This window comes from Pelagerythrobacter marinus, assembly GCF_009827515.1.
Lineage (GTDB): Bacteria > Pseudomonadota > Alphaproteobacteria > Sphingomonadales > Sphingomonadaceae > Pelagerythrobacter > Pelagerythrobacter marinus.
In genome coordinates this window covers 222,516-337,858 of record NZ_WTYO01000001.1, presented here as the reverse complement: position 1 = coordinate 337,858, position 115,343 = coordinate 222,516, and the positions used below count along the sequence as shown (strand labels likewise).

Sequence of the window (115,343 nt, the reverse complement as noted above, 5' to 3'; positions counted from 1 at the left end):
TGCTCGACGCCACCGGCTGGACGCTCGACCTGGGCGCGATCGTGCCCTTCGCCCGCTGGTTCCCGCGCAACGAGCGTCTGCCGCGCATCTTCGACACGCGCTTCTACCTCGCGGACCTCGGCACCGGCGAAGTCGACGTGGCGGTCGATGAAACCGAGAACACGCGCCTGTTCTGGACCACGGCCGCCGATGCCCTCGCCGCCGCCGACCGGGGGGATCTGACGGTGATCTTCCCCACGCGCCGCAACCTCGAGCGGCTGGCCGGGTTCGCCGATTTCGACGCCGCGCTGCGCGATTGCGCCGCCTTCCCCCAGCAGACGATCACGCCCTTCGTGGAAGAGCGCGACGGGGCGCGCTGGATCTGCATCCCCGAGAATCTCGGCTACCCGGTGACGGCGGAGCCGCTCGACGGGGTCCGGCGCAGCTAGGCCGGCGTTTCGGCGCGGCCGGGGTTTTCGCGCGCGTCGTCGAGGCCCGCCCCGCGCAGGAAGAACTCGGTCCGCTCGGCGATCCGCTCCGCACCGGGCCGGGCCATGACGCCGTGGCTGATCGCGTCGTTCTGGAGGTCGCTGATGATCAGGCCGAGGAATATCTCCGACAGGACCTCGGGCGGGCCGGACATCGCGACGCCGGCGTCCGCCCACTCCACGAACACGTCCTCCAGCGCCTTGCGCGTGTGCATGGCGGTCGTTTCGAAGAAGCGCCGGGCGAAATCGACGTCGTCGATGCTGCGCGCGATGACCATCCGCACGAGCGCGACATCGTCGGGTTCGAGAAACCGCTCGTAGAGCGCGCCCGCCAGCTCGCGCAGCATCGCCGGGGGCGACCGGTGGCGCGCGGCGACCTCGCGGATCACGCTTTCGCCGGAGGCGGCCTTTTCGAAGACGACCGCGTCCAGCAGTCCTTCCTTGTTGCCGAACAGCTTGTAGACGGTGGCGAGCGACCCGCCGGCGCGATCGACGATCTGGCCCAGCGTCGTACGCTCGTAACCCTGTTCGATGAAGAGCGCGCGCGCCGCGTCGACGATCGCGCGCCGCCGACGATCGAGGCGATCGCATTCGAATTCGTAATTCATTCCGCAAGGCTCCACGATTCCGGGTTGCATGACAATCGTGTAATGCCTATTACACCTTCGCACCTGCACAAAAGCTGACCGAAAGCCCCTCCATGAAGCGCCTTGTTACCGGCCTCTTCGCTTGCGCCCTCCTTTCCGCCTGCTCGGGCATGGAGGAACCGCCCGCCCCGCCCGCCGTCCCGGTCAAGACGGTGACGGTCGAATCGCGCCCGGTCCCCAATGTCATCGAGCTGCCGGGCCGGGTCGAACCGGTCCGCGTGGCCGAGGTCCGTGCGCGTGTAACCGGTATCGTGCAGAAACGCCTCTACGAGGAAGGCACCGATGTCGTCGCCGGGCAGCCGCTGTTCCGGATCGACCCGCGCGAGTTGCGCGCCGCCTATGCCCAGACCGAGGCGAGCCTCGCCCGGGCGCGGGCGACGGCCGCCAATGCCCGCGCGGTGGTGGAGCGCTATCGCCCGCTGGTGGAGGAAAACGCCATCAGTCGGCAGGAATACGACGCCGCCCTGGCCGCCGCGCGCGAGGCGGAGGCCAACGTCGCGCAGATCCGCGCCCAGCTCCAGGCCTCTTCGCTGCAACTGGGATATACCACCGTGCGCGCGCCGATTTCCGGCCGCGCGGGCCGCGCCCAGGTGACCGAAGGCGCGCTGGTGACGCAGGGCGAAGGCACGCTGATGACGCGGATCGAGCAGATCTCGCCCGTCTACGTCAGCTTCGCGCAGGCGGCGAGCGAGGTCATCGCGCTGCGGCGCGCCGTCGCCGCAGGCGAGGTGGACCTGGGCGAGGACGACCGGATCGAGGTGCGCCTGTCCTTCAGCGACGGCACCGAGTACGCGATCCCCGGCCACATCGATTTCCTGGCCTTCTCGGTCGACGAGGAGACCGGCACGGTCGAACTGCGGGCCGAGTTCGCCAACCCGTCGGGGCTGCTCCTGCCGGGCGAGTTCGTCCGCGCTCGGATCTTCGCCGGCCAGGTGAACGAAGGCATCGCCGTCCCGCAACGCGCGGTGACGCTGGGCGAGAACGGCGGCTCCGTCTTTGTCGTCGATCGCGAGGGCAACGCCGCGCTGCGACCCGTACAGCTCGGCGCGATGGTGGACGGGCTGTGGATCGTCGAGAGCGGGCTGCAGCCAGGCGACAAGGTGATCGTCAGCAACCTGCAGAAACTGCGCCCCGGCGCGCCGGTGACCGTCGCCAACGCGCCTTCCGCGAAGCCTGTCGCCCCCGCCGCGGCCGAGACCCCCGCTGCCGGTGCACGCTGAGCCATGGCCCAGTTCTTCATCAATCGCCCGATCTTCGCCTGGGTCGTCGCCCTGGGGATCCTGCTGGCCGGCCTGATCGCGCTGCGCGCCCTGCCGGTCGAGCAATATCCTGACGTCGCCCCGCCCTCGCTGGCGATCAACGTCGTCTATCCCGGCGCCGACGCGGAGACGCTGGAAGACAACGTCACCCAGGTGATCGAACAGCAGCTCAACGGCGTCGAGGGCTTCCTCTACATGTCGTCGTCGAGCCAGTCGAACGGCACCGCGACGATCACCGTCACGTTCGAGGCCGGGACCGATATCGACATCGCCCAGACCGAGGTCCAGAACCGCCTGTCCACGGTCGAGGCGCGGCTGCCCGAGGAAGTCCGCCGCCAGGGCATCACCGTGCGTCAGGCCGACGATACCTTCCTGATGATCGTCGCGCTCACATCGCCCAGCGGCGCGCTCGACAGCACCGATCTGGGCAATATCGCCACCAACCAGGTGATCGACGAGCTGCGCCGCGTGCCCGGGGTCGGCGACGTCATGCTGTTCGGATCGGGCTATGCAATGCGCATCTGGCTCGATCCCGATGCGCTCGCGTCCTACAACCTCTCCCCCGGGGCGGTGCTGGCGGCGATCCGCGAACAGAACAGCCAGACCGCGGGCGGCGCGATCGGCGCGCAGCCGATCGTCGACGGGCAGCAGATCAATGCCACGATCTCGACCGAGGGCCGCTTCTCCACGCCCGAGGAGTTCGAGAACATCATCCTGCGGGCCAGTAGCGGCGCGGCCGTCGTCCGCCTGGGCGAAGTCGCCCGGGTCGAACTGGGCGCACAGACATATGCCAGCTCGACGGAACTCAACGGCAAGCCGATGGCCGGCATGGCGGTGCAGCTCGCCACCGGCGCCAATGCGCTGGAAGCTGCCAGGGGCGTGAAGGAACGCCTGGCTGAGCTCGACGCCACGCTGCCCGGCGATGCCACCTGGTCGATCCCCTACGACACCACCCCGTTCGTCGAGGCATCGATCGAGGAAGTGGCCAAGACGCTGATAGAGGCGATGATCCTCGTCTTCCTCGTCATGTTCCTGTTCCTGCAGAACTGGCGCGCGACGTTGATCCCGACGCTCGTCGTGCCGATCGCCCTCGCCGGGGCCTGCCTCGGCCTGTGGCTGTTCGGCTTCTCGATCAACGTCCTTTCGCTGTTCGGCATGGTCCTGGCGATCGGCATCCTGGTCGACGACGCGATCGTCGTGATCGAGAACGTCGAGCGGATCATGCGCGAGGAAGGCCTGCCGCCGCTGGAGGCGACGCGCAAGGCGATGGGGCAGATTACCGGCGCGATCATCGGGATCACGCTGGTGCTCGTGGCGGTCTTCGTGCCGATGGCCTTCTTCCCCGGCTCGACCGGCGGGATCTACCGCCAGTTCTCGGTCACGCTGGCGATCGCGATCTTCTTCTCGGCCGTGCTGGCCCTGTCGCTGACCCCGGCGCTCTGCGCGACGTTCCTGAAGCCGATGGCGCACGGGCACGACGCGGAGCCGGACGAGGCCCCGGGCGAGCTGCCGCCCGGCTGGCGCGGGCATGCCGAACGCGGCCGCCGCGCGCTGGCGCGGTTCTTCGCCCGGTTCAATCGCTGGTTCGCCGAGATGACCGAGAAGTACGGGCGGGCCAACGATCGCATCCTGTCGCGTCCGATGCGTGCCTTCGCCGTCTTCCTCGCCCTCGGGGCGGTCACCGTGCTGCTGTTCATGCGGATGCCGGGCGCCTTCCTGCCGACCGAGGACCAGGGATTCCTGATCACCGCCGTCCAGGCACCGCCGGGCGCGACGCAGGAGCGCACCGACGAGGCGCTGGAGCCGATCACCGATTTCTGGCTCGGCCGGGACGAGGTCGAAAGCCATGTCGTCGTGCGCGGTTTCAGCTTCTTCGGCCAGGGGCAGAACAACGCAATCATGTTCTCCAGCTTCAAGCCCTGGGACGAGCGCACCGCGCCGGGAAGCAGTGCCGAGGCCATGCTGGGCCAGGCCATGGGCACTTTCGCGCAGATCGACGGGGCCATGGCCTTCGTGATCCAGCCCCCTTCCATCCAGTCGCTCGGCAACGCGAGCGGCTTCACCATGAAGCTGCAGGACCGCGGGGGGCTGGGGCGCGAGGCGCTGACCGCCGCGCGCGACCAGTTGCTGGGCATGGCCTCGCAAAACCCGGCGATCGCCAACCTGCGCCCCGAAGACCAGGGGCCCAGCCCCGAGCTGGAAGTGAACATCGACCGGGTGCAGGCGCGCGCGCTGGGTCTTTCGCTGGCAGAAGTGAACGCGGCCCTCTCGATCACGTTCGGTTCCGCCTATGCCAACGATTTCAACCGCGACGGGCGCGTGCTGCAAGTGCTCGTCCAGGCCGATGCGCCCCACCGCATGACGCCGGAAGACGTCCTTGCGCTGCGCATCCCGAACCAGCAGGGCGAGATGGTGCCTTTCAGCGCCTTTGCCGACGTCGAGTGGTCGGCCGGCCCGGCCAGCCTTTCGCGCTACAACGGCTACCCGGCCATGACCCTGTCCGGCATGGCTGCGCCGGGCCGGTCCTCCGGCGCCGCGCTGGAGGAGATGGAGCGCCTCGCCAGCCAGCTTCCCCAGGGCATCGGCTACGAATGGACCGGCATCTCGTTCGAGGAGAAGCAGGCCGGCGGCCAGATCGGGCTCCTGCTCGGCCTGTCGGTGGTGATCGTGTTCCTCGTGCTGGCCGCGCTTTACGAAAGCTGGGCCGTGCCGCTGGCGATCCTGCTGATCGTGCCGATGGGCGTTCTGGGCGCCGTGCTCTTCTCTATGGCGCGGGGGCTGTCGGCCGATATCTATTTCAACGTCGGCCTGATCACGATCATCGGTCTCGCGGCCAAGAACGCGATCCTGATCGCCGAGTTCGCGATCGAGGAGGAAGAACGCGGCATGCGCCGGATCGATGCGGTCAAGGCGGCGGCGCGCCTGCGCCTGCGCCCGATCATCATGACTTCGCTGGCCTTCACGATGGGCATGGTGCCGCTGGCGCTGGCCAGCGGTGCGGGCGCGGCGAGCCGGATCGCCGTGGGCACCGGCGTCATGGGGGGGATGATCGCCGCCACCGTCCTGGGGATCTTCCTGATCCCGATGCTTTACCTGCTGATCCGGCGGAACATCAGCCGCAAGCAGCCGGTGGCCGCGGGCCACCTGGACGACACGCCGCCGCCGGGAACCGCCGAGGAGCCTGCCCGATGAAACGCCTCGCCGCCCTCGTGCTGGTGCCGGCCGCGCTGGCCGGCTGCACCAGCCTCGCCCCCGAGCACACCCGGCCGCAGGCGGCCGTCGCCCCTGCCTACGACGCGGGCCTGCGCCCCGACGGCGCGGTCGTGGCATCGCAGCTGTCCTATCGCGACTGGTTCGTCGATCCGCGGCTGAACGCGCTGATCGCCGCCGCGCTGGAGAACAACCGCGATCTCGTGGCGGCCACCGCGCGGATCGAACAGGCCCGCGCGCGCTACCGAATCGAGGATAGCCGCAAGCTGCCCGCCGTCGTCGCCGATGCCAGCGGCACCCGCGCGCGCCAGGCCGTCGCGACCGGCGACGGCGCACTGACCAGCGTGACCGACAACCGGTTCCAGGTCGGGGTCGGCGTCAGCGCGTTCGAACTCGATTTCTGGGGCCGCGTGGCCAGCCAGAGCGAGGCCGCCCGCGCCGAATACCTGGCCACGGTGGCGGCGCAGCGCGCCTTCTACCTCGCGCTGATTGCCGACACGGCCAGCACTTATTTCGAGATCGTCGAGACCGAGGAACAGGTGGCGCTGGCCGAAGCGACCGCCGAAACCCGCCGCGAATCGCTGCGCATCGCAAGGCTGAGGCTGGATTCGGGGGTCACGTCCGCCCTCCCCTACCGCCAGGCGGAAACGCTGCTGACCCAGGCCGAACAGCAGCTGTCGGCCGAGCGGCTTGCGCTCGCCCGCCTGCGCAACCAGTTGCTGGTCCTGGTCGGCGGACGCGAACCGGCGGACCTGCCGCCGGCGCTACCGCTGGCGGAACAGGACAACGGCTGGCGCCTGGCGGCCGGGCTGCCGTCCGACCTCCTGCTCGCCCGGCCCGACATCGTCGCCGCCGAAGAACGCCTGCGCGCGGCGCGGGCCAATATCGGCGCGGCGCGCGCGGCGTTCTTCCCGACCATCTCGCTCACCGGCAGTGCGGGCCTTGCCTCCACCAGTCTCGACGGGCTGTTCGGCTCCGACGGGTTCGGGTGGAGTTTCGGGCCCTCGATCAGCCTGCCGATCTTCGACTGGGGCGCGCGCGAGGCGAACCTCGACCTGGCGCGCGCGCTGGAGGTGGAAGAAGTCGCGAACTACGATCGCGCGGTCCAGACGGCCTTTCGCGAAGTGGCCGATGCGCTCGCCGGGCGCCGGTACCTGGCCGAACAGGTCGAAACGCTGGAGCGGGCGCTTGCGGCGCAGGAGCGGATCGCGCGCATCGCGCGGCTGCGCTATCGCGAAGGGGTGGCCGACTACCTCGAGGTGCTCGACGCCGAACGCAACCTGTTCACCGCGCGCCAGCAATTGCTCGCCACTCGCCGCGCCGCGCTGCAGAACCGGGCGACCCTGTTCGTCGCGCTGGGCGGCGGGTTCGAGCAGGCGGACCGCTAGGCCGCGATCTCGCCCAGCCGGCGGCGCACGGCGGAAAGATCGCGGTCGAACAGGGCGGCCTGCTCCCGCGCGGCGGCGCCGTCGAGGCGCAGCAGGTACGAAGGGTGCGCGGTGATCCACAGCTCGCTCCCGTCGTCGAGGTCGATCGGTGCGCCGCGCGCCCGCACGATGCTGACCGTGCGGCCCAGGATGGCGCGGGCGGCGCTGGCGCCGAGGGCGAGGACGAGGCGCGGCTTGACCACGTCCCGCTCGGCCTCCAGCCACCAGCGGCAGGTATCGATTTCCTTCGCCCCCGGTGTCTGGTGGATGCGGCGCTTGCCGCGCAGCGTGTGCTTGAAGTGCTTGACCGCGTTGGTGAGATAGGCCCGCTCGCGCGAAAGGCCGGCCGACGCCATGTGCCGATCGAGCAGCTGGCCGGCCGGCCCCACGAAGGGGCGCCCCGCGCGCTCTTCGCAATCGCCCGGCTGCTCGCCCACGATCATCAGCCTGGCCGCGCCGGGGCCTTCGCCGCGAACGGCGCGCCCGTCCTGGCAACCGATCGGACATGCCCGGCAACCCTCGATCGCGGCGCCGATCGCATCCAGGCTCCGCGGCCGCCCTTCGAAAGCCGGCCCGCCCGAAGCGATCATCTGCGCCTCGCGCGCCTGGGCCCCGGCGACCAGGTCGGGGATGATCGACGCTTCGGGCAGGTTCTTCCAGTACTTGCGCGGCATCTCGCTGGTCATGGCCCTGGTCTTCAGCCGGGCCGGATTGAAGATCGACGCGTAATAGGTCCGCCAGAGATCCTCCATCGCATCGCCCGAAGGCGCGTCGCCGCGCTGCGCGGGCGGCCCCTCCACCAGCGTCTCGCCGTCCCAGTGCAGCGATCCCCTGGGCGTGAGGATCGACCAGGCCATCCCGGCGAACCGTCGCTGGAAAAAGCCGGCATTGGCGCGCACGATGTGGTGATCGGGTTCGAACCAGGCGACGTACCTCTCGCGCTCTCCGGCCTCGCGCGGTGCAATTCGCCGGAACCGCACGAAGGCATGCATCTTGTGGCTGTCGCGCCGCACCGCCTTGTCCAGCTCCGCCAGTTGGCGGACGTCACTGTCGGCCTTGTCCTCCAGCAGGCGGTCGTGTTCCTGCATCCGCCAGAGCAGGCGATAGAGCAGTGCGAAGCGCGCGGGGTCCGAATGGAGCGCGGCATTGCCCGCCAGTTGCAGGAAACGGCGACTGGCGCGCACCTCGCGCACGGGCGCGGGTGGCGCCGGCGGCAGGGCCTGGGCAGCAAACAGGTCGCCCGGCGCGCCGGGCTCGATCCAGCTCACGTCCTCGGGCGGAATAGCGCATTGGATCAGCAGGCGCGCCCTGTCCCGCCAGAACGCGAAATCGTCCGGCCGCGGCAGCGCGACGGCATAGCGGGCGCGGGCAGCGGCCGGTGTCGGCATCATGCCGCGAACAGTTCCAGCTGCTCGGCCCGCGGCGCGAGCAGCGATCGCAGGTCCGCCCGGTCGGTCAGCCGCGTGGGCCGCCAGTCGGCGGTGCAGATGAACGGGCGGACTTTGGCCAGCGACACGGTCAGCCGCGCGACATCCTCGAGCCGGAGCGTCCGGTGCCGGCGCGCGGCAACAATCCGGTCGACCGCCGTTACCCCCAGCCCCGGCACGCGATAGAGCAGTTCGCGCGGGGCACGATTGACGTCGAGCGGGAAAGTCTCCCGGAACTTGAGCGCCCAGGCCAGCTTGGGATCGATGTCCAGCGGCAGGTTGCCCTTGTCGTCGGTCGCTTCCGCCACCTCCGCCGCCCGGAAGCCGTAGAAACGGATCAGCCAGTCGGACTGGTAGAGGCGATGTTCGCGCACCAGCGGCGGTCGCTTGAGGGGGAGGACCGCGCTGGCATCGGGGATGGGACTGAACGCGGAGTAATAGACCCGCCGCAACCCGAACTGCGTGTAGAGCCCGCTCGCCCGGTGCACGATATCGGCATCGCTCGCCCGGTCGGCACCCACGATCATCTGCGTGGACTGGCCGGCCGGGGCGAACCGCGGCGCATGGCGGAACCGCCGGCGCGAATCCCTGGCCGCCGCGATGTCGGTGCTGGTGCGGTTCATCGCGCCCTCGATCTGCCGCGCGTCCTTGTCGGGGGCGAGCCGCGCAAGGCCGCGATCGGTCGGCAGTTCGACATTGATCGAGACGCGATCAGCGAACAGGCCCGCCCGGTGCACGAGCTCGGCATCGGCCTCGGGAATGGTCTTGAGGTGGATGTAGCCCCTGAACTCGTGCTCCTCGCGCAGGATGCGCGCGCATTCGACCATCTGCTCCATCGTGTGGTTGGAGCTTTTCACGATGCCGGAAGAAAGGAACAGCCCCTCGATATAGTTGCGGCGATAGAAGCTGATCGTCAGGTCGGCCACTTCCTGCGGGGTGAAGCGCGCCCGGCGCGTGTTGCTGCTCTTGCGATTGACGCAGTAATGACAATCGAAAATGCAGTGATTGGTCAGCAGGATCTTGAGCAGGGAGATACACCGGCCGTCGGGGGCATAGGCGTGGCAGATCCCCATCCCCTCGGTCGAACCGATCCCCTTCCCGCCCAGCGAATTGCGCCGGGCCGTTCCGGACGACGCGCACGAGGCGTCGTACTTGGCCGCATCGGCAAGGATGGCGAGCCGATCCATGATCGAGGAACTGGACATATGTTCTCCATATGTTCACCCCGTGGAAGAGTCCAGTCCAATCGAACCGCTTGAAAACCAATGCTTCCTTGTCGCGCCCCACCCTCGCGGAAGGCTCGGCGATACGCCCGGGAAGTGGGAAATGGCGCGCCCGGCAGGACTCGAACCTGCTGCCTCAAGATTAGAAGTCTCGCGCTCTATCCAGATGAGCTACGGGCGCGCGCGGTGGAGCCATAGCGCGCTTTTCCAGTCGCGCAAATCGCGATAGGCACCCGGCATGGCCAACGTCGTGCAACGCATCGAAACCGGCAGGCAACCGCCGCCGGCCTTCCGTTATTACGACCTGGTCATGGCCGCGTTCGTCGCGATCCTGCTGCTTTCCAACATCATCGGCGCGGCGAAACCGTCGTATGTCACGCTGCCCGGGGGGACCGAGTGGTCGTTCGGCGCCGGGGTGCTCTTCTTCCCCATCAGCTACATCATCGGCGACATCCTGACCGAGGTCTATGGTTATGCCCGCGCGCGGCGGGTGATCTGGACGGGCTTTGCCGCGCTCGCTTTCATGGCCGTCATGGCCTGGGTGGTCGTCGCCCTGCCGCCGGCAGCGGGCTGGAACGGGCAGGAAGCCTACGAACTGGTGTTCGGCAATTCGTGGCGGATCGTTCTCGCCTCGATGGCTGCCTTCTGGGCCGGCGAGTTCGCCAACAGCTTCGTGCTCGCGCGGATGAAGGTGTGGACCCGCGGCAAGGCCCTGTGGGCGCGCACGATCGGCTCCACCGTGGTCGGCCAGGGGCTCGACAGCCTGATCTTCTATCCCCTCGCTTTCTGGGGCCTCGCGGGATGGCCGGTCGAACTGATCTGGCAGGTCGTCCTGTCGCAATGGCTGATCAAGACCGCGTGGGAAGCCTTGCTGACGCCGGTCACCTATCTCGCGATCGGTGCCCTCAAGCGCCGCGAGGGGGTCGACGTCTACGATACCGGGACCGATTTTTCGCCTTTCGCCCGCAGTCGTCGCGATTGCCGGCCCGGCGCAGCCTAGGGGATCGCCGGCCGCGCGGGACCGGGATGAAAAAGGGCCGGACCCGCAGGCCCGGCCCTCCCTCCCCCAAGCGAAAGACCGTGGTCAGAAACGCGCCCCCACCGCGATCCCGTAACGCCGCGGATCGAGCGTGAAGATATTGGTGAAATTGCCCGAAGAGGCATCGGTCACGTAGAGGCCCGTGGTCGAATTGCTGTCGAAGATGTTCTGCACGAACCCGCGCACGAACCATCCCTGGTCCGGCCCGTTGAGCTGGATCTGCGCGTTGGCCTGCACGAACGGTTCGATCCGGTTGACCGCGCCGTTGAAGACATTGCCATATTGCGTCCCCGTCATCGCGACGTCGAACCGGGGGACAAGCGACATTCCGTTGGCGAACTCGGCCGTGTACTGGACGCCGACCGAGGCCTTGAACTCGGGCGCCTGCGGCAGCTTGTTGCCGCGCAGGTTCACTTCCACGCCGGGGCTCAGCACCTCGAAGCCGGCCGGCGCATTGTCCTGCAGGACCGAGCAGATGCTGAACGCGCCGGTCGAGGCTATGCCGCTGTCCGACGGGAACGGCGACGGGCCCTGAAGCCCCAGCCCGGTGTTGACCGCGGTGACGAACGCGGCCGCCGCGCCCGGCGCCGGGCCCGTGACCGCGCACAGCGAGGCGTTGGAAATGTCCTTGATGATGACCGCGTTCGGATCGCCGCCCCCCGGATCGCGCGGGTTGGAGAAGAACTGGTCGCCGGCCACCTTCGTATTGAGGTAGCTGAGGTTCATGTTGATCAGCCACTGCGGCGAGGGGCGCAGGATCGATTCGAACTCCAGCCCCCAGATGTCGGCGTCGATCGTGTCGTTGACCGAAGTGCGCGCGACGATGCGGCTGAGCTGCAGGTCCTTGTACTTGTAATAGAACGCCGTCAGGTTCGCCTGCAGGGTGCCGTTGAGGAAGGTGTTCTTCGACCCGATCTCGAACGCATCGATCTGTTCCGGCTCGAAGCTCTCGCTCACGTCGAACACGGGCGACAGCGGCGGGTTGATCCCGCCCGACTTGTAGCCGCGCGAGTACGAGGCATAGAGCTTGTTGTCGGGTGAGATTTCGTAATCGAGCACCGCGCGCCCGGTGATCTCGTCGAAGGAGACCTCGCGCCTTTGCAACAGCTGGTTCCCGTCGGTGCCCGGATCGGCATCGAAACTGCCGACGTAAGGCGAATCGAACGGGTCCCCGTCGTTTGAGAACGGATTGAGGAAGCTCGCGAACGTGGTGCGCGCGACCACTTCCTTGCTGTCGTCGTTGTAGCGCAGCCCGGCGGTCAGGCTCAGGCGATCGGTTATGTCGTAATAGACCTCCCCGAAAATGCCGAAGCTCTTGAGTTTGAAGTACTGCGTGTTGTTCCGGTACATCGACGTCGCGAGGTAGGACGGCGGCAGCGCCGCCCCCATGGCCGAGAAGGTCCCGAGGATGCCCGTCGCGTAGTCGAGACCGAAGGCGTTGACGTAGTAGCTGTTCTCCGAAACCTCGGATTCGGCATAGATCCCGCCGAGCAGGAAGTTGAACGGCCCGTCGAAATCGCTGCTGAGGATCGCCTAGGCAGACCAGGCCTTCTGGTCCTGGTTCGAACGGTCGTAGGACAGCGGGACATCGCCGCAGATCGCGTTGCCCTGGAACGCGCCCTGGCTGCCCATGTCGTTGTCCGACGTGCACAGCTGGCCGTTCGGGCCGCCCGGGATCAGCGCCTGCGCGATCGGGGCGAAATAGGCCGACGACCCGGGGAAGATGACGTCGTTGGCGGCGAAGAAGGCCAGCTGGTTCAGCGCGGCCGCGTAGCTCGTCCGGTCGAGCACGCCGAGGTTGTAGTCCTGGCGCGAATCGACCGAGGTTTCCTGGTAGAGGCCGGTCAGCGACAGGTTCATCGTGCCGAACCGCTGCTCCAGGTGCGCCTGGAGCTGCAGCTCGTCGGCGAAATACTCGGGGGTCACCGGCGTGTTGACGACCCGCACGTCATCCGGCTCGTCGAAGTTGGCGAAGCCGTCCGGGCCGTAAAGGCTGCCCAGGCCGAAACCGGGCGGGAGCCCCTGGATCGCGTAGAGCTCTTCGGAGGCAAGCACGCCGGCCAGGGTCGAATTGGCGTTGGTGCTGTCGAAATCGCGCCGCGCGTTGAGACAGCCGAGCACGCCGGTCGGGTCGCGCTGGCAGGTCTGCTTCTGGATGCGCAGGCGATTGTCGTTCTCGCGGAAGTAGTATCCCATCAGGTCCAGCGTCGTGTCCGGCCCCGGTTCGAACCTCAGCGAGCCGCGCACCGCGTACATGTCGCGGTCGTCGATCCGCGACCCGTCGTAGAGATTGCGGGTATAGCCGTCGCGATTGAGATAGAACCCGGCGACCCGCAGGCCCAGGACCTGGCCGATCGGCACGTTGACCATGCCCTTGGCCTTGATGCTGTCGTAATTGCCGTATTCCAGCTCGGCCGCGGCGCCGAAGCCCGACAAGTCGGGCTTGGCGGTGACGACGTTGACCACGCCCGATGTCGCGTTGCGCCCGAACAGCGTGCCCTGCGGCCCGCGCAGGACTTCGACCCGTTCGAGGTCGAAATACTCTGTCTCGAACAGGCGGGTGCCGAACAGCGGGGAGCCATTGGTGTGGATCGCGGTCGCGCTGTCGCAGGTCACGCCGACGCACAAGTCGCCGATCCCGCGAATGGTGAAACTGGAGGACGTGAAGTTGCTCTTGGTGAACGAGACGTTGGGCAATGTCAGTTGCAGGTCGCTCGCGTTCTCGATCTGCTGCGCCTCCAGCGCCTCGGAAGTGAACGCGCTCACCGCGATCGGGACTTCCTGCAGGCTCTGGTCCTGTCGTTGCGCGGTCACCACGATTACCGGCCCGCTGGTCGCGACCGGGCTTTCGCCACTATCGGTTTCCTGCGCGGTAACGGGAAATGCGAGCCCGCCGGCACAAATGCCGGCAAGCAGGGTTGCCTTCACCCTCATTCGTCCTCTCCTCGTGTCCAGTCGTCTGATGCGACTTAAACTGGAAGGAAAGTATTTCATTACCCGCGCACTTGGCAATAGGCTTGCCCGTGGGAAGCCTGGGGCAATCGGGATATTTCCGCATACGATTGCATCTTGCCCGGACGCAAAGGCCAGTATTCCCCTACGTCATTGCGCCCCGGCCGGGACTTTCTCCAAGGCGCGATTTATTTGCAACGAGCGGGTGAAAAACGGGCGGAAGGGCGCCCGGCGGGGTCAGACGAGGCTCGCCGTTCGGGCAATCTGCGCAATCCCGCGCTTGCCGTCGGTCCCGCGGCCGAGCTGCACGATCACGTCGATGACCGAGGCGGCATAGGCGATCGTGTCGCTGCGGGTGAGGCCGATGCCAGTCTGCATCACCATCAGGGCAAGCTGTTCCAGCGCGCCGCGCAGGCTGTTGGCGTGGATGGTCGAGAAGCTGCCCGGGTGCCCGGTATTGATCGCACGCAGGAAGCTGACGCTTTCGGCCCCGCGCAATTCGCCCAGCACGACCCGGTCGGGCCGCAGGCGCAGCGCCGCCTGGAGCAGTTCGTTGGCCGTGACTTTGGCTTCGCCCAGCTCGCCCTTGACGGCGACGAGGCCGACCCCGTTCGCGCCCGGCAGCTTCAGCTCGGGCGTGTCCTCGACGAGGACGACGCGTTCCCGGCGCGGGATCTCGCCCAGCATGGCATTGAGGAAAGTGGTCTTGCCCGTGCTCGTGCCGCCGGAAATCAGGATCGTGCGCCGCTGGCGAATGGCCTCCCGCAAGTAGGCGATCGGCTCGACCTGGGGGTCGGGCATCGCCGGCTGCGCGGGCGGTGCCAGGGGGCCGGTGTCGTAGGCGTCGAGCGGCAGGTCGAGCCAGCGGTGGCGGCGGATCGCCATGGCCCAGTGGCGGCGCGTTGCAGGCGGCCCGCAGAATTGCACGCGCGCACCGTCGGGCAATGTCGCGCCCAGCAGCGGGTGTTCACGATTGATGCCCTGGTGGCTGACCCGGGCGACCTGCTCTGCCAGGCGCTGGACCAGCGTATCGTCGATATGCGGGGTCTCGACCCGCTGCATTCCCGGCATCGCGGCATCTTCCACCCAGACTTCGCCCGGGCGGTTGACGAGGATCTCGGTCACCGTGTCCCGGTCGAGCCACTCGCGGAAAGGCGCGAGGTAGGCGTCGAGGTAGACGCTGCGTTCCCCGGCGCCTTCGCCGCGAAGCGGGTGGATGTCGGCCGCCATCGCCCGCCTACCTGACCGCGGGGACCTGGCTGAAATCCAGGTCGCGCGCGGTGAAGACGCGGATCGGCTCGCCCTGGCGCACGCGGATCGTCGGGCCGATCTGGCTGTCCTGCTGGGCCGCCACGCCGGCTGCCGACTGCCCTGCCCCGCCCAGAACGACGGAAGCCCCGCCGGTGCCGATCGCGGACAGCCCGCCCACGACCGAAAGCAGGAGAGCCGATCCGAAACGCTGGAAGAACCGATTGTCCACCTCGCCCTGCAGGCCGGTGGTCCCGTCGAAACCGATCGCTGGCGACGCGAGGTTTACCGAGGCGCCATCGGGCCGGATGAGGCGCGTCCAGATCACGTAGGCGCGCTTCTGCCCGCCCTGCACGCCCGACTGGTACTGGCCGATCAAGCGGCTGCTGCGGGGCACGAGCACGCGCGTGCCGTCGAAACTGCGCACGTCCTGGCTCACCACGGCGCGGACGAAACCGGGCACGTTGGTATCGATCGCGGTTTCCAGGACGGCCGGGATCAGCGTGCCCTGCGTCACCGTGGTGCGCGGGTTCACCATCGCCTTCGCCTGGGCCGGCGCGCCGCCGACCCCGCCGATGCGGCTCGCGAAGTCCGACGCCGAGTTGCCGGTTGCGCCGCCCGCGCCCTCGCCCGCGGTCGGGGCGGCCGGCCCGGCCGCGGCCGCCGGAAGAGCGCTGGAATCGAACACGACCGTCGGGCTGGCATAGGGATTGCCCGCAGGGGCCGGCGAGGCGCCCGGCTGGGCGGCAAGGACCGGCGCCGGGGCGGGATCGGGCTGCGGCGCGGGCACGGCGGGCGCAGGGGCGGCGGCGGCTTCCGCAGGCGGCGGGGCGGCCGGCTGGGCCGGTTCGGCGGCGGGCTGCTGCCCGCCGACACCTTCCGGCTCCGCCATGCGGGTCGAATCCATGCCGATGAACGTCGCCGCCCCCAGCAGGGCGACGATCGCCACCCCGGCGACGAGGCCGAGCGAATCCGACTTGCCCTTGCGCTGGGTGACGGCGGGGAAGGCATTGCGGCTGGCGAGGTCGATGACCTCGGCCGATTCCTGTTCTCGCGGGTCAATGTCGTTCGCGGCACCGCCCTGCTTGCGGGCGGGCAGTCGCATGGCGAGGCGCATCACCTGTTCTCCCTTGCCTGGGCCAGCGCGGCCTGCCCGCGCGCCCGTTCGGGCCGGGGCGGCCCGGCGTTGGTCAGCACCGCGCTGTCATCCCCCGATCGCAGGACGATCTCGCGCGGGACGCCGTCCACGACGATCGTGTCGCCGCGCACGGTGAAGTTGACCGGCCCTTCCGTCCCCTCGTGGTCTTTTACGAGGATCGCCGGCACTGCGCGGCCGGCGGGCCAGGTCAGGAAAGTGGCGTTCCCGTCGTCGTAAGTGCGCTCGGGCAGGAGGGTCGTATCGCCCTGCCCGGTCCAGGCGAAGTTCAGTTCGGCCGGGTCGACCACCGCATAGGGATCGTTCGCCGCCGCCATCTCGACGGCATTCGGCCTTTCGGCCAGCATCGGCGGTTCTTCCTCCGGCTCTTCGGGATAAGTGAACTTCAGCACGTAGAGCGGCCGCGCGCGGGGGCTGGCGACGAGATCGAACAGATAGGTGCGCCTGTTGGTCACCACGGTCATGTTGGTCTTGGCCGTCGGGGCAAGCGGCTTGACGAACAGCAGGTTCGCGCGCTTGTTCGGCGTCACCTGCCAGGCTTCCGAATCCCCGATCGCGACGTTTTCGATCAGCTCGTCCTCGCCGAACTGGATCGTGGCCTGGACTTTCGTGCGCCCTTCGATCGTGACGACCCGCGCGGGGTCGTAGAGCATTTCGACCAGGCGCGCATCGCCCGCCGATGCGGGCGCACAAACCATGGCGAGCGCCAGCGCGGTGAGAGCCACGCGTTTCATTTCGACTTCTCCGAAATACGTTTCTGCGGTGCACGGAAGCGGCTGCCGATGCCGCTCGTGCGCGAAAGCGATGGGCTGAGCGGTTGCGTCTGTCCCCCTGCAGGCGATGCCACGAGCCGCGTCTCGCGCCTCGTCGTGGCCGCCGGCCCGGGATCGTTGGCCGGCACCCCGGCCCCGGCCGGCGCAAGGGCGAGGCGGCGCTGCCCGCCCTGCGACGGTGCCTGCGCTGCAGCGGCCTGCACTGCCGGGGCGGCGGCGGGTTGCGGCGCGGCGGACGCGGCGGACCGCTCGCCCCGCTCCGGCGCGTCGTCCCGGACGAGGCCGAAAACCCGCCAGCCCGAAACCATCGTGCCCGCGACCTTGATGACCATGATCATCAGCGCGACGTGGACCGCGCCGATCAGGAAGAAGGCCACGGCCGCCTGCGGATCGACCTGCCCCGGCGTGGCCGAGAGGGTGGCGAGGATCGGCACCGCAAGCTCCAGCATGACCCCCCCGCCCAGGACCGCGAAAAGCGGCGTGAGCGCGAGCATGACCACGCCCTTCAGCCAACCGGTGAACAGGCCGCGCGTGCCGTTGAAAAGCGCCATGACGACGAAGACGGGCCCAAGGGCGACCAGCACCGCCAGCCCGATGCGCGCGGTGACCAGGACGCCCACGGTCCCCAGCAGGAACAGCATCGCCCCCAGCCACAGGATTCCCGCGGGGGAGAAGGCGCCGATATCTTCCTGCCCCTGGGTCGCCTGCTGCACGGCGATGAACACGACGTCGATCTTCTGCGCGAAGACTTCCGTCGCCGAGCCGTCGGTCCCGGCCAGCACGCTGGCCAGCCAGTCCGGGGCGCCGATGGCGAGGTTCCACACCACGCTCTGGTAAGCGACCCAGCTGGTCGCGAACGTGACCACCAGGCCCAGCGTGACCATGCGCGGCGTCAGCGACCTGACGCCGAGGTTCGTGCGGCCGAGCAGGAGGGCGATCGCGAACAGCGCGACGAACAGCGTCAGAGCGATCGTCAGGACCGGGGTCAGCGCGCCGCCCGGCGCGAAGAGGCGGCCGAAAGCCTGCGCGGTGAATTCCCCCGCCGTGCAGTCGACCGCGCGCAGGGCCGCCGCGACGCCGCTGCCGGCATCCGCGGCGGCGGTCTGGCAGGCCGCGCTCATTCCGCGGCGAGGCGGAAGGGCATGTCGCCCTGCGCCATCTCGTCGTCGTCGCCCCCGTTGCCGCCGGGCCATCCGTGGCCGGTGAGCGCCGGGAACCATTCGGCCGGGTCGTCGCCGACCGCGGCGCGCAGGAGGTCGAGCCGCCGGACCGAACTTTCGCGGCCCGACAGGATCGTCAGCACTTCGGGCGCGCTCGACAGGTCCAGCCGCACGACCACGCTCGCGTCGCTCTGGCGCACGAGGAAGCAGCGGCTATGCGCCGGCAGGCTGCGGATCAGGGCCAGTTCGTGACCGGTCAGGCCGAAGCCGTCGCAGTAATCCTCTGCCCGGGCGCGCGAATTGGGCATGAACACCATGGTCGCGGTCTGCTCCACCAATGCGGTGGAAATGCGGCTTTCCAGCGCATCGCGCGCGCTCTGCGTTGCGAACCCGACCAGGGCGTTGCGCTTCCGTAGCGTTTTCAGCCAGTCGCGAATACGGGCGGCGAAGACCGGATCGTCGAGCGCCTTCCAGCCTTCGTCGATCAGGATCATCGTCGGCTTGCCGTCCAGCCGCTCCTCGATCCGGTGGAACAGGTACATCATGACCGGGGTGCGCAGCCTGGGATTTTCGAGCAGCGCGGTCATGTCGAAGCCGAGCACGCGGCTGGCGAGATCCAGCCGGTCCTCCGCATTGTCGAACAGCCAGCCATGTTCGCCCTCGCCGATCCAGGCCGAAAGCCGGTCGGCCAGGTCGCCCGCCTGGGGCCGGCGCGCTCCCGACAGCAGCTCGCGGAAATGGCGCAGGCGGCGCAGCGAGGGATCGTTGCCATAGGCGGCATCGACCGCCTGGCTGACCGTCGCCAGCTCTTCCGGCCCCTCGGCGTTGAGCAGGACGCCCAGCCAGTCGCGCAGGAAGGCCCGGTTCCCCGCGCTATCGGGCAGCGCGAGCGGGTTGAAACCGGTCGGCTCGCCCGCGGTGATCCGGTCGTAGCGCCCGCCGATCCCGCGAATGAACAGCTCTCCGCCGCGGTCCTTGTCGAACAGGATCGTGCGCGGCTTGAACTTCTGGGCCTGCGCGGCGAGGAAATTCATCACCACGGTCTTGCCCGAGCCCGAGGGGCCGATGACCGAGAAATTGCCCAGGTCGCCGTTGTGGAAGTTGAAGAAGAACGGCGTGGAGCTGGTCGTCTGGAGCAGCGTCACCGCCTCGCCCCAGTGATTGCCCTGGGCCTGGCCGAGCGCCATGCCGTGCAGCGAACCGAAACTCGCCATGTTGGCCGAGGAAATCATCGCCCGGCGCACGATATACTGCTCGTTCCCCGGGAACTGGGCCCAGAACGCCGGTTCCAGGTTGGTATCCTCGCGCACGGCGATCGCGCCGGTATCGGCGAGCGCTGCGGCGCACGATGCCGTCGCCTCGTCCAGCCGGGCGAGATCGCGCTCGCGCACCAGGACGGTCAGGTGATGGTCGCCAAAGCCGACCGCCCCGTTGCCCAGCGCATCGCGCGCGGCAAGCATGTCCGCCCGCTCGGCCGCGGCTTCCTCGTCCGCCGAGCGCAGGCGGCGCAGGGCCAGGTCCATCCGCTCGCGCGCCGTCTGCCGTTCGGCCGGGGCGTAGCTTTCCGACACGATCATCTCGCACGGCAGGCGCAGCAGCGAATCGAGCAGCCCGGGCGACGTCGCGTCGGGATATTCCTTGAGGCTCAGCATCGCCGCGAAGTCGGGCGCGCCCGAACCGCGCAGTTCCATCGCGTCGAGGCCGAAGCTGGCGCGGCGATAGGGCAGCATGTGGCCGATGTCGGCATCGTCGTGCGGCCGGCGCACCGGGCGCATCTCGCCGTTGTAGAGCGCGCTGAGCAGTTCGAGCAGTTCGTTGTTGGTCTTGCCCTGGGCGCTTTCGTAGTCGCCAAGGACGGCGGCGCCATAAGCCTGCAGCGCCGCGACCAGGCCGGTGACCGCCGCCTTCAGCGCGCGCACGTCCTTCGGATCGGCCTCGATCTCCTTGCGCCCCTTGCGGCTCCACATCTTGCCCATGCGCTCTGCCAGGCCGGCCTTGCCCCGCGCGGGGCGCCGGATCAGCGTCACGAACTGGTCGTTCACGAACAGCGCGCCGGAGCCGAGCCGTTCCTTCCACCGGGCATCGATATGGCGGCTGAGCGGGTCGTCGAACTCGGCCTCAAGCTCGATCTCGACCCGCCGGCGCACGACGTGATGGTACATGACGAAGCGCGCATCGAGCGTGGACCGCAGAACGACCTCGCGCGTCGCGGCATGGGCGTTGAGCGCGTCGCTATCCTCGGTCTCGAACAGCAGGCCCGGGACCTGGAGCGCCGTCATCACCGATCCGTCGCGCAGCAGCGCGGTGCTCTCGTCGATCAGGCGGGCATAGGGCAGGCGGTCGCCGGCGCGCGCTTCCTTGACGCTCCAGGCGGCGGCTCCGATCCACTTGCTCATAGTTGCATCGACCCTTTCCAGGCGCTCACGCCGCGTAGCTGTTGCAGCCCCAGCGCTTGAAATTGCGGACCCGCGGACACTTGCTGACTTTCGTGATCCACAGGTCGAACACGCGCGGTTCGCGCAGGCAGGCGAAATAGCCGACCCCGTGAATGACCAGCGCGGCCGGCAGTGCGAGGAAACTGCCCGTGATCAGGAACAGCTCGGTCGTCACCGCCGCGTTGATGATGAAATAGTTGTACGTCACGCCCGCGAACATCTGCGGCCGCGTCAGCGCGCGATGGACGGGGTGGCGGACGAGCTGGTCCACCTCAGCCCCCGGCAGCCTGCTGGATGCCGGCGACGATCGAGGCCGCGCCGAACAGGATGAAGCACCCGATGATGACAGTGGCCCCGAAACGCCAGTTCATCCGGCCGGTCAGCATGAGGAAGCCGACAGCGGCCACCGCCATGACCGCGACCGCGGTCGCGACATTGCCGAGCAGCGTGCCCTGGAGCCAGCCGAGCGCGGCCACGATCGGGCCGGAGCCCTGCGGATCGGCCACCTGCTGGGCCATGGCGGCGCCCGGGGTGGCGAACAGGGTCAGGGCAAGAATACGGGTAAGCGATCGCATCGGCTGTCAGTCCTCGCGGGAATGGTTGGAAAGGCGGCCCATTATGGCCGCCACGTAATTGCGGGTTTCGCGGATGTTCGGGATGCCGCGGGCGCGCTCGACCCGCCCGGGCCCGGCGTTGTAGGCGGCCAGCGCTTTCTCCAGGTCGCCATCGAACCGGTCGAGCTGTGCGCGCAGATAGCGCGCCCCGCCCTCCAGGTTGGCAAACGGGTCTTCGGGATCGACGCCCAGTTCGCGCGCGGTGCCGGGCATGAGCTGGGCCAGGCCGCGCGCGCCGGCGGGCGACACCGCGTCGGGACGCCAGCGGCTTTCCTGCCAGACGAGCGCCTCGATCAACGCCGGGCTCAGGTCGAAGCGGCGCGCCAGTTCGTGGACCTTCTGCGCGTAATGCGGCGGGATCGCCGCCGAATGGCGCGCGGGATCGGCCACCGCCTCGGCCGGCAGGGCATAGTCTGCCGACAGGGCAACCAAGTCGCCCGCTTCAACACCGGGCAAAGCCACTTCGTCGCCGGACGCCGCGCCCACCAGGGCCCCGGCGATCCAGCGTGCGCCCTGCGCATCGATTTCCATGACGTCCGCCCGTGCCGGGCCGGCCGTCCACGCCAGGCAAGCCGCGAGGGCGAGCAGTGGCGACCGCTTGAGAATCATCGAACCCTCCGTCCGCCTCCCTTGCGCACCGTACATGACAGGCTGGTGACAGCAAGTTGGATAGAATCGGACCAATGCGTCACGCGCCGCAGTCGGCTGGGGCGCAATCTATCCGATCTGTGGCGGAGGGGCCACGGGGGATTCTCGCTGCATCCGCCGCCGTCCGGGCGGATGCCGCCGGATCAGCGCATCGTGACCCGGCTTGCCGGGGCGAATTCGCCCTGTTCCAGCATCCGCAGGGCGCGGCGCGCAAGATCGCGCGAATCGACCCAGTCGCCGCCGGCGACCTCGAGGCGCAAGCCGGTCTCGCTCCGCGCGGCGGCGCGGAACATCGCACGCGCATCGTCTTCGCGGCCCGCGCGCGCGTAGGCGATGCCGAGGTTGATCAGCCGGGCCGGATCGTCCGACTCGATCGCGGATTCCTCGAGGACCTCGATCGCCGCCTCGTTCCGGTTGGCGACGAGCTCGTCATAGCCGACTTCCGGCGCAACACCCGCCTGCGTGGACATCAGCAGGCCGGCAATCACTGAACCTATAGCCATTGCAACTCTCCCAATTTCGTCAGTTCACGCAGGGCATAATGCGCCCCGCGGCGGTGGGCTGCAACTAAAATGTCATACTGTCATCGATCTGTAATCTTTCACTTTTCCGCCGCCGACTTTGTCATATTTGTCATGTTATAGTCATATTGGCCGGCACTAACTAAATCCGGCATCCTGCAAAGAAAGTGTCACGCCACGGTCCTAGTTCGCGGCTCGCGATATCGAATTCGCGACCAATCGATTCTCGGTTTTTTGAGGGGACCGCTCGCTGTGAAAACCATCCAACGATCCATCGTTCTCGGCTGCGGCCTGGCCATCCTGGCCGGCTGCGGTGCCGACGAAATCTCGTCGCCGGGCACCGGCGGCAACGTCATCATCAACCCGCCGGCGTCGCCTCCCCCGCCTCCGCCGCCCCCGCCGCCCCCGCCCGCGACCGTTTCGCCGGCGGCGGGCTGCCCGACGATCGCCGACCCGCAGGGGCTTACCGATGGCGGCACGATCAGCGGCCCGACCGGCGAATATCGCATCTGCGAGCTGCCCGCGCGCTTCAATGCTTCCTCGACCCTGCCCTATGTCGAGGGGCTGCTCTACTACATGAACGGCCGGGTCGACGTGGGCACCGATGGCGGCCCGACCGCCTCGGACGCCGATACCGACGTGACGCTGACGATCGAACCGGGCGCGATGTTCTACGCCAGCGGTTCCTCGTTCCTCATGGTCAACCGCGGCAACCAGATCAACGCCGTCGGCACCGAGGAAATGCCGATCATCTTCACCAGCCGCGACAACGTGCTGGGCCTGAACAACAGCAACTCGTCGGGCCAGTGGGGCGGCGTGGTCCTGGCCGGCCGTGCGCCGGTGACCGACTGCGCGGCACCGGGCGCGACCCCGGGCACCATCGGCTGCGAACGCCAGGTCGAGGGCGCGGCCCAGCCGGCGCTGTTCGGCGGCGCGACCGAAGACGACAGCTCGGGCACGATGCGCTACGTCCAGATCCGCTATTCGGGCTTCGTCCTGTCGGGTGACAACGAGCTGCAGTCGCTGACCACCGGCGGCACCGGCACGGGCACCCAGCTGAGCCACATCATGAGCTACAACAGCTCCGACGACGGCGTGGAATTCTTCGGCGGCCACGTGAACCTGAAGAACCTGATCGTGGTCGGTTCGGAAGACGACGCGCTCGATACCGACACCGGCGTCAAGGCCAACATGCAGTACGTGATCGCGATCAGCCGCGCGAATGCCGGCGACACGATCATCGAAGCGGACTCGTCGAACGCCAACATCGAGAACACCCCGCGCCAGAACACGCAGATCTCGAACGCGACGTTCATCTACAACGGTGCCGCGCGCGACCAGGCGATCCGCATTCGCGGCGGCGCGGACTACGCGATCGTGAACTCGGTGCTGGTCGACTCGACCGGTTCGACCCCGTGCATCCGCATCGACGACACCGAAACGACCCGCGCGGCCAACGCCGGTCTCGACGACGTCGGGCCGCCGGTGTTCAATTCGTTCGTGATGGATTGCGCCAATGGCTTCCGCAACGGCAGCAACGGCGTATCGGCCGCCGATTCCCAGGCGATCTTCGACGCCGGATCGAACAACAACGCCAGCTTCACCAGCACGCTCGCGATGACTTTCGTGAACGGCACGAACGAAAGCGGCGTGACGGCGTTCGATCCCACCGCGCTGTCGAGCTTCTTCGACAACGTCAACTACATCGGCGCGGTGCGCGACGATGCCGACACCTGGTACGCCGGCTGGACCTGCAACTCGGCCACCGCGGACTTCGGCACCAACACCGGCGATTGCACCTCGCTGCCGATCTACTGATCGGATGAACGACGGGGGAGGCGCCTCGCTGCACGGCGGGCCGCCTCCCCGCCCATTTTCGGGCCCTTGGCCCGCCGCGAGATTTTCGGACTTCTAGACGAAGGGGGCTCCCATCATGTCCACCGGCAAGCAGTTGGCGGGGCTGCTTTTGCTCACCACCGCACTCACCTTCCCCGGCGCCGCACTGGCGCAGGGCACTGTCTCTTCGTCCGGAACGGGCGCCGAAGGGGCACCGGATGCCGAAGGCGGCAGCGCCCCGGCGAACGAGGCCGAAGGGCCGGAGGAAGCGGAAATCTCCATTCCCGGCGGCGGGGGCGAGATCATCGTCACCGGCCGGCGCACGCGCGACGTGACGCGCAGCTCGACCCAGGTCGTTTCCGTCCTGACCAGCGAGCAGATCGCGCGGACCGGCGAAGGCGACATTGCCGGCGCGCTGGGCCGGGTCACCGGCCTTTCGGTGCAGGGACAGGGCTTCGTCTACGTCCGCGGCCTCGGCGATCGCTATTCGCTCGCGCTGCTGAACGGCCTCCCCCTCCCCAGCCCGCAGCCGCTGAGCCGCGTGGTCCCGCTGGACATCTTCCCGACCGACGTGGTCGCATCCAGCCTGGTGCAGAAGACCTATTCGGCCAATTTCCCGGGCGAGTTCGGCGGCGGCGTGATCAACCTCACCACCCGCGCCATCCCCGACGAAAGCTTCCTGGAAATCAGCGCCGGGATCAGCGGCGACGAACAGACCACCTTTTCCACCGGTAACGACTATTACGGTTCGGATTTCGACTCGTTCGGCTTCGACGACGGAACGCGCGATGCGCCGCCCGCGTTGCGGCAGTTCTTCGACAGCGGCCTGCGGATGAGCGACCTCGAGGTCGACCAGCAGGCGATTGCCAAGCAGCTGGGCAACCCCAACCTCGTCGTCACCCAGAAAGTGGAGGAGCTGCCGGTCAACTGGTCCGCCGGGCTGACGGCCGGCACGTCGTTCCCCGTCTTCGCCGACGGGCAGTTCGGCGTGATCGCGACAGCGGGTATCAGCAACAAGTGGCGTAACCGCTCGATCATCGCGCAGACCGCGATCAATGCGGACCTCGATCTCGACACCGATTTCCGCGACTTCGTCACCGACAACCGCATTCTGGTCAACGGCCTGCTCGGCTTCGGGCTCGAGCTGGGCGATCATCGCTTCCGCTGGACCAACCTCTACATCCGCGACACGCTGAAGCAGACGCGCCATTCGCTGGGCGACGACCTGCAGGACGGCGATACCGAGTTCGTCCAGGACACCGCGTGGTACGAACGCCAGCTGATCGACAGCCAGCTGGTGGCGGAGCTGGAATTCGGCAATCTCGACGTGGACCTGCGCGGCGGATACGCGCAGACCCGGCGCGAGGCGCCCTACGAATACAGCTTCACTTATGTCCGCACGAACAACGAGAACGATCCCCTCGGCGACATCTTCGTCAACGTCCTCGATCGCCAGCGCGGCAGCGCCTCGGTCGCGTTCTCGAACCTGAAGGAAGAGCTCTGGTACGGCGGGATCGATCTCGGCTACGCGCTGACCGACTGGCTGCGCCTGACGGCCGGCTACGCCTACACCGATACCGATCGCTACTCCGAACGGCGCGAGTTCCTGTTCGATGCCGACTCCGGCTTCGAGGATGCGGTCGGCGCGCTGCGGCCGGACCTGCTGCTGGGCGACGCGATCATCGAGTACTATGATATCGGCCTGATCGAGACGACCCAGTCCGACCCGGCCTTCGCGGCGGGCCTCGAGATCCACGCCGGCTATCTCCAGTCGCGCCTCAACCCGGTCGAAGGGCTGACCATCGACCTCGGCCTGCGCTACGAGGACGCGACCCAGCGGGTCGACCCGGTGGAAGTCTTCGCCACCCCGACCAATTCGGGCAGCTCGACCCTGCTGGCGAACGATTACTACCTGCCGGCCGGGACGATCACCTGGGAACTGACCGATGCCCTCCAGGCGCGGATCAGCGGTTCGAAGACGATCGCGCGCCCGCAGTTCCGCGAGCTGATCTTCCAGACCTACTACGACCCGGAAACGAGCCGCCGCTTCAACGGCAACCCGTTCCTCGTCGATAGCGAGCTGGAAAACTACGAGGCCCGGCTCGAATACTACTTCGGGCGCGGCAACCGGGTTTCGCTGGCCGGGTTCTACAAGCAGATCGACAACCCGATCGAGATCTACTCGTCGTTCTCCGACAACGTGCAGGTCGCCAGCTTCGCCAATGCGCCCCGCGCGACGCTGAAGGGGGCGGAGCTGGAATTCCAGTACAACCACGACCTGCTCGACTGGGGCGGCTGGTTCGAAACCAAGCGGCTCGTGGCGGTGGCCAACTACACGTTCACCGATTCCGAGATCGAGGTGGGCGACGACGACACGACGCAGATCTTCCCGGGCGGCGAAAGGCCGGCGACCGACTATTTCCGCGACGGCGTGCCGCTGACGGGCCAGTCGGACCACCTGCTGAACCTGCAGTTCGGCCTCGAGGATCTCGACCGGTTGCAGCAGTTCACCGTGCTGTTCTCCTACGCCAGCGAGCGGGTGACGGCGCGCGGCACCGGCAACCTGCCGGACATCGTCGAAGACCCGGGCTTGCGCGTCGATTTCGTCTATCGCCAGGACCTGAACCTGTTCCGCCTGCCGGTCGAACTCAAGCTGGAAGCGCGCAACATCTTCGGCCGCGACCACTACGAGTACCAGTCGAACGGCACCAACCGGATCGAGATCAACACCTACGAGGTAGGCCAGAGCTACGCGCTGTCGCTTTCGACCGAGTTCTGACCCGCCCGGCTTCTCCACCCACTAAAAGGCCGCCTCCCCCGGGGGGCGGCCTTTCTTGTTGCTTCGGAACATGGCGCGCCGCGGGGCGCGGCGGCGGGCGGCCGGCGTATCAGGGCGCGTCGTAGACGTAGCCGAGCGAGCGGACCGTGCGCAGCGGGTTGTCTGCGCCGGCCGAACGCAGCGCCCGGCGGAGCCGGCCGATCCAGACATCGACCGTGCGCTCGTCGATCGGCGGCTCCAGCTTGCCCAGCCCGGCAATCAGTTCGCCGCGCGACATGACCTGGTTGGGGTTTTCCGCGAAGAAACGCAGCAGCCGGAACTCGTTGGGCCGCAGCTGGATCGGGGTGCCGTCCCAACGCGCCTGCAGCGCGGCGAGATCGATCGTCAGGTCGCCCACTTCGAGCCGCTGGGTCGAGTGGCGGCGTTGCTGGTGCGACTGGAGGGCAAGCACCCGGTCGAGCACGACCCTCCGGTCGAGCGGGCCGACCATGTAATCGTCCGCCCCGGCACGCAGGGCGCGGCGGCGGTCGTCGATATCGTCGCTTTCGAGCACCATCGTGACATGGGCATCCGCCGTGCGGGGATCGGCGCGCAGCCGGCGGCACATCTCCAGCCCGGCGAGGTCGTCCATCACCCAGTCGACGAAAGCCCACATCGGCCCTTCGACCAGTTGCCGCGGCCCTTCGGGGTGGAGGCGCGCGAAAACGAAGCGAGTGCCGTCATGCTCCAGCTCCTCGATCGTGTCGGCGATCTTTGCGGTCAGGAAAATGTTGATGACGCCCACGCCCGGCTCGCCCCTTTGCCCTAGTCGGTGGCAAGACGTGCCGCGCTCTTGTGACGGGTTGGTGACAGGTCCTTGTCGATTCTCGCCCGGAAGCGGAGGAGCGGAACCGGGCCTTCGGGCGAGCGTACGCCCTCCCGGTTCGCCAGCCGCAATCACATCGGCGTGTCGCGAGAGCCTTGCAGAATCACATTTCAATGTTTATCGACATTGTCATGTCTGAACTGAGCGCCAAATCGATCAAGCAGAAGATCCAGGACCTGGTATCTTCGGGTAGCATGTCGCGGGCCGGAATCGCCCGCGCGGCCGGCCTTCATCCCAATACCCTGCGCGATTGCGGCCATGCGGGCTGGAACCCGACCTCCGAAACGCTCGACAAGCTGGCAGCCTTCCTGCACGAGAACGACGATCGACCGGTCCTCGCCACGATCGAGGAGATCATCGACGAGGCGCGCAACGGGCGCATGTTCATCCTCGTGGACGACGAGGACCGGGAAAACGAAGGCGATCTCGTCATCCCCGCCCAGATGACCACCCCGGCGGCGATCAACTTCATGGCCAGCCACGGCAAGGGCCTGATCTGCCTCTCGCTCGACCGCAAGCGGGTCGAACGCCTCGGACTCGAGCCGATGAGCCGGAACAACCGCGAATCGATGCAGACCGCCTTCACCGTCTCGATCGAGGCGCGCGAAGGGGTGACGACCGGCATTTCCGCCGCCGACCGGGCGCGCACGATCGCGGTGGCGATCGATGCCGGCAAGGGGCCGGAAGACATCGTCAGCCCCGGCCACGTCTTCCCGCTGGTCGCGCGCGACGGCGGCGTCCTGGTGCGGGCCGGCCATACCGAGGCCGCGGTGGACATCTCCCGGCTCGCCGGCCTCAACCCCTCGGGCGTGATCTGCGAGATCATGAACGAAGACGGCACCATGGCGCGGATGGACGACCTGATCGCCTTCGCCCGCCGCCACGACCTGAAGATCGGGACGATCCGCGATCTCATCGCCTATCGCCTGCGGAACGATCACCTGGTGGAACAGGTCAGCGAAAGCACGCTGCAATCCGACTATGGCGGCGAATGGCGCGCGATGACCTATCGCAGCAAGGTTTCCGGCGCGACCCACGTGGTATTGCAGAAGGGGCATGTCGATCCCGAGCAGCCGACGCTGGTGCGGATGCACGCGATCTCGATCTTCGACGACGTCCTGGGCCAGTCGGGCGCGCGCAAGCGTCAGCTGCAACGCTCGATGGCCGCGATCGGGGAGCGCGGTTCGGGCCTGATCGTGGTCATCATGCCCGACCGGCCGGAAATGCTGCAGGCCGAAATCGGCCGCCACCCGCACCCCGATGGCGAACTGCGCGATTACGGCATCGGCGCACAGATTCTGGTTGATCGCGGGGTGAGCGAGATGGTCCTGATGTCCGACAGCGAGCGGACTGTCGTGGGTCTCGAAGGATATGGCCTGAAGGTCGTCGGGCGCGAACCGATCCCCGGCTGAAGCGCCGGCAGCTCCGCCCCGGGGCGCCGATGGCGCGCGCCGGGGCGGCGCGCGGCGTCACATCGAACGCGCGATCAGCATCTTCATGATCTCGTTCGACCCGCCGAAGATCCGGGTGACCCGGCTGTCGCGGAACATCTTCGCGATCGGATATTCGTTGATATAGCCCCAGCCGCCGTGGAGCTGGAGGCACTTGTCCACCACTTCGCCCTGCAGTTCGGTCAGCCAGTACTTGGCGATCGAGGCCGTCGTCACGTCCAGCTCGCCCCGCAGCAGCTTGGCGATGCAATCGTTGAGGAAGACCTTGGCCGCCGTGCCGCGCGCCTTGAGATCGGCGAGCACGAACTGCGTGTTCTGGAAATCCCAGATCGTCTGGCCGAAGGCCTTGCGCTGCTTGACGTATTCGACCGTGGTGTCGAGCGCCTTCTCGATCGTGCTCATCGCGCCGACTGCGATCACCAGCCGTTCCTGCGGCAATTCGCCCATCAGCTGGTAGAAGCCGCGGCCTTCCTCTCCGCCCAGGACGTTGTCCGCCGGGACGAAGACGTCGTCGAAGAACAGCTCGCTGGTGTCGGCGGCGTCCATGCCCACCTTGTCGAGCTTCTTGCCGCGGCGGAAACCCTCCGCCCCCTCGGTCTCCAGGCACATGAGGCTGATGCCCTTGGCCCGCTCGTTCGGATCGGTCTTGGCGACGACGACGATGAAGTTGGCCAGCTGTCCACTGGAAATGAACGTCTTGGCCCCGTTGATCCGGTATCCGTTGCCGTCCTTGACCGCAGTCGTCGCGACGTTCTGCAGGTCGGACCCGACGCCCGGCTCCGTCATCGCGATCGCGCTGATCAGTTCGCCCGAAACGAGCCGCGGCAGCCAGCGCTTCTTCTGCTCCTCGGTCCCGTGGCGGACGATGTAGGGCAGGATGATGACGTTATGGAGCGAACTGGCGAAGCCATCGACTTCCTTTGCCGCCTGCTGGTCGAGCACGACGAGGTCGTGGCGGAAATCGCCGCCGTGCCCCCCGTACTCCTCCGGCACGGTCATCCCCAGGATGCCGGCCGCGCCGGCTTCCTGCCAGAACTCGCGATCGACCTGGCCATTCTCGCGCCAGCTCTCGACCCGCTTGGCCGGGGCGTGCTGTTCGAAGAACTTGCCGACCGCATCGCGGAAGACGGCGATCTCCTCGTCCTGCATGAACTCGGGATCGGGAACGTCGATTACGGGCATTGGCGGGTCTCCTCTCGAAAATTCTCAGGCAACGGTGCCGTTCTCGCGCAGGGCGACGATTTCGCCGGCCTCCAGGCCCAGCGACTGCAGGATCGCCTCGCTGTCGTCGCCCGGCAGGGGCGCGGGCGGCGGCGTAGCCGGCGCGGTGTGCGAATAGCGCGGCGCGGGGGCGGGCTGGATGTCGCCGCCTACCTCTACGAAAGCCTCGCGTGCGACGTTGTGGGGATGACGGGCCGCCTCGCTCATGCTCAGGACGGGGGCATAGCAGATGTCGGTATGTTCCATCAGCGCGTCCCATTCGTCGCGCGTCTTGGTCTTGAACAGCGCGGCCAGCTTGTCCTTCAGCGCGCCCCAGCGCGCGCGGTCGTGCTGGGCATCGAATTCGGGATCGTTCTCCAGCCCGGCGATCCGGCGCAGCTCGGCGTAGAACTGCGGCTCGATGCTGCCGATCGAAACGAACTTGCCGTCGCGCGTTTCGTACGTGTCGTAGAAGTGCGCCCCGGTATCGAGCATGTTGGCGCCGAGATCTTCCGACCAGACGCCCATGTTCTTCATCCCGTGGATCATCGCCATCAGCACGGCCGTGCCGTCGGTCATCGCGGCATCGATCACCTGCCCCTGCCCGCCGCGCGACACGTTTAACAGGGCGCTGACCATGCCGAAGGCGAGCATCATGCCCCCGCCCCCGAAATCGCCGACCATGTTGATCGGCGGGGTCGGCTTTTCCCCTGCCCGGCCGAAATGGGCCAGCGCACCGGCGAGCGCGATGTAATTGATGTCGTGCCCGGCATAGGGGGCGTAGGGGCCGGTCTGGCCCCAGCCGGTCATCCGGCCGTAGACGAGCTTCGGATTGTCGCCCAGCAGCTCGTCCGGTCCCAGGCCCAGGCGTTCCATCACGCCGGGCCGGAAACCCTCGATCAGCCCGTCCGCGCTTGCGCACAGCCGCCGCGCCAGGGCGACGCCCTCCGCGCTCTTGAGGTCGATTGCGACCGACTTGCGCCCGCGGGCCAGCACGTCCTTGCTCGTCACCGGCTGCGAGCCGCCGCGCGATCCGCTGGCGCGGTCGATCCGGATCACTTCGGCGCCGTGGTCGGCCAGCATCATGCCGCAGAACGGCCCCGGGCCGATGCCTGCGAACTCCACGATGCGCAGCCCGTTCAGCGGGCCGGCCATCCTACTTGCCCTTCCAGTTCGGCTTGCGCTTCTCGGCGAAGGCGGCGGCGCCTTCGCGCGCATCCTCGCTGACGAAGACCGGGCCGATCAGCGCGCCCTGCCGATCATAGCGCTCTTCCATCGGCCAGGCCCGCGATTCGCGCACGATCTGCTTCGAAACCCGCACGGCCAGCGGGCCGTTGGCGGCGATCCGCCCCGCCAGTTCGAGCGCGGCGTCGAGCGCGCTGCCATCGACGACGCGGTTGATCAGGCCCAGTTCGTATGCGCGCGCGGCATCGATGAAATCGCCGGTCAGCGCCAGTTCCATCGCGATCCGTTCGGGGATCTGGTCGGGCAGCATCATCACCCCGCCGGCGGCCGCGACCAGCCCGCGCTTCACCTCGGGAATGCCGAACTGCGCCCCGGCGCTGGCGACCACCAGGTCGCAGGCGATCATCAGCTCCAGCCCGCCGGCCAACGCATAACCTTCGACCGCGGCGATCAGCGGCTTCTTCGGCGGGGCCTGGACGACGCCGCCGAAGCCGCGCCCCTCGATCATCGGCGACTCGCCGCGCAGGAAACCCTTGAGATCCATGCCGGAGCAGAAGGTCCCGCCCGCACCCGTCAGCACGCCGACCCGCAGATCGTCCTCCGCATCCAGCCGGTCCATCGCCGCGGCGATCCCTTCGGCCGTGGCCTTGTTCATCGCGTTCTTCGCATCGGGCCGGTTGATGGTGACGATCAGTACGCCGTCGCGCACCTCGGTCAGGATCTCCTCGCTCATCCTCTCACTCCATTTCTTATCGAAACTGTTCTTGTGCCCTTGCTGACCAAGCCTTACGCATGCGTCAACCCGATTCCGATAAGAGAGGAGAGTTTGCCGCGATGCCAGAGGCCTATATCATTGATGCGGTGCGGACCCCGCGCGGAGTCGGCAAAGTCGGCAAGGGCGCGCTGGCGCACATGCATCCGCAGCATCTGGCCGCGACCGTGCTGGAAGCGATCGCGCAGCGCAATTCGCTCGACACGAAAGACGTCGACGACGTGATCTGGTCCACCAGCACGCAGAAGGGCAAGCAGGGCGGCGATCTGGGCCGCATGGCCGCGCTCGACGCGGGGTACGATGTGACCAGTTCGGGCATGACGCTCGACCGGTTCTGCGGCGGCGGGATCACCAGCGTGAACCTCGCCGCGGCGCAGGTGATGAGCGGGATGGCCGACCTGGTTGTCGCCGGCGGCACCGAGATGATGAGCTACACCGCAAGCTCGATGCAGGAGGAGATGCAGGCCGGGATCATGCCGCTGGGCATGGGTTCGGGCAACGACCGGCTGCGCCAGGTCCATCCGCAGAGCCACCAGGGGGTGTGCGGCGATGCCATCGCGACGATCGAAGGGTTCACCCGCGAGGAGCTCGACGCGCTCGCCCTGCGCAGCCAGCGCAATGCGGCGCGCGCGATTGAAGAGGGGCGGTTCGACAAGTCGCTGGTTGCGGTGACCGATGCCGACGGTAACGTCGTGCTGGAGCGGGAAGAATTTCCCCGCCCGCAGACCACCGCCGAAGGGCTGGCAGAGCTTCAGCCGAGTTTCGAGAAGATCGCCCGGACCCCGCTCGACGCGCAGGGGACGACGTTCGCCGGGCTGATCAACCAGAAATATCCCGATCTCGAAATCCGTCATTTCCACCACGCGGGCAACAGCTCGGGCGTGGTCGACGGCGCGGCCGCCGTCCTGCTGGCGGGCAAGGACTATGCCCGGGCCCACGGGCTGAAGCCGCGCGCGCGGATCGTCGCAACCGCGAACCAGGGCGACGATCCGACCCTGATGCTCAACGCGCCGGTTCCCGCGGCGAAGAAGGTCCTCGCCAAGGCGGGCCTTGCCAAGGACGACATCGACCTGTGGGAAATCAACGAGGCGTTTGCCGTCGTCGCGGCCAAGTTCATCCGCGATCTCGATTTGCCGGAAGACAAGGTGAACGTCAACGGCGGGGCGATCGCGCTGGGCCACCCGATCGGCGCGACCGGTTCGATCCTGATCGGCACCGCGCTGGACGAACTGGAGCGGATCGGCGGCCGCTATGCGCTCGTCACCATGTGCGCCGCCGGCGGCATGGCCCCGGCCATCGTGATCGAACGGGTCGACGACTTCGTGGATTGAGGATAGCGCAAGGCCCATGGACCTGATCGGACCCGTATCGCGCAGCTACATCTCGCAGCGCACGAAGCTTCACTACGCCGACTGGGGCAACCCGGAGGCACCGCCGCTGATCCTGCTTCACGGCGGGCGCGATCACTGCCGCAGCTGGGACTGGACGGCCAAGGCGCTGCGCGAAGACTGGCACGTCATCTGCCCTGACTTGCGCGGGCACGGCGACAGCGGGTGGAGCCGGACCGGCTATTACCCGGTCATGGGCTATGTCTTCGACCTGGCCCAGCTCGTGCTGCTCAACGACCTGGCCCCCGTCACCATCGTCGCCCATTCGCTGGGCGGCAATGTCGCGCTGCGTTTCACCGGCCTTTACCCCGACAAGGTCCGCAAGATCGTCGCCATCGAGGGGCTCGGCCCCTCGCCCGAACGGCAGGCCGAGCGCGACGCGCTGGGGCCGGAGGCGATCTGGGGCGAATATTTCGACAAGAAACGCGACGCCGCCGCGCGCCAGCCGCGGCGCTATGCGACGTTCGACGATGCCCTGGCGCGAATGCACGAGGCGAACAGCTACCTGTCGAAGGAACAGGCGCTTCACCTGACGCAGCACGCGGTGATGCGCAACGAGGACGGGACCTTCAGCTGGAAGTTCGATCCGCACCTCCACGCCTGGCCGCCCGAAGACATGCCCTACCCGCAGATCGAGGCGCTGTGGCAGCGGATCGAGTGCCCGACGCGCCTGATCTACGGCAACGACAGCTGGGCTTCGAACCCGGAGAAAGACGGACGCATCCGGCATTTCCGCAACGCCGCCGTCAGCGCCTACGACAACGCCGGGCACTGGGTCCACCACGACCGCTTCCCCGATTTCCTGGAGGAACTGCGCGCGTTCCTGTGATCGCGCGCGAACCGGCAATGGACCTGAGCCCTTACGACAGCGAGGATTTCCCCGAGATTCGCGAAGGCGTACGGCGCCTGTGCGCGCAGTTTCCCGGCGAATACTGGCGGCGGCTGGACGCCGCGCGCGAATACCCGAGCGAATTCGTCGCCGCGCTGACCGAGGCGGGCTGGCTATCCGTCCTGATCCCAGAGGAATACGGCGGTTCGGGCCTGGGCCTTTCCGCCGCCGCCGCGATCCTCGAAACGATCCAGGCCGAAGGGTGCAACGGCGGCGCGTGCCACGCGCAGATGTACATCATGGGCACGATCCTGCGGCACGGGTCGGAAGATCAGAAACGCGAATACCTGCCCCGGATCGCCAGCGGGGAGCTGCGCCTGCAGGCCTTCGGCGTCACCGAGCCGACCAGCGGCACCGACACGACCGCGCTGCGCACGACCGCGGTGCGCGATGGGGACGAATATGTCGTCAACGGGCAGAAGATCTGGACCAGCCGGGCCGAACATTCGGACCTGATGCTGCTGCTGGCGCGCACGACCCCGCGCGAGGACGCAGCGAAGAAGACCGATGGCCTTTCGACATTCATCGTCGACATGCGCGAAGTGGCGGGCAAGTCGCTGACCATCCGCCCCATCCGCACGATGATGAACCACGCCACGACCGAGGTGTTCTTCGACAACATGCGCATCCCGGCAAGCGCGCTGGTCGGCGAAGAAGGCAAGGGCTTCCGCTATATCCTGTCGGGCATGAACGCCGAACGCTCGCTGATCGCGGCCGAATGCGTCGGCGATGCCAAGTGGTTCATCCGCAAGGCCGCGGCCTATGCCGGGGAACGCCAGGTGTTCGGCCGCGCGATCGGCGCGAACCAGGGCGTCGCCTTCCCGATCGCCCGCGCTTACGCCAACATGCGCGCGGCGGAACTGATGGTGCACGAGGCCGCCCGCCTCTACGAAGCGGGCAAGCCGATGGGGGCGGAGGCCAACATGGCCAAGATGCTCGCCGCCGATGCATCGGTGGAGGCGGGCAATGCCTGCATCCAGACGCACGGCGGGTTCGGCTTCGCCGAGGAATACGACATAGAGCGCAAGTTCCGCGAGACGCGCCTCTATCAGGTCGCGCCGATCTCCACCAACCTGATCCTGTCCTATCTCGCCGAGCACGTCCTCGGCATGCCGCGCAGCTATTGATCCGCACCCCGCGGAACCGCCTCCTCCCGCGCTCATTACCCTAACCGGGGGCGCGTGACGCGGGCGCCGATGGCCGCCGCGCAGGCGCGCGAACCTCCCGGGCAAGGAGGATGCGAACGATGGACGCCACCACCAATGCCAGGCACCGCGGCTGGGCGCGCTGGCCCGCGATCGTGCTAGGCATCCTGCTCGCCCTTGTCGGGCTGGCGCTCTTCGCCGGCGGCGCCTGGCTCGCCGCGCTGGGCGGTTCGATCTACTACCTGCTGGCCGGGCTCGCGGTCGCCGCCAGCGGTATCCTGATCGCGCGCGGCCGGATCGCCGGCGTCGCGCTCTACGTGCTGGTCTTCCTCGCCACCGTTGCCTGGGCGCTGTGGGAAACGGGCCTCGACTCGTGGGCCCTGGTACCGCGCATCGTCGGCCCGGCAGTGCTGCTGCTGCTCGTCGTCCTCGTCGCGCCGCTCATGCACCGCCGCCCGTTCGGCTGGCTCGGCGCCGGCGGGCTCGCGGCCGTCGCGCTTGCCCTGGTGGCGGGCGCGTTCTTCCTCGTCGCCCAGTCGGGCGAAAGGACCGTGCGCGCCCTGCCCGCGGCCGATTTCGCCGGCCGCGGGGAATTTCCCGCCGCCGGCGGCGAATGGACCGCCTATGGCGGCACGGCCGAGGCGCAGCGTTATTCCACCCTCGCCCAGATCACCCCGGAAAACGTCGACCGGCTCGAACGCGCATGGGTCGCCCACACGCGCGACCTGCCCGCCGACATGAACGACAACAGCTATGGCGCCGAAACGACCCCGCTCAAGGTCGGCGACCGGCTGTTCCTGTGTTCCGCCACCAATATCCTGATCGCGCTGGATGCGGCGACCGGGCAAGAGGTCTGGCGCCACGACCCCGGCGTTTCGGAAGACTGGATCCCCTATACCGCCGCCTGCCGCGGGGTCGCCTATCACGAGACGGGCAGCGGCGATCCCGAGGCCCCCTGCGCCAGCCGGGTGATCCAGGGCACGCTCGATGCCCGGATCATGGCGGTGGACGCGCGCACCGGCCGGCCCTGCGCCGGCTTCGGCGACGGCGGATCGGTCGATATCACGCAGGGGATGGGGCCGGTCGTGCCCGGCATGGTCTCGATCACCTCGCCCCCTGTCGTCGTGCGCGGCAATATCGTGACCGGCCACCAGGTGCTCGACGGGCAGAAGCTCGATGCCCCCTCGGGCGTCATCCAGGCATTCGACGTCGAGACCGGGGAACTGGCCTGGGCCTGGGACATGAACGCGCCCGAGCGAACCGGCCGCCCCGAAGGCGACGGCATGTACAGCCGCGGCACGCCGAACATGTGGACGATGGCCTCCGCCGACGAGGAACTGGGCCTCGTCTACCTGCCGATGGGCAATTCGGCCGGCGACTACTACAGCACCGGCCGCAGCGAGGCGGAGAACCGCTACGCCACCGCGCTGGTGGCGCTCGATGCCGAAACGGGGCGCCCGCGGTGGCATTTCCAGACGGTCTACAAGGACGTTTGGGATTACGACCTCGGCTCGCAGCCGACGCTGATCGATCTTCCGGGCGGGGTTCCCGCAGTCGTCCTCGCCAGCAAGCAGGGCGATATCTACGTCCTCGACCGGCGCACCGGCGAACTGCTGACCGAGGCCGAGGAACGGCCCGTACCCCAGGGCGGAGTGGAGCCGGCCGAACGGACGGCGACCCAGCCGTTTTCGCTGTTCCACACGCTGGCCCGGCCGCGGCTGGAGGAACGCGACATGTGGGGCATGTCGCCGCTCGACCAGCTCGCCTGCCGCATCCAGTTCCGCCGCGCGGCCTACGACGGGATATACACGCCCCCCACCGCCAGCCGGCGCTGGGTCCAGTACCCGGGCTATAACGGCGGGTCCGACTGGGGCGGAATCGCGATCGACCCGGTGCGCGGCGTGATCGTGGCCAATTACAACGACATGCCCAATTACAACCGGCTCGTGCCGCGCGACGAGGCGCATGCGAAGGGCTGGACCCCGCGCGGCTCGGCCCGCGGCGGGGCGATGGGCGGCGGCGCGGAAGGCGCGGGCGACCCGCAGATGGGCGCGCCTTACGCGATCGACGTCAACGCCGGGTGGCGCCTGCCCTTCACCGGCCTGCTGTGCAAGGAACCGCCCTATGGCGGCATCCGCGCGATCGATCTGCGCACGGGCGAAACGATCTGGGACCGGCCGTTCGGCACCGCGCGCCGCAACGGGCCTTTCGGCATCCCTTCCATGCTGCCGCTCGATATCGGGACGCCCAACAATGGCGGCAGCGTGGTCACCGCCAGCGGACTGGTCTTCATCGCCGCGACGACCGACAACCTGTTTCGCGCCATCGACCTGCGAACGGGGGAAACGCTGTGGCAGGACGTCCTGCCGGCGGGCGGCCAGGCCACCCCGATCACTTACGCGGCGAACGGCCGGCAATACGTGGTCGTCATGGCCGGCGGGCACCATTTCATGGAAACGCCGGTGGGCGATGAACTGATCGCCTATGCCCTTCCGGCCGAATAGAGCCGCGACGGGCCGGGCCGCATGACGCTGACGACCGCGCTCCTCCTCGCCCTCCTGCCGGCGGCGGGCAACCTGGCCGGCTTCGGCCTTGCGGAATGGCGCAAGCCGCCGCCCTGGCTGACCGGCGCGGCGCTGCACATGGCGGCGGGGATCGCGACCGCCGTCGCGGCGATCGAGCTGGTGCCCCGCGCGCAGGATCGGGCAGCGATCTGGATACTGGCCATCGCCATCGTCGTCGGCGCGCTCGTTTCCGTCCTGCTCGTCCGGCTCAGCCGCCGCGTGCGCGGCGGCGGGCAGGGTTCAGGCGCCTTCGTCTGGGGCGCCTATACCGCGATCGCGGTCGACATGTTCACCGATGGGTTGATGACCGGGGGCGGGAGCGCGGTCGCCGCCGATCTCGGCCTCCTGCTCGCCGCATCGCAGGTCCTCGGCAACCTGCCCGGGGGTTTCGCGATCGCGGCGGCGCTGCGATCGGGCAACGTCGCCGGGCGCAAGCGGCTGTTCGCCGCCCTCGCCTTCCCCCTCGCCCCCCTGTCGGGTGCGCTGGCCGGGTTCCTCGTGCTCGACGGGGCGAGCGCCGCGCTTTCGGGCTTCGTCCTCGCGCTCTTCGCCGGGCTGCTGCTGACCGCGACGATCGAGGACCTGGTGCCCGAGGCCGATGCCCCCGGCACCTCGCGCAAGCTTTCCAGCCCGGCCTTTGCCGCCGGCTTCGTTCTGCTGATGCTGATGTCCGCCTATCTCGGGGCCTGAACCGTGCCCGACCTGACCAGCCTGCCGGTCGTCTGGCTTGTAGCCCTGTTTATCGCCGGGGCCGCCACCGTATGGTTCGCCGGCGCGCGGCTAGCCCGCTATGCGGACGAGGTCTCGCAACGCTCGGGGATAGAGCAGGCCGTGATCGGCGTGCTCCTGCTGGGCGCGGTCACTTCGCTGCCCGAAATCTCGACCACGACGGTCGCCACGCTGTCGGGCAACCCGGCGATGGCGGTCAACAACCTGCTAGGCGGGATCGCTTTCCAGGTCGTGGTGATCGCGCTGGCCGACCTGTTCGTGGGCAAGGGCGCGCTGACCAGCATGGTCCCGGACACGCGCACGATCCTCAATGCCGGGATCAGCATCGTCCTGCTGGTCCTGGCCGCGATCGGGGTGATGATCGGCGACTGGGAACTGCCGCTGGGCAGCGTCGGCTTCTTCCCGGTGCTGATCGCGGCGGTCTATGTCCTCAGCCTCTCGCAACTGAACCGCGAGGTCGCGGCGGGCGGCTGGGTCCCGGCGACCGAGGCGCGCGTCGAGCAGGAGGCGATCGAGCGGCCCGCGATCGGCAACATGCGGCTGGCGCTGGCGATTGCCTTGGCCGCAGCGGCGATCTTCGCAGGGGGCACGGTGGTGACGCTCGCCGCCGAAGGCCTGGCTGAACAGACCGGCACCGATACCGGCATCATGGGGCTGACCCTGCTGGCGCTGGCCACTTCGCTTCCCGAGCTGAGCACCGCCATTGCCGCGGTGCGCCTGCGCCGGGCGGAACTGGCGATCGGCGACATCCTGGGCGGCAACATGTTCGACGTCGTCCTGATCCTGCTGGTGGACATGCTCGATCCCGGCCCGCCCGTGCTGCAGCAGGTGGACCGCGCATCGATGACGGCGGCGCTGATCGGGGTTCTGCTGACCGCGCTGATCATGATCGGCCTCGTCGAACGGCGCGACAAGGCGAAGCTGCGCATGGGGTACGACAGCATTGCCGTCCTGGTCGTCTATGTCGCGGGAATGGCCGCGATCCTGGGCGGGATCGTTTCGGCCTAGGCCATCAGGGCGGGCAGGAAGTCATAGACGACGCCCGCCGCCGCCAGCACGATCGCGAGGCCGGCGACCGACGCCGCGCCTTCGACCTTGCGCCAGCGCCACAGCGCGGCCAGCGCGCCGAACGAGGCCAGCGTCAGCGCGGCGACCAGCCACAGCACGATCCCCTGGCCGGGAAAGATCGAACTGATCGACCAGGCGAGCATGAAATGCGCCGCCCAGATCGCGAAGGCGCCGCCCAGCACGACCCAGTCCAGCCGGTTGAAGAATTGCGGGTTCATCGCGCCGTCACCCCGGTATCGTCCGCATGAGCAGGCTCAGCGCAAGCCCCTGCGCGGCCGCGAAGAACAGGAACCGGCCGACCACGTCCATCGTGACATTGGCCGGCGTCGTCAGCAGGCCGCGGCCGCTCCGCAGGCCGAGGTAGAGCGCCATGATGACGCCCACCGCCGCGAGGCAGGCCTGGTAGGCCAGCATCGCGAATACCGTCGCCCCCTGCGCGCTGTCGGCAGGGGCGAGGCCGGCGGCCTGCCAGCCGGTCATGTCGAGATAGAGCGCCCCGACGATCAGTGCCGCGCTGGCCGTCGCGGTCAGCCATGGCCCCTGCCCCGGAAAGACGCCGGCCTCGTGGCGGGACAGGAGGTAGCGGGCGAGGCGCGCCGCGATCATCGCGCCGGCGAGCAGCGCCGCGACCAGCGCCGTCTGGCCAAGCGGCGGGGCGTCAATCCACACCTCGGGATGAATGCCGTAGAGATAGAGATAGCTGAAACCGCCCATGACGGCGATCATGCCCATGACGACCATCAGCGTGTTGAGCGCCCACCAGCCATGGCCGCGCGGGCCGGTCACCGAAATGGGGACGACGATGCCCGCGCCGATGTCGGCCTCTTTCTGGGCGATCGGCCGGTCGGTCTCCCACAGCCAGCGCAGCACGCAGACCGTCGCGACCACCCCGCTGAACCAGGCGAAGGCATAGGCCTGGACCGTCAGCGAGAGGAAGAAGAACGCCGTGAACGCGGCGGCGCCGATTGGCCAGGGCGACGGCCCGGGCATGAGCTGGAGATACTGCGGCTCGGCGTTGACGGGGGACGTGATGATCGTTTCGCGCAGGCCGGTCGCGCTGTTGGGCAGGAAATAGCGCCCCTCGGCCACGTCGTCGCAGATCGCCGGATCGTCCCACAGCGGCTCCCGGCTGCGGACGAGCGGGATCGAGCGGGTCGAATACATCCCGGTCGGCAGCCATTCCAGCGTGCCCCCGCCATAGACGTTGCCGGCGTCGTGATCGGTGGTGAACCGGAAATTGCGCGCCAGGTCGAGCAGGAACAGCAGGACCCCGGCCGCGATGGTGAAGGCGCCAATGGTGGAAACCAGGTTCAGCAGGTCCAGCCCCCGGTCGGGCAGGTAGGTATAGACCCGGCGCGGCATCCCCATGAAGCCGGTCAGGTGCATCGGCAGGAAGGTGACGTGCAGCCCGGTGAACATCAGCCAGAAGACCCACCGCCCCAGCCTTTCGGACAGCGGATTGCGGCTGGTCATCCCGTTCCAGTAATAGAACGCGGCGAACATCGGGAAGACCATCCCGCCCAGCAGCACGTAGTGAAGGTGGGCGACGATGAAATAGGTATCGTGGACCTGCCAGTCGAACGGGACCATGCCGACCATCACGCCCGTCAGCCCGCCCATCACGAATATCAGGACCGAACCGACGATGAACAGCGCGGGCACCGACCAGCGTATCCGGCCCGCCGCAAGCGTCGCGATCCAGCAGAACACCTGGATGCCCGCGGGCAGGCTGACCGCCATGCTCGCCGCGCTGAAATAGCCGGCCGATATCCGCGGCATGTCGGTGGTGAACATGTGGTGCGCCCAGACGCCGAAGCTGATGAACCCGGTCGCCACCAGGGCGAGCACGTTCAGGCGGTATCCCACCAGCGGGGTGCGCGCGACGGTGGCGACCATCATGCTCATTAGCCCGGCCGCGGGCAGGAAGATGATGTAGACTTCCGGGTGCCCGAAGAACCAGAACAGGTGCTGCCACAGCAGCGGGTCCCCCCCGCGCGCGGGATCGAAGAAAGGCCAGTTGAACGCCCGCTCCAGCTCCAGCAGCAGGGTGCCGAGGATCACGCTGGGAAAGGCGATCACGATCATCACCGCGAAGACCAGCATGGCCCAGGCGAACATCGGCATCCGGTCGAGCGTCATGCCCGGCGCGCGCGTGCGCAGGACGCCGACGATGATCTCGATCGCGCCGGCAATCGCGCTGATCTCGATAAAGCCGATCCCCAGCAGCCAGAAATCGGTGTTGATCCCCGGGCTGTAGGCGATCGAGGTCAGCGGGGGGTACATGAACCACCCGCCATCGGGCGCCAGCCCGACGAAGAGCGAGGCGAAGAAACAGAGCCCGCCGACGAAATAGGCCCAGAAGGCGTAGGCGGAAAGCCGCGGAAAGGGCAGGTCGCGCGCGGCCAGCATCTGCGGCAGCAGCATGATCCCGATCGCCTCCACCATCGGCACCGCGAACAGGAACATCATCACCGTGCCGTGCATGGTGAAGAACTGGTTGTAGGTTTCCTGCGGCAGGAATTCCTGCAGCGGCGCCGCCAGTTGCACCCGCATCCCCAGCGCGAGGATCCCGGCGAGGAGGAAGAACAGGAACGCCGTCGCGACGTAGAAGAAGCCGACGTAGTTGTTGTTGACGACGGTCAGCAGGCCCCAGCCCTTGGGATTGTCCCAGATCCGCTCCAGTTCCTCCACCTCGCCTTTCGGGCGCGGCCGATGCGTGGGGAAGAGCCGGTAGAGATCGTGGTCGAAGCCGGTTTCGGACTTCATTTCTGCTGCTCGAGCCAGATCGCGATGTCTTCCAGCTCCTCGGCCGAAAGCATGTCGTAACTGGGCATCCGGTTGCCCGGCTTGATCGACTGGCTGTCCCCGATCCACCCGATCAGGGTGCCGCGATTGTTGGGCAGGATGCCGGCACCCAGCGTCTGGCGGCTCCCGACATGGGTCAGGTCCGGCCCGGCGAGGCCGTTGGCCGGCGTGCCCGCGACGCGGTGGCAGGCCGCGCAGCCGCTGTCCATGAACTGGCGGCGGCCCGCCCCGCCGCCGGGCGCGCTCGCCGCCTGGCGGCGCGCCTTGCCCGCCAGCCATTGGCGGAAATCGTCCTGCCCGTGCGCGATCGCGACGAAACCCATCAGCGCATGGGGGCCGCCGCAATATTCGGCGCAGACCCCGCCGAACCGCCCCGGCCGGTCGGCCTGGACGCGCAGCAGCGTCGTGCGCCCGGGGATCATGTCCTTCTTGCCCGAAAGGTGCGGCACCCAGAAACTGTGGATCACGTCGGCCGATTGCAGTTCCAGCACGACAGGCTCGCCCACCGGGAGATGCAGCTCGTTCGCGTCGGCCACCAGGACGTTGCCGTCGTCATCGAGGTACTCGACGCGGAACCACCACATCTCCCCGGTCACGCGAACGCGCATCTCATCGCCGGTAATGTCCGCGGTCAGCGAGGCGGTCAGCGCCAGGCCCCAGACGAGCAGCGCGGTCAGGACGACGCCGGGGAAGGCGACCCCGCCGATCCACACGGTCCGCTCCCCGCCCAGCTTGCGCTTGAGCGCGTCCGGCCCGCGCAGCGCCACCCACAGCGCGGCGACGACGATCGCGGTCACCGCCACGCCCATGCCCAGCAGCACCCAGGCCAGCGTGGTCACGCTCTCGGCATAGGGCCCGGCCGGATCGAACACCGGCGGCGGCCAGCCCCAGAGCGCCTCAATCATCGTCGATTCCATAGAGATAGGCGGCCACGGCATGGGCCTCTTCGGAAGAGATCGGCATGGCCGGCATCGTCGATCCGGGCTTTGCCGCCGGGGCGTTGCGCACGAAACGGGCGAGGTTTGCCGGGGTGTTCGGCAGGTAGCCTGCGATCGGCCCTACCCCGTCGAACCCGGCGAGCGAGGGGCCGGTCCGCCCCTCGGGCCAGTCGATTCCCGGTATCTCGTGACAGGCCGCGCAGCCGGCGCGCTCGATCACGTGGCGCCCCATGTCGCGCAGGCCGGCATCGAAGGTATAGCGCGAGGCCGGTGGCTGCTTGCACGCCGCCAGTCCCAGCGCGCAGCCCAGGGCGGCCGCGTGTCCGAAGATTTGCCCCACAGCTTTCATGCCACGCCGCCCCGCATGCCTATGGGAACCGCGCCGCCCCGTGCATGTTCCCGAAAGGCATGGTTTTCACGCAGAACAGGGGCTTCGCCAGGTCGATCCTGATCCCGGCCGCGGCGGTGGCCCTGGCCGGCTGCGACAACGGCACGCCGCCGCCCAGCGCGTTCGAGGCGAGCGGCGAGGTCCTGGCGCTGAGCGGCGGAGCGGCCGGACCGGCCGGGGCCTGCGTGACCTGCCACGGCCTCGACGGCGGGGGCGACGGCGCGCTGACGCCCCGGCTCGCCGGGCTCGACGCCGGCTATATCGTCCGGCAACTGGAGTTTTACGACGCGGGCCTGCGGCGCGATCCGCACATGCAGTGGATCGCTGGCAGCCTCGACAACGATGCCCGCGTCATGCTCGGCGAATACTACGCGGCCCTGCCTCCGCCGGGGGCGGAGAGCGCGGACGCGGCCGACCCGGCCCCCGCGGCCGCCTGTGCGCCGCCGATCGTCGCGCTCTACCACCGGGGCGACCCGGCGCGCGGCCTGCCTTCCTGCGCCAGCTGCCACGGCGACGACGGCCGCGGCCGGGGCCACGGCAACCCGCCGCTTGCCGGCCAGCCGGCCCGCTATCTCGAACGGCAGCTCCGCCACTGGCGCGACGGCAAGCGCTACGGCGACCCGCAGGGGGTGATGACCGCGATCAGTCGGCGTCTGGACGAGAGCGAGATGGCTGCTCTCTCGGACTATAGCGCGCGCCTGACGGGTGGCCGAAATCGTCCGGGACTTCGGGCAGCATGCCCTCGAACACATCGTCCCGGTCCCAGAAATGGTGCTTGATCGCGGCGGCGGCATGGGCCGGGACGAGCAGGGTCAGCGCGACGATCCCGATCACGTGGACGTCCTCCGCGATGTCGAGCAGGCGATATTGCCATTCGACGCTGAGCGTGTGGAAAGGCATCGCGGGCACCGGTATCAGCGCGGCGAGGTATAGCGGCCGCGCCGGCTGGATCGCCGACCACATGATCCACCCCGACAGCGGCACGATCACGAACAGGGCATAGAAGGCCGCGTGGATCGCGTGCGCCGTGTCGGACCGCCAGCCGGGCTCGTCCGCGTCGTTGATCGGCCCCGGCACCATCAGTCGCCAGGCGAGGCGCAGCGCGCCGAACAGCAGCAGCGTGAGGCCGATCTGGCTGTGATCGGCATAGGCTTCCAGCTTCTCCGCCCCGACGAGGTTGCGCTGCATCATCCAGCCGGTGAACAGCTGGTAGAGGACGACCGCGGCCATGATCCAGTGAAAGGCGACCCCCACGGGCGTGTACTTGCCGCGGCTGCGATACCGTTCCGCCCAGTCGCGCAGCGCCTCGATCACCGGGCCGGCTCTGCGGTGAAGGAACGGTGCAGGATGGCCAGCGCGCAGAGCAGATAGACGGCGGAGGCAGGCGCCCACATGATGATCCCGGCGATCTGCTGGTCCTCCATCGGCGAAAGGCCCCAGGGTTGCGTCGTCAGCCAGTGGGGCGCGTAATAGGCGCGGCCGGCGAATGTCAGGATCGCGCCGAGCAGGCCCATCTGCACCATCGTTGCCAGCAGCGACAGCACGGCGGCGCCGGCTTCCGCCCGGAGGACCCGCGCCCACCACAGGGCCGCGCTGGCGGTGATCGAAAGCTGCATGGCCCAGAAGACGCCGTCGCTCGAAAGCGCCGCGGAATAGGCGGCGGGCAAGTGCCAGGCCCAGAAGACCAGCGCCTGCACCGCGGTCCAGGCCGCGAGCGACCCGGGCACCCGGCGCACGTCGAACGCGGCGACGAGGAGCGGGGCGAGCAGGGTCGCAAGCAGGACATGGTGCACGACCCGCGCGGTGAACAGCGCGGAGCCCAAAGCGCAGAGCGGCGAGACGAACAGCAAGAGCACGACCGCGCCCGCGGCAATGGCCGGAACGCGCCGGGCCGGGTCGCGGCCATGGCGGTGCCACCAGGCACCGGCGAGCAGCGCCAGCACGCCCATCAGCAGCGGATCGGGATTCCAGCTTTCCCACCACGCATCGGGCAGCGGCGCAACGCCGCAATAGGGATGCCACGCGGGAGGATCGACAGCCATCGCCCTGATGAACGCACGGGGAGCCCGGTGGGTCCGGGCGAATTTTTCCGGGCACGCACGAAAAAGGGGGCGGCCGGGGCCAGGCCCCGACCGCCCCCGGCCGCGCAAGAAGAGGGGGGCTGGTTCGTGCGGCTCAGTCCTCGGTGACGGTTGCCGAACCGGCGCCCTGCGCGATCACCAGGGCATCGGCCCCGGCGGCAAGATTGCCGGCCGGAATAGCCAGGTCCTGCCCGCGCGCCTCGACGATCACCTGCTCGACCCGCCCGCGCGAATCGCTGACGATCTGGCGCACCTTGCCGACGGCCGCACCGTCGGAGGCGACGACCGGCATTCCCGGCGCGATCGCGAAAGCGCCCTGCCCGGCCGCGGCCGCGCTGCCGGCGGCGGCGAACATGCTGCCGAGGCCATTGGCCGAACCTTCGCCCGCGGCAGACCCGCTGCCTTCGCCCGAGCCGGCGGCACTCGCCGCGCCGACGGCCTGGCCGGCGAGCGAACCGGCGCGATCGCGCGCCGCGCCGGCGGCGGGAATCGCCACATTGCGCACGGTGGACACGGTACCGCGGGCCCGCGCCGCGCCTTCGCCGGCGATGGCACGCACGCCGTCGGTCCCGATCAGCTGCGCTTCGGCGCTGCCCGAACCGGACGCCCGGCCTTCACCCGATGCCGAGCCCTGGCCGGAAACGAGCGGCGTTTCGACGAGGTCGCTGGCCGCGGCCGTCACGCCGGTATCGATCGAACGTTCGGCCGACACGCGGCCCGAACGGCGATCGACGTTCTGGCTGCCCCGCGTGCGGGCCTCGCCCCGGGCTTCGCCGCGAACGGTCGAACGCAGGGTTTCGCGCGGGAGGCTGCGGACGCTGTCGAGGGGCGAACCGATGGAGCCGGTCACCTGGCCGATGCCGCTGCCCGAAAGCAACTGCGCCTGGGCCTGGGGAACGGCGATGAACGAGAGTGCCGATGCGGCAAGAAGAAGCTTTTTCATGATGACTTCCTTTCCTGGTCGGCAGGCGCGGCATGAACATTTGCGCCCGCTTCGAACAGGAAACGGATGGTCGGCGCGGCTTAATCCGTCACCGCGCCAAAAAAATCGTCAGTGCCCGCGGCAATCGGCGCACAGGAGGCCGCGGCCGAAGACCTCGTCGCGGCCCTTGCGCCCCAGGTCGATCGCTTCCCGGTCGAGCACCGCGCGCCACCGGCCGCCCTGCCCCAGCGCCCGCGCCACCCGCGCGGCGGCGAGCGGGGTGGCGAACGAGGTCCCGCGCAGGCGGACGCGCTTGCCCCTGGCATCGAGGCCGAAGACATCGGCCCCGGGGGCCGCATAGTCGAGGTCGAGCGCGCGGCCCGCCTCGATCAGCGCGCGCCGGCGGCGATCCACCGCGGTCACCGACACGACCCCGTCGTAACTCGCCGGATAGGCGAGCGGTGCAGCCGGCCCGCCATTGCCGACGGCGGCGACGACGACCATGCCCTTCGACTGGGCCGCGGCGACGGCCCGGCGGAGCACCGGGTTCCGGGGCCCGACCAGGCTGATCACGGCGACCCGCGTGCCGCGGGCCGAAAGCCAGCCCAGCGCCCGTGCGATGGCGAGGGCATTGCCGCCGGCCTTGTCGGTGCCATAGACGTCCGCGACCCGGATCGGCCCCGCGCCGGCCGACGCCAGCAGCGAAGCGACCGCGCTGCCATGGTGGCTGGCGATCGGCGCGCCTTCCGCGAACCCGCGGACCTGCGCGACCGGCACGGCCTTGCCCGGTGCCCCGTCGATCACCCCGACCGGGACGCCCTCCCCCGCGCCGGCGGCGGCCGCTGCCCGGGCGGCGAGCGGCAACGCCGCCCCCGCACCGCCGGGCGCGATGGCAGGGCCACCGGCCGCGAGCTCGCCCGACTGGAAATGCAGGCTGTCGGCGGAAACGGTCGCGCCGGGCAGCAGGGCTGCGAGCGCGCGTTCCGCCTCGGCCAGTTCGCTGCCCTCCGGGGTCCGCAGGCGGGCAAAGGCAATGCCCAGCCCCTCGATCGTCCCGGTTTCGAGAACGCCGTATCCGCTCGCGCGGGCCAGGTCGAGCATGGCCTTGTCGGCATCGAGGACCAGCAATTCGCCCCGGCGCGCAGGATCGCCCCGGGCATCGCGTTCGACCAGGCGATCGTTGCGCCGCACGAAACGGTCGATCTCGCGCAGGCGGTCCTGCGCCAGCCGCGCCGCCAGCCGGCTGCCACGGTCGATCTGCCTGTCCAGCTCGCTGGTGACCGGGCCGACGATCTCCCCCACCCGCGGCACTTGCACGCCGGGCAGGGCGACCTGGGCCGCGAGCGGCCCGGATACCACGGCGATGGCCGCGAAAATGAGGAAAATCCTGCGCATTGGCTGTAAACTATCTCCCGGACTGGATTAAGCATGGATGAAACGGCCCGCCCCGAACGTTTAATCCATGGAAGGCAGAGACACTGAGCGCATCGTTCGACAAGGACTTGCTGGACCTGCTGCCCCGGTTGCGCCGATTTGCCACCGGGCTGGCCGGCACCCCTGCGGACGGTGACGATCTCTGCCAGATGACGCTCGAGCGCGCGCTGGCCAATCGTCACAAGTGGCGGGAAGGCACGCGGCTCGACAGCTGGGTGTATCGCATCATGCGCAATATCTGGATCGACGAGGGGCGCGCCGCGACACGGCGCAGGCAGACCTTCGTGGCCGACGAGGCCGGCCTGGCCGTGGGTGCCGAGGGGGCGCAGGAACCGGCGGTGGAACTGTCGATGGTCGACCGCGCGATGCAGTCGCTCCCCCCCGACCAGCGCGAAGCCGTGCTGCTGGTGATGGTCGAAGGCTATGCCTACAAGGAAGCGGCCGAGATCGTCGGCTGCCCGGTGGGAACGCTGAATTCGCGCCTCGTGCGCGGCCGCGACGCCTTGCTCGAATTGCTGGGAGAGGTCCAATGACCGTTTCGCGCGATGAACTGGCCGCCTTTGCCGATGGCGAACTGCCGGCGGGGCGCGCCGCCGAAGTCGCTGCCGCGATCGAGGCCGATCCCGCCCTCGCCCGCGAAGTGGAGGCGCACCGCGCGCTGCGCAAGCGGCTCGCCGGCCATTTCGCGCCGATTTCGCAAGAGCCCGTGCCCGATCGCCTGGCGGACATGCTCCGCCCGGGCGCGGCGGCGGAGCCGACCGGAGTGGTGGACTTCGCCGCCGAGCGCGAGCGGCGCCAGCCGCGCCCGCCGGTCCCGCGCTGGCGCTGGGTCGTCGGCCCGGCCCTGGCCGCCTCGCTCGCCCTCGTGGTCCTCTTCCCGCGCGGCGACGGCGGTTCCGCGCCCTATGCGGGCGACCGGCTCGCCTCGGTGCTCGACCGGACGCTGGTGGCCGAACAGGCGCCCGGCGCCGACACGCGCATCCTGCTCAGTTTCCGCGACGGGGACGGCGAATTCTGCCGCGCCTTCAGCGGCACCGGGGGCAGCGGCATTGCCTGCAGGGACGAGCGCGGCTGGCGGATCGAGACGCAGGGCGAAGGTTCGGCCGGCGCGCAGACCGAATACCGGATGGCCGGCGCGGACGAAGCCTCGGTGCTGGCCCGCGCGCAGGAGATGGCCAGCGGGCCCGCGCTCGATGCAGGCGAAGAGGCGGCGGCGCGGGCGCAGGGCTGGCGCTAGGCCGGCCTCGCCGGCGCGAGCTGCCGGGCGCGAACAGGGCACGAAAAAGGGAAGGACCGGCCTTGCCGGTCCTTCCCCTCCTCGCGCGACGCCGCAGCGACCGGCGATCAGCCTTCGATATAGACGGTCCCCTGGCGATAGCCGCGCTTCGCCATGTCGTGGATATAGTCTTCGCGTTCGTGCTTCAGTTCGCGCGCATATTCCTCCCACGCGTCGCGCCGGTCCTCGATGTCGCTGGCCCGGCGAAGGTCGCTCGCCAGTTCCTTCTGCGCCTCGGTGATGTCGAGGCGGTAATCGAACCAGAGGTTGTTTTCGATCCCGGCGATCGGCCCGGTCAGGATCCGCGCTTCCTCTGCGCGGGCCAGCTGTTCTTCGGCCAGGACCGGCATGGCCGCGGTCGCGGCGCCGGCGGTGCCGAGGGCGATGGCTGCGAGAACGATCTTGGTATTCATCGGCAAGGTCTCCTTCCAGATGCGGCCGCTGCGCGCGGCCGCTCGAGAGGGAAACGGACGAGGCCCCGCCCCTAATCCATCGCCGGCGGAAGTTTTTCGAAAGGCAGCCCCCCGCACCCTCGTCCCCGCACCCTCGTCCCCCCTTGGGCATCGGGCACGACGGCCAGGGGCGGATGCCGGTCGAGGTGCCGCAGCTTGTCGGGATTGCGCATGACGTAGATCGCCGCGATCCGGCCATCCTCGATCTCGAGCGCGGTCGTCTGCAGCTCGCCGTCGCTCTCGCGCGTGACGAACCCCGGCAGGCCATTGATCATGCCCGTTTCGAGCAGGGTCGAAGGCCGCCTGGCGAGCAGCGCCGCGAGCGATCGAAGCAGTTGCAGCACGCGCCGGTGGCCGGTCACCGGAACGACCGCGGCCGGGCGCCGGCCGCCGCCATCGGCGTGGAGCGTCACGTCGCTGGCGAGCAAGGCGCCGAGCGCGGCCGTATCGCCGCTGCGCGAAGCGGCGAAGAATGCCTGCGCCAGCGCCAGGCCCTGCTCGCGATCCACCGCATAGCGCGGCCGGGCCTGTCGGACGTGGGCCCGCGCCCGGGCGGCCAGCTGGCGGCAGGCGGCTTCCTCCCGCCCCAGCGTCTCGGCTATCTCGCCATAGGCCTGCCCGAACACGTCGTGCAGCAGGAAGGCCGCGCGCTCGAGCGGCGAGAGCCGTTCCAGCGCGAGCATCAGCGGCAGGGTGACATCCTCGGGCTCTTCGGGGTCCAGCACCGGGTCGGGCAGCCACGGGCCGATATAGGTCTCGCGCCGCCGCCGTGCCGATTTCAACTGGTCGAGGCACAGGCGCGTCACCGTGCGCCGCAGGAACGGCCCGGGCGCGCGCACCGCGGCGCGATCGGTCGCCAGCCAGCGAAGGAAACATTCCTGCACCGCGTCTTCCGCGTCGGCGACCGAACCGAGCATGCGATACGCGATCCGCAGCAACATGGGCCGCAGCGGGCCGAAAGCGGCCTCTGCGTCGTCAGGCACGGCGAGGTCGCGTTTGCCGGCCTCCATCAGGCCGGCGCCTTTGCATCGGCCGGTTCGAACCACAGCCCGAAGCCCACGGCGATCCGGTTCCATCCGTTGATCACGTTGATCATCAGCGTCAGGTGAACCTGTTCCTCCTGCGAAAAGTGTGCCGCGAGATCGGCGTAAGCGGCGGCATGGCCATGGTCGTGCGAAAGCCGCGTCAGCGCATCGGTCCACGCCAGGGCGGCACGTTCGCGGGCGGTATAGCACGGAGCTTCCTGCCAGGCCGCGAGAAGGTGCAGCCGCTGCGCGCTCTCGCCTCTCGCGCGGGCTTCGATCGTGTGCATGTTGATGCAGTTGGCGCAGCCGTTGATCTGCGACGCGCGCACCTTGACCAGGTCCACGATCGTCGAATCGAGGCTGTCCACGACGGCCTCGGACATCGCGGTCCAGGTCTTCATCAGCCGCGGGGCGGCGGCATAGGGATTGAGCTTCACGGTCGTCATTGCAAGGTCTCCTTCATCGGGTCGCTTGCAAGACGAGGCAGGACCGCCCGGCGTGACATGGCGGGAAGATTTTCGGCCCTCTCGCCGGGCCGGAAGGACTGCCCATGCGAAAAGGGGAGACCGCAGGCGGCCTCCCCTCCCTCGCTGTCAGAAACGCACGCCCAGGCCCAGCAGGACCTGGTGCCGGTCCGTATCCATGTCCAGCGCCAGTTCCTCGTCCTCGTCGAGGACGTAGGTACCGTCGCCGAAATCGGTGTAGGTATATTCCAGCTTGGCATAGACGCCCGAGGAAATGCCCAGTTCGAACCCCGCCCCGGCGTGATAGCCGTCGCGCGTGTCGGAAAAGCGCAGCACTTCGCCCGGTTCGTCCTCTTCGTTATCGGTCACGTCGGCATCGTAGCTCGCCTTGAACTTGCCGTTCGAATAGCCGCCCTTGGCATAGATCAGCGCCGACTTGCCGATCGGCACCCCGGCCCGCAGGCCGAGCGTGAAGGTGCGGTCGAGCTCTCCACAGGCAAGGTCGTCCTCGAACACCTCGGAGCACATGGCATTGTCGGAAAAGTCGATCCCGCCATAGGCACCGACCAGGAAGCTGCGGCCGAGCTGGGCGTCATAGCCGATTTCACCGCCGAACGACGGGCGATCGTCGTCGGCCGAGGCGAGGACGAACTCGTCGCCTTCCTCGTCTTCATCCTCGTCGGGGTTGGGGGCGATCATGTCCACGCTGCCGGTTTCCCACCCGATGCGCCCCTCGACCCGGAAGCCCGAGAGATCCTGCGCTTGGACGGAGGTGCTCGCGAGGGTCAATCCAGCGGCACCGATCAATACGATGACCTTCATTTCATTTCCTTTCCAGACATGGCGAGGCCGCTGGCCCGGCACGCGAACGCCGCCCCCGCCGGGGCGCCCGCGCTGTTCGTCGCCGGACCTGGTCCTCGCCCGCCTTGACGGAGCCGCCGAGCGCCAGCCTTGGCCCGGCGCCGCTTCGGTCGGCACGGCCCCAGGTGGATGGAAAGGCCCCGCGCGCGATGCGCGGGGGAAAAATGGCCGCCGCATTAACCAGCTTTTTCCCATTGCCGGCGCATGGCGGTGGGCGACGCGACAAGAGGAAAGCGATGACCGCAGCCTATATCCTGGGCATCAACATGGTAATCGCGGGCATCTTCGCCATCGCCTTCGGCGTGGTGGCGACGATGAACCGCAATGCCAGCGGTGCCCGGTGGCTGTCGGCCGGCTATGCCACCGGGATCTTCACGGTCCTGCTCGAATTCGCGATTCCGTGGCAGGCCAACGCCCTGCCGGTCGCAGTGGCGATCTTCCTCGTCTATCTCCTCACCCTGACGTTCTGCGTCATCGGGGTCGCCCGGCACTACGCCGTGACCAGCCACGCGAAGTACCTCGGGGCCATCTGGCTGGTCAGCCTCCTCGCGCTGCCGGTAACCTTCACGCTGCCTTACGGCACGCTGGAGCGCGGCTTCCTCTACCAGTTGCCCTATTTCGCCATGCAGGTGCTGGGCTGCTTCGTCATCGTTCGTTCCGGCCGGCGGGAACCGCTGGACCTCCTGCTCATCGCCCTCAGCCTGCTCGCTGCCTTCGCCTACCTGTCGAAGCCCATGATCGGCTGGGCGGTCGGCATGGCCAGCGCATCGCAAGGTTACATGGCGAGCACGTATGCGGCGATCTCGCAGATGCTCGGCGCGATCACCCTCGTCTCGCTCGCGCTGGTCCTGCTGCTGGTGATGATGCGCGATGCGACGGCCGAAATGGTCGCGCGGTCGGAAACCGATGTCCTGTCGGGCATCCTCAACCGCCGCGGGTTCGACGCCCATGCCGAAAAAGCGCTCGCCGCGGCCCGCGAGCAGGCCGAGTCCGTCACCCTGGTCGCGGCCGACATCGACCACTTCAAGACCGTCAACGACACTTACGGCCACGCGATCGGCGACGCCGTGATCGCCCGCTTCGCGCAGCTGCTCAAGACGGCCGCCGGCGAAGGGGCCGTCGTCGGCCGGCTGGGCGGCGAGGAATTCGCCGTTCTCCTGGCCGGCAGCAACCTGGCCGAAGGCCGCCGGTTTGCAGAAAGCGTGCGCGAACGCTTCTGCGCCGCGCCCCTGGCCGAACTGGGGATCGATCGCACGATCACCGCCTCGTTCGGGGTGGCCCAGCTTACCCTGGCGGACAACCTGTTCGACCTCGCCCGCCGCGCCGATTCCGCGCTCTACCGGGCCAAGCGTTCGGGGCGCAACCAGGTCAGCCTGGCGCTCGGCGAACTGACCCCCAAGCCCCCCTCCCCGCGCACGGCACTGGCCTAGCCCGGCCCCCAGGTATGCCCGAACGCCGTGGCATCGAGGCGCCTGCCGGCCAACGACATGCGTGGATTGCGAGCCAGCCAGGCTATGGCTTCTCCCACCTGTCGGGCAGGCACGATCGGAAGCGAAGGGATGGCTCTACGATCGATCCTGCGCGTCCCCGGAGTCTCGACGAATGCCCCCGGCGTAAGGGTGTGGAGCGCAATCCCGCGGTCACGAAGTTCAGGGGCGACGCCCAGAGCCCAGCGATCCAGTGCCGCCTTGGAAGCGCCGTAGAGTGCAAACGGCCGCTGGAAAGGCGTGTCGGCGCCTTCCAGTCGTACCGCGCCCGACGTCAAGAGCACGAGCGCACCGCCCTTGACCTCCATCACCGGAACCGCCGCCTTGGCGAGCAGGAACGCCGCGCGAAAGTTGAGGCCCATCACCTGGTCGAAGTCCGTGATCGTGGCACGGGCGAAGGTCCGCTGCGGAAATACCGCGGCGCAATGCACCACCCCTGCCAACATCCCCTTGGCAGCAGCGTGTTCGACAACATTTGCCGTTTCTTCCGCGATCTCCAGGTTCGCTTCGACAATATCCGCCGTGCCCCCGGAGGCTGTCACAAGACGCCGGGTCTCACACGCTGCGGACGCGTCGATATCGGTAATCACCACGTGTCGCCCGCCGGTCCCGAGCGCTTGCGCCGCCGCGCGACCGATGCCGCCGCCCCCGCCGGTGACGAGTACTATCTTGCGCGGTTTCCCGCGCGCGGCGCCCTCCGATGGTCTAGCCACCGAACTCCAGCGACCCGGCGAAGCGGCGATGGATTTCCTCCTCGAGCGCACCGAAGTAGGCAAGAGGCCCGCCGCCGTAGGGTGAATTCAGCTCGAAGGCCCGCGGCCGCGCGCCCTCGAAGTTGAAGTAGCTTGGCGTACATTTCTCGAAGAAGGCCAGCCGGTCGGCGGAGAGGGCAACGCATTGCTCGACCCATTCGTCCTCCGCCTCCTGGGTGGGTTCCACGGTGGCGAGCTCGTTCCGCAGGCAATGGTCGATCAGTTCGGCCATGTATCGTGACTGGGCATCGGCAGTATGGAGATAATTGATCGACGTGCCCGCCTGCACGATCGACAGAACGAAGAAGTTGGGGAAGTCGCGCGTCTGCATGCCATAGAGAGTATGCGCTCCGTTCGACCATTTCTCCTCCAGCGACCGCCCGCCCCGCCCCTCGATGGAAAGGCCCGATTCGCGCGTGAAGCTGGTCATGAAATCGAACCCGGTCGCGTAAATGATGCAATCCAGGTCGTACTCCCGGCCTGCGACCACGAGACCTTTCGGGGTCACTTCTTCCACGCCCTTGCCGGCCGTGTCGACCAGCGTGACATTCGACCGGTTGAAAACCTGCAGGTAATTGTCGCTGAAACCGGGGCGTTTGCAAAAGTAATGGAAGTACGGCTTCAGCGCCTCGGCCGTCTGGCGATCCTTCACAATGGCATCGACGCGCTGGCGAACCCGTTCCATCTTGGCGATCTCTGCCCGCTCGCGCTCTTCAGGGCTCATTTCCACACCGGCGGCGAGGCTCTTCTCGCGGAACAGATCGGTCATACTGTCCGCGACCATGTCCACGGCCTGGGGCAGGCCGGAAGTCCACTGGGTGAAATTCAGCATGCGTTCGTGCTGCCAACCCGGCTGCTGGCTGCGGAACCACTCGACGTCGGTGGGCCGGTTTCCGCGCACGTCGACGGAGGCCGGGGTTCGCTGAAAGAGGTAGAGATGCTTCGCGGACCGTGCCACCGGCGGAACGCACTGGATGCCGGTGGAGCCGGTCCCGATGATGCCGACGGTCTTGTCATGAAGGCCGGCAAGGTCGCCATCGGCACTGCCGCCGGTAAAATCGTAATCCCACCGACTGGTGTGAAAACTGGGACCCTCGAACGCCTCGATCCCCGGGATGCCCGGCAACTTGGGGCTGCTGTACAACCCCGTGGCCGCGACCACGAACCGTGCGCTTATCCGGTCGCCACGATCGGTGGTGGCGAGCCAGCGCCGATCCGCATCGGACCAGGTGAGCCTTTGCGCAATGGTCTGGAACAGGGCCCCGCGATAGAGATCGAACTTCTCGGCGATCAGGCGGCACTGCTGCTGGATCTCGGCGCCCTTGGCATAGCGCTCGCTCGGCACGAAGCCGGTTTCCTCCAGCAAGGGCACGTAGATATAGGATTCCACGTCGCAACGCACGCCGGGATAGCGGTTCCAATACCACGTGCCGCCGAAGTCGGATCCCTTCTCGACCATGACGATACCGTCCACACCGCGCTTGCGCAGCTGGGCGGCGGTCAGAAGCCCGCCATAGCCACCCCCGATCACGAGCACGTCGGCCTCGCGTTCGACCGGGTCGCGCCTGAAATTCTGCGAGGCGTTCGGATCGGCGTCGAACCCCGCGAACTCTCCTTCCAGGGCCTGGTACTGGCGAACGGCGTCGGGACGCAGGCGCTTGGTCCGTTCTTCGGCGTAGCGCCGCGACAAGGCCTCGTAGTCGAGGCCGGTCCGATCCTTTTCGCTTCCTTCTCCCGTCAATCTGCGATCCTCATGCTGGCGCCGCGCCCCGCTCTGCAAGTCGGCCGCCGCGCCCCCGGCTGCTCAGAAACGAACGGTACCGTTGATCGAGACCGAGCGATACTCGTCCATCCAGCTGAGCGAACGCGTCGTTGCGGTGATCGAACCGGGGAAACGCACTGCCGCACCGCGAGTGCGTTCGTCGAACAGGTTGCGACCGACCAGGGCTATGTTCCAGCGATCCCCGTGCGGCCCGAGTTGTATGCGGGCATCGAACTTGGCCCACCCATCCTGGAGGCCCCAGATCGGGCTGTAGCCGTCGGCAATGTAGTACCTCGACCGGAACTGCATGTTCGCGCCGGTTACAAGACGCAGGTTGCCTAGGTCGGCCATGTGGCGAAAGCCCACGTTGCCGCTCCATTTGGGTGCGAACTGCAGCGGGAGGCCGGCGATATTGTGGGCGGCCAATGATTCCGGGTCGGAAGAATCGCATTCGGCCACGGTTTCATAGGCCAGGCAGGGCGCGCCGGGATAGTCGATGAAGCGCGCGTCGAGATAGGCAAGATTTGCGTTGAGCGTCAGGCTGCGCGTCGGCATGGCCTGCAGTTCCAGTTCGATCCCCTCGGAACGGGCTTCGGCCGCGTTGCGGGTAAAGAACGTGCGGCGATCGGGATCGTAGGCAGACTGCTGCAGGTCGGTGAAATCCATGCGGAACAGCGCGAGGTTTACCGTCGCCAGGCCGTCCGCGAGCGTGGACTTCAGGCCGATCTCGTAGTTCGTCGAACGCTCCGCCCCGAACCGGAACCCGTCTTCCGAGACGTTGTAGGTGTTCGACACGAAGCCGCCCGACTTCGACCCGCGGGCGATCGTGGCATAGAGCATCACATCGGGTGTGACATCGTACTGTACGGTCCCGGAGGGGTCGAAGTAGTCCTCCGACAGGTCACCCTCGCGATCCGGCCCGATAGGATTGAGCGGCTGCCCCGACACGGTGTATTGGGTGAAGGTCGCCGATTTCCGGACATACGAATATCGCAGCCCCGCTATGAGCCGGAGCGCGGGGGTCAGGTTGAAAGTGCCCTGCCCGAAAGCCGACCAGGCATCGCTCTCCTGGTCGAAGTCGGTCGACTGGTGTCCGGTTAGCGTGAACACGTCACGATAGTACGTGTCCTGATGAAGCTGATAGTCCGAGGTATCGTAATAGACACCCAGGACATATTCCAGGAACTGCCCGAGCGGCGACGCAATCCGCGCTTCCAGGGACCATTGGTCGAACGTCTCCGGAAAACCGTTGGCGAAGCGGGCGTTGCCGCCGTCCGCCGGCACGCTCCCATCGGGTGCGATCTCGTCATAGGCGGTGAAACGGTTGGTCTTGAAGTGCGAATAACCGCCGACGAGCGTCAGCGTGTGATCGCCCAGCCCGATGTCGGCATTGACCGCAGTGTTCCAGGTCTTGATGCCGCTGCCTTCGGACAGGCCGGCACCGGCATAGTTGTCGGAAATGTACCGGTTGTCGCCGAAGTCCCCGTCGTAGACATCTTCGGTCAGCGAACCCGATACCGTGACGCCGCCCTCCAACTGGTGGCGGCCATACTCGTTCTTGATGCTCAGGTCGACGTCGCTCGAAGGCTGCCAGCGGAGCGTGAGACGAGCCATTTCGTCGCGCAGCAACGGCTCGTCGCGATCGTTGTAAAGGTTGCGGATGTAGCCGTCCTGCCGGGTGACCTTGCCCGCCAGCCGCGCACTCAACGTACCGCTCAGCGGACCGCTGGCGACGCCGGTGAGATCGAATCCCTGCCGCGCGAAATCGTAACCGGCCGACACGTAACCCTCGGTCGTGCTGGTCGGGCGGGCGGAAACAAGGCTGATTGCCCCGGCAGCGGTATTGCGCCCGAACAATGCGCCCTGCGGGCCGCGGAGCACCTCCATGCGCTCCAGGTCGAAGAACGGCGCGCTGAACTGGGCGCCCCGCCCCCCGTAGATCCCGTCGAGATAGACGGACACTTCCTGGTCGAAAGCAACGTTGTTGGGCCCCGAGCCGAAACCCCGGATGAACACCACCGGGTTCACGCCGGAGTTGAGAACCGCGAGGTTGGGCACATAGCTCTGCACGCTGCGCAGATCGGTGATCTTCAGGCTCTCCAGCTCTTCGCCGGTAACCGCAGTGATCGACACGGGCACGTCTTGCAGCTTCTGCTCGCGTTTCTGGGCCGTCACCACGATCTCGCCAAGACGCGGCTGTCTGGACGAACCTGCCGCATCCTGCCCGGTGGAGTCCTGAGCATGGGCGACATTGCCGGCAAACAGGGCGGGCAGGAGGGTGGCCAAGGCTACTGGACCCGCAAGGCGGATAGGTTTCGGCATCTCTTCCCTCCTACAGACGACCCTTGCACGAGTCGATATTTTGCATGCACTTTAACGAACGCCCGCAATCGCACAAGCGAATTTTCGCTGTTTTACGCGTCCTGCTCGATCATGAGGCATCACCAGAACAACTTTCTGGATGCAAATGGCACTGCTGTCAGCCTGCGAGATCGCGGGCCAGCCGGCGCCCTGGCCGGATGCCGATCAGGAGGAGAACGATCGCGACGACCCCGGCCGCCCCGGTCATCACGGCGAGGGCCTTGCCGATCCCCATGGGACCGCCAAACAGGCTTTCGGCGAGGAAAGCCGTGATCGTCGGAGCAATGCCGAAGCCAGCGAGGTTGACGCAGGCGCCGAAGACGGCCGCCATGATCCCGCGCAGCCTGTTGGGTGCCAGCGACTGGACCATCGAGATCTGCAGACCGCCCACGATGCTGGCCACTGTCATCCCCAGACAGAAGAGGGCTGCGGCCGGCGCCGTCCCGTCGGCCAGATAGGCACCGAGAAAGAGCGGGGTTTCGACGACGACCGCGCCCAGTGTAACGAGCACCGGTGCCTCGATCCGGCCGCGTGCAACCAGGCGATCGGAGACCGCGCCCCCGGCCAGCAACCCCACGGTGCCGCCAACGCCGTAACCCAGTCCGAGCAGGAGCCCCACTTCACCGGCTCCAAGCGCGTGCAAGCGCATGAAATGAACCGGCCCCCAGACCATGAAGGAATATCCGATCACCGCGATGCAGGAGTAACCGGCAAACAGCGGCACGAAAACTCGCGCGTTCGCGCGCATGAACCTCAGCGCGTCGGCAATTCCGGGGGCCTGCGCCGCTTCCCCGGCGGCAAGCGTTCGTGCAGGCTCGCGCACGGTGAGCGCGATGAGCAGGGCCACGGCCACCCCGGGCAACCCAATCGCCACGAAGACCACTTGCCACGGCTGCGACCCCGGGAGGAATGGCAGACGCGCACCGACGGCATAGGCCCAGTCCACGAGTTGCCCCCCCAGCATGATCGCAAGGCCGCCCCCGAGCGTGGCCCCGCAGGCGAAGATCGCCGTGGCGACTCCGCGCCGCACCGGCGTGAAATAGTCCGCGATCATCGAATACGCGGCCGGATTGAGGCTGGCCTCGCCAACCCCGATCATCGCGCGGGCCGTGAACAGCCCCGCAAAGCTGCGGGCCAGGCCGCAAGCAGCGGTTGCCAGGCTCCACAAGGTCATGCCGACCACGATCGCTCCGCGTCGTTCGCGCGTGTCCACCCAGCGGCCGAAAACGAACGCGAACAGGACATACGACCCCGCAAACGCCGCCCCGGCCAGAACGCTGACCTGGGTGTCGCTGAGGCCCAGGTCTGCCTTGACCGGTTCGATGAGCATGCTCAGCGCCAGTCGGTCGAGAAACGAGAGGGCGCTGGCCACCATCAGGCACACGACCACGTAGTAAGGATAAGCGCCCGTCGCACGCATGGGTCAGTCCCTCCGGGGTAATGGTGGCGGTTCGGTGTCCACGAAACGATAACCGGGCGGTGAAGGCATCTCCCGCACGCGCTCCTCGCAATCGTCATGCTCGAGCCGCAGGGCGCGGATCATGCCCGCGGTCATCAGGAACATGCCCGTGACGTAAGTCAGTTCGACTATCTGTTCGGCGCCAAACGCCTCGCGCAGGCGCGCGAAGAGTGCATCGGGCACGCGGCCATGATCGAAGGCAAAGCAATCGGCGTAGGCCAGTACGGACCGTTCGACGGGCGCGAAAGCATCGCTGTCGTGCCAGGCCGGCAAGGCGCCGAGCGCTTCCTCCGAATAGCCCAGGCCGCGCAGTATCTTGATGTGTTCCGAGAACATCCAGCGGCACGAGCAGGCCCACCCGATGCGCGTGATCGCCAGTTCCATGTATTTCAGGGGCAGCTGTCGAGCCTTGCTCTGCTTGAGGTGGAAGCCCCGAACCAAATGCTCCAGCACGTCCGGGCTGTGGGCGAAGACCGCCTCGAAATTGCCCGGCGCGCCCGAAGCCGTCTCACCCGGCTGGGTGGCAGGGTCGCGTCCCGGGAACTTGCGATCGTACATATGGATCACCAGCGGATCCTCCACGACATCCCGGCTGACCAGCGGCAGGCGGGGCATCAGGTCCGCCCTCCGTGCGAAGTCGGCGGCACGCGCCCAGTCCCCCGCGACCCGGTCAAGGCCGCTGTTCCCGGTCGGTAACGCCCACGATGCCCCTGTCGACGAGACGGGCGAACTCGCCCGAGTCCAGCCCACCGAGATCCGTCAGTACCCGCTCGGTGTCGGCGCCGAGCGGGCGGGCCGGGCGCGGTTGCTGTCGATCGGAGGCGGGCAAGGTCGCCATGGCGCCGGGCACGGCGTAGGTTTCTCCGCTCGGCTGGGCGATCTCGGAGAAAAGCGGGTTGGCTCCGACCGTCTCCGGATCGCGAACGGCCTGTTCCATCCGCCGATAGGGCCCCCAGCAGCAGCCCGCGGCCTCCAGCGCCCGCGCCAGTTCCTCGCCGTCGCGCCGGGCCACCGCCTGCTCGACGAGTGGGAACAAGGCGTCGCGGTGACGGAACCGCTCGCCCTCGTCGGTGGCGAAAGAGGTGTCGCGCGCTTTCTCGATGGCCGCCACGCCTTCGCCGATGCCGAGTACCGAGACCAGCCCGGTCCACTGGCGCGGCGTGATGGCCATCAGCATGAAACGCTGCCCGTCGCGCGTGGTGAAATCGCGCCCGAACGCGCCGAACACGTCGTTCCCGTAGCGCTTGCGATCGCCCCCGTGCAGCGTTTCCGCGAGCTGGCCGAGATTGGCGACCGTGGCGATGCCGACGTCGGCCAGGGGCACGCGAACTTCCTGCCCCTCCCCGGTACGCTCGCGGTGCCGCAGCGCCGCGAGGGTCGCGAAGGCGGCGTAGGCGCCGGTCAGCAGGTCCCACGCGGGAAGGACCGCGTTCACAGGTTCGTCGCCGAGGCTTTCCGGCCCGGTGATGAAGGGAATGCCGAGAGCCGAGGCGACCGTGTAGTCGAGCGCCGGCCCGCCGTCGGCCCGCCCCATCACGCGGGTCAGGACCAGGTCGCGCCGCAGGGCGGACAGGTTGTCCCACGACAGGAAGCCGTTGACCGGGAAGTTGGTCAGGAAGACACCGCCCTGCTCGCCCGGGGCCGTGGCCAGGCGCGCCAGCAACTCGCGCCCCTCGGGGCCCGAAAGGTCGAGCGCGACCGAGAGCTTCCCCTTGTTCAATCCTTCCCAGTAATAGCTTCCGCCGCCGGGCGCCTGGGGCCAGCGGCGAAAATCCGGCCCGCCGCCGATCTGGTCCACCCGGATGACCTCCGCGCCCATCTGTGCGAGGTAAAGGCCCGCGGTGGGACAGGCCACGAACGACGAAGCCTCCACCACGCGCATTCCCGACAGCAACGAATACATTTGGCGACCTGCTCCTCTCTCTCTAGCGCGCGGCGATCGAGGCCGCCTCGCGCACAGCCCACCCCAAGGGGGGTAGGGGCCTAAATCTCAACTTCCATCGAAGGTCGGTTTGCGTCGCTCGAGAAAGGCGGAAACCGCCTCTTCATGATCGCGCGTCTCGTGGACGGCCGCCTGATAAGCCGCCGACAGGTTCAGCACCGTGGCAAGCGAGGCGTCCTGCGCCTCGCGCAGGAGGCGCTTGGTCAGGCGCACTGCGCGCGGCGGATTGGCGGCGATCTCGGCCGCGATAGCTTGCGCCGCGGCGATCAGTTCGTCGGTCTCGACGACCCGGCTTACCAGTCCCCAGTCGAGCGCGGTCTCCGCATCTATGGCCCGGCCGGTCAGCGCCATCTCGGTCGCGCGCGACCACCCCACGACCCGGGGCAGCAGCCAGGCCCCGCCATCGCCCGGCACCAGGCCCACCCGCACGAAGCTTTCCGCGAAGACCGCGGCGCTGGAACAGATCCGGATATCGCACATGCAGGCGAGATCGCAGCCCGCGCCGATGGCGGGGCCGTTCACCGCGGCAATCACCGGCACTTCCAGCGCCTGGAAGGCCAGCGGCAGGCGCTGAATACCGTCGCGATAGTTGCGGACCGTTTCGGCCGGCTGATTCCCGCGCAGCCCCTTGCCCGGAGCCATCTTCGACAGGTCGCCCCCGGAAGAGAACGCCGTGCCGGCCCCGGTCAGGATCACCGCTCGCACGTCGGTATCGCGATCGGCCTGCGCCAGTGCGTCGAGGAGCGCATCGATCACGTCGTTGCCCGAGATGGGGTTGCGCGCTTCCGGCAGGTTCAGGGTGATCGTCGTCACCCCCTCGCCGCGCTCCACCCTTACCTGATCCATGTCCCTCTCCCGCCATTTCACGGCAAGGCGTATTGCATGCAACCGTTCAGTGCAAGCGCGATGCCAGGGCAGGTCGGCCAGCCGATCCTGCTCACGGGAGAGCGGTACACCTACCCCGCGCGGGGCCGAACCGGACAAGACCGGACACCCTGCGGACCTAACGCCTTCGAAGCGTGTTCATCACGGCTTATTGCATGCGGTTATAGCGCCCAATCCTCAATCAAGCCCCGATGCCCCCGCCCTCACCCCGCATGATCCGAACAAAAATAATGTTTAATCAAACAGTTACTATACAAGGCCTGCCCCGTATGATATTTTTCCCATCATAACTTGCATGCAATCATGGTTTTGGATACCTTTGCTGTTCGCGTCGGCGTCCCGGCTGACGAGGAGGCCATGATGGCAAACGCATTCACAGGCGATATTGCATGCATATGTGCGGTGATAGCCGCGCAGGGGCATCCCCAATGAAGCCACGCTTCGCCGGCAAGGTCGCAGTTGTTACCGGGGCGGGACGGCCGGGCGGTATCGGCGAGGCGATCGCGCGGCGCATCACAAGCGAGGGCGGCCGCTGCGCGGTCCTCGACCTTTGCCGGCAACGTGCGGATGTGCCGCGCGAGCGCTTCGCGGACATAGACATGCTGCGCGGCGTCGCGACATCCCTGGGCGAAGTGGGCCGGCCCGGGCTGGCGATCCGGTGCGATGTGACCGAAGAAGCCGATGTCCGCCGCGCGATGCAGCAGGTGGGCGACGAACTGGGCGGAATCGACATCCTCTTTGCAAACGCCGGCGGCGGAACAGGCGCTGGGCCGGTTGACCAGACCCCCGTGAGCGAGCTGGACCGCAAGGACTGGGACTATACTGTCGAACTCAGCCTGACGTCCGTTTTCCTTTGCGCCAAGCACGCGGTCGCGGCCATGCGTAGCCGGCACGGCGGCGCAATCGTCAGCACGACCTCGATAAGCGCTTATCACGGCGTCGCCGGCCTCTCCGCCTATTCTGCCGCGAAGCAGGCGGTCAGCGCCCTGACTCGCAGCCTGGCGCTCGAACTCGCCGACAAGGGCATTCGGGTAAACGCCTTTGCGCCGGGCATCACACTGACCCCTTACGTGCGCCAGCGCTACGAGGCGCTCGCGGCCGAACGGCAGGATCGCTCGGCCAGCGAATTGATGCAGCAGTTCATCGCGCAACGCATCCCCCTCGGCCGCGCCGCCCAGCCGGCGGAGATGGCCTCAGTGGCCGCGTTTCTCGCCAGCGACGACGCCAGTTTCATGACCGGACAGACCCTGTTCGTGGACGGAGGAATGCGGGTCTGACGGGTGGAAGAGAGCGGCAAGCGAACAAGCGCCGCGATAACGGGAGGTAGGACAATGAAAAAGCTTGGTCCAATCGGATTTCTCACGGGCGCCAGCCTCGTCGCCCTGGCCCAACCCGCGGCGGCACAGGAAGAAGATGAAGCCCCCGCCGGAGCAGAGATGGCGGCTGCGGGCGAGACTCCCCTGGCGCCGGGAGAGATCATCGTCACGGCCCAACGACGGGAGCAGTCGCAGCAGGACGTGCCGCTATCGATTTCCGTCGTTTCGTCCGAAGCACTGGATCAGAGCAACCTTACGACCATTGCAGACGTGCAGTTCCTGGCCCCCGGTGTGAACTACAATGCCAACTTCGGCGGAGGCTTCAACATTCGCGGCGTGGGCACACAGTCGCTGCTGATGTCGGCCGAGCAATCGGTTGCGCTGGTGATCGACGACGTCATCCAGGGCCTGCCCGAGGTTTCCTTCGCAGGCCCCAGCTACCAGTCGCTGGTCGATATCGAACGGATCGAAGTGCTCAAGGGGCCCCAGGGCACTCTGTTCGGAAAGAACAGTTCGGCAGGGGTCATCCAGATCATCACCGCCAATCCCCGGTTGGGAGAGCGGACGCTGGAAGGATCGCTGTCCTACGCGACCAAGGACGAGATCAACGTCGAGACCGTGGTAAACCTGCCTCTGGGCGAGACGGCGGCCCTGCGCGTGGCCGGTGGCCTCCAACGCCGCGACGGCTTCGTGCAGGATCTGTTCAGCGGCAAGGATCGCTGGGCCTATCAACGCTATTCCCTGAGGGGGAAGCTGTTGTGGGAGCCGGCAACGGATCTGAGCGTCCTGCTGACCGGCGAGTATCGGTACCTTACCGACAATGCCAACGGCCTTTGGACCTTCCGCAACTGCGGCAGCGGGTTCGGCGCGTTCAGCCCATGCGAAACGATCGCGCCTTACGGGATCCAGGCGGGGCCGCGCAACCTGGAGGTGGCGACGGATGGCGAGAGTTTTACCCGCCAGAAGTCCTACACCTTCAGCGGGCGGGTCGACTACGATCTCGGCAACGCGACACTGACCTCGATCACGGCTTATCGCCATCTACGGCAACCGATCGCCCTGGACACGGACGTTACACCAAGGGCGATCTACTCCCGCAACGAGAACATCTCCGGCGGAACCCAGTTCACTCAGGAGCTGCGGGTCAACGGCGATGCCGGGATCCTCAACTATACGCTCGGCGGCTTCTTCTACGATTCCCGACCCTTCCAGAAGGGCATGAATGGCGGGACGCTGGGTTTCCTGCCCGACAACGCGGACATCCTCGTCTCGCTGAACGCAATCGGGCCTTACTCCGGCCAAGGGTACGCCTCCTGGGTGAAGGCCAAGATAAGGAGCTATGCACTGTTCGGCCAGGTGGAAGCGGCGGTGAGCCCCAACCTCACCCTCATCGCAGGCGGACGCTATACCCACGACAACGTACGGCAGCAGATAGACTATTTCGACGTGCCCTGGCTGTGCCAGGTCACTTATGCGTTCGGGCAGCCGTGCCATGGCCTCTCGCTGCCGCTGTCGTCCGGCGAAGCGCAGGTCAAGGCGAGCAAGTTCACTTACAAGCTGACCGCCAAGTACGACATCACGCCCGACGTCAATGTCTATGCCACCTATGCGACCGGCTACAAGGGGCCGATGATTTCGCACCCGGCCAATCAGCCCCAGCTGCTGTTGCGGCCGGAGCTGTCGAAATCCTACGAAGTCGGCCTGAAGGCGGAGCTTTTCGACCGGGCCGTGGCATTCAACCTGGCGCTGTTCAAGGTCGATTACGATGACTTTCAGGGCCAGCAGAGGGTCGGCGTCGCCCCCACCTTCTACTACACCACGACCAATGCCGGCGGCTTGCGGACCAAGGGGGTGGAAGCAGACCTGGCCTGGCGCGTAACGCCCGACCTCACCGTGGTCGGCAACCTCGCCTATATCCCGACGGAATTCACCGAGTTCGCCGTGCAGTGTTATGACCGGTACACCAATCCGGCCACGACACCGGGCGAATGCAACTACATCCAGCCCGGGCTGCCGGCCGACGCGCCGCCCCAGTTCAATGCGGCCGGCTATCCCCTCATGTATTCGCCCAAGTGGACCTGGGGTCTGAGGGGCGATTACGAAACCGACATAGGGAACGACCTGACGCTGGGGGCCAGCGCGTCGTTCAGCTATCGCTCGAGCACGTACGGGGTCGTGGCGGATCCGAACTCGATCAACCCCGGCTACGGCTTGCTCAACGGGCAGCTGAGTATCGGGCGCTACGACGATCGCTGGCGGCTATCGCTCTTCGCGCGCAACCTGCTGGACAAGTACTTCGTCGCCGGGATCTTTCGCACCCCGCTGGATTCGGGCACCGACAACTCGACCCCGCTTTCCACGATCGGATACTCGAACATCCCTGCGATGGATTCGAGCCGGACGGTCGGCGTGAAGCTCAGTTACTCCTTTGGCAACTGATCCGCGTGCCGAACCGGTCGCCCCCCTGTCGGGGGCGACCGGTTGCCGGGCAGATGCAGGATCCGCGTCCGCAGAGGGGCGCGGGACGCGATGGATGCTTGGACTGCTCACGGTCGGCTTCGGGCTGAACCTGCTCGACCGTCAGATCATCAATATCCTGTCCGAACCGATAAAGCGCGATCTCGGCCTTGCCGATTGGCAACTGGGCGCACTGAGCGGGCTTTCCTTCGCGCTTCTATATAGCGTTGCCGCCCTGCCCATAGCCCGCTTTGCCGACCGATCGAACCGCGTGCGCGTGATCGGGATCGCCATCCTGACGTGGAGCGCGTTCACCGCCGCAACCGCCACGGCCACCAGCTTCGTGCAGATGCTGGTGCTGCGTATCGGCGTGGGCATAGGCGAGGCAGGCGGCGCCCCGCCATCGCAAGCGCTGATCGCCGATTCCGTTTCGCCGGGCCGGCGATCGGGGGCGCTCGCCGTTTTTGCGCTCGGCGCGCCGGTCGGTGCCGCCGTCGGCCTGATAGGCGGGGGCATACTGGAAGGAATCATCGGGTGGCGCTGGACGATGGTATGCGCCGGCCTCCCCGGCCTGGTGATCGGCGCGCTGGTCCTCCTGACCCTGCGCGACGAGCGGCCGAAGGCGGCACCCGCCAGTCCGTCGGATCCCGGCTTGTTCGCTTCGCTCGGGATGCTCTTGCGGTGCAGGACCTTCACGCTGATCGCATTGGGCGGCGCGTTTCTCAGCTTCTGCAACTACGGCGCGATGGCCTTCGCAGGCTCGTACTACCTGCGCCTCCACAATACCGAGCTGGAGGCGCTGGGCGCCCAGTTCGGCCAGCAGCCGCTGGGTATCATCGGCCTCGGCCTCGGCATCTTCGGTGCAAGCGGCGGAGCGTTGGGCGCCCTGGTCGGGGGGCGGCTGGGCGATCGGTTCGGCCAACGCGACCTGCGTGCACTGGCCCTGATCCCCGCCATCGGGTCGTTGCTGGGCACGATCAGTTATGCCGTGATGTTTACGGTCCCCAGCGCCGCGCTTTCCCTGATCACCTTTGCCGTGGCGGCATTCTTCACCAGCGTCTGGTACGGGCCCGGCAATCTGGCGATGCAGCGACTGGCCGGACCGGGCGCAAAGGCCATGGCCCTGGCCGTAGCGCTGTTCATTAACAGCGCGGTCGGGCTGAGTTTTGGCCCGTTGCTAATGGGGCTGGCGAGCGATCTTTTCGCCCCCGCCCTCGGCGAAGGCGAAGGACTGCGCGCGGGCATATTGGTCGGACTGACCGCGGGCCTTCTTTCCAGCGCGCTTTACTGGCTGGCGAGCCGTTCGGTCGCGACCGAGATCGAGCAGGCCGAAGGCGCCGCCGCGTGAACCCGCGGGGCACAGGCATGCTCGTCGCCGGCGGCGGCTCCGGCCTCGGCCTGGCGAGCGCTCGCCTGCTACGCGATCGCGGGGCGCGTGTCGCAGCCCTCGACCTCGACAAGGGTGGATGGGACGGTCTCTTCGCAGAAGCCGATGTGGCCGACGAAGCCGCAGTCGCGCACGCATTCGACGCGCTCGAAGCCGAGATCGGGGTGATCCGCGTCCTGCTCAATACCACCGGCATCGGCCATTCCGGTCTGTCGATCGGGCCGGATCGCAAGGTAACCGCGTCCGGTTTTCGCCGGACGATGGAGGTCAACACGCTGGGGAGCTTTATCCTGGCCCAGACGCTGGCGGAGCGGTTGACCGCCGCCGATGCGGACAGTTCGGGCGAGCGCGGGGTAATAGTCAACACGTCGTCGATCGTGGCGTTCGAAGGACAGATCGGCACGGCCGCCTATGCCGCCGCGAAAGGGGGCATCAACGCGATGACCCTGCCCCTTGCGCGCGAGTTCGCCCGCTACGGGATACGCGTGGTGACGATCGCCCCGGGAATCTTCGAGACGCCCATGTTTTCTGGTGCGCGCGGTCCGATGATCGACTGGCTTCGCGAACAGGTCGTCTTTCCGAGCCGGCCGGGCGATGCAGTTGAATTTGCGGAGATGGTGGCGCATATCATCGCCAACAGAATGATGAATGGAACCGTCTTGCGGCTCGATGGTGCTTATCGCGTTCCGGTCGGACGACACGACTGGTGGGTCGACTAAAGGTTTTGGAGGGGTACCTTGGTCAAAGCGGTAGACGTCGCCTACGAGACCATTCGCGAGGGGATTCGCAACGGAACGTACCCCCCTGGATCGCATCTCACCGCACAAGCCCTTGCCGAAGCGTCGGGCTTCAGCCGCACGCCGGTGCGGGAGGCCATGCGCCGGCTGCATGCAGAGGCCCTGATCCACTTCATTCCCAATCGCGGGGCCTTCGTCGCGACCTGGAGCAAGCGCGAGATCGAACAGATCTATGACTTGCGCATCCTGCTCGAAAGCTTCGCCGCAGCCGAGGCGGCGCGGCACATCGCAGAGGAGCAGCTGTCACGCCTGCGCCAGATCGCCGCACGAATGCACGAGATTACCCAGGCGGACCAGCCGGCAGTAGAGACCGTGACCGAGCTCAACGACGAGTTCCACAAGCTGGTGCTCGACGCCAGCGGCAACGTGCGCCTGCGCAACCTCCTCGGCACGATCGTGGAAATACCATTGGTGCTGAACACGTTCCGTTCCTATTCGCTGGACCAGATCCGACGCTCGGCAGCACAGCATCTGGAGTTGACCGATGCTTTTGCTGCGCGCGACCCCGAATGGGCCGCGGCGGTCATGACCGCCCACATTCGCTCGGCCCGGCAGACGCTGATGTCGAGAAGCGACGGTCAGTACCCGATGCACGCAGAGCCGGGCGATGGCGCAGGGCAGGAAACCGGCGACACCGCCTAGCCGGCCTTGTGCGCCATGGCGCCGGTCGCCGCCGAATCGTGGTATGCATCCATGCGCTCGATCCGCCCGCGTCTGACAGTGCAGATACAGCAGCAGCGATCCTCGATCCGGCGCCCATCCCGCGTGACCACGATCAGCGTGTGCTGCTGTACGAAACCTTCGGTCGTGAGTGTGCGCCTGATGTCGCGGTAGGAAAACAGCCGGGCATTCTCGCGGATTGTCCGCAGGTTTCTGATCGTGGTCGGAATATCGGTCAGGCTGTCGTCGGTATTGTGCCAGACCTGCGCCCCTTCGACGAAGATCGTATTCAGATCTTCCAGTTCACCGCTCTCTACCGCAAGAAAAAGACGCCGCGCGGTATCCAGCGCTCCGGGCTCACCTGTCATCCCCCTGCCCCTCCGTTTCCGTGCGGTTCTTTGCTCACCTCCTGCTTGGCCGCTTGCGCTGCCATCGCTTCGCGCAGTTCACGCTTCACTACTTTCCCGGTCGCGTTGCGCGGCAGCGGACTGCAGGTGATGTCGATGCGTTCGGGCACCTTGAAGCCCGGCAGCTGCGCCGAAAGGATCTGGTGCAGATTGTACCCCGTCAAGGTGCTGCCTTTCCTCACCACGACAGCGGCGGCCACGATCTCGCCCATCACGGCGTCGGGAAGACCGAAGACGGCACACTCCACGACGCCGTCCATCCGGGCGATCGCCGCCTCGACCTCGGCACAATAGACATTTTCCCCTCCACGGATCACGATATCCTTCTTACGATCGAGTACGTAGAGGAAGCCCTCTTCATCCATGCGCACGATATCCCCGGTGCGATACCATCCGTCGGAAAGGACCTGCCGGGTCTCGTCCTCCAGTCCCCAGTAGCCGCTGAACACCTGCGGACCGCGCACCCACAGCTCCCCTGCAGCCCCCCGCGGGACCAGGTGCCCGTCGTCATCCACGATCCGGACATCGCAGCACGGAACGGGCGTTCCCACGCTGTCGGGACGCTCCAGCAGGTCCTCGTGGCTATTGGATGCGACGAGCGAAGAGGTTTCGGTCGCGCCATATCCCTGGGCGGGCGCAGCGCCTGGAAACCGGGAACAGACACCCGCTGCCAGATCGGAGGAGGCTGGCGACCCGCCATAAGTGACGGTGTGAACCGATTCGAGCCCCTTGGTCCCACCCGCCGGTAGCCGCTGCAGAAGCTGCACCACGAGGGTGGGAACGAGAATCAGGATGTTCACTGCTTCGCGTTCGATCAGTGCGAGAGCCTCTTCGATGCTCCAGCGATACATCAGGACCAGCCGGTTGCCCCGCACAAGCGCCGGCACCAATGCAGAATGCAGACCAGTCACGTGAAACAGCGGCAGGGGCAGGAGTACGGTCTGCCGTCCGCCGGCGTCGTCGGACGCCGGCGGCCAGGGCTCTCCGCGCCGCCGCGCTGCCCGCGCTACCCGATACTGCGTGTTGACGAGGTTGGTCAGGGCCATGCGATGCGTGGTCAGAGCGCCCTTTGATGTTCCCGTCGTTCCCGAAGTGAAGGAAATCGCGAGCGGATCGTCAGGCTCCAGCGAGCGGTCGGGGGCCGGAACGTCGGGCAGCGCGCCCCAGCCTTGAACCGGCCCGACGAGGCTTTCGAAACTGTCCTGGCCCCCGTCAGCCCGCACGGTGATGCACGCTGCCCCGCAACGCCCGTCCGAAAGCCGTTCCTGGCGCTCGCGATCGACGACAACGACCTTCGCTCCACTCGTCGCGATCATCCGCCTCAGCATCGCGCCCGTTTCCCAGGCATTCAGCGGCACGAAGATCGCACCGATGGCCATGCAAGCGAAGGCGCAGACCGACCATTCGGGATAGTTGCGCATGGCTACGGCCACACGATCGCCTTTGGCCACGCCAAATCGACCGGCAAGGACACGGCCGAAGGCCTGGACCGCGCGCCAATGCTCCTCGAAGGTAATTCTCTCGCCCTCGAACACCAGGAACTCGCGCGCGCCATAGGCGCGGCTGTCATCGACGATCCGTCGCATGTCGCGGGGGGTGTTGACGTAAGTTCGCTGCAACCGCCCCGCGATAATCTCCTCGCGCATTTCCCAGGGTTCCCCGGGCGCAGTCAGCATCGCTTCTGCCTCGGCCACGGTAAGAACGGGCCAGATCGCGTCCCCGCTCATGCCGGCGCACCTGCTTTGAGCGCGTTCTGCCACGCAGCTCTGGCCAAAGGCGCGACACGGTCCTGCGCCTGCAGCGCGCGTGCATTGTTGGCCTGTCCGCGCGCAGCCCGCCCGGCCACGCCCTGCAGGATTGCCGCGAGCCGGAAAAGATTGAAGGAGAGGTACCACTCGATGGGCCGTTCCAGCCGACCTCCGGTGGCAGAAAGATAGCGTTCGAGCGCCTGCTCCATCGTGGGTATGCCGGTGGCCGCAAAGTCCACCCCATCCATCGCGATCCGCTCGCCCGGGGGCATGCGCCACATCATCAGGAAATAGGTAAGATCGGCGATCGGATCGCCGAGGGTGGACAGTTCCCAGTCCAGCACGGCGACGACTGCCGGCCTGTCGGCAGCGAGCACCATGTTGTCTATCCGGTAATCGCCATGAACGATTCGCGGTTCAGCGGCAGGTGGCGGGGATTCGGCCAACCAGTCCGCAAGGCGGTCCATCTCCGGCAAGGGGGGCGGGTCCGACGCCCGATACTGTTTCGTCCAGCGGGCAAGTTGCCGCTCGAAGTAATTGCCCCCGCCTCCGAAATCCTCGAGCCCGATCGCCGCAGGGTCGAACCTGTGGAGGGCCACCAGGGTGTCTATCTGGGCCTGATAGATAGCCGCGCGGTCTGCCGGTCGCTGCTTCGGCAGTTTGGGGTCCCAGAGGATGCGTCCCTCCGCCAGTTCCATCAGATAGAACGCCGATCCGATGACCGCGTCGTCCTGGCATAGGCCGTAGACCTTCGGCACGGGAAAACCTTCGCGACCGAGCGCCGCCATGACGCGATACTCCCGATCGATCGCATGGGCCGATCTCAGCAGTTTCCCCGGCGGCTTGCGGCGCAATACATAATCGCGAGCCGGCGAACCGATCCGGAACGTCGGATTCGACTGTCCGCCTGCAAACCGCTCGATCCGCAAGGGGCCGACATGCCCCGGAATGGCCGACGCCATCCATCTGTCCAGACGCAAGGCCGCGTCGTCATCGATATCGCCCGCCTGAACGATCCCCGGAACCTCGTGTGCCGCCGCCTCTGCCATCGCCACTCTGCCTCTCTCCTGCCCAGGGGCACAACTTCATGTTCAACAATAGCCTTGCCATTTGCATGCAATTTAGTCAAAGGTTCATGAGGCCGGATGGTTGCAGAGCCGACCCCGGCGCATGAGCCGCAGGCACGACTTGGCGGGGGGATAGATTGATTTTTCTTGGTAGTATCGCTGCTTCCTTGCGGGTTTGCGCATCGGAATCCCGGTGCCTGAGCACATCGGATGCCGCAGGCCCTGGCTCGACTCCGGGCGGGAGAAGGACATCGCGAACCACTAAAAATGCATCCGATCAGGCTGGAACGAACCATTTCCCCTTCCCGGAGGTCGCGTGATGGGCGAAGCCCTGCCGGAACCGCAAGCCAGCGGCTCGCTGGAGGGAATCCGCGTGGTCGAGCTCGGCCAACTCATTGCCGGGCCGTTCTGCGGCCAGTTGCTGGGCGACATGGGCGCCGAGGTGGTCAAGATCGAACCCCCGGGCGCCGGGGATCCGATGCGCGCCTGGGGCCAGGGCGAGCGACCGACCTGGTGGCGGGTCATTGCCCGCAACAAGTATTCCGTCGCAGCCGACCTCAAGACGCGGCCCGGCCAGGAGCTGGTGCGCCGGCTGGCGGGACAAGCCGATATCCTGATCGAGAACTTTCGTCCCGGTACGCTGGAGAAATGGTCGCTCGACCCGGCCGAGCTCATGGCCGGGAACCCCCGCCTTATCGTGGTAAGGGTGTCCGGGTACGGACAGTTCGGCCCCTATGCGGCGCGCGCAGGTTTCGGCGGCATAGCCGAAGCAATGGGCGGTTGGCGGAAGATCGTCGGAGAGCGAGACCGCCCGCCGGCGCGAATGGGCATCTCGATCGGCGACACCCTGGCCGCGACCTACGGCTGCATGGGGGCGCTGGCCGCACTGCACGAACGGTCCAAGAGCGGGCGCGGCCAACTGGTCGACGTTGCGTTGTACGAATCCGTCCTCCAGGTCATGGAAGGCCTGATCCCCGAGTGGGCGATCGCCGGGCACAAGCGCGAACGCACCGGATCGACCCTGCCGGGCATCGCTCCATCCAATGTCTATTCGTGCCGCGACGGCGAGTTCCTGATCGGCGCCAATCAGGACAGCGTTTTCGTCCGCCTGTGCGCGGCGATGAAGCGCCCCGATCTCGCGACCGATGAGCGCTATCGCTCTCATGCGGCCCGGGGGCGCAACCAGCAGGAGCTCGACCGTGTGATCAACGCCTGGACACGGCAATTCAAGGTGGCCGAACTGGAATCGCTCATGATCGAGCACGGCGTGCCGGCAGGGCGCATCCTCGATGCCGAGGACATGCTCGCGGACCCTCACTTCGCCGCGCGCGAAGCGATCGTGACGGTAGAGGATCCCGAACTCGGTCCGGTGCCGATGCAGGGTGCTTTTCCGAAGCTCACCCGCACGCCTTCGCGAGTACGGCGTCCCGCGCCGAGCGTAGTCGGGCAGGACACCGATGAAATTCGCCAGCGGTGGCTCGGGGATTGAACGGATGGCGCCGGCCGGTGCCCGTCATTCGGCGGCGCGATGAACCCGGGCAAGCGCGCTGGTCCGCTGTCGTCCCAGCCTTGCATTGAGCCATCTCGCAGTACCGACCAACTTGTCCAGGTCGAGGTCCAGCGCACTATCCAAGGCGTAGGCGATATCTTCTGTCGCCAGGTTTCCGGCGGCCCCCGGCGCGAATGGGCAACCGCCTGTCCCGCCGATCGCGGCATCTATGACCTTTGCACCGCCCCGTATGGCCGCGAGGGCGTTCGCCACACCCATCCCCCGCGTGTCGTGCAAATGCACCCGAACGGGCAGCGGCGAGACCGCTTGCGCCACGGCCCGCGTCAGGTTCTCGACCTCTGCCGGGCGCGCAATCCCGATCGTATCGGCCAGCCCGATCTCGTGACTGCCCGCCTCCGCCAGCCTGCGCGCCATTGCGAGGACGCGAGACCTCGCAACCGGGCCCTCGAAGGGGCATCCCCAGGCCACCGCGATCATGGCTTGCGCAGGGCGACCTGCGTTCTTCGTCAACGCTATGACGTCGCAGGCGATTTCCAGCGATCGTTCGCCGGTCTGGCCCTGATTGCGCATCCCGAAACTGTCGCTGGCCACGCAGACGAATCCGATTTCATCGACATGCGTGTCCAGGGCGCGCAATGCCCCGCGCTTGTTGAGAACCAGGCCGATGTAGCGCGCGGCTCCCCGTCTGAGACGCGCAACAACTTCTTCCGCGCCGGCCATCTGCGGCACCCTGTCGGGCCGGACGAAACTTGCCACTTCAAGTCTGGAAGCCCCGGCGGAGATGGCCCTTTCTATCAGTTCGACCCGCGCTTCGATCGGCAGGGCCCGGGGTTCGTTCTGCAGACCGTCGCGAGGCGAAACCTCGACCAGCGCTGGAACCGGTGAGACCTTCACCACTATCGCACCCCGAGTTGCCGCGCGATGATACCGCGCAGTATCTCGCGCGTGCCACCGCGCAGGGAGAATGCAGGGGCAGCCATCGTCGTGTATGCCAGAACCGAAGCGAAGTGACTCGTGCTCGCCAGGTCAGGCTCCTCGTCGATCAGCGATCGCGCGATATCGGGCAACTCCTGCTCGAAAGTGGCACCGAGATCCTTCACAATGGCGGCATGGACGGAAGCGTCGTCGCCCCGTTCGAGGAGAGCCGCGACGCCGCGGGACATGTGTCGCAGGGTCACGAGATGGGCGAACAGGCGGCCGACGGCGTTTCGGCCGCCCTCGCCCCCGGCCCCCTGGAGCGCGCCGATCAGCTCGATCAGGAGCTGGATGGACGACAGGAACCGCTCCGGCCCGGACCGTTCGAAGGCCAGTTCACCCATGACCTGCGCCCAACCTTCGCCCTCGGTCCCCAGCAGCGACCCGGCCGGCAGGATCGCGTCTTCGAAATGGACTTCGTTGAAGTGGTGCTGGCCCATCAGGTCAAGGACCGGGTTGACCGTGACGCCCGGCGTTGCCCGCATGTCGACCAGCATCTGGCTGGTCCCCTTGTGCCGGTCTGCCGGGCTTCCCGAGGTCCTGCAGAAAAGGATCATGTAGTGCGCTTCATGCGCATAGGTCGTCCATAGTTTGGTGCCGTTCACTCTCCAGCTTCCATCGGCCTGTCGTTCGGCCCGGGTCCGCGTCGCAGCCAGATCGGATCCGGCGTCGGGTTCGCTCATGCCGATGCAGAAAGTGCACTCTCCGGCGGCGATTTTGGGAAGGATCGCCTCTTTCTGCGCCTCGGTGCCATAGCGCAGGATCGTAGGCCCGCTCTGTCGATCGGCAATCCAGTGCGCGGCTACCGGAGCGCCTGCCGCCAGGGTTTCTTCCATCACGACATAGCGTTCGAAAGCCGTGCGCTCGTGCCCCCCGTATTTCCGGGGCCAGGTCATACCCAGCCAGCCGCGCTGCCCCAGCTCGCGGGAGAATTGCCGGTCAAAACCATTCCAGCTTTCCGCGCGCTGAAGCGGAGAGCGCCCTTCCAGCCGGCTCTCGAGAAAGTTCCGAACCTCACGCCGGAGGTCCTCGTCGCCAGCACGTGGCGGAGGCGCGGGAAACTCCAGCGTCTTCATGCTGCCACCGTCGAGGACCAGAAACCGTCGCTGCCCTCGGCAATAACAGCCATGCCGACGCGCCGCGTCCACCACGCCTGGGTGCCGAATTCGTCGCGCCAGCGCCACATCGCTGTGGTGTAGCGATGCAACCGATGCTCCCGGACATATCCGATCGCACCGTGGAGCTGATGGGCGATCGCGGTACCACGAGAAACGGCCTCTCCGATCCGTGCGCGCGCTATACCGATCGCAAGGATTGGATCGTGCCCTTCCGCCGCAATCCGCTGACACGCGAAGTCGGCCGCGGCACACGCAGCCGCGACTTCTCCCGCAAGAACGGCCAGAGAGTGCTGTATCGCCTGGAATCGCGCCAGCGGCCGGCCGAACTGGTGCCGTTCGCCAACGTAGGCAGTCGTCATCTCCAGCACTGCCTCCAGCGCGCCGGCCATCTGGCAGGCCCTTGCCAGCGCCGCGATGTCGCGTTGATGCGGTGCCATCTCGCTCGGGCCGCCCGCCGCGGGACCGGCCGCCACATCCTGCCCGTTTTCGGCCGCAAAGCGGCGCGCAAGCATCGTGTCCACCACCGGCCAGGGCCCATGGTGGCTACCGGCGATACGGACCAGTCCCAACCCTTCGGACAAGGGCAGGCCGAGCCCTCCGTCCCCGTCTGGCAGGAGCGCGAGGAGAAGGCCCGAGTCCTCGATCGCCTGCCAGCCAGCCGTCCAGGCACTCTCGGGCATATCCTCCCACGTCCCGGCAGCCTCTGCCAGTCCGCGAAGGAGCCGTCGTGCAGTGTCGGAGACAATGGCCGATATTTCATCCATCGCATATTCCAGTTTGCGCGCCGGTCCTTCGTTCAGAGAGCGGCAAGGCCCGCCTCGGCCACCTTCATGTCCTGCTCGTAGTGGCCCCCGCTGACCCCGATCCCCCCGATGATGCGGTCGTCTTCGGTGATGGGGTAGCCGCCGCCGAAGATGACCAGGCGGGGCGTATGCACGATGCCGTGCAGCAATGGCGGATCGTCCTTGATGAAGTCATGCCAGCCATGGCTCGGCATGCCGAAGCTCACGGCGGTGTAAGCCTTGTTGGTCGCGAGATCGACCGACAGCAGGGCCGCACCGTCCATTCGCCGGAACGCCTTGAGAATCCCCGATTCATCAACCACCGATATGACCATCGGAACGCCGAGTTCGTCGGCCTTGGCGCTGGCAGCGGCGATTACCCGATCAGCCGCTTCCTGTGTTATCGATCGCTTGGTCACACTGTTCGTCATGCTTTGGACTCCTCCCCTCGCGTGTTTCAATCGAGCGTTTCGACCGCGGACACTATCTTGTCGCGCGTAACGAAAAGCTGCTTCTCCAGTGTGCCGTTGTACGGCACGTGCACCTGCGGCGCGGTGACACGCCGGACGGGCCTGCGAAGGGTGTCGAATCCTTCTTCGCATACCATCGCGGCGATTTCGGAAGCGACGCTGCCCACCTTGTGCGAGTTGTCGGCGACGATCAGCCTGCCGGTCCTGGCAACCGAGTTCAGGATCGTCTCGCTGTCGAGTGGCGCGATCGTCCTGAGATCTATGACTTCGGCCGATATCCCGCGCTCCGCCAGGACTTCGGCTGCCTTGAGCGCGTGCGGCAGGCAGCCCGCTACGGAAACGATTGTCACGTCGCTTCCCTCTCGCCGCACCAGGGCCTTCCCGATCGGCGCCAGGACATCCGGATCGACAGGGACATCCTCCTTCTTGTTCCACAAGTTGATGTCTTCGAAGATCACTACCGGATCATCGTCGCGCACGGCGGCCTTCAACATCCCCTTTGCATCGCTGGCGGTCGCGGGTGCCAGGATCTTGAGGCCGGGCGTGTTCATGAAAAGCGGATAGGGACGGTCCGCGTGCTGGGCCGCGGTGCGATTATTGTAGAAAGTGCTCGTCCGGACCACCAGCGGGACCGACAGCTGGCCCCCGGTCATGAAGCGGAGCTTGGCTGCCTGGTTGATCAGCTGGTCAGACGCAAGATAGCAGAAACTCGCGATGGTCAGGTCGACGATCGGGCGCAGGCCGGTCAACGCGGCGCCGACCCCTACCCCCACGAAGCTGTTTTCCGAGATCGGCGTGTTGCGCAACCGGGTGCCATCGAACTCTTCGAACAGGGATTGCGCTCCGTAGACCGCAATGTCCTCTCCCATCAGGATAACGTTCTCGTCGCGGCGCATCTCCTCGCGCTGCGCCTCCACGATCGCTTGGAGGTAGGAAAGCCGAACCGTGTCGTTGGCGAGGGTCACTTTCTGTCCCCCCTTGCGTGTTCGGGGCCCGGCGGGCTGGCGTACATGTTGTCCCAGAGGTCGGCCCACTCCGGCTCGGGACTTTCCCGGGCAAAGGCTACCGCGGCATCGATCGTCTCGCGCACTTCGTTCTCGACGGCCTCGCACTCTTGCTGCCGCCCCCGCTCGCACAAGACAGCACGGTAGAGCGCCACCGGATCGCGCTCGCGACGATGGTACTCGATTTCGTCCTGGCTGCGATATTCGATGGGAATGGCCAGACGGTTCGAATGCTCGTCGAATCGATAAGTGCGCGCTTCGATCAATGTCGGGCCTTCGCCCTGCCGGGCGCGCGCCACGGCCTGCGCGACGACGGCATGGACGGCCTCCACGTCCTGCCCGTCGACGGCGACGCCGGGGATCCCGAAACCATCCGCTCGCCGCGCAATATCCGGCTGCCCGTGGGATGTGGCGACCGGCGTGGTCACGGCGTAGCCGTTGTTCTCGCAGAAATAGATCACGGGCAGTTTCCAGATGGCCGCCATGTTGATGCTTTCGCCGAACGTCCCCTGGTTGGTTGCGCCGTCGCCGAAGAAGCACAGGCTGACTTGGTCAGTCCCGCGGACCTGGGCGCTCAGCCCGGCCCCGGTGGCCAGAGGAAAACCTCCTCCGACAATGGCGGATTCGCAAATCAGCCCCATCCGGGCGTCGGTCAGGTGCATCGATCCGCCGAGGCCCTTGCAGATGCCGGTCCGCCTGCCGAAGATTTCAGCCATCAAGGGGCCGATCTCGGCGCCTTTCCCGATAGGGTGCCCGTGCGACCGATGGGTGCCCGTGACATAGTCGTCATCGCGCAGCGCCATGCAGGCCCCCACGATGGCGGCTTCGTGCCCGATGCTGAGGTGCCCGACAGGATTGTGCGCGATCAGCGCTTCCTCGAACAGGCGGATCCGCACCATGCGCCGGAACGCCTCCAGTTGACGGTCGCTATCGAGGCTCATTTCAATCCTGCCCGATCTTCGCGATATGGCTGCCGACCTCGACTTCTTCGTCGGGCTGCACGAGGATTTCTGTCAGAACGCCCGAAGCCGGAGCCTCGACCTCCACGGTCGATTTCGCGGTTTCGACTTCCACCAGCGGCTCGCCCGCTTCGATCCGGTCGCCCACGGCCTTGAGCCATCGGACGATCGTCGCCTCGGTGACGCCCATGCTGATCTCGGGCAGCTTGACAGCAACAGCCATTCGCTAGGTTCTCCGTTGAATTGGTGAAGGCCAAAACCCTCAGCCCTTGCGGTAGAAGAAGTCTTCGGGGTTGAAGTTCATCCAGTATCTCTGAACGCGGCCGTCGTCGTTGAACTCGAACTGGGATGAACCCGGCGCACGGACAGGCTGCCCGTCGAACGTGCCGCGGATGGTCCACCCGGTCGCCGCGAAGGGCGGCTCTACGATCGTGCGTTCGACCTCGCGGTTGTAATCGACCAGTGCGCCAAAGGCCTTCCGCTCCACCTCGCGCTCGCTCGCTCGGTCGGGAACGTGCGCGCCGTTGCGCCAGCCCTCGACATTCGGAGCCATGATCTGGTCGATCACGGCGCTGACCGCCTCCACGCCGATGCGGTGGCGCGCGTTTTCGGCGTCGTTCAGCCGCTGCAGCGCCTCGATGATTGTTTCCCGGGTGACCATGGTACGCCTCCTCTTTCAGGTATGTTCTCCGCCGGAACGCAGGTCCTTCCGCACGCAGCTATCGTGTCTCGAAATCCTCCATCCTCGGTCGCGCCATTTCGGTTTCGAACCGGTCGTAGGAGAACGTCCACGAAGCAGGCACACCGCGCTTGTCGAGATACCAGCTGTCGCAGCCCGTCACCCACACCGTCCGGCGTGCAGCCGCGCACCGCTCGTCCTCGAACCGGCGCATGGCCTCCTCCTTCACGCACACTTCGGCATAGTCGCCGCGGGTTATGCCTTCGATGAGCTTGAGGATGTATTCGATCTGGTGCTGCGCGACTTCGACGAGCGAGAAATTGCCTATCGGACTGTTGGGCCCATTGAGCAGGAACAGATTCGGAAAATCGGGCAGGCTGACCGACAGATAAGCATGGGGCCCATCGGCCCAGACGTCGTCCAGCGAAACCCCGCCCCGGCCCGCCACCGTGGTCGGGCGGATGAACCGGTCGACCTGAAATCCCGTTGCCAGGACAAGGACGTCGAGATCGTGGAGGACCCCGTCTTCCGTGCGCAAACCCTCGGGTTCGATCCGTCGGATCGGTGCCGTCACCAGGTGGGCGTTTTCCTGCTGGATCGCGTCGTAGAAAGTGCCTGAGATGACGAGGCGCTTGCACGCCGCACGATAGTCGGGCGTCAAACGCTTGCGCAGTTCGGGATCTCGGACGGTTTCGAGATTCTCCCGGCACAGGCGCTCTATCGCGGCCAGTTCCGGTGAATCGACATCGATGACCGCCGCAGCGTAGCCTTCGAGCGTCTTTGCGCGCAGTTCGGCCACCAGCGCTTCCAGTTCCTCCGGGTTTTCACGAAAGCGACGGCGCTCGTCATCCGAATAGGGAACGTTTTCGCGCGGCAGAACCCATTGGGCCGTGCGCTGGAACAGGTCGAAACGCCGGGCGCGTGGCACCAGCGCACTCGTCAGCTGGGCGGCAGTGGAACCCGTGCCGACCACTCCGATGCGGCGGTCGTCCAGTGCAACCGAATGGTCCCAGCGAGCCGAGTGAAAGAGATCGCCAGCAAAGCTGTCCATGCCTTCGAACCGCGGGACGTTGGGATGGTGGAGCACGCCCGTCGCCGCGATTACGACATCGAACCGCTCGCGGTGGCCCTGCACCGTCTCCAGTATCCACCCCCCGTCGTGATACCGCAGGTCGGCGACCTCCTGCCCGAAGCGGGTGATAGCATCGATCCCGTATTCTCGCGCGACGCGATCGAAATAGTCGCGGATGTCCGGCCCGTCCGCCATCAGGGACTTCCAGTCGGGATTACGGGCAAAGCTGTACGTATACCAATGGGCGGATACGTCGCAGGCGAGGCCGGGATAGGTGTTTTCCCGCCATGTCCCGCCGAAACCGTCGCCCTTTTCGAATACGACGCAGGCGATTCCACGCTCACGAAGCTTGATCGCCGCGAGGATGCCACCCATCCCGGCGCCGATCACGGCAGCGCGGATTGCATGGCTCCGGCCATCCACGTCCACCCCGTGCAGTCGGTCGCCTACCATGCCCTGTCCGCGCCTCTCCCTAGGGCCACCGCAACAAGGAGGCCCGCTCGACTCGGGGTATTGCATCCAATCATGGTGCGATCAACCCGCCTCGCCAAGAATCTCCAGGATAATGCATTCAAGCGGCTTCTCGCGCGCCTGCGCGTCTGTTCTAGCCCTCGCGCGCTCCAGACCGAACCGCCGGTGTGCCCACCGGACGACCCGGATCGACCCTCCAGTCGGTGATTGCATACAATACTTGTAAGATCCGACCAGCACGCCTAGCATCGCAACCCAAGTTCTGGGAGAGACCTATGACGAAGAAGCGAGCGGCCGGCGAACTGGTTGCGGCCACTCTGGCCGGCCTGGGAGTGAAAGAGGTTTTCGCGCTCCACGGAAGCCACCTCGATCCCCTCTACATGGCTTGCGAGGAATTCGGGATAAGGCTGACCGATACCCGCCACGAAGCCGCCGCCGGACACGCCGCCGATGGCTACGCCAGGGCCTCCGGCGGACGGCTGGGGGTGTGCGCGGTGACGGCCGGGCCGGGCTTCACCAATGCTCTCACCGCTATGGCCAACGCCCATCTGGACCGCATCCCCACGCTATTCATCGCCGGCGCGGCACCGCTCCGGGAAGCGGAAACGAACACGTTGCAGGGCGGCTTCGATGCCGTGGCCATGGCGCGCCCGGTCACCAAGTGGGCGCACCGCGTAACCGAGCCCGATCGTATCGTCGAATTCGTTCGTCGGGCGGGAGAAATCGCTCTGGCCGGCGCACCGGGTCCGGTCTTTCTCGAAATTCCGATCGACGTCATGTTCTGGCCAACCGACGAACGCCCGCCGGCGGTTTCCGCCTGGCGCCGCCCTTGTCCCGCGGCTCCACATCCTGCGGCTGTCGCCGAGATCGTCGCGAAGCTCACGTCCGCCAGGCGCCCTGTGGTGATCGCGGGCGGCGGCATCATGCTGACAGGATCGGACGAACGGCTTCGGCACCTGGCGGAGGCGACCGGCGTACCGGTGATCGCCAGCCAGAAGGCCCTGGGTGTTCTGCCCGACGACCACCCGCTCTACGGCGGGCCCGCTGCGAGCCTCGCCATGGCCGCGACGGACGGCGAACCGGCCGACATGGTCCTCCTCCTCGGCGCGCGAATGGGTATGTTCCTCGGCGGGGCGATGGGGGCCATCATTCCGCCGGAGGCCTATGTCGCGCAAGTCGAGATAAACGAAGAGGAAATCGGCCGCGTGCGCATGTCGGATCTGCCGGTAGTCGCCGACGTCGCCCAGACGATCGACGCCCTGGCCGAAGCGGCAGCGGGGCAGGACTGGCCCGATCGATCGTCATGGGCAGCCAGGCTCAGGGGCCATCGCGCTGCCGCCCGCGCCAGCTTCGCCGAGGCTCCGCGGGAAAACGAAACGGGCCGGATTCATCCGGGCCATGCCGTCTCCGCGATCATGGATGCCCTGCCGCAAGGCACGGCGGTGGTTACCGACGGGGGAGAAGCCGGCAACTGGGTCGGCGACCTGGTGCGTTCGCCAGGCGCGGGCCAGCACCTGCGCTGCGGATATCTGGGCTGCCTGGGCGTTTCGCAAGGCTTCGCCATCGGTGCCGCGCGCGCCGACCCGAGCAGGCCGGTGGCCTGCTTTGCCGGCGATGGCGGGGTGGGCTTCAACCTGCAGGAATTCGACACGATGGTTCGTCATGCGCTGCCGATCGTCACCATCGTCCTGAACAACGCGGAATGGGGCATGTCCCGCAACGCGCAGAATCTGCTCTACGGACGCGATCGGGAAGCGATCGTGGCTCTGGGGGACACCCGCTACGATCTCGTCGCCGCAGGTTTCGGGATCAAGAGCCGACGCATCGAACGCTACGACGACCTGGCCGGGGCCGTGCGCGAGGCGTTCGCCGCTGGCGAGCCGCGCTGTCTCGACGTCGTCATCGACCCGGGGGTCATGCATCCACGAACTCGCATGATGGTGGGCGACGGCGCGGATGAGAACGACGTGCCCATCCCCTATTATGCCAATATCAAGCGGTGAAGGCGGGCGGCCGCCTTGCCGGGAAGCGGGTGTTGATCACCGGGGCCGGCAGCGGCATCGGCAAGGCCTGCGCGGTCGAGATGGCTCGCGAGGGCGCGGAAGTTCTGGCAACCGATATCGATCGAGAGAGCGCTCGGTCCACGGCCCGCGATAGCGGCCCTTCAGCCAGCTTCCTTCCGCTCGACGTTTCGCGCGAAGGCGACTGGATCGGCCTCGCGCAACGGGTGTCCGGCGGCGGGGGGCTGGACGTGCTGATCAACAACGCCGGTATCGGCATCGGGGGCGATATCACCGCGCTCGACCTTGCCGACTGGCGGCGGCAGCAGGCTGTGAACCTCGACGGGGCGTTCCTGGGAATCAAGCACATGCTGCCGCTGATCCGCGATACCGGCTCCCGCGGCGCGATCATAAACATTGCCTCGGTCACTGGCATTCGCGCCTCGGCCACGTTCGTTTCATACGCCGCGAGCAAGGGCGGCCTGATTGCGCTTACCCGGGCCGTTGCCCGGCAATGTGCCGCCGCAGGGGACGGCATTCGCGTCAACGCGATCGCTCCGGGAATTATCGACACCCCCATGTTCGGCGGGCTGGAGGGGATCTCGCCGGAGCAAGCCGCGCAAGCTCGGGGAAGCGCTGAGACGCTGGTCCCTCTGGGACGAGCGGGATCGCCGCGGGACGTGGCCATGGCCGCGATCTATCTCGCCAGCGACGAGGCGGGCTATGTGACCGGGGTCACCCTGCCGGTCGATGGCGGCCTGCTGACAGGTTGAGCGCGAGCGGTTTCTCCCGTCAGTGAAAATCGCGCGAGCGGGGGAGGATGCGCACGTTGCGGGGGTGCTGCGGGTGGACGAATTCGTCCGCGCGCGAGAGTTGCGTCGTGGCCTGGTGAGCTTCCGACAGGCGCGCGAGCTCTGCCGTGCGGTCGTGCATGCGGCTGGCCATCAGGTGGATCACCCCTTCCCGGCTTTTCTGCAATTCGCCTTCCACCAGCATCAGGCGCGCGGCCATTACCTCGCGCCGGAACCGTTCGAACAGGCGGGCCCAGATCACGATATTGGCTATGCCGCCTTCGTCTTCGAGCGTGGCGAAGATGGCGTTCCCCTTGCCGGGGCGCTGGCGCACCAGCACGACGCCGGCCACTTTCGCGCGGGCCCCGTTGCGGCAATCGGCCAGGGCCGCGCATGGCAGGGCCCCTTCGCGGTCGAACACCGGACGCAGGAATGCCATCGGGTGGCCTTTCAGCGAGAGGCGGGTGGTCTGGTAATCGGCCGCGACTTCTTCCGACAGGGGCATGGCCGGCAGGGCGGCAGGCGGCTCTTCCCCCAGTTCGCGCGCACGGGCCGCCGCGAACAGGGGCAATTCGTCGGGCGGCATGCGCCGCGCCTCCCACAAGGCCTCGCGCCGGTCGAGGCCGATGGATCCCAGTGCATCGGCATCGGCTAGCAGGCGCAATGCGCGTTGCGGCAGGCATGTCTTGCGCGCCAGCTCCTCCATGTCGGCACAGGGGGCGGCGCGGACGATCGCCCGGGCCCATTCCTCGCGCAGGCCGGTGACCTGCCGCAGCCCCAGGCGCAGCGCGAACGCCCCGCCGGGGGCCGGTTCCAGCGTGCAGTCCCAGTCGCTGTGGTTGATATCGACCGGGCGCACTTCGACCCCGTGTTCGCGCGCGTCGCGCACGATCTGGGCCGGGGCATAGAATCCCATCGGCTGCGAATTGAGCAGCGCGGCCGCGAAGGCGGCGGGATAGCGGCACTTGATATAGGCGGACACCCAGACGAGACGGGCGAAAGCCAGCGCGTGGCTTTCGGGAAAGCCGTAGCTGCCGAACCCCTCGATCTGGCGGAAACAGCGGTGGGCGAAATCGCGCTGGTAACCGCGCGCGACCATGCCTTCGACCAGCTTGCTTTCGAAGTTCTCCATCGTTCCCAGGTTGCGGAACGTGGCCATCGCCCGGCGCAGCTTGTTCGCTTCGGACGGGGTGAACCCGGCCGCGACGATGGCCAGCTTCATCGCCTGTTCCTGGAACAGCGGCACGCCGTTGGTCCGCCCCAGCAGCCCGCGCAGTTCATTCGGGTCGTGCGGCGGGGCGGGGGAAGGATATTCGACTTTCTCGATCCCCTGGCGGCGGCGCAGGTAGGGGTGGACCATGTCCCCCTGGATCGGGCCGGGGCGCACGATCGCCACCTGGATCACCAGGTCGTAGAATTCCTTCGGTCGCAGCCGGGGCAGCATGTTCATCTGCGCCCGGCTTTCGACCTGGAACACGCCGATGCTGTCGCCGCGCCGGAGCATGGCGAAGACATCGGGCGCATCGCCGGGCACGCTGTCGAGCCGGTATTGCCGGCCGACATGGGTTTCGATCAGGGCGAAGGCCTTGCGGATGCAGGTCAGCATGCCCAGCGCCAGGACATCGACCTTCATCAGGCCGAGCGCGTCGATATCGTCCTTGTCCCATTCGATGAACGTGCGGTCTTCCATCGCCGCGTTGTGGATCGGCACCGTCTCGTCCAGCCGGTCCTGCGTCAGCACGAAGCCGCCGACGTGCTGCGACAGGTGCCGCGGGAAGTGCAGTATCCGCTCCACGAAGGCATTGACCCGCGCGATCGCCGGGTTGTCCGGGTCCAGCCCCGCCTCGGCACAGCGCTGTCGGTCGTAGGTGGAGGCGTAGCTGCCCCAGACCGTGCTCGCGAGGCGCGCGGTAACGTCCTCGCTCAGGCCCAGGGCCTTGCCCACTTCACGCGCGGCGCTGCGCGGGCGGTAATGGATCACCGTGGCCGCGATCCCCGCCCGGTGCCGCCCGTAACGCTTGTAGATATACTGCATGACCTCTTCGCGCCGTTCGTGCTCGAAATCGACATCGATATCGGGCGGCTCCTTGCGTTCGGGCGAAATGAAGCGGGAAAAGAGCAGGTTGTGCTCCGCCGGATCGACCGCGGTTATGCCGAGCACGAAACAGACCGCCGAATTGGCCGCCGACCCGCGCCCCTGGCACAGGATCCCCTCGCCTTGCGCGAAGCGGACGATGTCGTGCACGGTCAGGAAATAGGGCGCGTAGCGGGCGGCCGCGATAATGCCCAGTTCCTCGTTCAGCAGGGCCTCCAGCCTTGCCGGCACCCCTTCGGGCCAGCGGGCGCGCGCCTCGGTCCAGACGAGTTCCTCGAGCCATTCCTGCGGGGTGAAACCGGGCGGCACCGGCTCGTGCGGATATTCATATCGCAACTGGTCGAGCGTGAAATCCACCCCGGCGGCAAAGTCCTGCGTCGCCGCGAGCGCCTCGGGCGCGGCGGAAAAGAGGCGTGCCATTTCCTCCGCCGGCTTGAGATGCCGTTCCGCGTTGACGGCAAGCCGGCGCCCGGCCGCCTGCACGGTCGTCTTCTCGCGGATCGCGGTCATCACGTCGTGCAGCGGCCGCGCTCCCGGATCGGCATAGAGCGCATCGTTGAGCGCGATCAGGGGCACGCCGGTGCGGGCGGACTGTTCGCGCAGGCCGGCCAGGCGGCGTGCGTCGCGGCCCCGGCGCAGCATGGTCGCGCCCAGCCAGACCCGCTGCGGGGCCGCGGCCGCCAGCCGCCCCAGCAAGGCGTCGCCCGCCGGGGGCAGGACGATGAGCTGCAGGTCTTCGAGGAAGGCGAACAGGTCCGCCTCGTACAATAGGCAGGCGCCTTTCGCGGCCCGCAGGTTGCCGGTGGTCAGCAGGCGCGTCAGCCGCCCCCAGCCGCGGCGCGAAACGGGATAGGCCACGATATCCGGCGTCTCGTCCGCGAAGACCAGGCGGGCCCCCACCAGCAGGCGGAAGGGGGGGAGCGCCACCCCTTCCTCCCCCGCCTTTTCGAACGCGTCGCGCAAGGCGACATGGGCGCGCACGACCCCGGCCACGGTGTTGCGATCGGCAATGCCGATACCCGCATGACCCAGTTCGAGGGCGCGGGCGACCATGTCCGAAGGCGGGCTGGCCCCGCGCAGGAAGGAAAAATTCGTCGCCGCCGCCAGCTCGACATAGGAAGGCCGCGGGCCGGTCATGCGAACAGGCCGTGCAGGTACCACTGCGGATGGTCGCTCTCGCTGGCGTAGAGACCGTGACGGAACAGCCAGAATCGCTGCCCCATCTCGTCCTCCACCCGATAGTAATCGCGGGTCGGGCCGCGTCCTTCCGGGTGTTTCCACCACGGGTAGGCGATCCGTTCGGGCCCCTCGTGCCGCACCACGCGATGATGCTTTCCGCGCCAGACGAAGCGGCGCGGGGGACCATCGGGCACTTCGGCCACGACCCCCACCGGCCGGGGCGGATCGTAGAGGAACAGCGGCCGCAACGGCGGTTCGCCGGGTTCCGGCCGGGGCCAGGCGGCCGGACCGCTTTCGGGCGGCACGGGGCGGGCCGCATATTCGGGCAGGTGCTCGTCGCGCGGGTGGAAGCGGCGGATGCGGTCGGGGCCGAAGCGGACCGCCAGCCGGTCGAGCAAGGGGGCGAGGTCGGGCTGCGCCTCGCCCCCTTCTCCGCAGGCGAGGTCGCGCTGCTCGTTCTCCAGCCGCTCGGCCAGGGGCACGGCCATGCGCGCCATGTCGTAACCGAACCCCGGGTCGAGCGGGTCGGACAGCGATTCCAGGCGTTCGGAGAACAGCCGGCGGATCGCCGGCGGATCGCGCAAGGGGCGGCCGCAGGCTACCGCCAGGCGGGCGACGTGGCCATCGGTGCGGAACAGGGCGACGTCGAACCGGCGCCCCCCTTCCCCGCGCCGGGCAAGCACGCTTTCGAGGCGCTGCGCCAGCCCCTCGATCACGTCGAGCAGCGGCGCCACGCTCGCCAGCGGTTCGGCAAAGCGGCGTTCGGCACGGATCGCCCCTGCCGGCCGGTGGGGCGTGATCCGCCGGTCTTCCTCCCCCAGCAGGCGCGCCAGCCGCACGGGCAGTTCCCGGCCGAAGCGCGCGGCCAGCGGTGCGCGGGGCCGGGCCGCGAGCGCGCCGATCGTGCGCAGGCCTGCGCGGCGCAGCGCCAGGTCGGCTTCCGCGCCCAGGGCCAGCGCGGCGACGGGAAGATCCGCCAGTTCATCCATGCCGAAACGGGCGAGGGCCAGCGCGGCATCGGGTGTCGGGCCATGGGCCGCCCTGCCCCCCAGGCCCATCCGGGCAAGATGCGCGAGGGCATCGCGCGCGATCGTTTCGCGCGTCCAGCCCTGGCCTTCGAAACAGCCCGTCAGGTCGAGCACGAGGGCATCTTCCCCGTCGGGGGCCACCATCGGGGTATAGCGTTCGCACGCCTCCACCGCCCGCATCAGCATGGCACCGTCGCCCGCGGGATCGTGGGGGAAGGCCGGCAGGTGCGGCACGAGGGCCCGCGCATCGGCCAGGGCCATGTCCGGGCGCAGCCCCTGGGCCGCCGCTTCCGCCGAAAGCGCGACGATGCGAAGCGCACCCCGGTGCTTGTCGATGATGGCGAAGGCCGTTTCAGGCGGCGCGACGCGCCCGGCGATCCTCCGCTCTGCCGGCAGGAACGGCAGGTGGATCGCCATATATCGGCGTTCGGAAGACAGCTTGTTCACGGTTCCATTCCAGTTGCACGTGGAGGCCTTCCGCCCCTCCGCGCTGGCGCAGCAGTTGCAGGTCGAAGACCGGGTGCCCCGGGGCATTGGCAGGCAGGGCGCGCGAGGGGGCGGCCGATACCTGCCAGCGGGTGTGCGCCGCGCTGGGCACGGGCCGGGCATCGCCCCGCACGATCAGCGCCATCGTTCCGCTGCGTTCCGCGGCCAGGGCCAGCCGGCGCGAGGCGGTAAGATCGAGCGCCCGGCAGCGTCCGCGCAGTTCCAGCACCACGGCCCCCGCCCCGCCATGCCGGAGGCTTTCCACCCCTGCCACCAGCAGGTCGGCCGGGTCTGCCAGTTCCAGCAGCAGGAGAGCGGCCGGATCGATTCCCAGTTCGGCCAGGCCGGGCGCATGGGGCCCGTCCTTTCGCCGGCCGCCGCGGGCCCGCAACCACATGAGCGAACGGCCCTGGCCGCAATTGCGCATGCCGGCCAGCAGGGCCAGCGCCATTGCCGGCCCCGGCGGGCTGCCGGACGGGGCATAGAATTCATGCAGGCCGTCGCGCCGCAGGCCGCCTTTCAGCCAGCGATCCACCTCTGGCACATCGAGCCCGATCACGCCGCGGCCTTTCGGCACGGGCGCGGACAGGGCCCTGGAGCCCAGGCGCAGGATCGGCGAATCGGTCATATGTTCCCATTATGTTCTTATTCACCGGATATGCAAGGCAGGGTGAGCCAGGACATATCCTCTTCTCTCACGGGGGCATCGGCAGGTAACTGTTCCGAAAACGGAGAGGAGCGCCAATTTTAATTGCGCGATTATAAATCGCTGATAGCTTCTCCAATGAAGAAATTGAGATCAATAACTAACTTAAGTTAGTCCGCAAGACTAACGCGTACCCGTATTGTCTCAATTCTAGTAACGAATCCCGGCGTAGAGGGAGTCGACAATGCCAGCAGAGCTTTACGACAAGTCATCCGGCGAGGTTCGGATAGTCGAACTGGACGCCATAAACCTGGATGGCCCTGCTGTCGTAAAGCTACCGCTCGAGCGCGAGGATCTCGTCGGCGCCACGCGCGAGGGGAACGATCTCGTCCTGCGTCTCGCCAATGGCGAGGAAATCCGGATCGCCGACTTCTACGCCTTCGCCGAAGACGCCAGCGAGATCGTCCTGCAGGAGGCGGACGGATCGCTCTGGCTCGTCGAGCCGGACACGATCCTTGCCTATGAACCGCTCGGCCAGGTCGACGATCTTACGCAGCTGGCCGCCGGATCGACCGGCGGGGGCGGCGGGACCGGCGCCCTCCTGCCGATCACCGGCCTCCTCGGCGCCGCCGGCCTCGCCGCGGCAGCAGCCGGCGGTGGTGGTGGTGGTGGTGGTGGTGGTGGCGGCGACGACACCGATGCAGATGCCGACGCAGATGCGGACGCTGACGCTGACGCCGATGCGGACGCTGATGCCGATGCGGACGCCGACGCAGATGCGGACGCGGACGCTGACGCCGACGCGGACGCAGATGCGGACGCCGACGCAGATGCCGATGCCGACGCTGACGCCGACGCGGACGCAGATGCGGACGCGGACGCCGATGCAGACGCTGACGCCGACGCCGACGCGGATGCAGACGCTGATGCTGACGCAGATGCGGACGCAGACGCGGACGCTGATGCAGACGCTGACGCAGACGCTGACACCGATGCGGATGCCGACGCGGACGCGGACGCGGACGCTGATGCAGACGCAGACGCTGATGCCGACGCAGACGCTGACGCCGATGCTGATGCGGATGCAGACGCGGATGCGGACGCTGACGCAGATGCGGATGCAGACGCGGACGCCGACGCAGATGCCGATGCGGATGCAGACGCTGATGCTGATGCAGACGCTGACGCAGACGCCGATGCGGATGCCGACGCGGACGCGGATGCCGACGCGGATGCGGACGCCGATGCAGATGCGGATGCCGACGCTGACGCCGATGCAGACGCAGACGCAGACGCTGATGCGGATGCAGATGCCGACGCGGACGCCGACGCTGACGCCGATGCGGACGCCGACGCTGACGCAGATGCGGACGCAGACGCGGACGCTGATGCAGACGCTGACGCAGACGCTGACACCGATGCGGATGCCGACGCGGACGCGGACGCGGACGCTGATGCTGACGCAGATGCCGATGCAGACGCTGATGCGGACGCTGACGCCGACGCTGACGCCGATGCGGATGCAGACGCTGATGCTGATGCAGACGCTGACGCCGATGCGGATGCGGACGCGGATGCCGACGCGGACGCGGACGCTGATGCAGACGCAGACGCTGATGCAGACGCAGACGCGGATGCCGACGCAGACGCTGACGCCGATGCTGATGCGGATGCCGACGCAGACGCTGACGCCGATGCTGATGCGGATGCAGACGCGGATGCGGACGCTGACGCAGATGCGGATGCAGACGCGGACGCAGATGCCGATGCCGACGCAGATGCAGACGCGGATGCGGACGCTGACGCCGATGCGGATGCAGACGCTGATGCTGATGCAGACGCTGACGCAGACGCTGACGCAGATGCTGACGCAGACGCCGATGCGGACGCAGACGCGGACGCTGATGCCGACGCAGATGCTGATGCAGATGCCGATGCAGACGCAGACGCGGATGCCGACGCAGACGCTGATGCCGATGCAGACGCTGACGCCGTGAACGACACGGCGAGCGTGGAATTCGACATGTCGGTCGCGACCACGACCGACAGCGACAGCACCTCCTACGTCCTGGCCGTCGGGACGTTCAGCGAAACCTACGCCTTCGCCGTCGCCGGGGGCACCCAGGTCGACACGACCTTCACCCTGACGGCAGACAGCATCGCGACCGTGCTCAGCGACGTCGAGTTCACGCTTCAGCGCGAGCGGCCCGACGGTTCGTTCGAAGATGTCGCGAGCACTTCGGGCGGCGGGCTACTCGACCTGCTGACGCTCGACATCCTGGCCGACAACCAGGTGCGCGTCAGCGCCGACGACCTGGCGCCGGGCAACTACCGGGTGGTTTACGAAGGGGGCGGCCTGCTCTCGGCCGGCATCACCCTCACCCTCGATGCGGAGTTCCGCACGACCACGGCGGACGGCGACCCGGTGACCGGTAATGTCCTGGCCAACGATGTCAACGTCTCGGGCAGCGAGACGCTGGAGATCGACACCGGCGGCGGGACGTTCGTGACCGTCACCGACGGGCTCGTTGTCGCCGGAACTTACGGCACGCTGGTGATCAATGCCGACGGCAGTTACACCTATACGCCCAGCGACGATGCCAACGGCGTGGGCGAGACCGAGGTCTTCACCTACCGCCTCGTCAATGCCGACGGCAGCAGCGATAGCGCGACCCTGACGATCGAGCTGGTCGCGGCCGATACGACCCCGCCCGATGCGCCCACTGCCGACGTCGACGATGCCACCGGCACCACGGTGACCGGCACGGCGGAGGCGGGCGCGACGATCACCGTCTACGCGCCCGATGGCATCACCGTCCTCGGCACGGGCACGGCCGATGCGAGCGGCAACTACAGCGTCACCATCCCCGCCCAGACCAACGGCGAGGACCTGCTGGTCACGGCGACCGATGCAGCCGGCAACGAATCCACCCCGACGATGGCCGAGGCGCCCGACCTGACGCCGCCCGATGCGCCCACTGCTAACGTCGACGATGCCACCGGCACCACAGTGACCGGCACGGCGGAGGCGGGCGCGACGATCACCGTCTATGCGCCCGATGGCATCACCGTCCTCGGCACGGGCACGGCCAATGCGGGCGGCAGCTACAGCGTCACCATCCCCGCCCAGACCAACGGCGAGGATCTGCTGGTCACCGCGACCGATGCCGCCGGCAACGAATCGGGCACCACCCCGGTGCAAGCGCCCGACCTGACGCCGCCCGATGCGCCGACCGCCGATGTCGACGATGCCACCGGCACCACGGTGACCGGCACGGCGGAGGCGGGCGCGACGATCACCGTCCATGCACCCGACGGCATTACCGTCCTGGGCACGGGCACGGCCGATGCGGGCGGCAGCTATAGCGTCACCATCCCCGCCCAGACCGACGGCGAACTGCTCCAGGTCACGGCGACCGATGCCGCGGGCAACGTCTCCGCCGCGACCACGGCGACGGCGCCCGACCTGCTCGTCGCGGTGGACAACGAGGCAACCCTGTTCCTCGACGTGACGCCCGAAACGTCGGACCAGCCGCTGCAGAGCGCCACGGTGGGAGCCCTGCTCGATCTCGGCGTGGCAGGCGATACCGTCGATGTCTCCGTGCTGGGCGGGTCGAATTTCCTCACTTTCGCCGTCTCGGAGAACGCCACACGGCAGGTCAGCGTCGACGGCGAAGGCGCTGCGCTCCTGGATCTCAGCCTGTTCGGAGATTCGGACTTCGACCTCGTCGTCTACCGCGTGGAAGACGGCAGCAGCACGGGAACCCGGGTCTATACCGCCACGGACTGGCTCGTCGGGAGCGGAGGGATACTGGGCGCCAACTGGACCGCAGCCGAACTCGCCCTGCCCGAGTTCAGCGGCGGCGCGACATACTACGTCACGATCGGCAATGCCGGCGGCCTGCTCGATGCTTCGCTGCTCAACGACCTGTCAATCAGGTCCACTTCGGACCAGATCACCGAATACGAGCCGCCGGCCACGGTCAGCGGAACGGTCGCGGGCAACGTCATCCTCGACGCAGGGATCGGCGGCACCGACGTGGCCCCGGCCGGAACCGTCGTTTCGGAAGTCAACGGCACGGCGATTGCCGCCGGGGGCACCGCGATCGTGGGCACATACGGAACGCTGACGGTCAATCCCGACGGCAGCTATTCCTACGTGGCCGACACGAGCTTCACCGGCGCTTACGGCGACACCGACAGCTTCCTCTACACGCTCGTGTCCCCGGGCGGCGACACCGAGACGGCGACCCTGACCGTGACGCTCGACTTCGCGGGCCCGCCGGACGGCGCGGCAGCGTTCGCGGCGTCGAGCGCGATGGAGCCGGATGTCGTGCCGCTGGGCGACTTCGGCCTGATGGACGCCGGGCTCGACGGTTCGGTCGGATCGCCGATGCCGGGATCGTTCGAGATGTCGAGCGAGCTCACGATGGAAGACAACGGCAGCCTGGCAACGATCCTCGATCGCTACTTGCTCGAGATCGGAGAGGAAGCGGCACCCCGCATCGCGGCCGGCGAGGATAACGGTAGCGCGACCGGCGGGGCCGACGCGGGGGCCGGCACGGGAGGGGCCACCGATCCCCTGGGTTACCTCGACACCAGGCTCGACGACGACCTCGAGAACGGCGGATTTTCGGCAGTATAGGGAGCAGGCCTCTGACAGCGCGATCCAGGACACGTGTCCATCCCCGGCGGCGCCTTCGCCACAGATCGAGAGAGGGTGCGTGATCCGCGGAAGAACCTGGTCCACATCCGGATGGTTTTCGGCCGCCGCCCTGGCCTGCACGCTCGGGGTGTCCCCCGTTCTTGCAGCTTCTTCCCCGGACGAGCCCGGGGCTCTCACCATCGAAGCGGCCGCGCGAGAGGCCGTGGCCTGGCATCCCTCGGTCGAGGAGGCGGAGGCCGACCTTGCCGCCCGCGCCGAGGAGATCGACGTCGCCCGCGCCGGGTACCGGCCGAGCGTGGAAGCGGGCATAGGCAGCGGCTACGACAGTTTCGGCCCCAGCCGGTGGCGCCCGCGGGCCAACTTGTCGGTGACCCAGATGGTCCACGATTTCGGCAAGGTCCGCAGCGCCGTTTCCGCTGCGCGGGCCGGCACCCGGGCGGGCGAGGCGCGCCTGCTGATCGCCGTCGACGCCCTGGTGCGCGACACCGCCTACGCGGTGATCGAGCTGTAGCGCGCGGCCGCCCTGCTCGCCATCGCGCTGGAGCAGCGCGAAAGCGTGCGCAGCATCAGCCGGCTGGTGCAATTGCGCTTCGAACGCGGCGCCGCGACCAAGGCAGACCTGCTGCAGGCCGACGCGCGGGTCCATTCCGCCCAGGCCACGATCGAACAGATCGAGGCGCAGCGCGAACGCTGGCAGACCACCCTCGCCCACCTGCTCGGCCGCGACCGCGCCCCGCCCGTCTCGCGCGGGTTTCCCCCCGCCCTCGCCCAGGCCTGCCGGCGCGGCGCCCCCGACTGGTCGGCGATTCCCGCGATCGACGAAGCGCGCGCCGACCGCGAAAGGGCCCGCGCCGAACTCGCCAGGGCGAAGGCCGAACGGATGCCCACGGTCTCGCTCGCGGTCGGGGGATCGACCGACATCCACGATCCCTTCGGCGATCGCGAGGATTACAATTTCGGGATCACCGTCTCGACCTCGCTCTACAACGGCGGGGCCAACCGGGCGCGGGCGCGCGGTGCCGCCCATGCCCTGGCCGCGGCGGACGCGGCCGAGGCGCGCGTGCGCAACGACGTCAGCCGCCTGCTGGACGAAGCGCGGCGCCAGGTCGCCAGCTTCGACCGGGTGATCGACACGCTCGTCTTCCGCGAGGCGTCGATGCGCGAGACGGGCAAGCTCTATCGCCTGCAATACCTGGAGATGGGCACCAAGACGCTGGTGGACCTGCTCAATGCCGAACAGGAACTGCACCAGGTGCGTTTCGACCTCGCGAATACCAGGCACGACCTGCGCCGCCTCCAGATCGATTGCCTGGTCACCTCGGGCGCGGCGCGCGAGGCCTTCGGCCTCGACCTCGCCGGCCGGCAGGAGACGATCGGATGACCGGCGCGCGCGATCCCGACGGGGCCTTCGACGCCCAGGCCTGGATCGATGCCATGCGCCAGGTCGCGCACCAGTATCGTCTGCAGGTCTCGGCCGAAACCGCCCGGCTGTCGGATCGCTGGCAGAAGGAGGAGGGACGCGAACGCCGCATCCGCACGATCGCGCACCATGCCGGTCTGCAGGTGAGCTTCGCCCGGCCCGGCGCGCAGGCGCTCTCGAGCTGGCGGCTGCCCGTCATCGCCGAGCTGGCCGACGGCACGCTGGCCGTGGTGACGGCGATCGATGCCGAGGGGGTGGCGAGCCTGGCGATGACCGGCGAACGCGGGTTGCAACAGCGCATGACGCGCGACGAACTGGTCGCCGCCAGCACCGTGTTCGTCGTCCCCCGGCCCGCCAGCGCCGTGCCCGATGCGCGGGTGGACACTTATATCCGGCCTTACGAGGAACACTGGCTTCGCCGCATCCTGCTGCGCGACCGGCGGATGTACGGCAGCGTCGTCGTCGCCTCGCTGGTCACCAATTCGCTCGCGCTGGCCGGGGTCCTGTTCTCGATGCAGGTTTACGACCGGGTCGTGCCGGCCGAATCCTTCCCGACGCTCTACGTCCTGTTCGCCGGGGTGATCGGGGCGATCGCCTTCGGCTTCGCGCTGACGCGTCTTCGCACGACGATTATCGACGTGCTGGGCCGCCGGGCGGACCTGCGCATATCGGACCGGGTCTTCGGCCATGCCCTGCGCGTGCGCAATGCCGACCGGCCGGCTTCGACCGGCACGTTCATCGCCCAGCTGCGCGACCTCGAGCAAGTGCGTGAACTGCTGACTTCGACCACGGTCGCCGCGATTGCCGACATCCCGTTCTTCCTCCTGTTCCTGGCCGTGTTCTGGTTCATCGCCGGGCCGCTCGCCCTCGTGCCGCTGTGCGCGATGGCGCTGCTGATCGTGCCCGGCTGGCTCGCCCAGCGGAAGCTGAGGGCCCATGCGACCGAGGCGATGCGCGAATCCTCGCTGCGCAACGCCCTGCTGGTCGAGGCCGTGCAGCGGAGCGAGGATATCAAGACGCTCCAGGCCGAAGAGCCTCTCCAGCGCCGGTGGAACGAATACAACGCCGTCGCCAGCGAAGCCCAGCTGAAGGTCCGCAGCCTGACGGGCGGCCTCACCGCCTGGGCGCAGAACATTCAGAACGCCGTCTATGCCACGATCGTGTTCTTCGGCGCGCCGATGGTGATCGCCGGGGACATGACCACCGGCGCGCTGGTCGGTGCCTCGATCCTGGGTTCGCGGATGATGGGGCCGATCGGCCAGGTCACCCAGGTTCTCAACCGCCTGCAGCAGGCACGCATCGGCATCCAGGGGGTGGACCAGATCATGGCCCTGCCGGTCGATGCGCCCGATGCCGAACAGCGGCTGCAGGCGCCCGCCATCCGCGGCGAGTTCGCCCTGCGCGCGGCCACGTTCGCCGATGGCGAGGATACCGGGCCGCCCGTGCTGACCGTGCCCGAACTGGATATCGGCGCGGGCGAGAAAGTGGCCCTGCTGGGGCGCAACGGGGCCGGCAAGTCCACCCTGCTCCAGGCCCTGTCCGGCCTCCTGCCCCCCGTTTCGGGGGAGGTGCTGGTCGATGGCCTCGCCCTTCACCAGGTCGATCCGGCCGACGTGCGCCGCGATATCGGCCTGCTGGGCCAGAACAGCCGCCTGTTTCACGGCACCTTGCGCGACAACCTGACGCTGGGCGCGCCCGACCCCAGCGACGCGGAGATCGCGGCCGCGCTCGACATGGTGGGGGCCGGCGATTTCGTCCGGCGCACCCAGGCGGGCCTCGATTACGTGGTCCAGGAAGGCGGCGCGGGCCTCTCGGGCGGGCAGACCCAGGCCCTGCTGCTCGCGCGCCTGTTGCTGCGCGAACCCTCGGTCGTCCTGCTCGACGAACCGACCGCGGCGATGGACGAGGCGGCGGAACGACACTTCATCGAACGCTTCGGCCGCTGGAGCCGCAACCGCACGGTCGTGATCGCGACGCACCGGATGCGCGCGCTCGAGCTGGTGGACCGGATCGTCGTGCTGCACAACGGGCTGATCACGCTGGACCAGCCGAAACAGGCCGCGCTTACCCGGATGACCGGCCCGGGCGGGGCGAAGGGGAAAGCGGCATGAGCGCGCTTGCGGCCACCGACGACGACTGGCTCTTCGGCGAAGCGGGCGATCCGCGCCTGCAGCTGTCGAACCGGCTGGTCTGGACGCTGTGCAGCCTGTTCGCCGCGATCGTCGCCTGGGCGTGGTTCGCGACGCTGGACGAAGTGGCGACCGGCAGCGGGCGCGTCGTCCCGACGATGCGCGAACAGGTGATCGAATCGCTGGAAGGCGGCATCCTCGCCCGCCTGCACGTGAAGCAGGACGATATCGTCGAGGCCGGCCAGGTCCTGGCCCAGCTCGACCCTACGCAGGCCAGTTCCACTTTCGAGGAGAGCGCGGCCAAGTATCGCGCCGCCCTGGCCGCTTCGGCCCGTCTCGAGGCCGAAGTCGGCCGCGGCGCGCTGACCTTCCCGGCCGAGCTCGACGATTTCCCCGACCTGAAACGGGCGGAGCGCCGCCTTTACGACACGCGCCGCGCCAGCCTGAACGAATCGATCCGCCTGATCGACCAGTCGATCGCCCTGATCCGGCGCGAGGTCGCGATCGGGGAATCGCTGATCGAGGTCGGCGCGGCCAGCAATGTCGAGGTGATCCGCCTGCGCCGGCAATTGTCGGAACTGGAACTGAAGAAGGCGGACTTGCGATCGCAATACCTGGTCGAGGCGCGCCAGCAGCTGGCCAAGGCGAACGAGGAGGTCGAGGCGCTGGCGCCGATCGTGCGCGGCCGGTCGGACACGCTGGAACGGCTCACCTTGCGTTCCCCGGTCAAGGGCATCGTCAAGAGCATCCAGGTTTCGACCGTCGGCGGCGTGGTTCCGCCGAACGGGCGGCTGATGGAAATCATCCCGCTGGAAGACCAGCTGATGATCGAGGCGCGCATGTCCCCGCGCGACATCGCCTTCATCCATCCGGGGCAGCGCGCGACGGTGAAAGTCACCGCCTACGACTATTCCATCTACGGCGGGCTGGACGGCGAGGTGGCGACGATCTCGCCCGATACGATCCGCGACGAGGTCAACCCGGAGATCCACTATTACCGCGTGTTCATCCGCACCAGCGCCAATGCCCTCGTCAACGATGCGGGGGAACGGTTCCCGATCGGGCCCGGCATGATCACCACGGTGGACATCCACACGGGGCAGAAAACGGTGCTGCAATACCTGATGAAACCGATCAACCGTGCGCGGGAGGCCTTGCGCGAGCGATGAAGACCGACCTGTCCAGCCGCCTCGACCGCTTGCGCGCCGCCGCGCCGGCCATTGCCCCGGTGCAGGTGGAAGGGGCGCGGCTGGTCGTCCTGTTCTTCTCCTTCACCGATGGTTCGCGGCGCGCCGAGACGATCACCGCCACCGGGGCCACGCTGGACGAGGCCTGGGCGGCCGGGTCCGCGCAAGTCGCCGCCGCCGGGGCCGGGCACGACTGGCTGCGCGTGGACTGGGTCGACGCGGTCGAGCGGCGCACCTGGGCGGAGCTGAAAGCGGCCCTGCCCAATATCAAGCGGAACTATTTCCGTCTGGGCATCGCGCTCGACCCGCAGTTCCGCCATGCCTTCCTCGAAACCGAGCTCAACGCCAATGCCATGCTCTACGGCGGCAACCGCCAGCCCGGCGGGACGTTGAACGCAGCGAATTTCCGCCGCTACGCCGCGCTGCGGCACGGCCTCGAAGCGGTCGCCTTCGCCGAGGCGGAGCCGGTCTGGCTGTTCACCACGCGCGGCCTGTTCGCCGGCGACGACGGGAAGGTCCATCCGCTGAGCGGCGCCGGGCTGGATGCCGGGCGCCGGACCGTCGGGGAACTGTCGCCGGAAAACGTCGGCGAGCTGATCGCGGCGGGCAGCCGGTACCTTGCCACGCAAGTGGCCGACGACGGCAGGTTCCACTACGGCTGGCACCCGTGCTTCGACCGCCCGATCCGCGCCTATAACGCGCTGCGCCACGCGAGCACCGTCTATGCCATGCTCGAAGCCTGGGAAGTCACCGGTGGCGAGAGGCTGGGACAGGCGATCGACCGCGCGCGCGGCTTCCTCGTGCGCGAGCTGATACGGCCCGGCAGGGCGGCCGGCGGAGAGGAGGCAGCCTTCCTCCTCGACGTCGGCAACGAGATCAAGCTGGGCGGCAACGCGGTCGCGATCCTCGCCCTGCTCAAGCACCACGAATTGACGGGAGACGCCGGAAGCCTCGCGCTGGCCTGCCGGCTCGGCCGCGGCATATTGCACATGCAGGACGGCGCGACGGGCAGTTTCAGCCATGTCCTCGCCTATCCATCGCTGGCCGAGAAAGAGCGTTTCCGCATCATCTATTACGATGGCGAGGCGGCGTTTGCGCTGATGCGCCTTCACGCCGCCACCGGCGAAGCGCGCTGGCTGGAGGCGGTTGAGCGCGCCTTCGAACATTTCATCGGGCAGGAACACTGGAAGGCGCACGATCACTGGCTGGGCTATGCCGTGAACGAACTGACCCGCCACCGTCCGGAAGAACGCTATTACCGCTTCGGCCTGGACAATGTCCGCGATCACCTGGGCTTCGTGCTCGAGCGCATCACGACCTTTCCCACGCTGCTCGAGCTGATGACCGCCGCCGAAAGCATGATCGCGCGGCTGCGGGGCGATCCGTCGCGCCGCCACCTGCTCGATTCGATCGACCTGGGCCGCTTCCACCGCGCGCTCGACCACCGCGCCCGCTACCTGCTCAACGGCCATTTCTGGCCCGAACTGGCGATGTTCTATGCCCGGCCGCGCAAGATCGCGGGCAGCTTCTTCATCCGGCACCACGCCTTCCGCATCCGGATCGACGACGTCGAACACTACCTGTCGGGCCTTGTGGCCTATCGCCGCCTGCTGCTTGCGCGCGCAGGGAAGGACGGGGCGAGGCATCGCCCGCCCGCGACCGAGAGCCGCCACTGGCGCCCCGCCGACCTGACCCGCGCGACCGGCGGCCGCTGGCTCCAGGCGCCGCGCGGCGACTGGTCGGCCAGCGGGCTGTGCATCGCCGCGCCGACGTTCCGCGAAGGCGATATCGTCGCCCTGCGCTCCCCCGAAGGCAAGCCGGGCGGGGTTCCGCAGGCCGCCGCGGCGCAGCTGGCAGGCAAGGCCGCGGCCCTCGTCTGCGACGATCCGGGCCTGCTGCCGAAGGACGGGCCGCCCGCCCTCGTGGTCGAAAGCGCAGGCGACGCCGTGCTCGACCTGGGACGCTACGCCCGCGAGCGGATGCAGGGCAAGGTGATCGGGGTAACCGGCAGCGCGGGCAAGACCAGCACCGTCGCCATGCTCGCGCACGTGCTCGAGGCGTTCGGCCCGGTCGGGCGCACGCGGCACAACGCCAACCTGCCGCACGGCATCGCCTGGAACCTGGCCTCGATCCCGTGGGACACGCCCCACGCCGTGCTGGAGCTCGCGATCGGGCGGATGGCGCAGAATTCGCGCCTGGCGCGGCCCGACGTCGCGATCTTCACCAATGTCCTGCCCGCCCACCTCGAGTTCCACCGCGACCTGGCGACGATCGCCCGGCGCAAGAGCGCGATCTTTTCCGGCATGAGCCCCGGCGGGGTCGCGGTGCTCAATCGCGACATGGCCGAATGGGAACGGGTCCACCTGGCCGCGCGCGGCCGGGGCCTGCAAGTCATCCACTTCGGAACGTCGGAGGACTGCGACGTCCGGCTGATCGACCACGATCCGGCGACCGGCCGGGCCCGGGCCGAAGTGCGCGGGCAGGCGGTAACGTTCACCCTCGGCGCTTCGGGCCGGCACATGGCGATCAACGCGCTGGCCGTCGTGGCCACGCTGGTCGCGCTCGACCGGCCGCTGGCCGCCGCCTTGCCGCAACTCGCCTCGTTCCATGCGCTCGCAGGGCGCGGACGCGAATTTGCAGCCCGGATCAACGGGGGCGAAGTCCTCGTTCTCGACGAGGCTTACAACGCCAATCCCGGATCGATGGAGGCCGCGCTATCGCTCCTCGCCTCCAAGCGGCAGGCGCGGCGGCGGATCGCGGTGCTCGGCGAAATGGCCGAGCTGGGACCGGATGCCGCGCGCTATCACACCGCGCTCAGCGAACGGATCGCCGCCGCGCCGATCGACAAGGTCTTCGCACTGGGCCCGCTCTACGACGAGTTCTGGGCTCGCCTGCCGGAAAGCTGCAAGGCGGCCCATCCGCAAACGCTCGACGAACTGAAAAACGGTCTTCTTCGGGAACTGAACGCGGGGGACGCCGTTCTCGTCAAGGGGTCGCACAGCACTTGTTTGCACAAGATCGTGAACGAACTCCGTCTTGATACTTCATGAAGTAAATAAGTCCCAAAACTTAATCTGCGTTAATACTTTATTGGGATACGGGGTTCAAATTCACGACATGGCTGAGATAGACATCAAATCCACTCTTCGTCATGATGTTTCTGTTTCCCCGACCGCCCGCCGAACGCTACGATCGCTGTCGGGCGCCGGGCGGGAGCAGCCGCCGATCGACGGCGAACTGCTGGAGCTGGCCCGCCGGATCATGAAGGCGCGCAGCCGGATCGGCGACTTCGTTCCCCACAACCTGTTGAAGGACTGGGCCTGGGACATCCTTTTCGAGCTCTTCGTGAACGGAGAGGAAGGCGGGATCGTCTACGTCAAGCACCTGATGCTCAGCTGCAATACCACGCCCACGTCCGCCATGCGGATCATCGACCGGCTCGACGATGCGAACCTGCTCCGGCGCGAAGTGGACGAGTTGGATCACCGCAGGGTGATCGTCAGTCTTACGCCGCACGGCCGCAAGTTCATCCTGGCGCTGCTCGAGACCATCGGCGAGCGGGACGAGGAAGAAAGCGGCCACCGGGGGAGCCTGGCCCCGCGCCCCTACCGCCCGCGGGGTTGACCGGCCGGGGCAAGTCCCGGCCCGGCGCCGGGAGCGCGCCTGCGGAGAATTCTTTCGGAACGGCCGGCGGCCCTCCGGTTTCCTCTAGGTAATCGGGATTTCGCAACGGAGCGCGCCGATGGCTGAGACGGTATCCGAAATACCTGCGATCGCTGCCCTGCCCTACCCCTGGGACGCGCTTGCCCTCGCGGCAGGCGCATCGCTGGTCGCGCTGGGGCTGCACTGGCTGGCCTTCCGCATGATGCGACGGCTCGCGCGGCGCAGCGACAGCGGATCGGACGACGTCCTGCTGCGCAAGCTGGCCCAGCCGACCCGCGTCGCGGTGGTCGCGCTGGCGCTGATCGTCGTCGCGCGCGAGTTTTCGCGACTGGAGCAGGTGTGGCAGAAAGTCGCCAGCTTCGTGATGCCGGCCCTCGTCGGCTGGATCGCCTTCGCCATACTCCACGCCCTCGTCGAAACGATGAAGATGCGGGCGGACATCGACGTCGCCGACAATCTCGCCGCCCGCCGCCGGCGGACCAAGCTGACGATGTTCAGCCGGATCGCGACGTTCGTGATCGTGTTCATCACCGTCGGCCTGATCCTGCTTTCGATCCCCGGCATCCGCGAGATCGGGGTGACGCTGATCGCCTCGGCCGGGCTGGCCGGCCTGGCGGTCGGCGCCGCGGCCCAGCCGGCGCTGAAATCGCTGATCGCCGGCGTCCAGATGGCCCTGACCGAGCCGATCAATATCGACGACGTGGTGATCGTCGACGGCGAGTGGGGACGGATCGAGGAAATCCGCACGACATATGTCGTGGTGAAGATCTGGGACGAGCGCCGGCTGATCGTGCCCACCTCGCATTTCCTGGAGGAAACCTTCCAGAACTGGACCAAGAAGACCGCCCAGCTTCTCGGCACGGTGGTCCTCTATCTCGATCCGGCCGCCAGGATCGGCCCGATCCGCGCCGAGTTCGAACGCCAGATCAAGGCCAACGAGCGGTGGGACGGGCGGGTCCAGGTCGCACAGGTGACCGAGACCCACCGCGACGCGATCGAACTGCGCCTGCTGATGAGCGCGGCGGATTCGGGCACCTTGTTCGACCTGCGGTGCGACATTCGCGAGGGGATGCTCGAATGGATCGCAGGCAACTGCCCCGGCGCCTTCGCCCGCCTGCGACTGGCCGGCGGCGACCCGATCGAGCTCGAACTCGCCCGCCGCAGCGCGGCCTGACCGGCCGCCCCCCGCACGCGTGGCGCCGAACAAGGTTGCGCCGGACGCGGCCTCGCGGCGCGCGTCCGGCGCCCCGCGGGCCGTTTGAGGCGGCCCGCGGCTCAGGAGCCGTCAACTCGCGCGGGCGCGGACCATGATCGTGCGGCTGTCGACCCGGACCGGCTCCAGCCCTTCCTCGCGCAGGAGGCGATCGAGCGCCTGCTCCACGGTCATGCGTCCGCGAACGGGCTGCGCCATCGCCCGGTCGATACGCGGGTCGTTATAGACGATGTTGAGCCCGGACGCGCGCGCGATGGCGCGCAGCGTGGTTTCCATGCGGCCGCGCGGGATGTCGAACTCCAGCGCGGTGTGCAAACGCGGCAGGGCGGTATTGGCCGCGACCCTGGCCGGTCGCCTGTCGTCGGCGGGCGCGGCGGCGCGGGGCCCCTGGGCCACCGGCTCGCAGCGATCGTCGGCCGGGTCGCAAGCCCCCTCGCCATAGCCGGTCACCCGGACTTCGATGATCGAGGGCGTCGTCGCCGCATTGCTGCGCCGCACCGCCTCCAGCGTTTCCTTCAGCGCGGCGCCGCCCTGCAGCGCCTTGGCCCCGGCATCGTCGACGTCGAGCGAGGTCGGCGGCGCGGCCGGCGTTTCGGGAAGCCCCGTGGTGCGCCCGATGACGTCGATGTTGTCGGCACCGAGGATCTCGATCGCGAAGACGTTGAGATTGCCCGCCACCCGGATCCCCGCATCGCCGGCATCGATGATGCCGTGATTGGCCACCAGGTCGATGTCGGCCGGCGCGACCCCCGCGGTGGTGGCCAGCGTGCCGATCCCGGCCCCGGTCGGCAGCCCTGCGGGCGAACGCGTGAGGTTCGCGATATCGTCCACCGCGCGGTCGTAATAAGGCGGGCTGAGCGAGGTCTTCGCGCCGTTCCCCGCGGCGATGTTGCCGTAGGACGACCACATCATGATATTGCCGCCCTGGGTCGTGAGCACGCGCGACTGGTTCACGTCGGTATCGCCGTGGGTGAGGATGTTCACCTCGCCGCCGCCTTGGGTGACGACACCGGCGCGCAGGGCATCGCCCTGGATGTTGCCCTCCGACGGCTGGCCGGTCTGTTCCGCGCTGGCGGCGGCACTGGCCAGCCGGAAGAAACCGCCGGGCACGACGACCGAGACGTTTCCGCCATTGTTCGACAGGACGCGGCTGGCGAAAGTTTCGAAATTGCCTTCCCAGCGCCCCTCGCCTTCGGCAGCCTCTTTCTCCGCCCCGGGATAGAGCGTGCCGATGGCGGTATAGCCACGCCCCACCGACCCCTGCCGCTCGCTGTCGGGATCGTTCGCCTCGCGGCTGGCCGTACGCAGTTCGAGGAACAGGACCGAGCGGTAGAAGGGTGCCTTATAAACGGTGTCCAGCCCTTCCCAATATTCGAGCGCTTCGGGCAGATATTCGCGCTGTTCGCTTGCGCTTTCCAGCGGGGCAAGGCCCTGAAGCCCGCGCACGTAGTTGACCAGTCCCTCGCGCCGTTCGGGCACGAAGAAAGCCCCGTCCAGTCCCTGTTCCGTCGCTTCGGCGGCGGAATAGCGGGGGACGAGCGCATCGAACGGCGTTTCCTTACCCGCCGGCAACCGCACCCAGTAATCCCAGGCCTGGTCAAGGTAAGCCTGCTGCGCCGCCTCGTCTGCAAGCGGCTCCAGGCCCTGGAGCGAACGGACATAGTTGACGAAGCCGCCGGCGAGGCCGCCGTCGACCAGTTCCACGCCCGAGCCGTTGCCGCGGGCATAGAAACGATCGAACAGGTAGATCGGCAACTGCTCCCCATCGCCCGCCTCGGCGAGCAGGTAGTCTTCCATCGCGCCGATGTTGGCCGGATCGAAATAGGCGGATTCGAAATCCGCGTAGGCGGGCTGTTCGTTGTAGCCGACGCTGATCGCGATGTCGGCCGCCTTCATGTTCGGATCCAGCGGAACGTTGACGTAGCCGCCGAACCCGCCTCGCGCGACGTCGTAGAGGATATCGGTCGTGATCCCTTCGGAATTGCTCGGGATCCACAAGTCGCCCCCGGCCTCGATCTCGAGCGCACCGGGCCCGCGAACGTGGAGCTGGCTGCCGTAGCCGAGATAGATATCGCCGGTCTCGTGGAAGGTGCCGAAGTAAATCCCGCCGCCCGCGGTCACCTGGCTGACATCGCCCGGATTGTTGTGCTGGACGATGGCATTGGGGAAATAGACATCCCCGCCCGCCTTCATCCACAACTGCTCGGTCGAGGTGATCCCGCCGATGGTGACCAGATCGCCTTCCGCGGCGTAGATCCGGCTGGGCACCAGGTCGCCTTCGTGCAGCATCAGGTGGCGTTCGTCCAGGAGGCCGTAGATGTCCTGGTAGGCCGGGGGCACGACGTCGCGCCCGCGCTTGCGCGAGGGGGCGCAGGGGGAACGCCGCCGGGCGGGCTGGACCATCGCGCCAGAACCGTTACCAATAGACGCGAGGATGGGAGGAACACGATGAAACATGCCCTGGCCGCCGGCCTGATTGCCCTGGCGACGCCGGCTTTCGCGGCACCGGCTTTCGCTGCCCCGGATCTCGCTTCACGGGGCGAGACCGATAGCGAGGCAGAAGCCGCCGCGCCCAAGCCGGCGGCGGTCGTGGCCGACGGCATCCCGCCCGTCCCGCAGGAACTGGTCGAGGCGACCCGTCCCTATTTCGAATACCGCACGGCCAGCTTCTCCGAATGGGACCCGGAAACGCGGGCCATGTTCGTCGCGACCCGGTTCGGCGACACGACCCAGCTCCACCGCGTGGCCGCGCCCGGGGCGGCGCGTTCGCAGCTCACTTTCGAAGCGGAGCCGATCCGCGGCGTCTCGGTCTCCCCGGGGGCCGGCGACGTCAAGCTGGTTTCCAAGGACATCGGCGGCAACGAGTTCTACCAGATCTATCGCCTCGTGGACGGCCGGCTGGAGCTGCTGACCGACGGCACGAGCCGCAACGGACTGGGCGCGTGGATGGACGACGGGTCGATGGTCGCCTTCAGCTCGACCCGGCGCAACGGGCGCGACACCGATCTTTACCTGATGGACCCGCGCGACCCGTCCACCACGCGGATGCTCGCGCAGCGCGAGGGCGGCGGCTGGTTCGTCGCCGACTTCACCCCCGATGGCGGGACCGCGCTGGTCGGCAACTATATCTCGGTCACCGAGATGGAGCTTTACGAGGTGGACGTCGCCAGCGGCGCGATCGAGCGACTGACGCCCGAAGGCACGCCGGTCGCCTTCAGCGGATTGCAATATGCGCCCGACGGCCGTCTCTGGGTGGCGAGCGACCGCGGGGCCGAGTTCAAGCGCCTCGGCATCTTCGACCGCGAAACCGCCCGGTTCGAACCCCTGGTGGAGGAACCCTGGGACATCGTCGGCTTCGACATTTCGGAAGACGGCGGGACCATCGCCTACGAGGTCAACGCCGCCGGGCAGTCGCAGCTGAAGCTCTACGACGTCCCCACCGGCGAGGTGCGCGAGGTTGCCCTGCCCCCCGGGACCGTCGGCGGGATCGAGTTCGCGCCCTGGGGGGAACTGGGCTTCACCCTCGTCTCCAACCGCGGCGCGGCCGATGCCTACAGCGTCGATCCGGCCACGCTGGAGCTGACCCGCTGGACCGCCAGCGAGATGGGCGGGCTCGACCCCGAGGCGAACGTCCTGCCGAGCCTGGTCGAGATCGAGAGCTTCGACGGCGAGGCGATGTCCGGCTTCCTCTACATGCCCGACCCGGCCCGCCATCCGGGGCCGCGGCCCTTGCTGGTCAATATCCACGGGGGGCCCGAAGGCCAGTCCACCGCCACTTTCCTGGGGCGGAACAACTACCTGATCAACGAGCTGGGCATCGCGATATTCTATCCCAACGTGCGCGGATCGACCGGCTTCGGCAAGCGGTTCGTCGGCCTCGACAACGGCCCCTTCCGGCGCGAGGATTCGGTGCGCGACATCGGCGCCTTCCTCGATCGGCTGGAGCAGGACCCGCGGATCGACGCGCAGCGCATCGGCGTGACCGGCGGATCGTATGGCGGGTACATGTGCTATGCCAGCGCGATCGCCTATGGCGACCGGCTGCGGGGCGCGAACTGCATCGTCGCGATTTCCGATTTCGTGACGTTCCTCGAGAACACGCAGGATTACCGGCGCGACCTTCGCCGGGTCGAATATGGCGACGAGCGCGATCCGCGGCAGCGCGCCAAGCTGAAGGAAATCAGCCCGCTGACGCGCGCCGACCAGATCCGCATCCCCCTGATGGTGGCAACCGGGGCGAACGACCCGCGCGTGCCGGCGTCGGAGGCCGACCAGATCATCGCCGCCGTGCGCGCCAACGGGCGCGAGGCCTGGCATTTCCTCGCGCAGAACGAGGGGCATGGTTTCGCGAAGAAGGAAAACGCCGATTACTTCCTGTGGTCGAGCATCCTGTTCTGGCAGCGCCACCTGCTCGACTGAACGCGCGCCCGGATGCCCGTGAAACCGAAGATGAAAGGACCAGGCACCATGTCGATGGGCAAGTTCGTCGCGGGGTTCGCCCTGTTCACCCTGCCGATGGCGGCGCTGGCGCAGGAAGGCGACGCGCCGGCCCAGGCACGCGAAGACGCGGCCTCGCAGGCCGCCGCGCCCCTGTCCGGCGCGGCGATGGGCAGCGAGCGGACGGGGCCGGAACGGCGCTTCACCGGGGAAGACCTGTTCGATATCGCGATCGCTGCCGATCCGCAGATCAGCCCCGACGGGCGCCATATCGCCTATGTCCGGCGGGCCAACGACATCATGACCGATCGCGCGGTCAGCGCGATCTGGCTGATCGACACCCGGACCGGGCGCGAAACCCCGCTCGCCGGGCGCGCCGGCGATGCCTTCAGCCCGCGCTGGTCGCCCGATGGCCGGCGCATCGCCTATGCCTCGACCGAAGGCGGCGGCGCGCAACTGTGGGTCCAGTGGCTGGACGGGGGCGAGGCAGTGCGCCTGACCGGCCTGCCGACCAGCCCGTCGCACATCGCCTGGTCGCCCGACGGGCAATCGATCGCCTATACGATGCTGGTCAAGGACAGCGGCCCCAGCCTCGGCGCGGCCCCCGCCAACCGGCCCGAGGGCGCCGAATGGGCGGAACCGCTCGAGATCCACGACCTGCTGACCTATCGCGCCGACGGCCAGGGCTATGTCGAACCCGGGTTCGAGAAGATCTTCCTCGTGCCCGCGACCGGCGGCGCGCCGCGCCAGCTGACGTTCGGCCGCTACCACGACAGCGGCCCGCTGAGCTGGTCGCCCGACGGCGCGACGATCTATTTCGGCGCCAATCGCCGCCCCGACTGGGAAGACGACCCGCTGGAAAGCGAGATCCACGCGCTCGACGTCGCGAGCGGGGCGATCACCCGCCTGACGGATCGCAACGGGCCCGATCACTCCCCCGCCGTTTCGCCCGACGGGGGAAAGATCGCCTATCTCGGGTTCGACGACGCGCTGCGCGCTTACGAGGATAACGACCTCTACGTGATGAACCGCGACGGCTCGGGCCGGCGCAACCTGACGGCGGACTGGGGCTACAGCCCGGCAGGCATCGCCTGGGACGCGGACGGGCGCGCGATCTACGCGCAGTACGACATAAGCGGCGAGACGCGCGTCGCGCGGATCGGCCTCGACGGTTCGGTCCGCGACGTCGTGCACGGCCTGTCCGGCGGGGGGCTCGACCGGCCCTATACCGGCGGCAGCTTCTCGGTGGCCGATAACGACGCGATCGCCTTCACCGGCGGCACCGCGACCCGTCCGGCCGAAGTCCAGCTCCACCGCGGGGGCGAGGCGCGCATCCTGACCGATCTCAACCGGTCGCTGAGGGCGGTGAAGACGTTCGGCGAGGTGCGGCGCATCGCCACCCGGTCGAGCCACGACGGGATCGAGATCGAAGGCTGGCTGACCCTGCCGCCCGGCTATGTCGAGGGGCAGCGCGTGCCGCTGATCCTGGAAATTCACGGCGGACCGTTCGCGGCCTACGGCCCGCATTTCGCAACCGACAACCAGCTCTATGCCGCGGCCGGATACGCTGTGCTCTCGGCCAATCCGCGCGGTTCCACCAGCTACGGGGAGGACTTCGCCAACCTGATCGACAAGGCTTACCCCGGCAACGACTATCACGACCTCATGTCGATCGTGGACCGCGCGATCGCGCTGGGGATCGCCGATCCCGATCGCCTGTTCGTGACCGGCGGTTCGGGCGGCGGCGTGCTGACCAGCTGGATCGTCGGCAAGACGAACAGGTTCAAGGCCGCGGCGACGCAGAAACCGGTCATCAACTGGACCACCCAGGCCCTGACCGCGGACGGGCCGGCCTTCTTCGGGCGGTACTGGCTCGGCGCGCAGCCGTGGGAAGACCCGGAAACCTACTGGCGGCTGTCACCCCTGTCGCTGGTGGGTGAGGTCGAGACCCCGACGCTGGTCGTCGTCGGCAGCGAGGATTACCGCACCCCGGTCAGCGAGTCGGAGCAGTACTATACCGCCCTGCGCCTGCGCGGGGTGCCGACCGCGCTGGTCAAGGTGCCCGGCGCGAGCCACGGGGGCATTGCCGCCCGTCCTTCGCAATCGGCGGCCAAGGCCTCGGCCATCCTCGCCTGGTTCGAACGCCACGCCCAGGGCTGGTCGCGCGAAGACGCCGCGCAGGCGCCGTGAGCCGGCGGCGGTTCAGGCGCGGGCCCTGCGCCCGGCCAGCGCCGCCAGGGCCCCGACCACGACGAGACCGCCGAGCGCGGCGCCCTTGTTCCGCACGAACGTGCTGAAGGCGCTGAAATGGCGGCCGCGCTGGCGCCCCTCGACCGCGCCGTCGTCGCCCGCCGGGCGATGGAGGTTGCCGGCCCGTTCGGGCACCGGCACCTCGCGGTCCACGAGCTTGTCGGCCATCGTCGCCGCAATCTTGTCGAACAGGTGGGGAAAGGCGACCGACCCCAGGATCTGCAGCTTGCCGGCCCCGCCCACGACCACGTCGCGCCGCGAGTGCTGCGCGGCATCGACGATCGCGCGCGCCACGACTTCGGGCGCATAGACGGGGTTCGGCAGGCGCGCCCGGTACCCGGTCGTGTTGCGCGCATGTTGCGGGAACGGGGTGCCGATCGCGCTCGGCTGGATCAGGGTGACCGAAATCGGTTCCTCGTTCATCTGCAGTTCGATGCGGAAGGAATCGGTAAAGCCCTTCACCGCGTGCTTCGACGCGTTGTACGAAGCCAGGATCGGACCCGGCAAGTCCGAGTTGATCGAGCCGACGTTGATGATCGCACCGCCTTCGCCGGCATCGCGGAAATGGCGCGCCGCGATCGTCGATCCATGGACGACGCCCCAGTAATTGGTCTCGAAGATCTTGCGATGGTCTTCCATCTCGAGGTCGAGGACCTGGGCATAGACGCCGACCCCGGCATTGTTCACCCAGGTATCGATCCGGCCGAAGCGTTCGACGGCCTTGTCGGCCAGGCGCTGCATGTCGCCTTCGTCGCCCACGTCCACGACCGCGTAGTCGGCCGTTCCGCCGCGCGCCTCGATCTCGCGGCAGACCTCCTTCAGCGCATCTTCGTCGCGGGCCGCGAGCATGACCCTTGCCCCCCGCGCGGCCGCCATCTCGGCAGTGCAGAGGCCGTGGCCGGACGTGGCCCCGGTGATGACCATGACCTGGTCCTCGATCGGCTTGAGTTCGGGCGTTCGTTTCAACATCGCTACCTCGCATCGTTGCGCGTTACGGCGAATCTACGATGCGGCCGGGGCGCATGTTCCGCGAAACCGGCCCGGCCGCCCCGGCGCGCGGCAGGGCGCCCCTAGATCACGGCCAGCTGACGGTTGGTCAGCGTGCCGCCGTACTGCCGCTGCAGCCGCACCTTGCGTTCGAGGTCGTCGATGATCGCGCCGCTGAAATCGACGCCACTCAGATCCTCCATGAAGCTGACCCCGCCCGGGGTATCGACGTTCAGTTCCATCATCTTGTCGCCCGCGACGTCGAGCCCGGCGAGGTACATCCCGTCGTCGATCAGCTTGGGGCCGACGATCTCGGCGATCGTCAGGGCATCCTCGTCCGGCGCCATCATCTCCACGCTGCCGCCGGCGGAAATGTTGGAACGGTGGTCGTCGGTCTCGCTGAAGCGGCGCAGGCAGGCATATGTGCCATCGACCTTCAGCGGGCGGCCGTTGAGCGTGATCATCCGCAGGTCGCCGTCCTTGGCCGCCGGCAGGTATTCCTGCACGATCGCGTAGCCGTCGCGGGTCACCGCCTCGGTGATCTGGCTGAGGTTGTGGCCGCTCTTCTTGTCGATCATGAACACGCCCTGCCCGCCGGAGCCTTGCAGCGGCTTGATCACCCCGCGCCCGTCGTGGGCGTCGAGGAACCGGCGCACTTCGTCCAGTTCGCGGGTGATCGTCGTCTGCGGGCGGACGCTTTCGGGAAAGCCCTGGAAATAGGTCTTGTTGACCGCGTCGGTCAGGTGGCGCGGATCGTTGAGCACGATCGTCGGGCCGAGCGAGGCGAGCTGGGCGAACAGGAGGCTCGAGGCCGGGGCCCAGGCGCGCGAGGTCAGCTCCTCCGCCGGGTCGCTGCGCAGCATCAGGATGTCGTAATCGCCGAGGCGGATCCGGGTGCGTTCGCGCTCCGGGTCCTGCAAGTGGGCGAGGTAGGTCGTGTCGTCCTTGAACTTGGCCACCTTGCTCAGGGTCGCCATCGCGCAGATGCCTTCCTCCCAGTCGTAGATGAAGTCGCCCAGCCCGATCAGCGCGACCTCGTGCCCGCGCGCGACCGCCCGGCGGGCGAGCCGGATCGTCGTGTAGTTGTCCTGTTCGGTCGCGACATCGTTGACCACGAAGGCGAGCTTGATCGTAGGCGTCGTCATTGCGGCGGGTTTTCCTGGTACAGTTGATGAAGTTCGAGAGAGCGGGCCTGCGCCAGCCGGCGGCGAGGGGCGTCGTCGGTGGCGACCGAGGGCAGGAGCGCCGGGGGGCGGACGACGCCGTCCGCCATCAGTTTTTCGAGGCTGGGCAGCTGGTGGAGCGCGAACTTGCCAAGAAAGAGGATCGCGAAATCGCCACCGCGCCGGAGATAGGCGAGCAGTTCGGCCAGCCCCTTGAGGTAGAGCGCGTCCTTGGTCAGCCCGCCGCCGCGCTTGGCACGCACGGTCGTGTCGAAGGCGTCGGCCGGCTCGATCCCGTGCTCTTCCACCAGGCAGGCGTAGATTTCCGGGCCCATGGCCTCTTCCACCGCCATGTGCGCCGCGACCACCCGCGCGGCGAGGATCCGCAACCGGTCGGCCGGCAGGTATCCGGCGAGATATTCGCCGAGAACCGCCAGGCCTTCCTGCAGGACGTCGTAATCAGCGAGCCCGCCCGCCAGCGTCCGCAGCGGCTGGTGCGCGCCGTTGTGACGGGTCACGGCATGGGTGCCGATCTCGTGCGCGAGCAGCGGCCGGACCCGGTGGCGCGAGGTGCGGTAATCGAAGGCGACGTGGAAATCGCCGTTATCGACGTACATCGAGGTTCCCGGGGTCGGATCGACGATCACCTCGCAGCGGAAGTCGGGTGCCGCCTGCCGGTAGTGCGCGACCGTGGCGCGCGCCTCGCGGCAGACCGTCTCGACATCGGTATCCTCGGCATCCTTGGGCAGGATCGGGACGGCATCGAGCAGGTCGAGCGCGGTCGTCAGCAGCCGTTCGCTGACCGGGCCGAACAGGTCGATGCTGGCCAGGATGAAACCCGCCTTGTCGCGCATCCGCACCAGCTCGATCTGGCGGTCCAGCTCGCGCTGCTTTTCCAGCAGGAGCGCCTCGATCCGCGGGTCGTCGATCTCGCGCACGGGCAGCGCGAACAGCTGCTCGCGCAGCGAAGGGGCCTCGTCCTCCAGCCCGTCGCTGAAACGGCTGTCGGGCATTGTCCTGAACCCCGAGGCGACGAACCCTTCCCAGATCTCGTCCACGTTCACCGGGGTCAGGCGCTGCAGCCAGTCGATCCGGCGGTCCATCGCCGCCAGCGCGCGATCGACCTCGCGCGTCGCGCCGCAGACCGCCCCGCCCCGGCCCTCGCCCGCGTCGGCCGGGGAGCAGTCACCTGCCGCCCGCTGCATCACGCCGAAGGCCGGCCGGGATGGTCGGCCAGCCAGTCCCGCGCGCGCGCCACCGCCGCCTGGAACCCCTCGCGCAGGTCCTGCAGGGCCAGGACGTCCGCCGTCCCGTCCCATTCGTCCATGAACATCTTCTTGTATTCGAGCGTGATCACGCAGGCCCTGTCGCCGTACGTCGCGTGGAGCCATTCGGGGAAATGGCCGCCGTCTTCCCAGCGCACGTTGGTCCGCACGTCGGGCGTGCGCCCGGCGACCGGGCGCGAACGCAGCGCCGCGGCGAAGGCATCGTGCAGGCCGCCGAAGACCTCGCGATCGAGGGTCGTGGCGCCCAGGTCGATATCGGGGTTTTCCGCCGGGTCGGCCGGCGCGCCGTCGGGGCCCGAGCGGCGATGGTTGTAGCTGTGCAGGTCGAGCACGAGGATCCGGCCGTGCTGCGCGATCATCGCCTCGACCCGCTCGGCGATCAGCGCGTAGAACTCGCGGTGCAGCGCGCGCGATTCCTCGCGCAGCGCCTCGGGCAGGTCGCTCGACCAGACCTTGAGGCCCCAGGT

At 67.9% G+C, this 115,343-nt stretch carries 91 protein-coding genes, 1 tRNA gene and 3 pseudogenes (2 of these 95 cut by a window edge); 38 read left to right on the top strand and 57 right to left on the bottom strand.

Annotated elements, in window-relative coordinates; genetic code table 11:
* On the top strand, nucleotides 1-428 hold the 3' portion of the coding sequence (locus tag GRI72_RS01480; protein WP_160732151.1) for an NUDIX hydrolase. Its footprint begins 343 nt before the window's first position; only the last 428 of its 771 coding nucleotides appear in the window; its start codon lies off the left edge, out of view; it ends in the stop codon at nucleotides 426-428.
* On the opposite strand, the gene GRI72_RS01475 is transcribed toward GRI72_RS01480, so the two are convergent.
* A complete protein-coding gene (locus tag GRI72_RS01475; RefSeq protein WP_160732150.1) occupies nucleotides 425-1,075 on the bottom strand; it encodes a TetR/AcrR family transcriptional regulator in 651 nt (216 codons plus the stop codon). The two genes, GRI72_RS01480 and GRI72_RS01475, sit on opposite strands and share 4 nt — an antisense overlap.
* Before the next feature lie 92 nt (nucleotides 1,076-1,167).
* Here GRI72_RS01475 and GRI72_RS01470 point away from each other — a divergent pair, with 92 nt between their 5' ends.
* The 3 genes from GRI72_RS01470 to GRI72_RS01460 are packed head-to-tail and all read left to right on the top strand — an operon-like array spanning nucleotide 1,168 to nucleotide 6,971.
* Nucleotides 1,168-2,334 carry an efflux RND transporter periplasmic adaptor subunit gene (locus tag GRI72_RS01470; RefSeq protein WP_160732149.1) on the top strand — a complete coding sequence of 389 codons (1,167 nt, stop codon included), beginning with the start codon at nucleotides 1,168-1,170 and terminating at the stop codon, nucleotides 2,332-2,334.
* Between the two features lie 3 nt (nucleotides 2,335-2,337).
* Entirely contained in the window at nucleotides 2,338-5,565 is a 3,228-nt protein-coding gene (locus tag GRI72_RS01465) for an efflux RND transporter permease subunit (RefSeq protein ID WP_160732148.1), read from the top strand.
* The gene (locus tag GRI72_RS01460; RefSeq protein ID WP_160732147.1) at nucleotides 5,562-6,971 is read left to right on the top strand and encodes an efflux transporter outer membrane subunit; all 1,410 of its coding nucleotides are present in this window, start codon (nucleotides 5,562-5,564) and stop codon (nucleotides 6,969-6,971) included. The genes GRI72_RS01465 and GRI72_RS01460 overlap by 4 nt, the downstream gene beginning before the upstream one ends.
* Here GRI72_RS01460 and GRI72_RS01455 read toward each other — a convergent pair.
* The 3 genes from GRI72_RS01455 to GRI72_RS01445 form a co-directional block, all read right to left on the bottom strand.
* Nucleotides 6,968-8,401: a UdgX family uracil-DNA binding protein gene (locus GRI72_RS01455; protein WP_237486677.1), complete on the bottom strand. Its 1,434-nt coding sequence runs from the start codon at nucleotides 8,399-8,401 to the stop codon at nucleotides 6,968-6,970. The genes GRI72_RS01460 and GRI72_RS01455 overlap by 4 nt on opposite strands.
* Entirely contained in the window at nucleotides 8,398-9,642 is a 1,245-nt protein-coding gene (locus tag GRI72_RS01450; protein ID WP_160732146.1) for a putative DNA modification/repair radical SAM protein, read from the bottom strand. Before GRI72_RS01450 ends, GRI72_RS01455 begins: the two co-directional genes overlap by 4 nt.
* A gap of 122 nt (nucleotides 9,643-9,764) precedes the next feature.
* A tRNA-Arg gene (locus tag GRI72_RS01445) sits at nucleotides 9,765-9,841 on the bottom strand.
* Nucleotides 9,842-9,898: 57 nt separating this feature from the next.
* On the opposite strand from GRI72_RS01445, the gene GRI72_RS01440 reads away from it, so the two are divergent.
* Nucleotides 9,899-10,660, top strand: a complete 762-nt coding sequence (locus tag GRI72_RS01440; RefSeq protein ID WP_160732145.1) for a queuosine precursor transporter — start codon at nucleotides 9,899-9,901, stop codon at nucleotides 10,658-10,660.
* Between the two features lie 84 nt (nucleotides 10,661-10,744).
* On the opposite strand, the pseudogene GRI72_RS14985 reads toward GRI72_RS01440, so the two are convergent.
* The 10 genes and pseudogenes from GRI72_RS14985 to GRI72_RS01390 all read right to left on the bottom strand — a co-directional run bounded on the left by GRI72_RS14985 (nucleotide 10,745) and on the right by GRI72_RS01390 (nucleotide 22,188).
* Nucleotides 10,745-13,633 (bottom strand): annotated as a pseudogene (locus GRI72_RS14985) (TonB-dependent receptor).
* Between the two features lie 255 nt (nucleotides 13,634-13,888).
* Nucleotides 13,889-14,881 carry a P-type DNA transfer ATPase VirB11 gene (gene virB11, locus GRI72_RS01430; RefSeq protein WP_160732144.1) on the bottom strand — a complete coding sequence of 331 codons (993 nt, stop codon included), beginning with the start codon at nucleotides 14,879-14,881 and terminating at the stop codon, nucleotides 13,889-13,891.
* 7 nt (nucleotides 14,882-14,888) lie between these two features.
* Nucleotides 14,889-16,004, bottom strand: a complete 1,116-nt coding sequence (locus tag GRI72_RS01425; protein WP_160732143.1) for a TrbI/VirB10 family protein — start codon at nucleotides 16,002-16,004, stop codon at nucleotides 14,889-14,891.
* A gap of 11 nt (nucleotides 16,005-16,015) precedes the next feature.
* Nucleotides 16,016-16,789 carry a TrbG/VirB9 family P-type conjugative transfer protein gene (locus tag GRI72_RS01420; protein ID WP_160732142.1) on the bottom strand — a complete coding sequence of 258 codons (774 nt, stop codon included), beginning with the start codon at nucleotides 16,787-16,789 and terminating at the stop codon, nucleotides 16,016-16,018.
* Nucleotides 16,786-17,949 carry a TrbL/VirB6 family protein gene (locus tag GRI72_RS01415; RefSeq protein WP_160732141.1) on the bottom strand — a complete coding sequence of 388 codons (1,164 nt, stop codon included), beginning with the start codon at nucleotides 17,947-17,949 and terminating at the stop codon, nucleotides 16,786-16,788. The genes GRI72_RS01420 and GRI72_RS01415 overlap by 4 nt, the downstream gene beginning before the upstream one ends.
* Complete coding sequence (locus GRI72_RS01410) at nucleotides 17,946-20,384, bottom strand: VirB4 family type IV secretion/conjugal transfer ATPase (protein ID WP_160732140.1); 2,439 nt, start codon at nucleotides 20,382-20,384, stop codon at nucleotides 17,946-17,948. Before GRI72_RS01410 ends, GRI72_RS01415 begins: the two co-directional genes overlap by 4 nt.
* Before the next feature lie 25 nt (nucleotides 20,385-20,409).
* Nucleotides 20,410-20,694: a VirB3 family type IV secretion system protein gene (locus tag GRI72_RS01405; RefSeq protein WP_160732139.1), complete on the bottom strand. Its 285-nt coding sequence runs from the start codon at nucleotides 20,692-20,694 to the stop codon at nucleotides 20,410-20,412.
* Nucleotide 20,695: 1 nt separating this feature from the next.
* Nucleotides 20,696-20,998: a TrbC/VirB2 family protein gene (locus GRI72_RS01400; RefSeq protein WP_160732138.1), complete on the bottom strand. Its 303-nt coding sequence runs from the start codon at nucleotides 20,996-20,998 to the stop codon at nucleotides 20,696-20,698.
* A gap of 6 nt (nucleotides 20,999-21,004) precedes the next feature.
* Nucleotides 21,005-21,646: a lytic transglycosylase domain-containing protein gene (locus GRI72_RS01395; protein WP_237486675.1), complete on the bottom strand. Its 642-nt coding sequence runs from the start codon at nucleotides 21,644-21,646 to the stop codon at nucleotides 21,005-21,007.
* Nucleotides 21,647-21,828: 182 nt separating this feature from the next.
* Nucleotides 21,829-22,188, bottom strand: coding sequence for a hypothetical protein (locus GRI72_RS01390; RefSeq protein ID WP_160732136.1), 360 nt, complete (start codon nucleotides 22,186-22,188; stop codon nucleotides 21,829-21,831).
* 270 nt (nucleotides 22,189-22,458) lie between these two features.
* Here GRI72_RS01390 and GRI72_RS01385 point away from each other — a divergent pair, with 270 nt between their 5' ends.
* Both GRI72_RS01385 and GRI72_RS01380 read left to right on the top strand, forming a co-directional pair.
* Entirely contained in the window at nucleotides 22,459-24,024 is a 1,566-nt protein-coding gene (locus GRI72_RS01385) for a hypothetical protein (RefSeq protein WP_160732135.1), read from the top strand.
* A gap of 115 nt (nucleotides 24,025-24,139) precedes the next feature.
* The gene (locus GRI72_RS01380) at nucleotides 24,140-26,821 is read left to right on the top strand and encodes a TonB-dependent receptor domain-containing protein (protein ID WP_160732134.1); all 2,682 of its coding nucleotides are present in this window, start codon (nucleotides 24,140-24,142) and stop codon (nucleotides 26,819-26,821) included.
* A gap of 109 nt (nucleotides 26,822-26,930) precedes the next feature.
* Here the strand turns inward: GRI72_RS01380 and GRI72_RS01375 are convergent, their stop codons facing one another.
* Nucleotides 26,931-27,605 carry a response regulator transcription factor gene (locus GRI72_RS01375; RefSeq protein WP_419880229.1) on the bottom strand — a complete coding sequence of 225 codons (675 nt, stop codon included), beginning with the start codon at nucleotides 27,603-27,605 and terminating at the stop codon, nucleotides 26,931-26,933.
* Nucleotides 27,606-27,817: 212 nt separating this feature from the next.
* Between GRI72_RS01375 and ribB the strand changes: the two genes are divergently transcribed.
* Complete coding sequence (gene ribB, locus GRI72_RS01370; protein ID WP_237486673.1) at nucleotides 27,818-29,098, top strand: 3,4-dihydroxy-2-butanone-4-phosphate synthase; 1,281 nt, start codon at nucleotides 27,818-27,820, stop codon at nucleotides 29,096-29,098.
* A 57-nt stretch (nucleotides 29,099-29,155) separates the two neighbouring features.
* On the opposite strand, the gene GRI72_RS01365 is transcribed toward ribB, so the two are convergent.
* The 3 genes from GRI72_RS01365 to GRI72_RS01355 are packed head-to-tail and all read right to left on the bottom strand — an operon-like array spanning nucleotide 29,156 to nucleotide 32,255.
* Nucleotides 29,156-30,319 carry an acyl-CoA dehydrogenase family protein gene (locus tag GRI72_RS01365; RefSeq protein WP_160732133.1) on the bottom strand — a complete coding sequence of 388 codons (1,164 nt, stop codon included), beginning with the start codon at nucleotides 30,317-30,319 and terminating at the stop codon, nucleotides 29,156-29,158.
* A gap of 24 nt (nucleotides 30,320-30,343) precedes the next feature.
* Nucleotides 30,344-31,492, bottom strand: a complete 1,149-nt coding sequence (locus GRI72_RS01360; protein WP_160732132.1) for a CaiB/BaiF CoA transferase family protein — start codon at nucleotides 31,490-31,492, stop codon at nucleotides 30,344-30,346.
* Nucleotide 31,493: 1 nt separating this feature from the next.
* Nucleotides 31,494-32,255 carry a crotonase/enoyl-CoA hydratase family protein gene (locus GRI72_RS01355; RefSeq protein ID WP_160732131.1) on the bottom strand — a complete coding sequence of 254 codons (762 nt, stop codon included), beginning with the start codon at nucleotides 32,253-32,255 and terminating at the stop codon, nucleotides 31,494-31,496.
* Nucleotides 32,256-32,356: 101 nt separating this feature from the next.
* Between GRI72_RS01355 and GRI72_RS01350 the strand changes: the two genes are divergently transcribed.
* The 6 genes from GRI72_RS01350 (at nucleotide 32,357) to GRI72_RS01325 (ending at nucleotide 40,017) form a co-directional block, all read left to right on the top strand.
* Complete coding sequence (locus GRI72_RS01350; RefSeq protein WP_160732130.1) at nucleotides 32,357-33,625, top strand: acetyl-CoA C-acetyltransferase; 1,269 nt, start codon at nucleotides 32,357-32,359, stop codon at nucleotides 33,623-33,625.
* Between the two features lie 16 nt (nucleotides 33,626-33,641).
* Nucleotides 33,642-34,511 (top strand): alpha/beta fold hydrolase, encoded by an 870-nt coding sequence (locus GRI72_RS01345; protein ID WP_160732129.1) that lies wholly within the window; start codon nucleotides 33,642-33,644, stop codon nucleotides 34,509-34,511.
* A 17-nt stretch (nucleotides 34,512-34,528) separates the two neighbouring features.
* A complete protein-coding gene (locus GRI72_RS01340) occupies nucleotides 34,529-35,698 on the top strand; it encodes an acyl-CoA dehydrogenase family protein (protein ID WP_160732599.1) in 1,170 nt (389 codons plus the stop codon).
* Between the two features lie 119 nt (nucleotides 35,699-35,817).
* Nucleotides 35,818-38,220, top strand: a complete 2,403-nt coding sequence (locus tag GRI72_RS01335) for a membrane-bound PQQ-dependent dehydrogenase, glucose/quinate/shikimate family (protein WP_160732128.1) — start codon at nucleotides 35,818-35,820, stop codon at nucleotides 38,218-38,220.
* A gap of 21 nt (nucleotides 38,221-38,241) precedes the next feature.
* On the top strand, nucleotides 38,242-38,970 hold the full coding sequence (locus GRI72_RS01330; protein WP_160732127.1) for a ZIP family metal transporter: 729 nt from the start codon (nucleotides 38,242-38,244) through the stop codon (nucleotides 38,968-38,970).
* A gap of 3 nt (nucleotides 38,971-38,973) precedes the next feature.
* Entirely contained in the window at nucleotides 38,974-40,017 is a 1,044-nt protein-coding gene (locus GRI72_RS01325) for a sodium:calcium antiporter (protein WP_160732126.1), read from the top strand.
* Here the strand turns inward: GRI72_RS01325 and GRI72_RS01320 are convergent.
* Genes GRI72_RS01320 through GRI72_RS01305 form a run of 4 tightly spaced genes read right to left on the bottom strand, consistent with a single transcriptional unit; the run spans nucleotide 40,014 to nucleotide 44,169 of the window.
* Entirely contained in the window at nucleotides 40,014-40,295 is a 282-nt protein-coding gene (locus GRI72_RS01320) for a hypothetical protein (RefSeq protein WP_160732125.1), read from the bottom strand. The two genes, GRI72_RS01325 and GRI72_RS01320, sit on opposite strands and share 4 nt — an antisense overlap.
* A gap of 7 nt (nucleotides 40,296-40,302) precedes the next feature.
* A complete protein-coding gene (locus GRI72_RS01315) occupies nucleotides 40,303-42,843 on the bottom strand; it encodes a cbb3-type cytochrome c oxidase subunit I (RefSeq protein WP_160732124.1) in 2,541 nt (846 codons plus the stop codon).
* Nucleotides 42,840-43,787, bottom strand: a complete 948-nt coding sequence (locus GRI72_RS01310) for a cytochrome c oxidase subunit II (RefSeq protein WP_237486671.1) — start codon at nucleotides 43,785-43,787, stop codon at nucleotides 42,840-42,842. The genes GRI72_RS01315 and GRI72_RS01310 overlap by 4 nt, the downstream gene beginning before the upstream one ends.
* Nucleotides 43,780-44,169, bottom strand: coding sequence for a c-type cytochrome (locus GRI72_RS01305; protein ID WP_160732122.1), 390 nt, complete (start codon nucleotides 44,167-44,169; stop codon nucleotides 43,780-43,782). The genes GRI72_RS01310 and GRI72_RS01305 overlap by 8 nt, the downstream gene beginning before the upstream one ends.
* Before the next feature lie 44 nt (nucleotides 44,170-44,213).
* Between GRI72_RS01305 and GRI72_RS14870 the strand changes: the two are divergent.
* Nucleotides 44,214-44,837, top strand: a pseudogene (locus GRI72_RS14870) (c-type cytochrome); the annotation flags it as partial.
* A gap of 13 nt (nucleotides 44,838-44,850) precedes the next feature.
* Here the strand turns inward: GRI72_RS14870 and GRI72_RS01295 are convergent.
* The 4 genes from GRI72_RS01295 to GRI72_RS01280 all read right to left on the bottom strand — a co-directional run bounded on the left by GRI72_RS01295 (nucleotide 44,851) and on the right by GRI72_RS01280 (nucleotide 48,606).
* On the bottom strand, nucleotides 44,851-45,522 hold the full coding sequence (locus tag GRI72_RS01295; RefSeq protein WP_251104104.1) for a cytochrome b: 672 nt from the start codon (nucleotides 45,520-45,522) through the stop codon (nucleotides 44,851-44,853).
* The gene (locus tag GRI72_RS01290; RefSeq protein ID WP_237486669.1) at nucleotides 45,519-46,250 is read right to left on the bottom strand and encodes a cytochrome c oxidase assembly protein; all 732 of its coding nucleotides are present in this window, start codon (nucleotides 46,248-46,250) and stop codon (nucleotides 45,519-45,521) included. The genes GRI72_RS01295 and GRI72_RS01290 overlap by 4 nt, the downstream gene beginning before the upstream one ends.
* Before the next feature lie 133 nt (nucleotides 46,251-46,383).
* Complete coding sequence (locus tag GRI72_RS01285) at nucleotides 46,384-47,232, bottom strand: PRC-barrel domain-containing protein (RefSeq protein WP_160732120.1); 849 nt, start codon at nucleotides 47,230-47,232, stop codon at nucleotides 46,384-46,386.
* Nucleotides 47,233-47,340: 108 nt separating this feature from the next.
* Nucleotides 47,341-48,606 carry a S8 family serine peptidase gene (locus tag GRI72_RS01280; protein WP_160732119.1) on the bottom strand — a complete coding sequence of 422 codons (1,266 nt, stop codon included), beginning with the start codon at nucleotides 48,604-48,606 and terminating at the stop codon, nucleotides 47,341-47,343.
* Nucleotides 48,607-48,713: 107 nt separating this feature from the next.
* Here GRI72_RS01280 and GRI72_RS01275 point away from each other — a divergent pair, with 107 nt between their 5' ends.
* Together GRI72_RS01275 and GRI72_RS01270 are read left to right on the top strand one after the other, a co-directional pair.
* Nucleotides 48,714-49,178 (top strand): RNA polymerase sigma factor, encoded by a 465-nt coding sequence (locus tag GRI72_RS01275; RefSeq protein WP_337191105.1) that lies wholly within the window; start codon nucleotides 48,714-48,716, stop codon nucleotides 49,176-49,178.
* The gene (locus tag GRI72_RS01270) at nucleotides 49,175-49,882 is read left to right on the top strand and encodes an anti-sigma factor (protein ID WP_160732118.1); all 708 of its coding nucleotides are present in this window, start codon (nucleotides 49,175-49,177) and stop codon (nucleotides 49,880-49,882) included. The genes GRI72_RS01275 and GRI72_RS01270 overlap by 4 nt, the downstream gene beginning before the upstream one ends.
* Nucleotides 49,883-49,989: 107 nt before the next feature.
* On the opposite strand, the gene GRI72_RS01265 is transcribed toward GRI72_RS01270, so the two are convergent.
* From GRI72_RS01265 to GRI72_RS01250, 4 genes are all read right to left on the bottom strand, one after another.
* On the bottom strand, nucleotides 49,990-50,334 hold the full coding sequence (locus GRI72_RS01265; protein ID WP_160732117.1) for a hypothetical protein: 345 nt from the start codon (nucleotides 50,332-50,334) through the stop codon (nucleotides 49,990-49,992).
* A gap of 71 nt (nucleotides 50,335-50,405) precedes the next feature.
* Nucleotides 50,406-51,383: a sigma-70 family RNA polymerase sigma factor gene (locus GRI72_RS01260; RefSeq protein WP_202388874.1), complete on the bottom strand. Its 978-nt coding sequence runs from the start codon at nucleotides 51,381-51,383 to the stop codon at nucleotides 50,406-50,408.
* Nucleotides 51,383-51,844 carry a carboxymuconolactone decarboxylase family protein gene (locus GRI72_RS01255; protein WP_160732115.1) on the bottom strand — a complete coding sequence of 154 codons (462 nt, stop codon included), beginning with the start codon at nucleotides 51,842-51,844 and terminating at the stop codon, nucleotides 51,383-51,385. The genes GRI72_RS01260 and GRI72_RS01255 overlap by 1 nt, the downstream gene beginning before the upstream one ends.
* Before the next feature lie 147 nt (nucleotides 51,845-51,991).
* Entirely contained in the window at nucleotides 51,992-52,684 is a 693-nt protein-coding gene (locus tag GRI72_RS01250; protein ID WP_160732114.1) for an outer membrane protein, read from the bottom strand.
* A 275-nt stretch (nucleotides 52,685-52,959) separates the two neighbouring features.
* Here GRI72_RS01250 and GRI72_RS01245 point away from each other — a divergent pair, with 275 nt between their 5' ends.
* Entirely contained in the window at nucleotides 52,960-54,153 is a 1,194-nt protein-coding gene (locus GRI72_RS01245; RefSeq protein WP_160732113.1) for a GGDEF domain-containing protein, read from the top strand.
* Here GRI72_RS01245 and GRI72_RS01240 read toward each other — a convergent pair.
* The 7 genes from GRI72_RS01240 to GRI72_RS01210 all read right to left on the bottom strand — a co-directional run bounded on the left by GRI72_RS01240 (nucleotide 54,150) and on the right by GRI72_RS01210 (nucleotide 63,332).
* Entirely contained in the window at nucleotides 54,150-54,923 is a 774-nt protein-coding gene (locus tag GRI72_RS01240) for an SDR family NAD(P)-dependent oxidoreductase (protein WP_160732112.1), read from the bottom strand. The genes GRI72_RS01245 and GRI72_RS01240 overlap by 4 nt on opposite strands.
* Nucleotides 54,916-56,703 (bottom strand): flavin-containing monooxygenase, encoded by a 1,788-nt coding sequence (locus tag GRI72_RS01235; RefSeq protein ID WP_160732111.1) that lies wholly within the window; start codon nucleotides 56,701-56,703, stop codon nucleotides 54,916-54,918. The genes GRI72_RS01240 and GRI72_RS01235 overlap by 8 nt, the downstream gene beginning before the upstream one ends.
* A gap of 63 nt (nucleotides 56,704-56,766) precedes the next feature.
* Nucleotides 56,767-59,010: a TonB-dependent receptor gene (locus GRI72_RS01230; RefSeq protein WP_160732110.1), complete on the bottom strand. Its 2,244-nt coding sequence runs from the start codon at nucleotides 59,008-59,010 to the stop codon at nucleotides 56,767-56,769.
* Between the two features lie 193 nt (nucleotides 59,011-59,203).
* Complete coding sequence (locus GRI72_RS01225; RefSeq protein WP_160732109.1) at nucleotides 59,204-60,505, bottom strand: MFS transporter; 1,302 nt, start codon at nucleotides 60,503-60,505, stop codon at nucleotides 59,204-59,206.
* A gap of 3 nt (nucleotides 60,506-60,508) precedes the next feature.
* Nucleotides 60,509-61,159, bottom strand: a complete 651-nt coding sequence (locus GRI72_RS01220) for a carboxymuconolactone decarboxylase family protein (RefSeq protein ID WP_160732108.1) — start codon at nucleotides 61,157-61,159, stop codon at nucleotides 60,509-60,511.
* 55 nt (nucleotides 61,160-61,214) lie between these two features.
* Entirely contained in the window at nucleotides 61,215-62,447 is a 1,233-nt protein-coding gene (locus GRI72_RS01215; RefSeq protein WP_160732107.1) for a CoA transferase, read from the bottom strand.
* Between the two features lie 87 nt (nucleotides 62,448-62,534).
* Nucleotides 62,535-63,332 (bottom strand): crotonase/enoyl-CoA hydratase family protein, encoded by a 798-nt coding sequence (locus tag GRI72_RS01210; RefSeq protein ID WP_160732106.1) that lies wholly within the window; start codon nucleotides 63,330-63,332, stop codon nucleotides 62,535-62,537.
* Between the two features lie 467 nt (nucleotides 63,333-63,799).
* Here GRI72_RS01210 and GRI72_RS01205 point away from each other — a divergent pair, with 467 nt between their 5' ends.
* From GRI72_RS01205 to GRI72_RS01185, 5 genes are all read left to right on the top strand, one after another.
* On the top strand, nucleotides 63,800-64,648 hold the full coding sequence (locus GRI72_RS01205) for an SDR family NAD(P)-dependent oxidoreductase (protein WP_160732105.1): 849 nt from the start codon (nucleotides 63,800-63,802) through the stop codon (nucleotides 64,646-64,648).
* Nucleotides 64,649-64,702: 54 nt separating this feature from the next.
* The gene (locus GRI72_RS01200) at nucleotides 64,703-67,126 is read left to right on the top strand and encodes a TonB-dependent receptor (RefSeq protein ID WP_160732104.1); all 2,424 of its coding nucleotides are present in this window, start codon (nucleotides 64,703-64,705) and stop codon (nucleotides 67,124-67,126) included.
* 94 nt (nucleotides 67,127-67,220) lie between these two features.
* A complete protein-coding gene (locus tag GRI72_RS01195) occupies nucleotides 67,221-68,492 on the top strand; it encodes an MFS transporter (RefSeq protein WP_160732103.1) in 1,272 nt (423 codons plus the stop codon).
* A gap of 17 nt (nucleotides 68,493-68,509) precedes the next feature.
* Entirely contained in the window at nucleotides 68,510-69,250 is a 741-nt protein-coding gene (locus GRI72_RS01190) for an SDR family NAD(P)-dependent oxidoreductase (RefSeq protein WP_160732102.1), read from the top strand.
* A gap of 18 nt (nucleotides 69,251-69,268) precedes the next feature.
* Complete coding sequence (locus tag GRI72_RS01185) at nucleotides 69,269-69,970, top strand: GntR family transcriptional regulator (protein WP_160732101.1); 702 nt, start codon at nucleotides 69,269-69,271, stop codon at nucleotides 69,968-69,970.
* On the opposite strand, the gene GRI72_RS01180 is transcribed toward GRI72_RS01185, so the two are convergent.
* Genes GRI72_RS01180 through GRI72_RS01170 form a run of 3 tightly spaced genes read right to left on the bottom strand, consistent with a single transcriptional unit; the run spans nucleotide 69,967 to nucleotide 73,192 of the window.
* Nucleotides 69,967-70,356, bottom strand: coding sequence for a nuclear transport factor 2-like protein (locus GRI72_RS01180; protein ID WP_160732100.1), 390 nt, complete (start codon nucleotides 70,354-70,356; stop codon nucleotides 69,967-69,969). The genes GRI72_RS01185 and GRI72_RS01180 overlap by 4 nt on opposite strands.
* Complete coding sequence (locus tag GRI72_RS01175) at nucleotides 70,353-72,122, bottom strand: class I adenylate-forming enzyme family protein (protein WP_160732099.1); 1,770 nt, start codon at nucleotides 72,120-72,122, stop codon at nucleotides 70,353-70,355. The genes GRI72_RS01180 and GRI72_RS01175 overlap by 4 nt, the downstream gene beginning before the upstream one ends.
* Entirely contained in the window at nucleotides 72,119-73,192 is a 1,074-nt protein-coding gene (locus GRI72_RS01170) for a phosphotransferase family protein (RefSeq protein WP_160732596.1), read from the bottom strand. The genes GRI72_RS01175 and GRI72_RS01170 overlap by 4 nt, the downstream gene beginning before the upstream one ends.
* 337 nt (nucleotides 73,193-73,529) lie before the next feature.
* Between GRI72_RS01170 and GRI72_RS01165 the strand changes: the two genes are divergently transcribed.
* On the top strand, nucleotides 73,530-74,699 hold the full coding sequence (locus GRI72_RS01165; protein ID WP_160732098.1) for a CaiB/BaiF CoA transferase family protein: 1,170 nt from the start codon (nucleotides 73,530-73,532) through the stop codon (nucleotides 74,697-74,699).
* A gap of 24 nt (nucleotides 74,700-74,723) precedes the next feature.
* Here GRI72_RS01165 and GRI72_RS01160 read toward each other — a convergent pair whose 3' ends face one another.
* From GRI72_RS01160 to GRI72_RS01120, 9 genes are read right to left on the bottom strand one after another with little or no spacing between them, the layout of a single operon-like run.
* On the bottom strand, nucleotides 74,724-75,614 hold the full coding sequence (locus GRI72_RS01160) for a hydroxymethylglutaryl-CoA lyase (RefSeq protein WP_160732097.1): 891 nt from the start codon (nucleotides 75,612-75,614) through the stop codon (nucleotides 74,724-74,726).
* 2 nt (nucleotides 75,615-75,616) lie between these two features.
* Nucleotides 75,617-76,771: an acyl-CoA dehydrogenase family protein gene (locus GRI72_RS01155; RefSeq protein ID WP_160732096.1), complete on the bottom strand. Its 1,155-nt coding sequence runs from the start codon at nucleotides 76,769-76,771 to the stop codon at nucleotides 75,617-75,619.
* A complete protein-coding gene (locus GRI72_RS01150) occupies nucleotides 76,768-77,577 on the bottom strand; it encodes an acyl-CoA dehydrogenase family protein (RefSeq protein ID WP_160732095.1) in 810 nt (269 codons plus the stop codon). Before GRI72_RS01150 ends, GRI72_RS01155 begins: the two co-directional genes overlap by 4 nt.
* Nucleotides 77,578-77,609: 32 nt before the next feature.
* Nucleotides 77,610-78,026, bottom strand: a complete 417-nt coding sequence (locus GRI72_RS01145) for a GlcG/HbpS family heme-binding protein (protein WP_160732094.1) — start codon at nucleotides 78,024-78,026, stop codon at nucleotides 77,610-77,612.
* A gap of 26 nt (nucleotides 78,027-78,052) precedes the next feature.
* Nucleotides 78,053-79,030 carry an alpha-ketoacid dehydrogenase subunit beta gene (locus tag GRI72_RS01140; RefSeq protein WP_337191104.1) on the bottom strand — a complete coding sequence of 326 codons (978 nt, stop codon included), beginning with the start codon at nucleotides 79,028-79,030 and terminating at the stop codon, nucleotides 78,053-78,055.
* Nucleotides 79,027-80,010 carry a thiamine pyrophosphate-dependent dehydrogenase E1 component subunit alpha gene (locus tag GRI72_RS01135; RefSeq protein ID WP_160732093.1) on the bottom strand — a complete coding sequence of 328 codons (984 nt, stop codon included), beginning with the start codon at nucleotides 80,008-80,010 and terminating at the stop codon, nucleotides 79,027-79,029. The genes GRI72_RS01140 and GRI72_RS01135 overlap by 4 nt, the downstream gene beginning before the upstream one ends.
* Nucleotide 80,011: 1 nt before the next feature.
* Nucleotides 80,012-80,251 carry a biotin/lipoyl-containing protein gene (locus tag GRI72_RS01130; protein WP_160732092.1) on the bottom strand — a complete coding sequence of 80 codons (240 nt, stop codon included), beginning with the start codon at nucleotides 80,249-80,251 and terminating at the stop codon, nucleotides 80,012-80,014.
* A gap of 39 nt (nucleotides 80,252-80,290) precedes the next feature.
* Nucleotides 80,291-80,689, bottom strand: a complete 399-nt coding sequence (locus GRI72_RS01125) for a nuclear transport factor 2 family protein (RefSeq protein WP_160732091.1) — start codon at nucleotides 80,687-80,689, stop codon at nucleotides 80,291-80,293.
* A gap of 58 nt (nucleotides 80,690-80,747) precedes the next feature.
* Nucleotides 80,748-82,232: a flavin-containing monooxygenase gene (locus GRI72_RS01120; protein ID WP_160732090.1), complete on the bottom strand. Its 1,485-nt coding sequence runs from the start codon at nucleotides 82,230-82,232 to the stop codon at nucleotides 80,748-80,750.
* A gap of 293 nt (nucleotides 82,233-82,525) precedes the next feature.
* Here GRI72_RS01120 and GRI72_RS01115 point away from each other — a divergent pair, with 293 nt between their 5' ends.
* Nucleotides 82,526-84,253: a thiamine pyrophosphate-binding protein gene (locus GRI72_RS01115; protein ID WP_160732594.1), complete on the top strand. Its 1,728-nt coding sequence runs from the start codon at nucleotides 82,526-82,528 to the stop codon at nucleotides 84,251-84,253.
* 32 nt (nucleotides 84,254-84,285) lie between these two features.
* A complete protein-coding gene (locus GRI72_RS01110) occupies nucleotides 84,286-85,023 on the top strand; it encodes an SDR family NAD(P)-dependent oxidoreductase (RefSeq protein WP_160732089.1) in 738 nt (245 codons plus the stop codon).
* Nucleotides 85,024-85,042: 19 nt separating this feature from the next.
* On the opposite strand, the gene GRI72_RS01105 is transcribed toward GRI72_RS01110, so the two are convergent.
* The 3 genes from GRI72_RS01105 to GRI72_RS01095 are packed head-to-tail and all read right to left on the bottom strand — an operon-like array spanning nucleotide 85,043 to nucleotide 90,457.
* The gene (locus GRI72_RS01105) at nucleotides 85,043-88,273 is read right to left on the bottom strand and encodes an error-prone DNA polymerase (protein WP_160732088.1); all 3,231 of its coding nucleotides are present in this window, start codon (nucleotides 88,271-88,273) and stop codon (nucleotides 85,043-85,045) included.
* Nucleotides 88,270-89,790: a Y-family DNA polymerase gene (locus tag GRI72_RS01100; RefSeq protein WP_337191103.1), complete on the bottom strand. Its 1,521-nt coding sequence runs from the start codon at nucleotides 89,788-89,790 to the stop codon at nucleotides 88,270-88,272. Before GRI72_RS01100 ends, GRI72_RS01105 begins: the two co-directional genes overlap by 4 nt.
* Complete coding sequence (locus GRI72_RS01095; protein ID WP_160732087.1) at nucleotides 89,696-90,457, bottom strand: ImuA family protein; 762 nt, start codon at nucleotides 90,455-90,457, stop codon at nucleotides 89,696-89,698. Before GRI72_RS01095 ends, GRI72_RS01100 begins: the two co-directional genes overlap by 95 nt.
* A gap of 262 nt (nucleotides 90,458-90,719) precedes the next feature.
* Between GRI72_RS01095 and GRI72_RS14980 the strand changes: the two are divergent.
* From GRI72_RS14980 to GRI72_RS01055, 10 genes and pseudogenes are all read left to right on the top strand, one after another.
* A pseudogene (locus tag GRI72_RS14980) lies at nucleotides 90,720-91,040 on the top strand (BapA/Bap/LapF family prefix-like domain-containing protein); the annotation flags it as partial.
* 115 nt (nucleotides 91,041-91,155) lie between these two features.
* Nucleotides 91,156-92,472, top strand: coding sequence for a hypothetical protein (locus tag GRI72_RS14670; protein ID WP_237486663.1), 1,317 nt, complete (start codon nucleotides 91,156-91,158; stop codon nucleotides 92,470-92,472).
* Nucleotides 92,469-95,120, top strand: coding sequence for an Ig-like domain-containing protein (locus tag GRI72_RS14665; protein WP_337191102.1), 2,652 nt, complete (start codon nucleotides 92,469-92,471; stop codon nucleotides 95,118-95,120). Before GRI72_RS14670 ends, GRI72_RS14665 begins: the two co-directional genes overlap by 4 nt.
* Before the next feature lie 223 nt (nucleotides 95,121-95,343).
* Nucleotides 95,344-95,652: a TolC family protein gene (locus GRI72_RS15045; protein ID WP_160732085.1), complete on the top strand. Its 309-nt coding sequence runs from the start codon at nucleotides 95,344-95,346 to the stop codon at nucleotides 95,650-95,652.
* Between the two features lie 45 nt (nucleotides 95,653-95,697).
* Nucleotides 95,698-96,522, top strand: a complete 825-nt coding sequence (locus GRI72_RS14655) for a TolC family protein (RefSeq protein WP_160732084.1) — start codon at nucleotides 95,698-95,700, stop codon at nucleotides 96,520-96,522.
* Nucleotides 96,519-98,672 (top strand): type I secretion system permease/ATPase, encoded by a 2,154-nt coding sequence (locus tag GRI72_RS01075; protein ID WP_160732083.1) that lies wholly within the window; start codon nucleotides 96,519-96,521, stop codon nucleotides 98,670-98,672. Before GRI72_RS14655 ends, GRI72_RS01075 begins: the two co-directional genes overlap by 4 nt.
* Nucleotides 98,669-99,859, top strand: a complete 1,191-nt coding sequence (locus GRI72_RS01070) for an HlyD family type I secretion periplasmic adaptor subunit (protein ID WP_160732082.1) — start codon at nucleotides 98,669-98,671, stop codon at nucleotides 99,857-99,859. The genes GRI72_RS01075 and GRI72_RS01070 overlap by 4 nt, the downstream gene beginning before the upstream one ends.
* Nucleotides 99,856-102,927 (top strand): Mur ligase family protein, encoded by a 3,072-nt coding sequence (locus GRI72_RS01065; RefSeq protein ID WP_160732081.1) that lies wholly within the window; start codon nucleotides 99,856-99,858, stop codon nucleotides 102,925-102,927. Before GRI72_RS01070 ends, GRI72_RS01065 begins: the two co-directional genes overlap by 4 nt.
* A 67-nt stretch (nucleotides 102,928-102,994) precedes the next feature.
* Nucleotides 102,995-103,501, top strand: coding sequence for a MarR family winged helix-turn-helix transcriptional regulator (locus GRI72_RS01060; protein ID WP_160732080.1), 507 nt, complete (start codon nucleotides 102,995-102,997; stop codon nucleotides 103,499-103,501).
* A gap of 118 nt (nucleotides 103,502-103,619) precedes the next feature.
* Complete coding sequence (locus GRI72_RS01055; RefSeq protein ID WP_160732079.1) at nucleotides 103,620-104,714, top strand: mechanosensitive ion channel family protein; 1,095 nt, start codon at nucleotides 103,620-103,622, stop codon at nucleotides 104,712-104,714.
* Nucleotides 104,715-104,825: 111 nt separating this feature from the next.
* Here GRI72_RS01055 and GRI72_RS01050 read toward each other — a convergent pair whose 3' ends face one another.
* Complete coding sequence (locus GRI72_RS01050; protein ID WP_160732078.1) at nucleotides 104,826-107,156, bottom strand: filamentous haemagglutinin family protein; 2,331 nt, start codon at nucleotides 107,154-107,156, stop codon at nucleotides 104,826-104,828.
* 45 nt (nucleotides 107,157-107,201) lie between these two features.
* Here GRI72_RS01050 and GRI72_RS01045 point away from each other — a divergent pair, with 45 nt between their 5' ends.
* Complete coding sequence (locus GRI72_RS01045) at nucleotides 107,202-109,172, top strand: S9 family peptidase (protein WP_160732077.1); 1,971 nt, start codon at nucleotides 107,202-107,204, stop codon at nucleotides 109,170-109,172.
* A 96-nt stretch (nucleotides 109,173-109,268) separates the two neighbouring features.
* Nucleotides 109,269-111,380 (top strand): S9 family peptidase, encoded by a 2,112-nt coding sequence (locus tag GRI72_RS01040; protein ID WP_160732592.1) that lies wholly within the window; start codon nucleotides 109,269-109,271, stop codon nucleotides 111,378-111,380.
* 12 nt (nucleotides 111,381-111,392) lie between these two features.
* Here GRI72_RS01040 and GRI72_RS01035 read toward each other — a convergent pair whose 3' ends face one another.
* From GRI72_RS01035 to GRI72_RS01020, 4 genes are all read right to left on the bottom strand, one after another.
* The gene (locus tag GRI72_RS01035) at nucleotides 111,393-112,406 is read right to left on the bottom strand and encodes an SDR family oxidoreductase (RefSeq protein ID WP_237486661.1); all 1,014 of its coding nucleotides are present in this window, start codon (nucleotides 112,404-112,406) and stop codon (nucleotides 111,393-111,395) included.
* Between the two features lie 104 nt (nucleotides 112,407-112,510).
* On the bottom strand, nucleotides 112,511-113,572 hold the full coding sequence (locus GRI72_RS01030; protein WP_202388872.1) for an ATP-grasp domain-containing protein: 1,062 nt from the start codon (nucleotides 113,570-113,572) through the stop codon (nucleotides 112,511-112,513).
* A complete protein-coding gene (locus GRI72_RS01025; RefSeq protein WP_160732075.1) occupies nucleotides 113,569-114,795 on the bottom strand; it encodes a tyrosine/phenylalanine carboxypeptidase domain-containing protein in 1,227 nt (408 codons plus the stop codon). The genes GRI72_RS01030 and GRI72_RS01025 overlap by 4 nt, the downstream gene beginning before the upstream one ends.
* On the bottom strand, nucleotides 114,795-115,343 hold the 3' portion of the coding sequence (locus GRI72_RS01020; RefSeq protein WP_160732074.1) for an N-formylglutamate amidohydrolase. It continues 342 nt past the right edge of the window; 549 of the gene's 891 nt are visible here — the last part of the coding sequence; the start codon falls outside the window, past its right edge — the gene reads right to left on this strand; the stop codon is at nucleotides 114,795-114,797. The genes GRI72_RS01025 and GRI72_RS01020 overlap by 1 nt, the downstream gene beginning before the upstream one ends.

Coding starts and splice junctions, on each gene's coding strand:
- GRI72_RS01475 (WP_160732150.1), bottom strand. CDS start 1,075: ATGAATTACGAATTCGAATGCGATCGCCTCGATCGTCGGCGGCGCGCG.
- GRI72_RS01470 (WP_160732149.1), top strand. CDS start 1,168: ATGAAGCGCCTTGTTACCGGCCTCTTCGCTTGCGCCCTCCTTTCCGCC.
- GRI72_RS01465 (WP_160732148.1), top strand. CDS start 2,338: ATGGCCCAGTTCTTCATCAATCGCCCGATCTTCGCCTGGGTCGTCGCC.
- GRI72_RS01460 (WP_160732147.1), top strand. CDS start 5,562: ATGAAACGCCTCGCCGCCCTCGTGCTGGTGCCGGCCGCGCTGGCCGGC.
- GRI72_RS01455 (WP_237486677.1), bottom strand. CDS start 8,401: ATGATGCCGACACCGGCCGCTGCCCGCGCCCGCTATGCCGTCGCGCTG.
- GRI72_RS01450 (WP_160732146.1), bottom strand. CDS start 9,642: ATGTCCAGTTCCTCGATCATGGATCGGCTCGCCATCCTTGCCGATGCG.
- GRI72_RS01440 (WP_160732145.1), top strand. CDS start 9,899: ATGGCCAACGTCGTGCAACGCATCGAAACCGGCAGGCAACCGCCGCCG.
- virB11 (WP_160732144.1), bottom strand. CDS start 14,881: ATGGCGGCCGACATCCACCCGCTTCGCGGCGAAGGCGCCGGGGAACGC.
- GRI72_RS01425 (WP_160732143.1), bottom strand. CDS start 16,004: ATGCGACTGCCCGCCCGCAAGCAGGGCGGTGCCGCGAACGACATTGAC.
- GRI72_RS01420 (WP_160732142.1), bottom strand. CDS start 16,789: ATGAAACGCGTGGCTCTCACCGCGCTGGCGCTCGCCATGGTTTGTGCG.
- GRI72_RS01415 (WP_160732141.1), bottom strand. CDS start 17,949: ATGAGCGCGGCCTGCCAGACCGCCGCCGCGGATGCCGGCAGCGGCGTC.
- GRI72_RS01410 (WP_160732140.1), bottom strand. CDS start 20,384: ATGAGCAAGTGGATCGGAGCCGCCGCCTGGAGCGTCAAGGAAGCGCGC.
- GRI72_RS01400 (WP_160732138.1), bottom strand. CDS start 20,998: ATGCGATCGCTTACCCGTATTCTTGCCCTGACCCTGTTCGCCACCCCG.
- GRI72_RS01395 (WP_237486675.1), bottom strand. CDS start 21,646: ATGATTCTCAAGCGGTCGCCACTGCTCGCCCTCGCGGCTTGCCTGGCG.
- GRI72_RS01390 (WP_160732136.1), bottom strand. CDS start 22,188: ATGGCTATAGGTTCAGTGATTGCCGGCCTGCTGATGTCCACGCAGGCG.
- GRI72_RS01380 (WP_160732134.1), top strand. CDS start 24,140: ATGTCCACCGGCAAGCAGTTGGCGGGGCTGCTTTTGCTCACCACCGCA.
- ribB (WP_237486673.1), top strand. CDS start 27,818: ATGTCTGAACTGAGCGCCAAATCGATCAAGCAGAAGATCCAGGACCTG.
- GRI72_RS01365 (WP_160732133.1), bottom strand. CDS start 30,319: ATGCCCGTAATCGACGTTCCCGATCCCGAGTTCATGCAGGACGAGGAG.
- GRI72_RS01360 (WP_160732132.1), bottom strand. CDS start 31,492: ATGGCCGGCCCGCTGAACGGGCTGCGCATCGTGGAGTTCGCAGGCATC.
- GRI72_RS01355 (WP_160732131.1), bottom strand. CDS start 32,255: ATGAGCGAGGAGATCCTGACCGAGGTGCGCGACGGCGTACTGATCGTC.
- GRI72_RS01350 (WP_160732130.1), top strand. CDS start 32,357: ATGCCAGAGGCCTATATCATTGATGCGGTGCGGACCCCGCGCGGAGTC.
- GRI72_RS01345 (WP_160732129.1), top strand. CDS start 33,642: ATGGACCTGATCGGACCCGTATCGCGCAGCTACATCTCGCAGCGCACG.
- GRI72_RS01340 (WP_160732599.1), top strand. CDS start 34,529: ATGGACCTGAGCCCTTACGACAGCGAGGATTTCCCCGAGATTCGCGAA.
- GRI72_RS01335 (WP_160732128.1), top strand. CDS start 35,818: ATGGACGCCACCACCAATGCCAGGCACCGCGGCTGGGCGCGCTGGCCC.
- GRI72_RS01330 (WP_160732127.1), top strand. CDS start 38,242: ATGACGCTGACGACCGCGCTCCTCCTCGCCCTCCTGCCGGCGGCGGGC.
- GRI72_RS01320 (WP_160732125.1), bottom strand. CDS start 40,295: ATGAACCCGCAATTCTTCAACCGGCTGGACTGGGTCGTGCTGGGCGGC.
- GRI72_RS01315 (WP_160732124.1), bottom strand. CDS start 42,843: ATGAAGTCCGAAACCGGCTTCGACCACGATCTCTACCGGCTCTTCCCC.
- GRI72_RS01310 (WP_237486671.1), bottom strand. CDS start 43,787: ATGATTGAGGCGCTCTGGGGCTGGCCGCCGCCGGTGTTCGATCCGGCC.
- GRI72_RS01305 (WP_160732122.1), bottom strand. CDS start 44,169: ATGAAAGCTGTGGGGCAAATCTTCGGACACGCGGCCGCCCTGGGCTGC.
- GRI72_RS01290 (WP_237486669.1), bottom strand. CDS start 46,250: ATGGCTGTCGATCCTCCCGCGTGGCATCCCTATTGCGGCGTTGCGCCG.
- GRI72_RS01285 (WP_160732120.1), bottom strand. CDS start 47,232: ATGAAAAAGCTTCTTCTTGCCGCATCGGCACTCTCGTTCATCGCCGTT.
- GRI72_RS01280 (WP_160732119.1), bottom strand. CDS start 48,606: ATGCGCAGGATTTTCCTCATTTTCGCGGCCATCGCCGTGGTATCCGGG.
- GRI72_RS01270 (WP_160732118.1), top strand. CDS start 49,175: ATGACCGTTTCGCGCGATGAACTGGCCGCCTTTGCCGATGGCGAACTG.
- GRI72_RS01265 (WP_160732117.1), bottom strand. CDS start 50,334: ATGAATACCAAGATCGTTCTCGCAGCCATCGCCCTCGGCACCGCCGGC.
- GRI72_RS01260 (WP_202388874.1), bottom strand. CDS start 51,383: ATGGAGGCCGGCAAACGCGACCTCGCCGTGCCTGACGACGCAGAGGCC.
- GRI72_RS01255 (WP_160732115.1), bottom strand. CDS start 51,844: ATGACGACCGTGAAGCTCAATCCCTATGCCGCCGCCCCGCGGCTGATG.
- GRI72_RS01250 (WP_160732114.1), bottom strand. CDS start 52,684: ATGAAGGTCATCGTATTGATCGGTGCCGCTGGATTGACCCTCGCGAGC.
- GRI72_RS01245 (WP_160732113.1), top strand. CDS start 52,960: ATGACCGCAGCCTATATCCTGGGCATCAACATGGTAATCGCGGGCATC.
- GRI72_RS01225 (WP_160732109.1), bottom strand. CDS start 60,505: ATGCGTGCGACGGGCGCTTATCCTTACTACGTGGTCGTGTGCCTGATG.
- GRI72_RS01220 (WP_160732108.1), bottom strand. CDS start 61,159: ATGCCCCGCCTGCCGCTGGTCAGCCGGGATGTCGTGGAGGATCCGCTG.
- GRI72_RS01215 (WP_160732107.1), bottom strand. CDS start 62,447: ATGTATTCGTTGCTGTCGGGAATGCGCGTGGTGGAGGCTTCGTCGTTC.
- GRI72_RS01210 (WP_160732106.1), bottom strand. CDS start 63,332: ATGGATCAGGTAAGGGTGGAGCGCGGCGAGGGGGTGACGACGATCACC.
- GRI72_RS01205 (WP_160732105.1), top strand. CDS start 63,800: ATGAAGCCACGCTTCGCCGGCAAGGTCGCAGTTGTTACCGGGGCGGGA.
- GRI72_RS01200 (WP_160732104.1), top strand. CDS start 64,703: ATGAAAAAGCTTGGTCCAATCGGATTTCTCACGGGCGCCAGCCTCGTC.
- GRI72_RS01195 (WP_160732103.1), top strand. CDS start 67,221: ATGCTTGGACTGCTCACGGTCGGCTTCGGGCTGAACCTGCTCGACCGT.
- GRI72_RS01190 (WP_160732102.1), top strand. CDS start 68,510: ATGCTCGTCGCCGGCGGCGGCTCCGGCCTCGGCCTGGCGAGCGCTCGC.
- GRI72_RS01180 (WP_160732100.1), bottom strand. CDS start 70,356: ATGACAGGTGAGCCCGGAGCGCTGGATACCGCGCGGCGTCTTTTTCTT.
- GRI72_RS01175 (WP_160732099.1), bottom strand. CDS start 72,122: ATGAGCGGGGACGCGATCTGGCCCGTTCTTACCGTGGCCGAGGCAGAA.
- GRI72_RS01170 (WP_160732596.1), bottom strand. CDS start 73,192: ATGGCAGAGGCGGCGGCACACGAGGTTCCGGGGATCGTTCAGGCGGGC.
- GRI72_RS01165 (WP_160732098.1), top strand. CDS start 73,530: ATGGGCGAAGCCCTGCCGGAACCGCAAGCCAGCGGCTCGCTGGAGGGA.
- GRI72_RS01155 (WP_160732096.1), bottom strand. CDS start 76,771: ATGAAGACGCTGGAGTTTCCCGCGCCTCCGCCACGTGCTGGCGACGAG.
- GRI72_RS01150 (WP_160732095.1), bottom strand. CDS start 77,577: ATGGATGAAATATCGGCCATTGTCTCCGACACTGCACGACGGCTCCTT.
- GRI72_RS01145 (WP_160732094.1), bottom strand. CDS start 78,026: ATGACGAACAGTGTGACCAAGCGATCGATAACACAGGAAGCGGCTGAT.
- GRI72_RS01135 (WP_160732093.1), bottom strand. CDS start 80,010: ATGAGCCTCGATAGCGACCGTCAACTGGAGGCGTTCCGGCGCATGGTG.
- GRI72_RS01130 (WP_160732092.1), bottom strand. CDS start 80,251: ATGGCTGTTGCTGTCAAGCTGCCCGAGATCAGCATGGGCGTCACCGAG.
- GRI72_RS01125 (WP_160732091.1), bottom strand. CDS start 80,689: ATGGTCACCCGGGAAACAATCATCGAGGCGCTGCAGCGGCTGAACGAC.
- GRI72_RS01120 (WP_160732090.1), bottom strand. CDS start 82,232: ATGGTAGGCGACCGACTGCACGGGGTGGACGTGGATGGCCGGAGCCAT.
- GRI72_RS01115 (WP_160732594.1), top strand. CDS start 82,526: ATGACGAAGAAGCGAGCGGCCGGCGAACTGGTTGCGGCCACTCTGGCC.
- GRI72_RS01105 (WP_160732088.1), bottom strand. CDS start 88,273: ATGACCGGCCCGCGGCCTTCCTATGTCGAGCTGGCGGCGGCGACGAAT.
- GRI72_RS01095 (WP_160732087.1), bottom strand. CDS start 90,457: ATGACCGATTCGCCGATCCTGCGCCTGGGCTCCAGGGCCCTGTCCGCG.
- GRI72_RS01075 (WP_160732083.1), top strand. CDS start 96,519: ATGACCGGCGCGCGCGATCCCGACGGGGCCTTCGACGCCCAGGCCTGG.
- GRI72_RS01070 (WP_160732082.1), top strand. CDS start 98,669: ATGAGCGCGCTTGCGGCCACCGACGACGACTGGCTCTTCGGCGAAGCG.
- GRI72_RS01065 (WP_160732081.1), top strand. CDS start 99,856: ATGAAGACCGACCTGTCCAGCCGCCTCGACCGCTTGCGCGCCGCCGCG.
- GRI72_RS01060 (WP_160732080.1), top strand. CDS start 102,995: ATGGCTGAGATAGACATCAAATCCACTCTTCGTCATGATGTTTCTGTT.
- GRI72_RS01055 (WP_160732079.1), top strand. CDS start 103,620: ATGGCTGAGACGGTATCCGAAATACCTGCGATCGCTGCCCTGCCCTAC.
- GRI72_RS01050 (WP_160732078.1), bottom strand. CDS start 107,156: ATGGTCCAGCCCGCCCGGCGGCGTTCCCCCTGCGCCCCCTCGCGCAAG.
- GRI72_RS01045 (WP_160732077.1), top strand. CDS start 107,202: ATGAAACATGCCCTGGCCGCCGGCCTGATTGCCCTGGCGACGCCGGCT.
- GRI72_RS01040 (WP_160732592.1), top strand. CDS start 109,269: ATGGCGGCGCTGGCGCAGGAAGGCGACGCGCCGGCCCAGGCACGCGAA.
- GRI72_RS01030 (WP_202388872.1), bottom strand. CDS start 113,572: ATGACGACGCCTACGATCAAGCTCGCCTTCGTGGTCAACGATGTCGCG.
- GRI72_RS01025 (WP_160732075.1), bottom strand. CDS start 114,795: ATGCAGCGGGCGGCAGGTGACTGCTCCCCGGCCGACGCGGGCGAGGGC.